The sequence below is a fragment of the Achromobacter sp. ACM01 genome (assembly GCF_014851745.1).
Taxonomy (GTDB): Bacteria; Pseudomonadota; Gammaproteobacteria; order Burkholderiales; family Burkholderiaceae_B; genus Achromobacter; species Achromobacter aegrifaciens.
Genome location: NZ_JACVAF010000004.1, coordinates 226,949 through 340,835 on the forward strand (window position 1 = coordinate 226,949; position 113,887 = coordinate 340,835).

General features: G+C 66.4%; 105 protein-coding genes and 1 riboswitch (2 of these 106 cut by a window edge). Of the genes, 61 read left to right on the top strand and 44 right to left on the bottom strand.

The genetic code is table 11. From position 1 onward, the window contains the following. The 4 genes from gatA to IB268_RS21490 form a co-directional block, all read left to right on the top strand. A protein-coding gene (gene gatA, locus IB268_RS21475; RefSeq protein WP_175162430.1) for an Asp-tRNA(Asn)/Glu-tRNA(Gln) amidotransferase subunit GatA crosses the window boundary here: on the top strand, positions 1-968 show its 3' portion. Its footprint begins 568 nt before the window's first position; only the last 968 of its 1,536 coding nucleotides appear in the window; its start codon lies beyond the left edge, outside the window; it ends in the stop codon at positions 966-968. 4 nt (positions 969-972) lie between these two features. Continuing rightward, entirely contained in the window at positions 973-2,430 is a 1,458-nt protein-coding gene (gene gatB, locus IB268_RS21480; RefSeq protein ID WP_054456895.1) for an Asp-tRNA(Asn)/Glu-tRNA(Gln) amidotransferase subunit GatB, read from the top strand. A 128-nt stretch (positions 2,431-2,558) separates the two neighbouring features. Beyond that, positions 2,559-2,804, top strand: a complete 246-nt coding sequence (locus tag IB268_RS21485) for a type II toxin-antitoxin system Phd/YefM family antitoxin (protein WP_054456897.1) — start codon at positions 2,559-2,561, stop codon at positions 2,802-2,804. Continuing rightward, a complete protein-coding gene (locus IB268_RS21490; RefSeq protein WP_054456899.1) occupies positions 2,801-3,268 on the top strand; it encodes a type II toxin-antitoxin system VapC family toxin in 468 nt (155 codons plus the stop codon). The genes IB268_RS21485 and IB268_RS21490 overlap by 4 nt, the downstream gene beginning before the upstream one ends. A 48-nt stretch (positions 3,269-3,316) precedes the next feature. Here IB268_RS21490 and pyrE read toward each other — a convergent pair whose 3' ends face one another. Next, on the bottom strand, positions 3,317-4,000 hold the full coding sequence (gene pyrE / locus IB268_RS21495) for an orotate phosphoribosyltransferase (RefSeq protein WP_054456901.1): 684 nt from the start codon (positions 3,998-4,000) through the stop codon (positions 3,317-3,319). A gap of 132 nt (positions 4,001-4,132) precedes the next feature. Here pyrE and IB268_RS21500 point away from each other — a divergent pair, with 132 nt between their 5' ends. Beyond that, positions 4,133-4,921, top strand: coding sequence for an exodeoxyribonuclease III (locus IB268_RS21500; protein ID WP_054456902.1), 789 nt, complete (start codon positions 4,133-4,135; stop codon positions 4,919-4,921). Here the strand turns inward: IB268_RS21500 and IB268_RS21505 are convergent. Beyond that, complete coding sequence (locus IB268_RS21505; protein WP_192354777.1) at positions 4,903-5,817, bottom strand: LysR substrate-binding domain-containing protein; 915 nt, start codon at positions 5,815-5,817, stop codon at positions 4,903-4,905. The genes IB268_RS21500 and IB268_RS21505 overlap by 19 nt on opposite strands. A 110-nt stretch (positions 5,818-5,927) precedes the next feature. Between IB268_RS21505 and IB268_RS21510 the strand changes: the two genes are divergently transcribed. Together IB268_RS21510 and gdhA are read left to right on the top strand one after the other, a co-directional pair. After that, entirely contained in the window at positions 5,928-6,539 is a 612-nt protein-coding gene (locus IB268_RS21510) for a LysE family translocator (RefSeq protein WP_192354778.1), read from the top strand. A gap of 429 nt (positions 6,540-6,968) precedes the next feature. Then, entirely contained in the window at positions 6,969-8,315 is a 1,347-nt protein-coding gene (gene gdhA / locus IB268_RS21515) for an NADP-specific glutamate dehydrogenase (protein ID WP_054456908.1), read from the top strand. A 191-nt stretch (positions 8,316-8,506) separates the two neighbouring features. Here the strand turns inward: gdhA and IB268_RS21520 are convergent, their stop codons facing one another. Both IB268_RS21520 and IB268_RS21525 read right to left on the bottom strand, forming a co-directional pair. Then, positions 8,507-9,007 carry a copper chaperone PCu(A)C gene (locus IB268_RS21520; protein ID WP_119450180.1) on the bottom strand — a complete coding sequence of 167 codons (501 nt, stop codon included), beginning with the start codon at positions 9,005-9,007 and terminating at the stop codon, positions 8,507-8,509. A 19-nt stretch (positions 9,008-9,026) separates the two neighbouring features. Next, positions 9,027-9,926 (bottom strand): LysR family transcriptional regulator ArgP, encoded by a 900-nt coding sequence (locus IB268_RS21525; protein WP_192354779.1) that lies wholly within the window; start codon positions 9,924-9,926, stop codon positions 9,027-9,029. Between the two features lie 145 nt (positions 9,927-10,071). On the opposite strand from IB268_RS21525, the gene IB268_RS21530 reads away from it, so the two are divergent. The 7 genes from IB268_RS21530 (at position 10,072) to IB268_RS21560 (ending at position 17,289) form a co-directional block, all read left to right on the top strand. Next, positions 10,072-10,704 carry a LysE/ArgO family amino acid transporter gene (locus IB268_RS21530; RefSeq protein WP_054457287.1) on the top strand — a complete coding sequence of 211 codons (633 nt, stop codon included), beginning with the start codon at positions 10,072-10,074 and terminating at the stop codon, positions 10,702-10,704. 102 nt (positions 10,705-10,806) lie between these two features. After that, positions 10,807-11,118: an antibiotic biosynthesis monooxygenase gene (locus IB268_RS21535; protein WP_054456914.1), complete on the top strand. Its 312-nt coding sequence runs from the start codon at positions 10,807-10,809 to the stop codon at positions 11,116-11,118. Between the two features lie 52 nt (positions 11,119-11,170). Further along, positions 11,171-12,112, top strand: a complete 942-nt coding sequence (locus IB268_RS21540; RefSeq protein ID WP_054456916.1) for a LysR substrate-binding domain-containing protein — start codon at positions 11,171-11,173, stop codon at positions 12,110-12,112. A gap of 330 nt (positions 12,113-12,442) precedes the next feature. After that, positions 12,443-13,606 carry an ABC transporter substrate-binding protein gene (locus IB268_RS21545; protein WP_054456918.1) on the top strand — a complete coding sequence of 388 codons (1,164 nt, stop codon included), beginning with the start codon at positions 12,443-12,445 and terminating at the stop codon, positions 13,604-13,606. A gap of 143 nt (positions 13,607-13,749) precedes the next feature. Further along, the gene (locus IB268_RS21550) at positions 13,750-14,622 is read left to right on the top strand and encodes a branched-chain amino acid ABC transporter permease (RefSeq protein WP_054456919.1); all 873 of its coding nucleotides are present in this window, start codon (positions 13,750-13,752) and stop codon (positions 14,620-14,622) included. A 3-nt stretch (positions 14,623-14,625) separates the two neighbouring features. Continuing rightward, on the top strand, positions 14,626-16,548 hold the full coding sequence (locus tag IB268_RS21555; protein WP_119450178.1) for an ATP-binding cassette domain-containing protein: 1,923 nt from the start codon (positions 14,626-14,628) through the stop codon (positions 16,546-16,548). Between the two features lie 18 nt (positions 16,549-16,566). Then, a complete protein-coding gene (locus tag IB268_RS21560; protein WP_013396767.1) occupies positions 16,567-17,289 on the top strand; it encodes an ABC transporter ATP-binding protein in 723 nt (240 codons plus the stop codon). A gap of 190 nt (positions 17,290-17,479) precedes the next feature. On the opposite strand, the gene IB268_RS21565 is transcribed toward IB268_RS21560, so the two are convergent. The 3 genes from IB268_RS21565 to IB268_RS21575 form a co-directional block, all read right to left on the bottom strand. Continuing rightward, positions 17,480-17,905 (bottom strand): organic hydroperoxide resistance protein, encoded by a 426-nt coding sequence (locus tag IB268_RS21565; RefSeq protein ID WP_013396768.1) that lies wholly within the window; start codon positions 17,903-17,905, stop codon positions 17,480-17,482. A gap of 143 nt (positions 17,906-18,048) precedes the next feature. Continuing rightward, a complete protein-coding gene (locus IB268_RS21570; protein ID WP_054456924.1) occupies positions 18,049-18,510 on the bottom strand; it encodes a MarR family winged helix-turn-helix transcriptional regulator in 462 nt (153 codons plus the stop codon). 64 nt (positions 18,511-18,574) lie between these two features. After that, positions 18,575-19,279, bottom strand: a complete 705-nt coding sequence (locus IB268_RS21575) for a Crp/Fnr family transcriptional regulator (protein ID WP_054456926.1) — start codon at positions 19,277-19,279, stop codon at positions 18,575-18,577. Positions 19,280-19,448: 169 nt separating this feature from the next. On the opposite strand from IB268_RS21575, the gene IB268_RS21580 reads away from it, so the two are divergent. From IB268_RS21580 to IB268_RS21610, 7 genes are all read left to right on the top strand, one after another. Then, a complete protein-coding gene (locus IB268_RS21580; protein WP_119450176.1) occupies positions 19,449-21,425 on the top strand; it encodes a long-chain fatty acid--CoA ligase in 1,977 nt (658 codons plus the stop codon). Between the two features lie 5 nt (positions 21,426-21,430). Beyond that, on the top strand, positions 21,431-22,228 hold the full coding sequence (locus IB268_RS21585; RefSeq protein WP_054456930.1) for an ABC transporter ATP-binding protein: 798 nt from the start codon (positions 21,431-21,433) through the stop codon (positions 22,226-22,228). A gap of 11 nt (positions 22,229-22,239) precedes the next feature. Continuing rightward, positions 22,240-23,169, top strand: a complete 930-nt coding sequence (locus IB268_RS21590) for a branched-chain amino acid ABC transporter permease (RefSeq protein WP_192354780.1) — start codon at positions 22,240-22,242, stop codon at positions 23,167-23,169. A 26-nt stretch (positions 23,170-23,195) separates the two neighbouring features. Further along, positions 23,196-24,260, top strand: coding sequence for a branched-chain amino acid ABC transporter permease (locus IB268_RS21595; RefSeq protein ID WP_054456932.1), 1,065 nt, complete (start codon positions 23,196-23,198; stop codon positions 24,258-24,260). Positions 24,261-24,487: 227 nt separating this feature from the next. Beyond that, the gene (locus IB268_RS21600; RefSeq protein WP_175162420.1) at positions 24,488-25,828 is read left to right on the top strand and encodes an ABC transporter substrate-binding protein; all 1,341 of its coding nucleotides are present in this window, start codon (positions 24,488-24,490) and stop codon (positions 25,826-25,828) included. Between the two features lie 60 nt (positions 25,829-25,888). Further along, positions 25,889-26,731 (top strand): ABC transporter ATP-binding protein, encoded by an 843-nt coding sequence (locus IB268_RS21605; protein WP_175162418.1) that lies wholly within the window; start codon positions 25,889-25,891, stop codon positions 26,729-26,731. A gap of 28 nt (positions 26,732-26,759) precedes the next feature. Beyond that, the gene (locus IB268_RS21610; RefSeq protein WP_175213020.1) at positions 26,760-28,028 is read left to right on the top strand and encodes a phenylacetate--CoA ligase family protein; all 1,269 of its coding nucleotides are present in this window, start codon (positions 26,760-26,762) and stop codon (positions 28,026-28,028) included. 18 nt (positions 28,029-28,046) lie between these two features. Here the strand turns inward: IB268_RS21610 and IB268_RS21615 are convergent, their stop codons facing one another. The 5 genes from IB268_RS21615 to IB268_RS21635 are packed head-to-tail and all read right to left on the bottom strand — an operon-like array spanning position 28,047 to position 31,326. Then, on the bottom strand, positions 28,047-28,871 hold the full coding sequence (locus IB268_RS21615; protein ID WP_119450175.1) for a sulfite exporter TauE/SafE family protein: 825 nt from the start codon (positions 28,869-28,871) through the stop codon (positions 28,047-28,049). Between the two features lie 7 nt (positions 28,872-28,878). After that, the gene (locus IB268_RS21620; RefSeq protein WP_192354781.1) at positions 28,879-30,114 is read right to left on the bottom strand and encodes an FAD/NAD(P)-binding oxidoreductase; all 1,236 of its coding nucleotides are present in this window, start codon (positions 30,112-30,114) and stop codon (positions 28,879-28,881) included. A gap of 18 nt (positions 30,115-30,132) precedes the next feature. Beyond that, on the bottom strand, positions 30,133-30,552 hold the full coding sequence (locus IB268_RS21625) for a DUF6691 family protein (RefSeq protein ID WP_054456941.1): 420 nt from the start codon (positions 30,550-30,552) through the stop codon (positions 30,133-30,135). Between the two features lies 1 nt (position 30,553). Beyond that, positions 30,554-30,985 carry a YeeE/YedE family protein gene (locus IB268_RS21630; RefSeq protein ID WP_054456943.1) on the bottom strand — a complete coding sequence of 144 codons (432 nt, stop codon included), beginning with the start codon at positions 30,983-30,985 and terminating at the stop codon, positions 30,554-30,556. Further along, positions 30,982-31,326: a helix-turn-helix transcriptional regulator gene (locus IB268_RS21635; protein WP_054456945.1), complete on the bottom strand. Its 345-nt coding sequence runs from the start codon at positions 31,324-31,326 to the stop codon at positions 30,982-30,984. The genes IB268_RS21630 and IB268_RS21635 overlap by 4 nt, the downstream gene beginning before the upstream one ends. Before the next feature lie 123 nt (positions 31,327-31,449). On the opposite strand from IB268_RS21635, the gene IB268_RS21640 reads away from it, so the two are divergent. The 4 genes from IB268_RS21640 (at position 31,450) to IB268_RS21655 (ending at position 34,798) form a co-directional block, all read left to right on the top strand. Continuing rightward, positions 31,450-32,313 (top strand): MBL fold metallo-hydrolase, encoded by an 864-nt coding sequence (locus tag IB268_RS21640; RefSeq protein ID WP_119450173.1) that lies wholly within the window; start codon positions 31,450-31,452, stop codon positions 32,311-32,313. A gap of 84 nt (positions 32,314-32,397) precedes the next feature. Next, entirely contained in the window at positions 32,398-33,864 is a 1,467-nt protein-coding gene (pap, locus tag IB268_RS21645) for a polyphosphate:AMP phosphotransferase (RefSeq protein ID WP_192354782.1), read from the top strand. 23 nt (positions 33,865-33,887) lie between these two features. After that, positions 33,888-34,337 carry a GNAT family N-acetyltransferase gene (locus IB268_RS21650; protein WP_059374149.1) on the top strand — a complete coding sequence of 150 codons (450 nt, stop codon included), beginning with the start codon at positions 33,888-33,890 and terminating at the stop codon, positions 34,335-34,337. Beyond that, the gene (locus IB268_RS21655) at positions 34,334-34,798 is read left to right on the top strand and encodes an HIT family protein (protein ID WP_192354783.1); all 465 of its coding nucleotides are present in this window, start codon (positions 34,334-34,336) and stop codon (positions 34,796-34,798) included. Before IB268_RS21650 ends, IB268_RS21655 begins: the two co-directional genes overlap by 4 nt. A gap of 13 nt (positions 34,799-34,811) precedes the next feature. Here the strand turns inward: IB268_RS21655 and IB268_RS21660 are convergent, their stop codons facing one another. Then, positions 34,812-35,969, bottom strand: coding sequence for a glycosyltransferase family 4 protein (locus IB268_RS21660; protein ID WP_192354784.1), 1,158 nt, complete (start codon positions 35,967-35,969; stop codon positions 34,812-34,814). A 2-nt stretch (positions 35,970-35,971) separates the two neighbouring features. Beyond that, a complete protein-coding gene (locus IB268_RS21665; RefSeq protein WP_192354785.1) occupies positions 35,972-36,349 on the bottom strand; it encodes a hydrogenase in 378 nt (125 codons plus the stop codon). A 229-nt stretch (positions 36,350-36,578) separates the two neighbouring features. Between IB268_RS21665 and nhaA the strand changes: the two genes are divergently transcribed. From nhaA to tenA, 3 genes are all read left to right on the top strand, one after another. Continuing rightward, a complete protein-coding gene (gene nhaA / locus IB268_RS21670) occupies positions 36,579-37,829 on the top strand; it encodes a Na+/H+ antiporter NhaA (protein ID WP_225591446.1) in 1,251 nt (416 codons plus the stop codon). Positions 37,830-37,863: 34 nt separating this feature from the next. Next, positions 37,864-38,253, top strand: coding sequence for a DUF488 domain-containing protein (locus tag IB268_RS21675; protein WP_125471134.1), 390 nt, complete (start codon positions 37,864-37,866; stop codon positions 38,251-38,253). Positions 38,254-38,335: 82 nt separating this feature from the next. Further along, a complete protein-coding gene (gene tenA, locus IB268_RS21680) occupies positions 38,336-38,998 on the top strand; it encodes a thiaminase II (protein ID WP_054456962.1) in 663 nt (220 codons plus the stop codon). Positions 38,999-39,274: 276 nt separating this feature from the next. Here the strand turns inward: tenA and IB268_RS21685 are convergent, their stop codons facing one another. From IB268_RS21685 to IB268_RS21700, 4 genes are all read right to left on the bottom strand, one after another. After that, the gene (locus IB268_RS21685; RefSeq protein WP_175181516.1) at positions 39,275-39,733 is read right to left on the bottom strand and encodes a hypothetical protein; all 459 of its coding nucleotides are present in this window, start codon (positions 39,731-39,733) and stop codon (positions 39,275-39,277) included. Between the two features lie 365 nt (positions 39,734-40,098). After that, positions 40,099-40,647 carry an immunity 42 family protein gene (locus tag IB268_RS21690; protein ID WP_217481766.1) on the bottom strand — a complete coding sequence of 183 codons (549 nt, stop codon included), beginning with the start codon at positions 40,645-40,647 and terminating at the stop codon, positions 40,099-40,101. Then, complete coding sequence (locus IB268_RS21695; protein WP_192354786.1) at positions 40,644-52,871, bottom strand: hemagglutinin repeat-containing protein; 12,228 nt, start codon at positions 52,869-52,871, stop codon at positions 40,644-40,646. The genes IB268_RS21690 and IB268_RS21695 overlap by 4 nt, the downstream gene beginning before the upstream one ends. Positions 52,872-52,961: 90 nt before the next feature. Continuing rightward, entirely contained in the window at positions 52,962-54,647 is a 1,686-nt protein-coding gene (locus IB268_RS21700; protein ID WP_192354787.1) for a ShlB/FhaC/HecB family hemolysin secretion/activation protein, read from the bottom strand. Positions 54,648-54,937: 290 nt separating this feature from the next. Between IB268_RS21700 and IB268_RS21705 the strand changes: the two genes are divergently transcribed. From IB268_RS21705 to IB268_RS21715, 3 genes are all read left to right on the top strand, one after another. Then, positions 54,938-55,699, top strand: coding sequence for a uracil-DNA glycosylase (locus IB268_RS21705; protein ID WP_192330309.1), 762 nt, complete (start codon positions 54,938-54,940; stop codon positions 55,697-55,699). Positions 55,700-55,976: 277 nt separating this feature from the next. Next, entirely contained in the window at positions 55,977-57,776 is a 1,800-nt protein-coding gene (locus IB268_RS21710) for a DEAD/DEAH box helicase (RefSeq protein ID WP_054456966.1), read from the top strand. Positions 57,777-57,865: 89 nt separating this feature from the next. After that, entirely contained in the window at positions 57,866-59,053 is a 1,188-nt protein-coding gene (locus IB268_RS21715) for a class I SAM-dependent methyltransferase (RefSeq protein ID WP_192354788.1), read from the top strand. Between the two features lie 55 nt (positions 59,054-59,108). Here IB268_RS21715 and IB268_RS21720 read toward each other — a convergent pair whose 3' ends face one another. Beyond that, positions 59,109-60,209 carry a CCA tRNA nucleotidyltransferase gene (locus tag IB268_RS21720; protein ID WP_119450167.1) on the bottom strand — a complete coding sequence of 367 codons (1,101 nt, stop codon included), beginning with the start codon at positions 60,207-60,209 and terminating at the stop codon, positions 59,109-59,111. Beyond that, entirely contained in the window at positions 60,206-62,356 is a 2,151-nt protein-coding gene (locus IB268_RS21725) for a lytic transglycosylase domain-containing protein (protein ID WP_119450166.1), read from the bottom strand. Before IB268_RS21725 ends, IB268_RS21720 begins: the two co-directional genes overlap by 4 nt. 115 nt (positions 62,357-62,471) lie before the next feature. On the opposite strand from IB268_RS21725, the gene IB268_RS21730 reads away from it, so the two are divergent. The 12 genes from IB268_RS21730 (at position 62,472) to IB268_RS21785 (ending at position 74,602) form a co-directional block, all read left to right on the top strand. After that, the gene (locus IB268_RS21730; RefSeq protein WP_192354789.1) at positions 62,472-63,146 is read left to right on the top strand and encodes a 5-formyltetrahydrofolate cyclo-ligase; all 675 of its coding nucleotides are present in this window, start codon (positions 62,472-62,474) and stop codon (positions 63,144-63,146) included. A gap of 420 nt (positions 63,147-63,566) precedes the next feature. Beyond that, positions 63,567-65,000, top strand: a complete 1,434-nt coding sequence (locus IB268_RS21735) for a circularly permuted type 2 ATP-grasp protein (protein WP_054456977.1) — start codon at positions 63,567-63,569, stop codon at positions 64,998-65,000. A 2-nt stretch (positions 65,001-65,002) separates the two neighbouring features. Further along, the gene (locus IB268_RS21740) at positions 65,003-65,974 is read left to right on the top strand and encodes an alpha-E domain-containing protein (protein ID WP_054456979.1); all 972 of its coding nucleotides are present in this window, start codon (positions 65,003-65,005) and stop codon (positions 65,972-65,974) included. Between the two features lie 13 nt (positions 65,975-65,987). After that, positions 65,988-66,791: a transglutaminase family protein gene (locus IB268_RS21745; RefSeq protein ID WP_054456981.1), complete on the top strand. Its 804-nt coding sequence runs from the start codon at positions 65,988-65,990 to the stop codon at positions 66,789-66,791. Between the two features lie 55 nt (positions 66,792-66,846). Further along, a complete protein-coding gene (locus tag IB268_RS21750; protein WP_175213007.1) occupies positions 66,847-67,710 on the top strand; it encodes a proteasome-type protease in 864 nt (287 codons plus the stop codon). A gap of 347 nt (positions 67,711-68,057) precedes the next feature. Continuing rightward, a complete protein-coding gene (locus IB268_RS21755) occupies positions 68,058-68,852 on the top strand; it encodes a DUF3800 domain-containing protein (protein WP_192354790.1) in 795 nt (264 codons plus the stop codon). A gap of 131 nt (positions 68,853-68,983) precedes the next feature. After that, positions 68,984-69,982, top strand: a complete 999-nt coding sequence (locus IB268_RS21760) for a tripartite tricarboxylate transporter substrate-binding protein (protein ID WP_125471146.1) — start codon at positions 68,984-68,986, stop codon at positions 69,980-69,982. Between the two features lie 57 nt (positions 69,983-70,039). Then, complete coding sequence (locus IB268_RS21765) at positions 70,040-70,807, top strand: IclR family transcriptional regulator (RefSeq protein WP_054456990.1); 768 nt, start codon at positions 70,040-70,042, stop codon at positions 70,805-70,807. A gap of 301 nt (positions 70,808-71,108) precedes the next feature. Beyond that, on the top strand, positions 71,109-71,561 hold the full coding sequence (locus tag IB268_RS21770) for a MaoC family dehydratase (RefSeq protein WP_054456992.1): 453 nt from the start codon (positions 71,109-71,111) through the stop codon (positions 71,559-71,561). A gap of 26 nt (positions 71,562-71,587) precedes the next feature. After that, on the top strand, positions 71,588-72,442 hold the full coding sequence (locus IB268_RS21775) for a CoA ester lyase (protein WP_192354791.1): 855 nt from the start codon (positions 71,588-71,590) through the stop codon (positions 72,440-72,442). A 2-nt stretch (positions 72,443-72,444) separates the two neighbouring features. Beyond that, positions 72,445-73,602, top strand: coding sequence for a CaiB/BaiF CoA-transferase family protein (locus tag IB268_RS21780; RefSeq protein WP_192354792.1), 1,158 nt, complete (start codon positions 72,445-72,447; stop codon positions 73,600-73,602). Between the two features lie 25 nt (positions 73,603-73,627). Next, positions 73,628-74,602 carry a tripartite tricarboxylate transporter substrate binding protein gene (locus tag IB268_RS21785; RefSeq protein ID WP_192354793.1) on the top strand — a complete coding sequence of 325 codons (975 nt, stop codon included), beginning with the start codon at positions 73,628-73,630 and terminating at the stop codon, positions 74,600-74,602. 69 nt (positions 74,603-74,671) lie between these two features. Here the strand turns inward: IB268_RS21785 and metF are convergent, their stop codons facing one another. From metF to IB268_RS21830, 9 genes are all read right to left on the bottom strand, one after another. Beyond that, positions 74,672-75,520 (bottom strand): methylenetetrahydrofolate reductase [NAD(P)H], encoded by an 849-nt coding sequence (gene metF, locus IB268_RS21790; protein ID WP_054456999.1) that lies wholly within the window; start codon positions 75,518-75,520, stop codon positions 74,672-74,674. Beyond that, positions 75,520-75,855: a phage holin family protein gene (locus tag IB268_RS21795; RefSeq protein ID WP_006389784.1), complete on the bottom strand. Its 336-nt coding sequence runs from the start codon at positions 75,853-75,855 to the stop codon at positions 75,520-75,522. Before IB268_RS21795 ends, metF begins: the two co-directional genes overlap by 1 nt. Positions 75,856-75,975: 120 nt before the next feature. After that, positions 75,976-77,394 (bottom strand): adenosylhomocysteinase, encoded by a 1,419-nt coding sequence (gene ahcY / locus IB268_RS21800; protein ID WP_054457001.1) that lies wholly within the window; start codon positions 77,392-77,394, stop codon positions 75,976-75,978. Between the two features lie 100 nt (positions 77,395-77,494). Next, a riboswitch (S-adenosyl-L-homocysteine riboswitch) is annotated at positions 77,495-77,630 on the bottom strand. Between the two features lie 35 nt (positions 77,631-77,665). Beyond that, positions 77,666-78,772, bottom strand: coding sequence for a glycosyltransferase family 1 protein (locus IB268_RS21805; RefSeq protein ID WP_192354794.1), 1,107 nt, complete (start codon positions 78,770-78,772; stop codon positions 77,666-77,668). Between the two features lie 78 nt (positions 78,773-78,850). Beyond that, on the bottom strand, positions 78,851-79,087 hold the full coding sequence (locus tag IB268_RS21810) for a DUF1289 domain-containing protein (RefSeq protein ID WP_054457003.1): 237 nt from the start codon (positions 79,085-79,087) through the stop codon (positions 78,851-78,853). 111 nt (positions 79,088-79,198) lie between these two features. Further along, a complete protein-coding gene (locus IB268_RS21815) occupies positions 79,199-80,086 on the bottom strand; it encodes an alpha/beta fold hydrolase (protein ID WP_175162366.1) in 888 nt (295 codons plus the stop codon). Continuing rightward, positions 80,083-80,730 (bottom strand): 3-isopropylmalate dehydratase small subunit, encoded by a 648-nt coding sequence (gene leuD, locus IB268_RS21820; protein ID WP_125471153.1) that lies wholly within the window; start codon positions 80,728-80,730, stop codon positions 80,083-80,085. The genes IB268_RS21815 and leuD overlap by 4 nt, the downstream gene beginning before the upstream one ends. Next, positions 80,727-82,148, bottom strand: coding sequence for a 3-isopropylmalate dehydratase large subunit (gene leuC / locus IB268_RS21825; protein WP_192354795.1), 1,422 nt, complete (start codon positions 82,146-82,148; stop codon positions 80,727-80,729). Before leuC ends, leuD begins: the two co-directional genes overlap by 4 nt. Positions 82,149-82,184: 36 nt before the next feature. Beyond that, positions 82,185-83,165 (bottom strand): tripartite tricarboxylate transporter substrate binding protein, encoded by a 981-nt coding sequence (locus tag IB268_RS21830; RefSeq protein WP_054457011.1) that lies wholly within the window; start codon positions 83,163-83,165, stop codon positions 82,185-82,187. Between the two features lie 125 nt (positions 83,166-83,290). Here IB268_RS21830 and IB268_RS21835 point away from each other — a divergent pair, with 125 nt between their 5' ends. Continuing rightward, the gene (locus IB268_RS21835) at positions 83,291-84,214 is read left to right on the top strand and encodes a LysR family transcriptional regulator (RefSeq protein ID WP_054457013.1); all 924 of its coding nucleotides are present in this window, start codon (positions 83,291-83,293) and stop codon (positions 84,212-84,214) included. A gap of 39 nt (positions 84,215-84,253) precedes the next feature. On the opposite strand, the gene IB268_RS21840 is transcribed toward IB268_RS21835, so the two are convergent. After that, positions 84,254-85,258, bottom strand: coding sequence for an Lrp/AsnC family transcriptional regulator (locus IB268_RS21840; RefSeq protein WP_192354796.1), 1,005 nt, complete (start codon positions 85,256-85,258; stop codon positions 84,254-84,256). 81 nt (positions 85,259-85,339) lie between these two features. On the opposite strand from IB268_RS21840, the gene IB268_RS21845 reads away from it, so the two are divergent. Next, positions 85,340-86,656 carry an MFS transporter gene (locus tag IB268_RS21845; protein ID WP_054457017.1) on the top strand — a complete coding sequence of 439 codons (1,317 nt, stop codon included), beginning with the start codon at positions 85,340-85,342 and terminating at the stop codon, positions 86,654-86,656. A gap of 79 nt (positions 86,657-86,735) precedes the next feature. Beyond that, the gene (locus tag IB268_RS21850; RefSeq protein WP_054457019.1) at positions 86,736-88,163 is read left to right on the top strand and encodes an amidase; all 1,428 of its coding nucleotides are present in this window, start codon (positions 86,736-86,738) and stop codon (positions 88,161-88,163) included. 70 nt (positions 88,164-88,233) lie between these two features. Here the strand turns inward: IB268_RS21850 and metK are convergent, their stop codons facing one another. Further along, complete coding sequence (gene metK, locus IB268_RS21855) at positions 88,234-89,397, bottom strand: methionine adenosyltransferase (RefSeq protein ID WP_059374170.1); 1,164 nt, start codon at positions 89,395-89,397, stop codon at positions 88,234-88,236. A gap of 278 nt (positions 89,398-89,675) precedes the next feature. On the opposite strand from metK, the gene IB268_RS21860 reads away from it, so the two are divergent. From IB268_RS21860 to xerC, 5 genes are read left to right on the top strand one after another with little or no spacing between them, the layout of a single operon-like run. Further along, positions 89,676-90,542: a lysophospholipid acyltransferase family protein gene (locus IB268_RS21860; RefSeq protein ID WP_054457024.1), complete on the top strand. Its 867-nt coding sequence runs from the start codon at positions 89,676-89,678 to the stop codon at positions 90,540-90,542. A gap of 34 nt (positions 90,543-90,576) precedes the next feature. Continuing rightward, the gene (locus IB268_RS21865; RefSeq protein WP_054457026.1) at positions 90,577-91,467 is read left to right on the top strand and encodes a lysophospholipid acyltransferase family protein; all 891 of its coding nucleotides are present in this window, start codon (positions 90,577-90,579) and stop codon (positions 91,465-91,467) included. 21 nt (positions 91,468-91,488) lie between these two features. Continuing rightward, entirely contained in the window at positions 91,489-92,400 is a 912-nt protein-coding gene (gene dapF, locus IB268_RS21870) for a diaminopimelate epimerase (protein WP_192354797.1), read from the top strand. 3 nt (positions 92,401-92,403) lie between these two features. Then, positions 92,404-93,081 carry a DUF484 family protein gene (locus tag IB268_RS21875; RefSeq protein WP_054457030.1) on the top strand — a complete coding sequence of 226 codons (678 nt, stop codon included), beginning with the start codon at positions 92,404-92,406 and terminating at the stop codon, positions 93,079-93,081. Between the two features lie 20 nt (positions 93,082-93,101). Then, positions 93,102-94,097, top strand: coding sequence for a tyrosine recombinase XerC (xerC, locus tag IB268_RS21880; protein ID WP_054457032.1), 996 nt, complete (start codon positions 93,102-93,104; stop codon positions 94,095-94,097). A gap of 58 nt (positions 94,098-94,155) precedes the next feature. On the opposite strand, the gene IB268_RS21885 is transcribed toward xerC, so the two are convergent. The 5 genes from IB268_RS21885 to IB268_RS21905 are packed head-to-tail and all read right to left on the bottom strand — an operon-like array spanning position 94,156 to position 98,401. Next, the gene (locus IB268_RS21885) at positions 94,156-95,163 is read right to left on the bottom strand and encodes a nickel/cobalt transporter (RefSeq protein ID WP_119450153.1); all 1,008 of its coding nucleotides are present in this window, start codon (positions 95,161-95,163) and stop codon (positions 94,156-94,158) included. Beyond that, positions 95,163-95,846 carry a DUF1007 family protein gene (locus tag IB268_RS21890; RefSeq protein ID WP_225591447.1) on the bottom strand — a complete coding sequence of 228 codons (684 nt, stop codon included), beginning with the start codon at positions 95,844-95,846 and terminating at the stop codon, positions 95,163-95,165. The genes IB268_RS21885 and IB268_RS21890 overlap by 1 nt, the downstream gene beginning before the upstream one ends. Beyond that, on the bottom strand, positions 95,807-96,796 hold the full coding sequence (locus IB268_RS21895) for a metal ABC transporter substrate-binding protein (RefSeq protein ID WP_225591448.1): 990 nt from the start codon (positions 96,794-96,796) through the stop codon (positions 95,807-95,809). Before IB268_RS21895 ends, IB268_RS21890 begins: the two co-directional genes overlap by 40 nt. Positions 96,797-96,818: 22 nt before the next feature. After that, entirely contained in the window at positions 96,819-97,685 is an 867-nt protein-coding gene (locus tag IB268_RS21900) for a metal ABC transporter permease (protein WP_192354798.1), read from the bottom strand. After that, positions 97,682-98,401, bottom strand: a complete 720-nt coding sequence (locus tag IB268_RS21905) for a metal ABC transporter ATP-binding protein (RefSeq protein WP_119450151.1) — start codon at positions 98,399-98,401, stop codon at positions 97,682-97,684. The genes IB268_RS21900 and IB268_RS21905 overlap by 4 nt, the downstream gene beginning before the upstream one ends. Positions 98,402-98,731: 330 nt before the next feature. On the opposite strand from IB268_RS21905, the gene IB268_RS21910 reads away from it, so the two are divergent. The 5 genes from IB268_RS21910 (at position 98,732) to hslU (ending at position 103,432) form a co-directional block, all read left to right on the top strand. Further along, entirely contained in the window at positions 98,732-99,238 is a 507-nt protein-coding gene (locus tag IB268_RS21910) for a Fur family transcriptional regulator (protein ID WP_013396835.1), read from the top strand. 387 nt (positions 99,239-99,625) lie between these two features. Next, positions 99,626-100,744: a GTP-binding protein gene (locus tag IB268_RS21915; RefSeq protein ID WP_054457043.1), complete on the top strand. Its 1,119-nt coding sequence runs from the start codon at positions 99,626-99,628 to the stop codon at positions 100,742-100,744. Positions 100,745-100,870: 126 nt separating this feature from the next. After that, positions 100,871-101,335 (top strand): RNA polymerase-binding protein DksA, encoded by a 465-nt coding sequence (gene dksA, locus IB268_RS21920; protein WP_006389752.1) that lies wholly within the window; start codon positions 100,871-100,873, stop codon positions 101,333-101,335. Between the two features lie 149 nt (positions 101,336-101,484). Beyond that, a complete protein-coding gene (gene hslV / locus IB268_RS21925) occupies positions 101,485-102,024 on the top strand; it encodes an ATP-dependent protease subunit HslV (protein WP_013396837.1) in 540 nt (179 codons plus the stop codon). A gap of 73 nt (positions 102,025-102,097) precedes the next feature. Then, positions 102,098-103,432 (top strand): ATP-dependent protease ATPase subunit HslU, encoded by a 1,335-nt coding sequence (hslU, locus tag IB268_RS21930; protein WP_054457045.1) that lies wholly within the window; start codon positions 102,098-102,100, stop codon positions 103,430-103,432. 127 nt (positions 103,433-103,559) lie between these two features. Here the strand turns inward: hslU and IB268_RS21935 are convergent, their stop codons facing one another. Further along, complete coding sequence (locus IB268_RS21935; RefSeq protein WP_054457046.1) at positions 103,560-103,865, bottom strand: copper-binding protein; 306 nt, start codon at positions 103,863-103,865, stop codon at positions 103,560-103,562. A gap of 201 nt (positions 103,866-104,066) precedes the next feature. Here IB268_RS21935 and IB268_RS21940 point away from each other — a divergent pair, with 201 nt between their 5' ends. The 3 genes from IB268_RS21940 (at position 104,067) to rfbC (ending at position 106,129) form a co-directional block, all read left to right on the top strand. Beyond that, a complete protein-coding gene (locus IB268_RS21940; RefSeq protein WP_054457048.1) occupies positions 104,067-104,621 on the top strand; it encodes a cob(I)yrinic acid a,c-diamide adenosyltransferase in 555 nt (184 codons plus the stop codon). Between the two features lie 66 nt (positions 104,622-104,687). Continuing rightward, positions 104,688-105,590, top strand: coding sequence for a dTDP-4-dehydrorhamnose reductase (gene rfbD / locus IB268_RS21945; RefSeq protein WP_125471166.1), 903 nt, complete (start codon positions 104,688-104,690; stop codon positions 105,588-105,590). Further along, positions 105,587-106,129: a dTDP-4-dehydrorhamnose 3,5-epimerase gene (gene rfbC, locus IB268_RS21950; RefSeq protein ID WP_125471167.1), complete on the top strand. Its 543-nt coding sequence runs from the start codon at positions 105,587-105,589 to the stop codon at positions 106,127-106,129. The genes rfbD and rfbC overlap by 4 nt, the downstream gene beginning before the upstream one ends. A 1-nt stretch (position 106,130) precedes the next feature. On the opposite strand, the gene lipA is transcribed toward rfbC, so the two are convergent. Beyond that, complete coding sequence (gene lipA / locus IB268_RS21955; RefSeq protein ID WP_054457058.1) at positions 106,131-107,135, bottom strand: lipoyl synthase; 1,005 nt, start codon at positions 107,133-107,135, stop codon at positions 106,131-106,133. A 171-nt stretch (positions 107,136-107,306) separates the two neighbouring features. Between lipA and IB268_RS21960 the strand changes: the two genes are divergently transcribed. Next, entirely contained in the window at positions 107,307-108,119 is an 813-nt protein-coding gene (locus tag IB268_RS21960; protein ID WP_192354799.1) for a substrate-binding domain-containing protein, read from the top strand. A 52-nt stretch (positions 108,120-108,171) separates the two neighbouring features. On the opposite strand, the gene IB268_RS21965 is transcribed toward IB268_RS21960, so the two are convergent. From IB268_RS21965 to IB268_RS21990, 6 genes are all read right to left on the bottom strand, one after another. Beyond that, positions 108,172-108,891 carry a tetratricopeptide repeat protein gene (locus IB268_RS21965; RefSeq protein WP_125471169.1) on the bottom strand — a complete coding sequence of 240 codons (720 nt, stop codon included), beginning with the start codon at positions 108,889-108,891 and terminating at the stop codon, positions 108,172-108,174. Then, the gene (gene lipB, locus IB268_RS21970) at positions 108,888-109,526 is read right to left on the bottom strand and encodes a lipoyl(octanoyl) transferase LipB (protein ID WP_054457064.1); all 639 of its coding nucleotides are present in this window, start codon (positions 109,524-109,526) and stop codon (positions 108,888-108,890) included. Before lipB ends, IB268_RS21965 begins: the two co-directional genes overlap by 4 nt. A gap of 18 nt (positions 109,527-109,544) precedes the next feature. Next, positions 109,545-109,820, bottom strand: a complete 276-nt coding sequence (locus IB268_RS21975; protein WP_192354800.1) for a YbeD family protein — start codon at positions 109,818-109,820, stop codon at positions 109,545-109,547. A gap of 160 nt (positions 109,821-109,980) precedes the next feature. Further along, a complete protein-coding gene (locus IB268_RS21980) occupies positions 109,981-110,847 on the bottom strand; it encodes a D-amino acid aminotransferase (RefSeq protein ID WP_054457068.1) in 867 nt (288 codons plus the stop codon). Positions 110,848-110,976: 129 nt separating this feature from the next. Next, the gene (locus tag IB268_RS21985) at positions 110,977-112,242 is read right to left on the bottom strand and encodes a D-alanyl-D-alanine carboxypeptidase family protein (RefSeq protein WP_118933510.1); all 1,266 of its coding nucleotides are present in this window, start codon (positions 112,240-112,242) and stop codon (positions 110,977-110,979) included. 155 nt (positions 112,243-112,397) lie between these two features. Continuing rightward, positions 112,398-113,363: a GlxA family transcriptional regulator gene (locus IB268_RS21990; protein WP_175159963.1), complete on the bottom strand. Its 966-nt coding sequence runs from the start codon at positions 113,361-113,363 to the stop codon at positions 112,398-112,400. A 133-nt stretch (positions 113,364-113,496) separates the two neighbouring features. Between IB268_RS21990 and IB268_RS21995 the strand changes: the two genes are divergently transcribed. Next, on the top strand, positions 113,497-113,887 hold the 5' portion of the coding sequence (locus IB268_RS21995; protein ID WP_125471172.1) for an HD domain-containing protein. It continues 251 nt past the right edge of the window; the window shows 391 of its 642 coding nt (coding positions 1-391); its start codon is at positions 113,497-113,499; the stop codon falls past the right edge of the window.

The window sequence follows — 113,887 nt, forward strand, 5'->3', positions numbered from 1 at the left end:
GCGTCAGCGGCATCAAGCCCACCTACGGCACCGTATCCCGCTTTGGCATGGTGGCCTTCGGCTCCAGCCTGGACCAGGCCGGCCCGCTGGCCGAAAGCGCCCGGGACCTGCTCGAACTGCTGGACGTCATCAGCGGCTTCGATCCGCGCGACGCCACCAGCCTGGAAAAATGCGACGCCGCCGCCAACGCGCCCGGCCGCGTCCGGCGCGACTTCGAGGCGGCCCAGGGCCGTTTCGACGCCGCCGGCAGCCAGCCGTTGAAAGGCCTGCGCATCGGCGTGCCCGCCGAGTACTTCGGCGCCGGCCTGGCGCCCGACGTGGCCGCCGCGGTCGAGGCCGCGCTGGTCCAGTTCGAAGCCCTGGGCGCCGTGCGCGTGCCGGTGTCGCTGCCGCGCACCGAACTCGCCATTCCCGCCTACTACGTCATCGCCCCCGCCGAAGCGTCCAGCAACCTCGCGCGCTACGACGGCGTGCGCTACGGCCACCGCGCCGCCCAGTACGGCGACCTGAACGAAATGATCAGCCGCTCGCGCGCCGAAGGCTTCGGCGACGAGGTCAAGCGCCGCATCCTGATCGGCACCTACGTGCTGTCCCACGGCTACTACGACGCCTACTACCTGCAGGCGCAGCGCCTGCGCCGCATGATCGCGCAAGACTTCCAGCGCGCCTACGCCGACCAGTGCGACGTGATCATGGGGCCGGTGACGCCCACGGTGGCCAAGAACATCGGCGACAACCGCGACGATCCCACCGCCGACTGGCTGGCCGACGTCTACACGCTGGGCGTGAGCCTGGCCGGCCTGCCTGCGATGTCGATCCCCTGCGGCTTCGGTGGCGCTGGCAACCAGCGCCCGGTTGGTCTCCAGATCATCGGCAACTATTTCGACGAAGGCCGCCTGCTGGCCATCGCCGACCGCTACCAACAAGTGACGGACTGGCACACGCGTGCCCCGGTCCAGCAAGGCTGAGAACATGAACTGGGAAATCGTCATCGGCCTGGAAACGCACACCCAGCTTTCCACGGACTCCAAGATTTTTTCGGGTAGCAGCACCGAATTCGGCGCCGCGCCCAATACCCACGCCAACGTGGTCGACCTGGCGCTGCCGGGCAGCCTGCCGGTCATGAACCGCGGCGCCGCCGAACGCGCCATCCGCTTCGGTCTGGCCGTGGGCGCCACCATCGCGCCGCGCTCGGTGTTCGCGCGCAAGAACTACTTCTACCCCGACCTGCCCAAGGGCTACCAGATCAGCCAATACGAGCTGCCGGTGGTGGTGGGCGGCTCGCTGTCCTTCTTCGTCGGCGAGGAAGAGAAAACCGTCAATCTGACGCGCGCCCACCTGGAAGAAGACGCGGGCAAGTCCCTGCACGACGACTTCAGCCTGGCCAACGGCGCCCCCGGCAGCGGCATCGACCTGAACCGCGCCGGCACGCCGCTCCTGGAAATCGTGACGGAACCCGAAATGCGCTCGGCCGCCGAGGCCGTGGCCTACGCCCGCGCCCTGCACAGCCTGGTCGTGTGGCTGGGCATTTGCGACGGCAACATGCAGGAAGGTTCGTTCCGCTGCGACGCCAACGTGTCCGTGCGTCCCGTGGGCCAGAAGGAATTCGGCACCCGCACCGAGATCAAGAACGTCAACTCGTTCCGCTTCCTGGAACGCGCCATCGTCTATGAAGCGCGGCGCCAGATCGAGCTGATCGAGGATGGCGGCACGGTGGTCCAGGAAACCCGCCTGTACGATGCCGACCGCGACGAAACGCGCAGCATGCGCAGCAAGGAAGACGCGCACGACTACCGCTACTTCCCCGACCCCGACCTGCCCACGCTGGTGATCTCCAGCGCCTGGGTCGACGAGGTCCGCGCCGCCATGCCCGAACTGCCGGCCGCCCAGCGCGCCCGTTTCGAATCCGAGTACGGCCTGCCCGCCTACGACGCCGCCCAGCTGACCGTCAGCCGCGACCTGGCCGCCTACTTCCAGGCGGTGGCGAACGCGCTGCCGGCCGGCCAGGCCAAGCTGGCCGCCAACTGGGTCATGGGCGAAGTCTCCGCCGCCCTGAACAAGGACGAAAAGAGCATCGCCGACTCTCCGGTCCAGGCGCCGGCGCTGGCCGCCCTGATCGGCCGCATCATCGACGGCACCATCTCCAACAAGATCGCCCGCGAAGTCTTCGGCGCCATGTGGGCCGGCGAGAACGGCGGTCAGCCTGACGCCATCATCGAGGCGCGCGGGCTCAAGCAGATCAGCGACACCGGCGCCATCGGCGCCATGATCGACGAGGTGCTGGCCGCCAACCCGGCCATCGTGGAAGAGTACCGGGCCGGCAAGCAGAAGGCGTTCAATTCGCTGGTGGGCCAGATCATGAAGGCCGCCCGCGGCAAGGCGAATCCGCAGCAGGTGAATGATCTGTTGAAGCAGAAGCTGGATAGCTGACCGCGCAGGACGCCCCGGCAACGGGCGCATTCCTGACGTATCAGACGAAACGAAGGGCCGCGGCATATTGCCGTGGCCCTTCGTTTATCCAAGAATGATCCGGTCGACTTTTGCCCGGAGGCTTGGACATGAACTACCTGGAAATCAGCACCAGCGAACTACTGCACAGCTTTTCCGACCACCTGCAGGCGGTCCGCGAAGGCCAGCATTTCATCATTTCACTGGACGGCGTGTTCTGCGCCAGGTTGACCCCGGTCCTACCCAGCACGTCGCTGGATGCCCATGATGCGCTTGAGGCAATGAAAAGCTTCAAGCCAGCACCGGCCGTCCCCCACGAAGTCATCCGTTCCTGGGTCGAAGAGGGCCGGGAATGAATCCGATCCACTTGATACCGGACGCCTCGCTTGCGCTGGCGTGGCTGGTCGACCGCGCGGACGCCCACGAAGCGCTGATGGCCCGGCATCTGCTGGAAACGGCCCACGAATCTGAAAACACGGTGCCCCTCATCTGGCACACGGAAGTCGCGAACGGCATGTTGCGCGCCGAACGTAGCCAACGGGCGTCGGCGGGTCAGCTGTTCTCGTTCAGACAGCTACTCGAACGCCTGCCCATACTTCCGGATCCGGCCGCCCCATCTTCCAGCGTGGCCCGCAGCTATCTGCTGGCTCGAACGCACGGCTTGACCGTCTACGATGCCAGCTATCTCGAACTGGCCCAAAGAACCAACGGCTATCTGGCCACCTTTGATCGCAAGCTGGCGGATGCCGCCCGGGCGAGCGGTGTTGCCGTCTTTGGCCAACCCCACGGCGTCGCCGAGCCAGCGGCAAGCTACGGTTAAAAAAAGGGCAGCACCTGGCCGCCCCTTTCTACTCGCCAAGGACGAGGTTTACTTCACCCCGTACTTCGTCCGATAAGCCAACACCGCCTCACGGTGTTCGGCGAACGACGCATCATCCTGCAGCAAGGCCAGAATGTCCGCCAGCGACGCAATCGACACCACCGGCATGCCGTAAGTCTTGGCCACGTCCTGCACGGCAGAATGCGCCGACAGCGCGTCGTCCGGACCCGCGCGTTCCATGCGGTCCATGGCGATCAGCACGGCGGCAGGCTCGGCACCGGCCGCGCGGATGATCTCGACCGATTCGCGCACCGAGGTGCCCGCGGTGATCACGTCGTCAATGATGACGACTTTGCCCTTGAGCGGCGCGCCGACCAGGGTGCCGCCCTCGCCGTGGTCCTTGGCTTCCTTGCGGTTGTACGCGAAAGGCACGTCGCCGCCCTTCATGTCCGGGTGGCCGGCCAGCGCCACGGCGGTAGCCGTGGACAGCGGGATGCCCTTGTAGGCCGGACCGAACAGCATGTCGAATTCCACGCCCGAATCCAGCAGCGCCTGGGCGTAGAACTGCGCCAGCTTGCCGACCGAGCGTCCGCTATTGAACAGGCCCGCATTGAAGAAATAGGGACTGATCCGACCCGATTTGACCTTGAAGCTGCCGAAACGCAGCACGCCCTCGTTCAGGGCGAAGCGGACGAAATCCAGGGCGGTGGCGGAAGATTGGGCGGCGGGCATGCGTAAAGGTCCGGTAGATGGCAAACGCCAGCATTTTATCCGCTGTCGGGGCTATTCCCGGGCGGCGGCGCGGAGTCGGTTAAATTGCTGCCATTGCCCCGGCCCTGGCGGCCGCTCAACAGGAGTTTCGCTTTGCTGCGCATCACGTCGATCAATCTCAACGGTATCCGGTCCGCCTTCCGCAAGGGCCTGCAACCCTGGATGGAAAAGCACGCCGCCGACGTGCTGTGCCTTCAGGAAATCAAGATATCCGACGAAGACCTGACCGACGACCTGCGCCACCCGCCCGGCTATACCGGCCACTTCCACCATGCCGTGAAGAAGGGCTATAGCGGCGTGGGCATCTATCTGCGCGACGCGGCCGAGCGGGTGAACGCCGGCCTGGAATGCGAGGAATTCGATCCCGAAGGCCGCATCATCCGCGCTGACTGGAAGAACCTGTCGGTCATCAGCGCCTACCTGCCCTCGGGCTCCAGCGGCGACGAGCGCCAGCAGGCCAAGTACCGCTTCCTGGACCGCTTCGGCCCCTGGATCGACGCCCTGATGCACGAACACAAGACCACCGGCCGCGAGTTCATCATCTGCGGCGACTGGAACATCGCGCACAAGGAAATCGACCTGAAGAACTGGAAGGGCAACATGAAGAACTCGGGCTTCCTGCCCGAAGAGCGCGCCTGGCTGACCGACGTGTTCGACAAGCGCGGCTTCGTCGACGTGTTCCGCACCATCGATGACCGCCCGGACCAATACACCTGGTGGAGCAACCGCGGTCAGGCCTGGGCCAAGAACGTGGGGTGGCGCATCGACTACCAGATCGCCACGCCGGGCATCGCCGCCCGCGCCCGCAATGTGGCCATCTACAAGGACGAGCGTTTCTCGGACCACGCTCCCCTGACGATCGACTACGACGCCACGCTCTGACCCGCCGCTTCCCCTAGCGTTGCGGCGGCTTCCCGGCGCAACCATTCCAGAAACGCTGCCGCCCGCGGATCTTCTGAACAAGACCGCGGCGACAGCAGTACATAGGCCGAACCGTCACGGGCAAAGCCGCAAGGCGCCTGCAGCCGGCGGTCGCGCAAGGCGTCGCACGCCATCAGCGCCGAACCTATCGCCACCCCCAAACCGGCGGCGGCGGCCTGCAAACTCAGATAGAAATGCTCGTAGGCCGGCCCGGTCCGGCGCGGGGGTTTCATGCCCGCTGCCCGCGACCATTGCCGCCAGGCTAGCGGACGCGTCGCGCTGCTGAGCGCTGGCGCCCCGCCCCAATCCGCTTCAGCCGGATCCGCGCCCGCGGCGCCGACCAATCCCGGCCGGCACACCGGTCCCGTCCACTCCTCGCAGACATGCTCGGCATACAGGGCCGGGTCCCAATCGAAGTCATTGCGGCGCAGGGCTACGTCCACACCCTGGGCGCCGAAATCGACCGGTCCGCCCGCAGCGTACAGATGCACCTGCACGCCGGGATGGGCGTGCTGGAAGTCCGGCAGCCGCGGGATCAACCACATCATGGCGATGGTGGGCTCGCAGGACAGCACCAGCGGCGCGTCCGCCGCCGGCTGGCGCAGCTTGGCCAGGCCAGTTGTCAGCTGCTCGAACAGCGCGCTCGTCACCTCGAACAGCTGCCTGCCGGCATCGGTCAGGAAAACAGCTCGATTGCGGCGCTCGAACAGCGCCACGCCCAGCGCATCCTCGAGCAGCCGGATCTGCCGGCTGACGGCGCCATGCGTCACGTGCAACGCTTCGGCCGCCTTGCCGAAAGCCTGATGACGGGCCGCGGCATCGAACACCCGCAACGTATTGAGCGGTGGCAGTTTCATGGCGAAAGGTGATTTTTTCTCACGGATAAGCGGCATTAGAAATCGTTTTTCCGGCGCGCGCCAGCGTCCCACAATGCCGGCTCCATTTCGCAACCTGCCGCCCTATTGCCATGACCGAACTGATCGCCGTCGCCCTCATCACCATTCTTGCCGTCATCAGCCCCGGGCCGGACTTCGCCATGGTCACGCGCAACAGTTATCTGTTCGGCCGCCGCACCGGCCTGATCTGCGCGCTGGGCATCGCGCTGGGCGTGCAGGTGCACGTGTTCTATACGATGTTCGGTGTCAGCCTGCTGGCGCATTACGCGCAGCCCGTGCTGCAGGGCATCAAACTCGCGGGCGCCTGCTACCTGGTCTACATGGGCTGGAAGACTTTCTTCAACCGCACCCAGGTCAGCCGCGACTTGTCGGCCCGCCCGCCGATCTCGGACTGGCAGGCGCTATACAGCGGCTTTCTGACCAACGCGCTCAATCCCAAGACCACGCTGTTCGTGGTCAGCACCTATACCCAGGTCGTGTCGCCCGGCACGCCGCTGTCGTGGCAGTTCGGCTATGGCCTGTTCATGTCGCTGGCGCACTGGATCTGGTTCGGCGTGGTGGCGTGGTCGGTGTCCTCGCCTTTCCTGCGGCGGATACTGCTGGATCATCAGCTTGCGGCCGATCGGGTGGTGGGAGCGGTCTTGATGGCCTTGGGCGCGGGGCTGGCTGCCGCGCAGTTGTAATCCTGCCCCCGGGGAATGATTTCGCTCAAATAAATAACGGGGACGCATTAAGCAGGCAACACCCTTCGTGCCAGCCCAAACATGCCTCAGACCAGCGTTCCTTCCCTCTGCGGAAGTCGCAAGGGCGCAATACTTCTTGGATTAAATAAACGGGGACATATTTATTTCCCTAGGGAATTCAAGCATTTCTGCCCAAATCTCCCTCATGAACACGTCATCCACCCGAATTCAGCCATCAATACGTCCCTATTAAAATAAAAGAAAAAGTGCTTTGATATCAAGGTGATGGCACTATTTTTCGGCTTTGCGCAGGGCAACATTTTGCCCCTACAATTCCCGCACCATACAGGTGCAGCCGTGCACCAAAAAGAATTTTCGCGCCCCAATCCGGCGCAGTCCGCACCTATTCGAAGCACCCCCAAGGAGATCATGTTGAAAGTGCAGAGTCTGGACGACTTCCTGCGTGGCGTCGCCGCGCGCGACCCGCAGCAGCCTGAGTTCATGCAAGCCGTCCAGGAGGTGATGCTGAGTCTCTGGCCTTTCATCGAGAAGCACCCCCACTACGCCGAGCATGCCGTACTCGAGCGTCTGGTGGAACCGGAACGCGTGATCCAGTTCCGCGTGTGCTGGACCGATGACCGCGGCCAGGCCCAGGTCAACCGCGCTTTCCGCATCCAGCACAGCTCGGCCATCGGCCCCTTCAAGGGCGGCATGCGCTTTCACCCCTCGGTGAACCTGTCCATCCTGAAGTTCCTGGCCTTCGAGCAGACCCTGAAGAACTCGCTCACCACGCTGCCCATGGGCGGCGGCAAGGGCGGCTCCGACTTCGATCCCAAGGGCAAGTCCGACGCCGAAGTCATGCGCTTCTGCCAGGCTCTGATGATCGAGCTGTACCGCCACCTGGGTCCGGACACCGACGTGCCGGCCGGCGACATCGGCGTGGGCGCGCGCGAAGTCGGCTTCATGGCCGGCATGATGAAAAAGCTGTCCAACTCGACCGCCAGCGTGTTCACCGGCAAGGGCCTGACCTTCGGCGGCAGCCTGATCCGCCCCGAAGCCACCGGCTACGGCACCGTGTACTTCGCTGAAGAAATGCTCAAGCGCGTGGGCAAGTCCTTCGACGGCCTGCGCGTGTCCGTGTCGGGCTCGGGCAACGTCGCCCAGTACGCAATCGAAAAAGCCATGGCGCTCGGCGCCAAGGTGGTGACCGTTTCCGACTCCAACGGCACCGTGGTGGACGAAGCCGGCTTCACGCACGAGAAGCTGGTGGCGCTGATGCACATCAAGAACGACTTGCGCGGCCGCCTGGACACCTATGCCCGCCAATTCGGCCTGACCTATGAGTCCGGCAAGCGTCCGTGGCACGTGCCGGTGGACGTGGCCCTGCCCTGCGCCACCCAGAACGAACTGGAATTGGCCGATGCGCAAACGCTGATCAAGAACGGCGTGCTGTGCGTCGCCGAAGGCGCCAACATGCCGGCCACGCTGGAAGCCGCCAAGGCCTTCATCGCCGCCCGCGTGCTGTACGCCCCGGGCAAGGCCAGCAACGCCGGCGGCGTGGCCGTGTCCGGCCTGGAAATGGCCCAGAATTCGGCCCGCCTGTCCTGGACGCGCGAGGAAGTCGACGCGCGCCTGCACGCCATCATGCGCGACATCCACGAGAACTGCGTGCGCCACGGCCATAGCGAGCGCGAATACGTGAACTACCTGGATGGCGCCAACATTGCCGGCTTCGTGAAGGTGGCTGACGCGATGCGTCAGCAAGGCTTGTATTAATCCCCCCCCCGAAGCGCTGCGCGCTTCCCCCCCAGGGGGGCGCCGCTGCGGACCGGCGGAGCCCGGCTCCGCGCGGCCCCCGATTGGGGGGAGACCTGTTGTGTCGGGGCGGACCTGCCTCGTTGACAGGAATCCACCTGAGCCGGCCCATGGGCCGGCTTAGTTTTTCAGGCGCGTGCAGCGCCTGGCGCTTAATGCTTCATCGTGCCGTGGTTCATGCTGCCGTGGTTCATGCCGGGGTTGTGCGAGGCCGGCTTGACCTTGAATTGCACGGCGACTTCGCCGGCTTTTTCGAACTTCAGCGTGGCCGGGACCGTGCCGCCTTCGGCGAACGGGGCCTTCAGCTTGATGAACATGACGTGGTAGCCGCCCGGGCTGAGCTTGACCTCGGTGTCCGCCGGCAACGCGATGCCGCCTTCCACCTGACGCATCTTCGAGACGCCGTTCTCGGTTTGCACCGTGTGCAGTTCGACGCGTTCCGCTGCGTCGGACGACACCGACAGCAGGCGGTCAGCAGCCTTGGCGTCGTTATCGATGTCCATATACCCCGCGCCATTGGACTGGCCAGGCGCCGACGCACGCACCCAGAGGTCGTCGACCTCGATCTGGCCAACCTTGTAGTCCTTCGCCCAGGCCGAGCCGGCCGTGCACAGGCCCAGTGCGGCAATGACAGCGAACTTACGGATGTTCATGGGTTGTTCTCCTAGTGGGTTAACGCCGCCTGACCAGGCTGCGGGCGGCTGACAGGACCGAGTCCGTCAGGGCTTCCATCGCTTCGGAGTTTACCCGCCAATGCTGCCAATACAGCGGTACATCCTCCCAGGCGCGGCCTCGAAGCAGCATCAGCTGACCTGCATCAAGGTGTTCCTGCACCAAGGGCAGCGGATTCATGGTCCAGCCCAGGCCGCCCAGCGTGGCCTGCACGAACGCGCGTGTCGACGGCACCCACCAGACCGGCGGCTGCCAGGGTGCGGGATCGGCGATCTTGTGCGCGAAGCGCGCCTGCAGCGCGTCCTTGCGGTTGAACACCAGCACCGGCGCCTGCGCCAGCGTCTGGGCGTTGACGCCCTGCGAAAAGTAGCGCTTGTGGAATTCCGGCGTGCAGGTGGCCACGTAGCGCATGCTGCCCAGCGCATGGATGCGGCAGCCCTGGACCGGCTCGGCCAGGGCGGTCACCGCGCCCAGCACCGAACCGTTGCGCAGCAGCGCCGCGGTGTGGTCCTGGTCTTCGGACTGCATGTCCAGCGTGGCGCGGGTGCGCGCGGAGAACTGCACCGCCGCATCGACGAACCAGGTCTCCAGGCTGTCATGATTGACCGCGACGGGGATGCTGGCATACGGCACATCGTCGTCCGCCACGCCCAGGCGGTCGAGCGCGTCATGCTCCAGCAACGCCGTCTGCTCGGCCAGCCGCACCAGCACCTGCCCGTCCGCCGTGGCTACCGCCGGCACGGTGCGCTGGACCAGCAGGCGGCCCATGCGGTCCTCCAGCGCCTTGATCCGCTGCGACACCGCGGATGGCGTGACGCTGAGCGACAGCGCCGCCCGCTCGAAACTGCCTTCCCGCACTACCGCGGCCAGGGCGCGCAGGTTGCCGCGATCGATTTTCATGAGATTAGTTTTACTTAAGATAGTGAAGGAAAATTAGCTTTATTTCATATTCACTGCAAGCGAAAATGCCTTATTACCGGAGCGCCATAGCGCCCCGCGTTGTCATCCAAACGCCGCCACAGGCGTAGCAGCACAGGTGCAGGTCATGTTCGCCACGTTGTCATCCCCCCTCTTCTTCACTGCCTGGGCCAGCGGTACGGCCACCGGGCTGGGCCTCTTCGCGGTCGTGGGCGCGCAAAGCGCGTTCATCCTGCGACAGGGGCTGATGCGCGCCCACCTCTTGAGCGTGGTCGCCATCTGCGCGCTGATAGACGCCGTCTTCATCTTCGCCAGCGTGTCCGGCCTGCAGGCGCTCACCGCCTGGTTCCCCTGGCTGACAACCGCCGTGCTGTGGTTCGGCGTGGCCTTCCTGTCCTGGTACGCACTGCAATCTGCGCGCCGCGCCTGGACCGCCACCGGCGGCCTGGCCGCCGCCCGCGACGTGGTGCCATCGCGCCGCGCCGCCATGCTGGGCGCGCTGGGCTTTTCGTTGCTGAATCCGCATTTCTGGCTCGACATGGTGGTGGTCGGCTCGCTGGCGCACGGCTTCGAGGAAGCGCGCATGGCATTCGCCGCCGGCGCCTTCACCGCCAGCCTGCTGTGGCTCGCCGTGCTCGGCATAGGCTCCCGCCTGTTCGCCCCGTTCTTCGCCAGCGCGTCGGCCTGGCGCGTGCTGGACGGCATCATCGCCGTGGTCATGGCCGCGCTGGCGGTCAGCCTGGCGCTGAAGGGCGTGTAGACGCGTTTAAGCTACGTTTCCAGCAGTTCCCCCGATCGGCCGCCCGGACCTCCCGGCGGCCGGCTTTCCTGCTTGCCGCACCCGCCGCGTCCGGAGTCCCACATGTACAGCTCCACCTTCATCTTCGCCACCAAGCAGTTCGACGATGATTTTCACCGCCTGGATCAAGCCATCGCCGCTGCCGCGCGCGCCATTCCGGGCTATCTGGGCGAAGAGAGCTGGGCAGACACCGCGCGCGGCCTGATCTCCAACGTCTACTACTGGGAATCGCTGGAAGCGTTGGAACAACTCATCCGCCACCCTGCGCACCAGCAGGCCAAGGCCGCACAAGCGCGCTGGCTGGACGGCTATCGCGTGGAAATCTCCCAGGTGCTCCGGCGCTACGGCGCAGGGCTGGCGCCGCCGTCCTTATAATCGCCCGGTAGCCAATCTTTCGTCGGGCGCAACACCGGCCCGCCAGACGATCATGCGCGGTCCCAGCCCTTCCAAAGATGTGCGCCTGCCCCCCCTGGCAGCCATCCAGGCCTTCGAGGCAGCCGCCCGCCTGGGCTCCTTCGAACGCGCCAGCGAGGAACTCTTCGTCACTGCCAGCGCCATCGGCAAGCGCATCGCCGCGCTCGAGGCCATGCTGGACGTCACACTCTTCATCCGCAGCAGCCGCGGCGCCACGCTGAGCTCGGCCGGACGCGAGTACCTGGACCAGGTCCGCACCGCGCTGGACCTGCTGTCCGACGCCTCCCTGCACAAGCGCGGCGAACCCAAGCTCGAACCGCTGCGCGTCGTCTCCACCCCCACGTTCGCCCGCCAGGTGCTGATCCCCGCCCTGCCCGGCTTCACCGCCGCGCATCCCGAGGTGGAGCTGGAAATCATGCTGTCCATCCCCTACCTGGACATCATGCCGCCCAATGCCGACGTCTGGGTGCGCTTCGGCAGCGGCAAATATCCCGGCCTGAACGCGCACCAGTTGACGGCGGATCCGGTGTTCGCGGTCTGCGCGCCCGAATACCGCGACCGGCACGGCCCCTTCGAGCGGCCCGCCGACCTGGCCCGGGCGCAACTGCTGCGCTGCCCGATGGAACCGTGGCGGCCCTGGCTGGCCGCCGCCGGGCTGGACTGGCCCGAGCCCGCGCGCGGCGTGTGGCTGGTGGACCTGGGCATCATGTTGGCAGCCGCGCGCGCCGGCCAGGGCCTGGCGCTCACGCGGCGCGCGCTGGCGGCCGAATGGCTGGACGAGGGCAAGCTGGTGCGCGTCCTGGACATCGAAATTCCCGGCGAATGCCAGTATTACCTGTGCACCGAAACCTCGCGCCCGCCGGGCAGAGCGGTCCAAGCGTTTTCCCTATGGCTGGATGACGTGTGCAAACAGGTTTCTCAATGGCCGCAAGGCCTGCGGGCCGGTAAGGAATAAATTTCCAGGCCGGGGCGGAATGAAATTCCGCGCAGCCCGCCGCCGCGCTGGCTAGGATGCCGCCAATGCAATGTCCCGCCCATGCCCGCCACGGCACGCCGCCTTCCATTCCCTTCCCCACAGCAGGCAGCGCCATGGCGCATGACAGGAACCCTCGTGCGTCCGTACTAGGTATTTACGCGGAAAAACCCCGCCGGGTCAGTTTCGCGTAAGTGATTAGGCAGACAGTCACGACACGCCACACAGGAGAGCGCCGCAGCAACGATTTTCGCCGTCTGGCGCCGGCACACGGTTTTCCACGCAGTTCTACCAATTACAACGGAGACATCAATGGATTTTCGTTTGAAGCTGCTAGCAGGAACCCTTGCACTTGCCGCAACGGCCGCGTCCCACGCCGCCGACCCCATCAAGATCGGCGTGGCCGGCCCCTACACCGGCGGCTCGTCCTCCATGGGCGTCAGCATGCGCGACGGCGTGCGCCTGGCCATTGAAGAAATCAACAAGAACGGCGGCGTCATGGGACGCCAGCTGGTCGCCGTCGAACGCGACGACGAAGCCAAGAACGAGCGCGGCGTACAGATCGCCCAAGAGCTGATCAACAAGGAACAGGTCGCCGCCACCGTCGGCTACATCAACACGGGCGTGGCCCTGGCCTCCCAGCGCTTCTACCAGGACGCCAAGATCCCCGTGTTCAACAACGTGGCCACGGGCAGCGTGATCACGCACCAGTTCAAGGCGCCGGAATACCCGAACAACTACGTGTTCCGCAACGCGGCGCATGACAGCATCCAGGCCCCGATGATCGTCGAAGAGGCGGTGACCCGCCGCGGCTTCAAGAAGGTCGCGATCCTGGCCGACTCCACCAACTACGGCCAGCTCGGCCGCGAGGACCTGGAAAAGGCCCTGGACGCCAAGGGCATCAAGCCCGTGGCCGTGGAGAAGTTCAACATCAAGGACGTCGACATGACGGCCCAGCTGCTGAAGGCCAAGGCCGCCGGCGCCGAAGCCGTGCTGACCTACGGCATCGGCCCCGAACTGGCCCAGGTCGCCAACGGCATGACCAAGCTGGGCTGGAAGGTGCCGATCATCGGCAGCTGGACCCTGTCCATGGCCAACTACATCGACAACTCCGGCGCCAACGGCGAAGGCGCGCGCATGCCGCAGACCTTCATCCAGGACCCGGACACGCCCAAGCGCAAGGCCTTCATCGACGCCTACCTGGCCAAGTTCAAGCCCAAGAACAACCGCATCGATTCCCCGGTGTCGGCCGCCCAGGGCTATGACTCCATCTATCTGCTGGCCGCGGCCTTCAAGCAGGCCAACTCCACCGACGGCCCGAAGGTCCGCGAGGCCCTCGAAAACCTGCAGACGCCCGTCGAGGGCGTGGTCATGACCTACAACAAGCCCTTCAGCGCAGACAACCACGACGCGATCACCGTCAAGGAAGTGGTCATCGGCGAGGTCAAGGGCGGCCGCGTCGTCAAGGCCAACTAAGGTCCCGCAGCGCATCCCGGCGGCGGCTGCCCGGCCGCCGCCAGCCGCGCCCTGTCGCCCAGGGCGCGGGCTTGCCGCCGCCTGAAAACCGCGTTCTGCCCAAGGGGGTTGGGACGGAACCACAGCGCTACACGACACACACCATGATTCTTCTACAGCTCATCTATAGCGGTATCGCGCTGGGCATGATCTATGCCGTCATCGCGTTCGGATACCAGCTCACGTTTGCCACGTCGGGCACCCTGAACTTCGGCCAGGGCGAAGCCCTGATGCTGGGCGCGCTGGTCGGCCTGACACTGGTCGGCCTGGGCGTGAACTACTGGGTGATGATACCCATCGTCTGCATCTTCGGATTCGCGCAAGGCGCGCTGGTCGAGCGCGTGGGCGTCAGGCCCGCCATCAAGACCCGCTCGGAGTTCGGCTGGATCATGGCCACCATCGCGCTGGGCATCATCTTCAAGAACGTCGCCGAGAACATCTGGGGCCGCGACGACCTGCGCTTCCCCTCGCCGCTGCCGGAAGCGCCCATCCAGGTGCTGGGCGCCAACGTGCTGCCCATGGAGCTGCTGGTGGTGTTCGGCGCCCTGGCGATGATGCTGCTGGTGGAAGTCTTCAACCGCAAATCCATCTACGGCAAGGCCTTCGTCGCCACGTCCAACGACCGCGACGCCGCTGGCCTGATGGGGATCAACACGGGCATGGTGATCACGTTTTCCTACGCGCTGTCCTCGCTGACTGCCGCGTTCGCGGGCGTGCTGGTCGCGCCCCTGACCCTGACCGGCGCCACCATGGGCGCGGTGCTGGGCCTCAAAGCCTTCGCCGTCGCCATCATCGGCGGCCTGTCCAGCGGCATGGGCGTGGTGGTGGGCGGGCTGATCCTGGGGATCGCCGAAACGACCACCGGTTTCTATCTTTCGACGGGGTACAAAGACGTGCCGGGATTGGTGTTGCTGCTGCTCGTACTGACCTTCAAGCCCGCCGGCCTGTTCGGCAAGACCGCGATCAAGAAGGTGTAAGCGATGAAACCCTTGCACCTTTTGCTATCCATCGTGGCCGTGGCCTGCCTGGCCGCCGTGCCGCTGGGCGTGACCAACACGTACTACCTGCACCTCATCGAAACCATCATGATCTATTCGATCCTGCTGTTCGGGCTCGATATCGTGGTGGGCTATACCGGCCAGGTGTCGCTGGGCCACGCCGGCCTGTTCGGCATCGGCTCGTATGTGGCGGGCGTGCTGTTCTTCCATCTGCAGATGCCCATCTGGGTGATCCTGCCCGCCGCCATCCTGATCGCGGCCGCCTTCGGCGCGGTGCTGGCGCTGCCGGCGCTGCGCGTCACGGGGCCGTACCTGGCCATGGTGACGCTGGCGTTTGGCACCATCATCCAGATCCTGATCAACGAAATGACCTTCCTCACCGAAGGCCCCCTGGGCATCAAGATCTCCAAGCCCGCCATCGCCGGACATGTGCTGACCAAGAGCGAGTACTTCTGGCTGGTCGCGGCGCTGCTGGTGCTGTCGCTGATCGTGGTGCACCGCATCCTGAAGTCTCACCTGGGCCGCTCGTTCGAGGCCCTGCGGGACAGCCCCATCGCGTCCGACTGCATGGGCGTGTCGGTCTACCGGCACAAGGTGTTCGCCTTCGTCATCAGCGCCGGCTTCGCCGGCCTGGCCGGCGCGCTGTACTCGTATTCCGAACAGTACATCTCGCCCAACACCTACAACTTCGAACTGACCATCCTGTTCCTGCTGGCCATCATCATGGGCGGGCGCAAGAGCCGCACGGGCGCGCTGCTGGGCGCGTCCATCATCGTGCTGCTGCCCAAGATGCTGGATGACATCTCGACCTTCAGGCTGATCGCGCTGGCCGTGGCCATCCTGGTCACCGTCGGCAGCGCCATCGCAATATCCAAGGGCCGCACCGAACCGCGCCGCGTCGTCGTGCCGGTCGTCGGCACCATCCTGCTGGCGGTGTTCTCGTACTGGCTGGAAGCGGTCACCGACTGGCGCCTGACGATCTTCGGCGCCATGATCCTGTTCGTCGTGTACTACCTGCCCGACGGCATCGTGGGCTTCGTGCGCAACCTGTTCTTCTCCAACCGCCGCGCCGCGCTCTCGGTCAAGTCGGATCTGGTGAAGGCCCAGGACGCCGTGCCCGATGCGGCCAAGGGCAAGGGCGACACGCTGCTGGCAGCCAAGGGCGTGCTGATGCAGTTCGGCGGCCTGAAGGCGCTGAACCAGGTCGACCTGACCGTCAAGCGCGGCACCATCCATGGCCTGATCGGTCCCAACGGCTCCGGCAAGAGCACCATGATGAACGTGCTGACGGGCATCTACGTGCCGACTTCCGGCGCCGTGGAGTTCTCGGGCAAGTCGCTGGTTGGCATGACACCGGCCGACATCGCTGAAACCGGCATCGCGCGCACCTTCCAGAACGTGCAACTCTTCGGCGAAATGACCGCGCTGGAGAACGTGCTGGTCGGCCTGCACCACACCTTCACCACTGGGCTGGCCGGCATCGCGCTGCGCACGTCCAAGTGGAAAGGCGAGGAACAGGGCGCCCGCGCCCGCGCCATGGCGCTGCTGGAATTCGTGGGCCTGGAATCCCTGGCCAGCGAGGAAGCGCGCAACCTGCCCTACGGCAAGCAACGCCTGCTGGAAATCGCCCGCGCGCTGGCCCTGGATCCGCAACTCCTGCTGCTGGACGAACCCGCGGCCGGCCTGACCGCGCCCGACATCGTCGAACTGCTGGCCATCATCCGCAAGGTGCGCGACCACGGCATCACGCTGATCCTCATCGAACACCACATGGACGTGGTGATGGGCGTGTGCGACACCGTGTCGGTGCTGGACTTCGGCCAGAAGATCGCCGAGGGCCTGCCCAACGAAGTGCAAAGCAACGCCAAGGTCATCGAGGCGTATCTGGGCGGCGCGCCCGCCTGACGCCAAGGGGACAACAAGATGCTATCGATCAAGAATCTGGAAGCGGGCTACGGCAAGGTGAAGGTGCTGCACGGCATCAGCATGGAAGTGCCTAAGGCCAAGGTGGTGACGCTGATCGGCTCCAACGGCGCCGGCAAGACCACCACGATGCGGGCGCTGTCCGGCATGATCCGCCCCACCGCGGGCGAGGTCACGCTGAGCGGCAAGCGCATCGACGGCCTGGAGTCTCACCGCATCGCGCGGCTGGGCCTGGCGCATTCGCCCGAGGGCCGGCGAGTATTTCCAACGCTGTCGGTCACCGACAACCTGCTGCTGGGCGCTTTCCCGCGCCTGACAGGCAGCCGTCCCAAGGGCGACGTGCAGTCCGACCTGGGCCGGGCCATGGATCTGTTTCCGCGCCTGAAGGAACGGCGCGATCAGCTGGCCGGCACCTTGTCGGGCGGCGAACAGCAGATGCTGGCCATGGCTAGAGCGGTGATGCTGAATCCGGAACTGGTGTTGCTGGACGAGCCTTCAATGGGGCTGGCGCCGATCCTGGTGGAAGAAGTGTTCCGGATCATTGCGCGGCTCAAGGATGAAGGGGTGACGATGCTGCTGGTGGAGCAGTTTGCTGCTGCTGCATTGAATGTGGCGGATTATGGGTATGTGTTGGAGAACGGGCGGATCTCGGTGCATGGGAGTGCGGATAAGTTGAAGCATGATCCGGCTGTTGTGGCGGCTTACTTGGGTGGGTCGCATTAGAGGGATGGCGTTGTTGGCGTTCTTTTGACGCCTGCCACGTCGGGGACTCGCGCTGCGCGGGGCAACGATTGCGGCCCGGAGCCTTCGCTCCGGACCGCAATCGTGGGCGCGAGCCGCCACGCCGCACGCGACGACGGGCGGCCTAAGAACAAGGCCGCCCGCCAACAGAACATCAACAACCCATCAACGATCAAACAATCGTCAACGTCACATCAATATTGCCACGCGTAGCATTCGAGTAAGGGCAAACGATATGCGCCGCAGCGACCAGCTTCTCCGCCTCAGCCCGCTCCATCCCCGGCAACGAAATCTTCAGTTCGACTTCGATCCCGAACCCCGTAGGAATAGGACCAATTCCAACAGCACCGTCGATCGTCGCATTCGACGGCATGGCGATCTTGTCGCGGCCGGCGACGAATTTCATGGCGCCCATGAAGCAGGCCGAGTAGCCCACGGCGAACAGTTGTTCCGGATTGGTGCCGGCCGCGCCCGCGCCGCCCAGTTCCTTCGGCGTGGTCAGCTTGACGTTCAGGTTGCCGTCGTCCGTGGCGCCCGTGCCTTCACGGCCGCCGGTGACGTGCGCATGGGCGCGGTACAGCACTTTTTCGATAGACATGATGCGTTTCCTTGTAGGGAAGTGGAGGTTGGACTGCCAGGCCTGGCGGGAACATCCCGCCGCGACCCTTACTATTTAAATAGTGCAATATTAAATAGCGCACTATTTATTTGATCTAACGATAGCGGGCCTGGCCCGCCGCTTCAAAGACTTGCGCTGAGCTTCTCCCGCAGCGCATGCAGCGTTTTCATCATACCTTGCGCCTCTTCCAGCGAACACTGCGCGGCGCCCGCGATCGAGTGCGGCACGGCCTCGGCTTGCGCGCGCAGTTCGCGGCCCTGGCGGGTCAGTCCGACGATCACCTGGCGCTCGTCTTCCACGGCGCGCTTGCGCGTTACCAGGCCTGCCGCTTCCAGGCGCTTCAGCAGCGGCGTCAGCGTGGCCGAATCCAGGAACAGGCGCTCGCCGATATCCGTCACCGTAATCTCGTCGCCTTCCCACAGCACCAGCATCACCAGGTACTGCGGATAGGTCAGGTCCAGGCCGCGCAGCAGCTTGCGGTACACCTTGTTCATCGCCAGCGAGGTCGAGTACAGGGCGAAGCACAGCTGGCTGTCCAGCAGCAGCGGGTTGAATGCGGCCTTGGCTTTGGATCTGGATTTCATTGCGCAATATTAAATAGCGCGCGATCTATCGTCAACAACTATTTTGGACAAGAGCGGCCAGCGCCTAGGCCGGCTCGCCCTCGGCCGCGGCGCGGTCCGACCCGTATTGTTTCAAGCCGTCCAGGTCCAGCACCCTGACCGCGCCGTATTCCACATTCAGCAAGCCCGCCTCTTCCAGCTTGCGCAGCGCCTGGTTGGCGCGCTGGCGCGACACCCGGGCCAGATAGCCGACTTCTTCCTGGGTAATCGCCAGGCGCATGCCCATGCCGGGATACAGCAAAGGGTTGAAGAGCTCGGCCAGGCAGCGGGCCACGCGCGCATCCGGATCCAGCAAACGGTCGTACTCCGCCTTGCCGATGAACTGCGCCACGCGCTCGTTCAATTGGTGGAGCAGATAGCGGTTGAACGGGATGCTGTTATCCAGCAACCAATCGAAGGTAGCGGCCGGCAGGCGCGCGACCACCGAATCCCGCAGAGCAACGATGTCGTACTTGCGGATCTCGCGCTTGAGCAGCGAGCCCTCGCCGATCCAGCCGCCGGCAGGCACGCCGGTCAGCGACGCCACCTTGCCTTCGGCGTTGCCCACCGAAACCTTCACCAGCCCCGCCAGCACCCCTATCCAAGCCTGGGCGAGTTCACCTTTGCGCTCTATGATCGACCCGGCAACCACCTGCTGCACGGTAAGGTCCCTCTCGACGCGCTCTTGCTGATCGCGGCTGAGCACGCGAAACCAGGCGGCGGCGAGTTGCAGGGAGTCGGATAGCTGCATCGGGAATACCCTAAAAGTTCCTTGAATGTCGCGATGGTGACAGTTGGTAGCAACCCAACCTTATACCTTAACTCCTGCCGTAAATCTAAAACCAACTGGTCAAGCGCCTCATCGCCGCCACCGCTCTCGCGGACTCCCGGCCCGATGCGCCCAAACCGGAGGAGACATCGTGGCACATACACCGCCCGCATCTGCACAGATGCCGGCGGCGCTGGATACCTTTCCGGCGCTGCTGTTCACGCATGCCAGCGTTCGCGGGTCGCGGCCCGCCATACGCGAAAAAGATCTGGGGATCTGGCAAACCCTAACGTGGTCCGACGTGGCGGAGCATGTCCGGCACGTTGCGCATGGCTTGGCTGCATTGGGCATCAAGCCCGGCATGCACGTGGCCGTGATCGGTGAAAACCGTCCGCGCCTGTACATGGCCATGATGGCTGCGCAGTCGCTGGGCGCGATACCGGTGCCGCTCTACCAGGATGCCGTGGCGCAGGAAATGGTCTACGTGCTGCAGGACGCCGAGATCAGCGTGGCCATCGTCGAAGACCAGGAACAGGTCGACAAGATGCTCGAAGTCCACGAGCAATGTCCCGCGCTCAAGCATGTGGTGTACGACGATCCGCGCGGCCTGCGGCATTACACCGACCCGATGCTGCGCTCGTATGAACAGCTGGAAGAGCTGGGCCGCGAATACGCCAAGCAGCATCCCGGCTTCTTCGAGCAGGCCGTCGCCGCCGTGCAGCCGCATGACCCGGCCGCCATGTTCTATACCTCCGGCACCACGGGCAAGCCCAAGGGCGTGGTGCTCACGCACCATGCGCTGATCGACCGTGCGCGCGCCGTGTCCGATATGGAAAAGCTGACCGACCAGGAAGACGTGCTGGCCTATCTGCCGCCCGCCTGGATCGGCCAAAACATGTTCTCGTACACGCAACTGCTGGTCACGGGCTTTACCGTAAACCATCCTGAATCGCCCGACACCGTGTCAATCGACATGCGCGACATCGGCCCCACCTATTACTTCGCGCCGCCGCGCGTGCTGGAAGGCCTGCTGACGCATGTGATGATCCGCATGGAAGACGCGGGGCTGATCAAGCGCAAGCTGTTCGCGGCCTGCATGAAGCTCGCCCGCCGCGTGGGCGCCAAGATCCTGGACGGCGAGCAGGTCGGCGCCTGGGACCGCCTGCGCTACGCGCTGGGCAACATGATGATCTACGGTCCGCTGCGCAATGCGCTGGGCATGAGCCGCGTGCGCGTGGCCTACACCGCGGGCGAGGCCATCGGCCCCGACCTGTTCGTGTTCTACCGCTCCATCGGCATCAACCTCAAGCAGCTCTACGGCTCCACCGAAACCTCGGTCTTCGTCTGCGTGCAGCCCGACGGCCAGGTGCGCGACGACACGGTAGGCCCGCCCGTCGAGGGCGTGGAGATCCGCGTGGCCGACAACGGCGAGATCCTGGTCAAGAGCCCCGGGCTCTTCAAGGAGTACTACCGCAACCCCGAAGCCACCGCCGAAGCGCGCAGCGCCGACGGCTGGTTCCATACGGGCGACGCGGGCTATCTGGACACCGACGGCCAGCTGAAGATCATCGACCGCGCCAAGGACGTGGGCAAGCTTGCCAATGGCGCCCTGTTCGCGCCCAAGTACATCGAGAACAAGCTCAAGTTCTTCCAGCACATCAAGGAAGCGGTCGCCTTCGGCGCCAACCGCGACGACGTGTGCGCCTTCATCAACATCGACCTGGAAGCCGTGGGCAACTGGGCCGAGCGCCGCGGCATGCCCTATGCCGGCTACACCGACCTGGCTTCCAAGGACGAGGTCTACCAGCTGATCGCCGAATGCGTGGAGCAGGTCAACGCCGACCTGGCCACCGATCCCAAGCTGTCGGCCTCGCAGATCAGCCGTTTCCTCATCCTGCACAAGGAACTGGATCCGGACGACGACGAACTGACCCGCACGCGCAAGGTGCGCCGCGCCTTCATCGCGCAGAAGTATGGCGTGCTGATTGACGCGCTCTTTGGCGGCAAGCAATCGCAGTTCATCGAGACCGAAGTGAAATTCGAAGACGGACGCACCGGCAAGATCTCGGCGGACCTGAAGATCCGCCCGGTCAAGACCTTCCCCGCCATCACCGCCAAGGCCGCGTAGAGATCATGAGCAACAACGACCGCGACCAGCGTATTGGCGACGTCATGCTGGACATGCAGAACATCTCGCTGTCCTTCGGCGGCGTGAAAGCGCTGACGGACATTTCGTTCAACGTGCGCGAACACGAGATCCGCGCCATCATCGGCCCCAACGGCGCCGGCAAGAGCTCGATGCTCAACGTCATCAACGGCGTCTACACACCGCAGCAAGGCGGCATCGAATTCCGCGGCGAGCGCTTCTCGCGCATGAATCCGCGCCGCGCCGCTGAAATGGGCATCGCGCGCACGTTCCAGAACCTGGCCCTGTTCAAGGGCATGAGCGTGCTGGACAACATCATGACCGGCCGCAACCTGCGCATGAAGTGCGGACTGCTGGCCCAGGCCTTCCGCCTGGGCCCGGCCGAGCGCGAAGAAATCAAGCACCGCGAGTTCGTCGAGAACATTGTCGACTTCCTGGAAATCCAGGCCTACCGCAAGACGCCCGTGGGCCGCCTGCCCTACGGCCTGCAAAAGCGCGTGGACCTGGGCCGCGCGCTGGCAATGGAGCCGCGCCTGCTGCTGTTGGACGAACCCATGGCCGGCATGAACATCGAAGAGAAGCAGGACATGAGCCGCTTCATCCTGGATGTGAACGACGAGTTCGGCACCACCATCGTGCTGATCGAGCACGACATGGGCGTGGTCATGGACATCTCGGACCGCGTCGTGGTGCTGGACTACGGCAAGAAGATCGGCGACGGCAAGCCGGACGAGGTCCGTGCCAACGAAGACGTGATCCGAGCTTACCTCGGCGTATCGCACTAAGGCGGACAGACATGGGATTTTTTCTAGAGACCTTACTCGGCGGCCTGATGAGCGGCATGCTGTACGCGCTGATCGGCCTGGGCTTCGTGCTGATCTTCAAGGCATCCGGCGTCTTCAACTTCGCGCAGGGCACAATGGTGCTGGTCGCCGCGCTGTCCATGGCCCGCTTCTCGGAGTGGCTGCCGCGCTGGTTCGGCTTTGACAACATGATCCTGGCCAATGTGCTGGCCTTCATCGTCAGCGCCATCGTGATGTTCCTGCTGGCGGTCGCCATCGAACGCTTCGTGCTGCGCCACCTGGTCAACCAGGAGGCCACCACCTTGCTGATGGCCACGCTGGGCATCAGCTACTTCCTGGACGGCCTGGGCCAGATCACCTTCGGCAGCTCGGTGTACTCCATCAACGTCGGCATGCCCAAGGATCCGCTGATGATCCTGGACTCGGTCTTCGAGGGAGGGTTGCTGATCAACCTGGAAGACCTGACGGCAGCGGTGATCGCCGCCCTGCTGGTGGCCGCGCTGGCCCTGTTCTTCCAGTACACCTCGACCGGCCGCGCCCTGCGCGCGGTGGCCGACGACCACCAGGCCGCGCAGTCCATCGGCATTCCGCTGAACCGCATCTGGGTGATCGTCTGGAGCGTGGCGGGGCTGGTGGCGCTGGTGGCCGGGATCATCTGGGGCTCGAAATTTGGCGTGCAGTTCACGCTGTCCACCGCGGCGCTGCGGGCGCTGCCGGTGGTGATCCTGGGCGGCCTGACTTCGGTGCCGGGCGCCATCCTGGGCGGCCTGATCATCGGCGTGGGGGAAAAGCTGTCCGAGGTCTATCTGGGGTCGCTGGTAGGCGGCGGTATCGAAATCTGGTTCGCCTATGTGCTGGCGCTGGTGTTCCTGCTGTTCCGTCCGCAAGGGCTGTTCGGCGAGAAGATCATCGACCGTGTCTGAGCCCACAGGCCCTCTAGGATAAAAACATGTTCTATCGCGAAAACGGCCAATTCAAGACCAGCTATCGCGCTGACCAGCAGATCTTTCCGATCCGCCAGGACCGCATCTTCATCTGGCTGCTGCTGGCGGTGGCGTTCATCGCCATCCCGGCCATGGCCAGCGACTACCTGCTGCGCGCCATCCTGATCCCGTTCCTGATCCTGGCGCTGGCCGCCGTGGGCCTGAACATCCTGGTGGGCTATTGCGGCCAGATCTCGCTGGGCACGGGCGCCTTCATGGCGGTGGGCGCCTATGCAGCCTGGAACTTCGGCGTGCGCTTTCCCGGCATGCCGCTGGTCATCCAGATCCTGCTGGGCGGCTTCTTCGCCACCATCGTGGGCGTGATCTTCGGCATACCCAGCCTGCGCATCCGCGGCCTGTACCTGGCGGTGGCGACGCTGGCCGCGCAGTTCTTCGTGGACTGGGCGTTCCTGCGCATTCCCTTCTTCACCAACTACTCGTCATCCGGCAACGTCTCGGTGCCGCCGCTGACCGCCTTCGGCCTGCCGGTGCAGAGCGCGCTGGAAAAGTACTTGTTCGTGCTGATCCTGGTCGTGATCTTCAGCCTGCTGGCCAAGAACCTGGTGCGCGGCGCCATCGGCCGCCAGTGGATGGCGATCCGCGACATGGACGTGGCTGCCTCCGTCATCGGCATCCGCCCCATGTACGCCAAGCTCACGGCCTTCGCGGTCAGCTCGTTCATCGTCGGCGTGGCCGGGGCCTTGTGGGGCTACATCCACCTGGGGTCCTGGGAACCGCTGGCGTTCGACCTGACGCGTTCGTTCCAGCTGCTGTTCATGGTCATCATCGGCGGGCTGGGTTCGATCATCGGCAGCTTCTTCGGCGCGGCCTTCATCGTGCTGGTGCCGGTGGCGCTGTCCAACATCCCGCATGCGCTGGGCATCCCGCTGTCGGTGGACACGGCCGCGCACATCGAACACATGGTGTTCGGCGCGCTGATCGTGTTCTTCCTGATCGCCGAACCGCACGGGCTGGCCAGGCTGTGGAGCATCGGCAAGGAGAAGTTGCGCATCTGGCCCTTCCCGCATTAAGGATAAGACCCACCCCCGAAGCGCCTTCGGCGCTTCCCCCTCAAGGGGGCGCCGCTGGGGACCGGCAAAGCCGGATCCGCCGCGGCCCGGATGGAGTGGCCTAAGTTTTGATCACCGTCGGCAGTAGCGGCATGAGCGCTGCAACCGGCATCCTGAATACCCGGCTCAAGACCGGGCCAATCCCGGTGTCCCAGGGTTTACTGACCCAAACACCACGCAGGAGGTAAATGGAGATGAAGCGTCTTAACCTGAAGTTGGCGGCAGCTTTGATGGCCGCAGCCGGCGCCGCAGGCGCCGTGGCCACGCCGGCAATGGCGGCGGAAGAGCAGTTCGTTCCGTTGCTGGTGTATCGCACCGGGTCCTTCGCGCCCCTGGGCATTCCCTGGGCCGACGGCAAGCTGGACTATCTGAAGCTGGTCAACGAACGCGATGGCGGCGTCAACGGCGTCAAGATCACGTACGAGGAATGCGAAACCGCCTATGCCACCGACCGCGGCGTGGAATGCTACGAGCGCCTGAAGGGCAAGGGCACCGGCGCATCGGGCTTCGACACCCAGTCCACCGGCATCACCTTCGCCGTCAGCGACAAGGCCATGGTCGACAAGGTCCCGGTCGAAACGATGGGCTACGGCCTGTCGCAGTCGGTCGATGGCAGCGTGTTCGAGTGGAACTTCCCGCTGCTGGGCACCTACTGGACCGCGGCCGACGTGATGATCCAGGACATCGCCAAGAAAGAAGGCGGCATGGACAAGCTCAAGGGCAAGAAGATCGCCCTGGTCTACCACGACTCGCCGTATGGCAAGGAGCCGATCCCCCTGCTGCAGAAGCGCGCGGCCAAGGAAGGCTTCGAGCTGGTGCTCTATCCCGTGACCGCCCCCGGCGTGGAACAGAAGTCCACCTGGCTGCAGATCCGCCAGGCGCGCCCCAACTACGTGCTGCTGTGGAGCGCCGGCATCATGACGCCGACCGCCATCCGCGAAGCCCAGGCCAGCGGCTATCCGCGCGACAAGATGTACGCCATCTGGTGGGCCGGCTCTGAAGGCGACGTGAAGGACCTGGGCGATGTCGCCAAGGGCTACAACGCCATCACCATCCACAACAGCGGCGCCGAGCACGACAAGGTCTACGACGACCTGAAGAAGTTCGTCTACGACAAGGGCCAGGGTTCGGACAAGACCGGCAAGACCACGCTGGGCACCATCGCCCACACCCGCGGCATGATGATCTCGATGCTGCAGGTGGAAGCGATCCGCACCGCGCAGGAAAAGTTCGGCAAGGGCAAGGCGCTGACGCCAGAGCAGGTCCGCTGGGGCTTCGAGAACCTGAACCTGACGCAGGAAAAGCTGGACAAGCTGGGCTTCGGCCAGATCATGCGTCCGGTCAAGACCTCGTGCAGCAACCACAAGGGCGACGACTGGGCCCGCATCGTGCAGTGGGACGGCGCGAAGTTCAAGGTGGTCTCCGACTGGTATCAGGCCGACAAGACCATCCTGGATCCGATGGTTAAGGAAAGCGCAGCGAAATACGCGAAAGAAAAGAACATCACGCCCCGCACTTGCGAGAACTGATGTGAACCGGCCGCCGGTCCCGCATAAGGGGCCGGCGGCCACCAAGCCGCAGGAACAGCCATGACCGCTGCAACGACTTCCGCAGTACCCGCAGACACCCCCAAGGTGCTGCTCGACGTGAACGGCATCGAGGTGATCTACAACCACGTGATCCTGGTGCTCAAGGGCGTTTCCCTGCAAGTGCCGGAAGGCAAGATCGTGGCCTTGCTGGGCGCTAACGGCGCGGGCAAGACCACCACCTTGCGCGCCATTTCGAACCTGCTCAAGGGCGAGCGCGGCGACGTCACCAAGGGCCATATCCAGTACCGCAACCAGCGCATCGAAAAGCTGTCGCCGGCGGAATTGGTCAAGCGCGGAGTGGTGCAGGTGATGGAAGGCCGGCATTGCTTTGCCCACCTGACCATCGAGGAAAACCTGCTGACCGGCGCCTACACGCGCAGCATGAGCCGCGCCGATACCGCGGCGGCGCTGGACCGCGTCTACCAGTATTTCCCCCGCCTGAAGCAGCGCCGCGCCAGCCAGTCCGGCTACACCTCGGGCGGCGAACAGCAGATGACTGCCATCGGCCGCGCGCTGATGGCCAACCCCAACATGATCTTGCTGGACGAGCCCTCCATGGGGCTGGCGCCGCAGATCGTCGAAGAAATTTTCGAGATCGTGCGCGACCTGAACCAGCGCGAGCGCGTCAGCTTCCTCTTGGCCGAGCAGAACACCAACATTGCGCTGCGCTACGCCGACTACGGCTACATCCTGGAAAACGGCCGCGTGATGATGGATGGCGCGGCGGCCGACCTGGCCCAGAACGAGGACGTGAAAGAGTTCTATCTGGGCATCTCCAGCGGCGAACGCAAGAGTTTCCGCGACAACAAGTTCTACCGCCGGCGCAAGCGCTGGCTGGCGTGATTCCTGGCATACGAGAGGGTGTGATCCCATGTCCCAGTTTTTCGATATTCTCGAAACCAGAGCGCCCGAGCAACGCGAGCGCGAGCTGATGGCCGCCCTGCCCGGCGCGATCGCGCGGGCCATTGCGCGTGCGCCCGCCATCGCCGAGCAGCTGCGCGGCATCGACCCCGCCACCATCACGTCGCGCGCGGCGCTGGCGACCCTGCCGGTGCTGCGCAAGCACGAACTGCTGGAACGCCAGCAGCACAGCCGCGCCGACGCGGCCGCGCCTGCCGGACCGCAGAAAGCCTTCGGCGGCTTCTCCGCCATCGGTTGGGGCGAGGCGATGCGGGTGTTCGCGTCTCCCGGCCCCATCTATGAGCCGGAGAGCGCGCGCAGCGATTATTGGCGCTTTGCCCGCGCCCTGCACGCGGCCGGGTTTCGCGCCGGCGAGCTGGCCTACAACTGCTTTTCCTATCACTTCACACCCGCGGGCTCCATGATGGAAACCGCGGCGCATGCCGTGGGCTGCACCGTGTTTCCCGGCGGCACCGGCCAGACGGAACAGCAGGTGCGCGCGATCCAGGATCTGGCGCCCACCGGCTATACCGGCACGCCCAGCTTCCTCAAGATCATCCTTGAAAAGGCCGACGAACTGGGTGTGAAGCTGGATTCGCTACGCCGCGCGCTGGTGTCCGGCGAAGCATTCCCCCCATCCCTGCGCGACTGGCTGGCCGCGCGCGGCATCGACGGCTACCAGGCCTACGGCAGCGCCGACCTGGGCATGGTCGCGTTTGAAACGCCGGCGCGTGAGGGCTTGGTGCTGGGCGAAGACATCATCGTCGAGATCGTGCGCCCCGGCACCGGCGAACCCGTGCCGGATGGCGAGGTCGGCGAGGTCGTGGTCACCACCTTGAATCCGGACTATCCGCTGGTGCGCTTCGGCACCGGCGACCTGTCCGCCGTCATGCCCGGCATCTCTCCCTGCGGGCGCACCAACACCCGCATCAAAGGCTGGATGGGCCGTGCGGACCAGACCACCAAGGTGCGCGGCATGTTCGTCCATCCGTCGCAGGTAGCCGACGTGGCGCGCCGCCATCCCGAGATCCTGCGCGCGCGGCTGGTGATCAGCGGCAGCACGGGTTCCGACCGCATGGTGCTCAAAGTGGAATCGCGGGTGCGCAGCGAAGAGCTCGGCAAGCGCATCGCCGAATCGGTGCGCGACGTGACCAAGCTGCGCAGCGACGTGGAGTGGGTGGATGCGGATGGCCTGCCCAACGATGGCAAGGTCATCGACGATATCCGCACCTACGAGTAAGCGCGACGGCTCGCGGCCTCATGCGGCCGCGAGCAGCGCCAGCACACCCTTCATCAGCATCGCCACGGCCACCAGGCCCGCGAATAGCGCGAAACTCTGCTGCAGACGGCGCGGGGGAAACCGGTCGGCCACCTTGCGCCCGCCCAGCATTCCCAACACCGCCGCCGCGGTAAAAGGCGCGGCGATGCGCCAGTCCAGATGCCCGCCCGCCGCCGCGGCCACGACGCCGCTGGCCGACACCAACGCGATCACTGCCAGCGAGGTGCCGACGATGGCCTGCATGCTGAGGTCCGTGGCGCGCCGCAGCGCGGGCACGATGACGAAGCCGCCCCCCACGCCCAAGAGGCCGGACAGGAAGCCGGCGATCAGCCCCGCCCCCGTCAAGGCGCGCGCGCAGGGCGCGGTCCAGCGCAGTCGGCCGGTGCTGGCGTTGAGCTGGCAGGGCGGCGTGCGCGGCGCGGCCTGCGCCGCCGGCTTGTTGCCTTGGTTCCACATGCGCCAGGCCACCATGCCCAGCACGCCGGCGAAGATGATGGCCAACGGCGCATTGGGCAGACGCCGCGCCGCCCACAAGCCCAGCGGCGACACCAGGATGCCGGTAACGGCCATGAAGCCCGCCGCGCGATAGCGCACCTGCCCTTTGCGCAAGCCCAGCACCGCGCCCAGCGCAGCCGACAACCCCACCGCCAACAAGGCGATGGGCGCGGCCTGCGACACCTGCAAGTGCAGGCCGAAGACCAACAGAGGCACCGCCATGATGGCGCCGCCCGCGCCGGTCAGCCCGAGTATCAGGCCGACGCACGCCCCCAGCGCCGCACTGACGGCCAATACCGTATCGATCATGAGACGCTCAGTTGCCCAACGGGCGGGCCAGCCATTCGCGGCCCTTGAGCATGCCGTTCCAGTAGATCCAGGGCAGCAGCGTCGCCTTGAGGAACCAGGCGCTCTTGCGCGGCACGGTCGGGTCCAGCGGGAACGTGGGCAGCAGCTTGCCGCCGTAACCGAACTCGGCCAGCACGATGCGTCCGCGCTCCACCGTCAGCGGGCAGGAGCCATAGCCGTCGTACTTGACGGGCATGGCATGGCCTTCGCGCAGCGCCAGCAAGTTTTCCGCCACCGTGACGATCTGCTTGCGCGCGGCCGCGGCGGTCTTGGCGTTGCTGGTGCAGATGCCGTCGCCCAGCCCGAACACGTTGCCATGGCGCACGTGCAACAGCGTGGACGGGTCCACTTCGCACCAGCCGGCGGCGTCCGCCAGCGGGCTGTTCTTCAGGAAGTCATGCGGCACCTGCGGCGGCACCGCATGCAGCATGTCGAAGGATTTTTCCAGGCGCGTCACCGCGCCGTCGGCGTTCTTGAGATCGAACCAGGCCTTGCGCGCCGCGCCGTCCACCGCCACCAGCGCAGAGTTGAAGGCCAGCGCGATGCCGTAGCTTTCGACATAGCGCATCAGCGGCGGAACGAACGTCGGCACGCCGAACAGCGCCGCGCCCGCCAGGTCGAACTCCACGTCGATGCGGTCCAGCACGCCGGTGCGCTTCCAGTGGTCGCAGGCCAGGTACATGGCCTTTTGCGGCGCGCCGGCGCATTTGATGGGCATGGCCGGCTGCGTGAACAGCGCCCGCCCGCCCTTCAACCCGCGCACCAGTTCCCAGGTATAGGGCGCCAGGTCATAGCGGTAGTTGGAGCTGACGCCGTTCTTGCCCAGCGTGTCGGCCAGGCCCTCGACCTTGTCCCACGCCAGGCGCAGGCCGGGGCAGACGATCAGTTGCTGGTAGCTCACCGCCCGGCCGTCGGACAGCAGCACGCGGTTGGCCTCGGGTTCGAAGCCCGCCGCTGCCGCCTGCAGCCAAGTGGCGCGCCTGGGCATGACGTCGCGGGTCGGGCGCACGGTCTTGGCGATGTCGAAAGCGCCGCCGCCCACCAGCGTCCAGGCCGGCTGGTAGTAGTGCTTGTCGCTGGGTTCGATGACGCCGATGCGCAGGTCCGGGCGGCGACGCAGCAGACTGGCGGTGACGCCTATGCCCGCCGATCCGCCGCCCACCACCACCACATCGAAATCGCGCTGCGCCTCTGCTGTCGGCATGCTTGTCTCCTCGCCGGTTTACCGGCTTTTGAATTTTTCCAGGACTGAAAATATCGCCATGCCGGCAACCATGGCGGCCACGAAGATCAGCGCTTCGGACACGCCGGCGGATGCGGCCACCAGCGCGGGTCCTGGGCAGAAGCCCGCCAGGCCCCAGCCCGCGCCGAACGCCAGGCTGCCCACGGCCAGTCGCACGTCCACGCGCGTAGCCGTGGGCCAGCGCAGCGGCTCGCCCGACAAGCTGGCACGACGCCGCCGCAAGAGCGCGAAGCCCGCCGCCGTGACCAGCACGGCGCCACCCATCACGAAGGCCAGTGACGGATCCCAGGCGCCGGCCAGGTCCAGAAAACCCAGCACCTTGGCCGGATTGGCCATGCCGGAAATGATGAGGCCCAGCCCGAACACCAGGCCCGACCCGAATGCGATCAATGCCACCATGTCAAAGTCCCCCCAGATGGCGGGTGACGTAGACCACGGCAAAACCCGCGGCCATGAACAAGGCGGTGGCGGTGAGCGACCGGCGCGATCCGCGCGACACGCCGCAGACGCCGTGGCCGCTGGTGCAACCCGAGGCATAGCGGGTGCCGATCCCCACCAGCAGACCCGCCACGATCAGGCGCGTCGTGCCGGCTTCGACCACGATGGGCGGCAAGGCGCTGCCCAGGCGGTACAGCCAGGGCGCAGCGAACACGCCCAACAGAAAGGCCAGCCGCCACATGCCGCCGCGCTCGGGCGGCAGCAGGCCGCCCAGGATGCCGCTGATGCCCGCGATCCGCCCCGCCCCGGCCATCAGCAGCACGGCTGCGGCGCCGATGAGCAGGCCGCCCGCGCCAGCGGACCAAGGCGTGAAGGCGGACCAGTCCATGTTCATTTGAGCGACTCCAGTGACTCCATGGTCCGGCCGCAGTACAAACTGGAAAGCGTCTTCATCACTTGGCTGACCTCGAAACTGGCCATCTGGTAGTAGACGTACTTGCCCTCGCGCCGGGTCGCGACCAGGCCTTCGTCGCGCAGCACGCCCAGTTGCTGGGACAAGGTGGGCTGGCGGATGCCGGTGAGCGATTCGAGTTCGCTCACATTGCGTTCGTTCTGGACCAGCTGGCACAGCAGCAGCAGGCGGTCTTCGTTGGCCAGCGCCTTGAGGAGCGCGCAGGCCTGGGAGGCGGATTCGCGCAAGGCGGCGACCTCGCACTCGGTCAGGGCGTCATTCATTTGATGCGTATCAATCGGCTAGATGGAGTTTGATCATTATATTGACCAATATAATATCCAACAATATTATTGAAATATATATAGTGTTTCATCGTGCAGCGACTCGCTGCGATGCGAGCGTCCATGTCTCCCCAGATCCAGGCCTTTTTCGATCCCGTCACCGCCACCGTCACCTACGTCGTGCATGAGCCCGCGCCGGGCGGCGCCTGCGCCATCATCGACTCGGTGCTGGACTACGACCCCAAGTCCGGCCGCAGCAGCACCGCCAGCGCCGACCGGGTGGCGGATTACGTACGCCAGCATGGCCTGAAGACCGAATGGCTGCTGGAAACCCATGCCCATGCCGACCATCTGTCGGCCGCGCCCTACTTGCAGCGACAGCTTGGCGGCGTCATTGCCATCGGCCAAAGCATCCAGACCGTGCAGGGCGTGTTCAAAAAGATCTTCAACCTGGAGCCGGAGTTCCAGCTGGACGGCTCGCAATTCGGCCATCTGTTCAAGGACGGCGAAACCTTCCGCATCGGCGCGCTGACGGCGCAGGCCATCCACGTGCCTGGCCATACGCCGGCTGACATGGCCTACCTGATCGGCGACGCGGCCTTCGTCGGCGACACGCTGTTCATGCCGGACGTGGGCACGGCGCGCTGTGACTTCCCCGGCGGCGACGCCCATCAGCTGTACCGTTCCATCCAGCGCCTGCTGGGCCTGCCCGCCGAGACGCGGCTGTACATGTGCCACGACTACCCGCCGGCCGGGCGCGACGCCTCCTGGCAGACCACGGTAGCCGAACAGCGCCGCGCCAACATCCACGTGCGCGACGGCGTCGCCGAAGCAGACTTCGTGGCCATGCGCACGCGGCGCGACGCTACGCTCTCCATGCCCACCCTGATCCTGCCCGCCATCCAGGTGAACATCCGCGCCGGCCATTTCCCGCCGCCCGAGGACAACGGCGTGCGCTACCTGAAGATCCCCGTCGACGCGCTCTGACCGAGCCTCGCGCCGGGCTTGCGCGCCCGGGGCTTATCCCGCAAGATCGTCCGATCGCAGAATTGCCGATCAGACGGATCCCCCATGTTTGCAGAAGCCGAAGCCGACCCCAGCCTATCCAAGGAAGAGTTCAAGCCATTGGAGGCGAAGCTGCGCGTCGCGTTGCTGAACGCGCAGTATCAGCGCCTGCAGAAAGCGGACAAGACGCTGCTGGTGGTCATCGCGGGCATAGACGGCGCCGGCAAGGGCGCCACCGTCAACCTGCTGAACGAATGGATGGATCCGCGCCACATCAAGACGCTGGCCTACGGCCCGCGCGAAGGCGCCGCGCTGGAGCGTCCGCCGTTCTGGCGCTACTGGAACGACCTGCCGCCCAAGGGCAGCACCGGCATCGTGTTCGGCTCCTGGTACGCATCGCTGCTGTATGAGGCCACGCGCAAGAAGCCCGACCAGAACAGCATCGAGGCGCAGGCCGCCGCGATCCGCCACTTCGAGGCCATGCTCGCCGCCGAGGGAGTGCAGATCGTCAAGCTCTGGTTCCATTTGTCGGCCAAGGCACAGAAAGAGCGGGCCGAGCGCCTGCTGGCCAGCCCGGAAACCTCCTGGCAGGTCAGCCCGATCGACCTGAAGGTCTACAAAAAGTACGACCGCATCCGCAACGCCGGCCAGGTGGTGCTGAACCGCACGGACTGCGGCCACGCCCCCTGGGTCGTGATCCCCAGCGCGGACGAAGACATGCGCGCCGCGCGCACCGCCGAAGCCGTGTTGGCCGCCATGCGCCAGCGCGGCGTGCCGCGCATTCCGGCCGCCTTCGTGGCGCATGCCAGGACCACGCGCGTCGTCGACCGCCTGGGCGAACTGGACTACGACGCCAAGACCGACAAGGACGACTACGAATCCGAACTGGGCCTGCTGCAAGGCCGGCTGGCGCGCGCCGCGCGTTCAAAGAAATTCCAGGAGCGTTCGCTGGTGCTGGTGTTCGAAGGCCAGGACGCGGCCGGCAAGGGCGGCGCGATCCGGCGCGTCACGCATGCGCTGGATGCGCGCCAGTTCGACATCACGCCCATATCCGCCCCCACCAGCGAAGAGCTGGCCCGGCCCTATCTGTGGCGCTTCTGGCGCCACGTGCCGCGCCATGGCCGCATCGCCATCTTCGACCGCTCCTGGTACGGCCGCGTGCTGGTCGAGCGCGTCGAAAAACTGACCGCGCCCGCCTGCTGGCGCCGCGCCTACGCCGAGATCAACGACTTCGAGGGGCAACTGGCCGCCAGCGGCGCGCTGGTGCTGAAGTTCTGGCTGGCGGTGACGCCGGACGTGCAGCTGGAGCGCTTCAAGGAGCGCGAGAACTCGCCCTTCAAGAACTTCAAGATCACACCCGACGACTGGCGCAATCGCGACAAATGGAAGGACTACGCGGATGCCGCCAACGAGATGCTGGCGCGCACCGACCTCGCGCATGCGCCGTGGCATCTGGTGTCCGCCAACGACAAGCGCTACGCTCGATTGCAAGTGCTGCGACACATCGTCGAAGCCATGGAAGACCAACTCTGAATCCCGCCTGGAGGCCGCAAGCCATGAGTACCGCAGAAATCCGTCCCATCGTCGCCGCCGACTTCGAAGCCTGGCTGCCGCTATGGAAGGGCTACCAGGAGTTCTATCGCGTCAACATCGACGACGCCGTCACGCGCAACACCTGGGCGCGCTTCCTGGACCCCGCCGAACCCATGCACGCGGCGCTGGCGTACGAAAGCGGCCGGGCCGTCGGCATGGTGCACTGGATCTTCCACCGCTCCACCTGGACCGCGGGCGACTACTGCTATCTGCAAGACCTGTACGTGGATCCGGACGTGCGCGGCACCGGCGCCGGCCGCAAGCTGATCGAACACGTGTACGCGCAAGCCGCCGCCGCCAATTGCGCGCGCGTGTACTGGCTGACGCATGAAACCAACGCCACCGCCATCCAGCTCTACGACCGCATCGCCGACCGCTCGGGCTTCATCCAGTACCGCAAGGTGATGCCGTGAGCGCACGCGACCCCAACTGTCCGCTGTGCCAGGAAGACGGCGGCACGCTGCTGTGGCGCGGCCCGCATCTGCGCATCGTCGAGGTCGAGGACGCCGACTATCCGGGCTTCACGCGGGTAATCTGGAACGGCCATCTGGCCGAGATGACCAGCCTGTCCACGCACGGCCGCGACCTGCTGATGCGCGCCGTGTACGTGGTCGAAGAAGCGCAGCAATCGGTCCTGGGACCGGACAAGATCAACCTGGCCTCGCTGGGCAACATGGTGCCGCACCTGCACTGGCACGTGATCCCGCGCTGGCGCGGCGACCGCCATTTCCCCGACCCGATCTGGGCGCCGCCGCGCATCGCCGCCGGCGCGGAATCCGCCGAATGGAAGGAACGTCAGGCGCGCGTGCAGGCGCTGCTGCCGCGTTACCGCGACCGGCTGGTCGAGGCCATGAACGCCCTGCTCTGGCACTGAGCCGCCGCCCGCCTCAGGCAGCGCGCGCAGGCCCCCGCAGTTCCGCCAGCCAGCCGGCGTAAGCCTGTTCAACCAGGCCGGCTGTGCGCTCGGCGGAAAACAGGCCTTGCCCGCGGATCAGCTCGCGGCCCGCATCGCCCATGCGGCGGCGCAGCGCCGGATCGGCCAGCAGGCTTTCCAGCGCTCCCGCCAGCGCCGCAGGATCGCCGGGCGGCACCAACAGGCCGGTCACGCCCGCCTGCATGGTTTCCGGCACGCCGCCCACGTCGGTGCCTATGACCGGCACCCCCATGGCCGCGGCCTCGATGAAGACAGTGCCCAGCGCCTCGCGCAGCGTCGGCAGCGCAAACACGTCGAAGGCTGTCAGGACATTGCCGATGTCGTCGCGCCGGCCGGTGAAATGCACGCGGTGCGCCAGGCCCAATGCCTCCACCTGCGCCTGCAACTGCCCCGCCATGGGCTGGCCCTCGCCCACCAGCACCAGATGCGCCTGCGGAAACGTGGCGGCGATACGGCGAAAAGCGTCGATCAGGTCGCAATGCCCTTTGTCCGCCCTCATCACGGCCACGCAGCCGACCACCAGCGCATCCTCCGGCAGGCCAAGCTCGCGCCTGACGCAGACGCCGCCATGCACCTGAGGCAGCACCACGGGCGAATGGATGGTGGCGATGGCCTCCGGCCGCGCGCCGCCGTCCAGCAACTGGCCACGCACGTAACGGCTGACGGCGATGACGCGATGCGCCAGCCACGTATAGGCGTAGAGGGAATTGATGGGCTTGGCCAGATGGCGCGTGCGCACGATGAGAGGCGTGCCCGCCAGGCGCGCCGCAAACGCACCCAGGACCGTATCGCGGCGGCTATGCGTATTGACCACGTCAAAGCGCCCGCGGCGCAGCAGCCGGCGCACGAACGCGACGCCGCGCACGAAGTTGAGCGGGCCATCCATGGGAATGAGGTGCACGGTGAAGCCGGCCTCGCGCAAGCGCGTGCCGAGTTCCGCCTCCGGCTGGCAGACCGCTTCCAGATGGTGGCCACGCTCGCGCATGGCTATCATTTCCTTGTAGATGCAGAACTCCTGGCCGCCGAACGAGGTGGCCGCTTCCGTGTGCAGGATGCGCAGGCGCGCTTCGGGGTCCGGCCGGCCCTGGAGGGATTCGATGGAATTCGGCATGATCAGGACTGGCCGCCCTGCGAGGCGTCCGCGTCGCTCCAGCAACGGCCCTGCGATAGCAGGTAGGCTTCCAGGTAGGCGATGTCTTCCTGCTCCAGGGCCGCCGCGCCCGCGCTGGCGCAGTCGCGCGGGCATTCGGCGGCGTGCAGCTGGCCATCGGACCAGACGCGCACGGAACCGGTGCGGGACAGATCGAAGCGCGCACCGGCCCGCGCCCAGCCCAACAGGCGTGTGCTGGGAATCAGTTGCCGGGTCTGATAGACGCCATGGGGACTCTGGGCCGCAGGCGCCGTGAGCGCTTCGCCAACATCCACCAGGCGGCTCGCGGCGCCGGGCTTGGCGGGCGTGTAGGTCAATACCGTAAGAGGGCGTAATGGCATTTGGCTAGCAAGAGTCGCCAGGCGGCGTTGCTGGCCACGGACTGGTCGGGATTCGAGGGAAAGGGTTTGGTCGCCGGACAAGCAACGCCAACAATTCGACGCTGATAAGCTGTTTTTTCGAATAATTGAAAGATGTTCGACGACGTAGAGGAATCCCGAAAGATGAATTCAGGTAAAATTCAGGAATGAAACGCGCATCTTATCAAAACGTAAGCAAGGGCGGTACTGCATGAGTTTCCAGGCCGTCCCTCCCCAAAAGCCGGTCTCGTTCCTGCAATCGTTCCTCCGTTCCGAGGCGCTGGGCGGCTATGTCCTGATGCTGGCCGCGCTGGTCGCGCTGGTGGTCGCCAACAGCCCGGCCGCACCCGTCTATTTCAGCGTGCTGGAGACCAAGCTCGGCTTCCAGGCGGGGCCTGTCGTGCTCAAGGAAACCGTACTGCACTGGATCAACGACGGCCTGATGGCGGTGTTCTTCCTGCTGGTCGGGCTTGAGATCAAGCGTGAAGTCCTGGACGGCCAACTGCGCGGCGCCGCCCGCATCGTGCTGCCAGGCATCGCCGCCCTGGGCGGCATGGCCTTGCCCGCCCTGATCTACGTGCTGATCAACTTTGGCAGCCCCGACACTCTGCGCGGGTGGGCCATTCCGGCCGCGACCGACATCGCCTTTGCGCTGGGCATCCTGGCGCTGCTGGGCAGCCGCGTGCCGACCTCGTTGAAGATCTTCCTGACGGCGCTGGCCATCCTGGACGACCTGGGCGCCATCGTCATCATCGCCTTGTTCTATACCGCCGAACTCAACGTGTTCGCGCTGAGCATGGCGGGCGCCCTGCTGGTCTGCCTGTTCTGTCTGAACCGCGCCGGCGTGCTGCGCCTGACTCCCTACCTGCTGATCGGCGCCGTGCTCTGGTACTTCGTCCTGAAGTCCGGCGTGCATGCCACGCTGGCCGGCGTGGCGCTGGCGCTGACCATTCCGCTGCGCCCGCAGAACCAGGGCCATCCCGGCGCGCACTCGCCCCTGCATGCGCTGGAACATGCGCTGCACAAACCGGTCGCCCTACTGATCGTGCCCATCTTCGGCTTCGCCAATGCCGGCGTGTCTTTCGCCGGCATGGGCCTGGGCAGCCTGGCGGCGCCCGTGCCCCTGGGCGTGGCGCTGGGCCTGTTCCTGGGCAAACAGCTGGGCGTGTTCGGCTTTGCCTGGTTGGCCATCAAGAGCGGCATTGCCACCCTGCCGCGCCACGCCAGCTACATGCAGCTGTACGGCGTGTCGCTGCTGTGCGGCATCGGCTTCACCATGAGCCTGTTCATCGGCGCCCTGGCATTCAGCGATCCGGCCGCCATCGACGCCACCAAGATCGGCGTACTGACGGGCTCGCTGGCGTCCGCCGTGGTCGGCTTCCTGGTGCTGCGCGCCTGCGGCACGCGCGCTGGCGCCGCGGAAAACCTTGATCCCGGGTTGAAAGCGGACGGCGGGCGCTAAAGTAGCGGGATCCGCCACCCGCCCTGGAGCCGCCATGAAACCGTCCGCCATCGCCGTGCAACGCGTCTATGAAGGCTTGGGTCCGGAAGGCAGCTACCGGGCGCTGGTGGACCGCATGTGGCCGCGCGGCCTGCGCAAGGCGGATCTGCACCTGGACGAATGGGCCCGCGACATCGCGCCCACCCTGGAGTTATGCAAATGGTTCAGCCACATCGAAGAACGCTGGGAAGAATTCCGCCAACGCTACCAGGCCGAACTGGCGGAACCCGAACAGCAGGCGCGCATGGCCGCCCTGCTGGACGCGGCGGGCGACCGTCCGCTGACCCTGCTCTACGGCGCCCGCAACACCGAACACAACCAGGCCATCGTGCTGCGCGAGGTCCTGCAGGACTATGTCCGGCATCACCGCAAGCGCAAGGCCTGACGCCCCGCATGCTTTGATACCCTAGCCCGCTTTTATCGACCGGCGCGCAGCCGCGCGCCGACAGTCTGTCTTGAGGAATCCCATGTCTTTCAGCTCCGACGCCTGGGCGCGCAACGCCGCACTCTATGAAACCACGCGCGACATGCCGTTCAACCGCGAACTGGCCAGCGGCCAGCTCGACGAGAACGCGTTCAAGCACTACATGATCCAGGACGCGCACTACCTGGTCGCATTCGGGCGCGCGCTGGCCATCGCTTCGGCCAAGGCCGACGACGCCGACGGCGTGGTGCAGTTCGCCGACGCCGCCAAGGGCGCGGTGGTGGCCGAACGCACCCTGCACGCGGGCTTCCTGAAGCAGTTCGGCATCGATGACGCCACCTTCGAAGCCACACCGCTCACGCCTGCCTGCCACCACTACACCAGCTACCTGATCGCCACCGCCTGGAGCGCGCCGTACCCGGTAGCGCTGGCGGCCCTGCTGCCGTGCTTCTGGATCTATGCCGAAATCGGCCGCGAAATCCATGCGCGGGCGGCGCAGCCCAATCCTTACTCCGCCTGGATCGAGGCCTATGCCTGCGAGGACTTCCACGCCCTGGTGCGCCGAGTCATCACCACGGTCGACCGCGTCGCCGAAAAGGCGTCCGCCGAAACGTTGGAGCAGATGCACGCGGCGTATACGCGTGCCGCGCAGCTGGAATGGATGTTCTGGGATTCGGCGTATCGGCAGGATGGGTGGCCGGTTTGAATCGAGGGTAGCGATTTCGGAGTCGCCGCCGCCAGGTGTTGGCGGCACACTTGAGCGCCAGGCTATTGATGCCTGGCGTTTTTGTTTCAGCGGGTTGGATGCATCCGCCATCGCCCAATTGCTGCTGGAGAGTTGGATCCGGCCGATGAAGTCTTACAGCAGTGGGTAATACGCCAGCTCTCACCGTTTAAAACACCCTCACCCTATCGTCCGGATTACGCCCAGTTTCATGACGGGTGGCGCGGCATCTTTCTTGTGTCGTTTCAGATGGACTGTTTAATTTTCTGAAATCCACTTCCCCAACATTTCAGAAAACTGCGCAACCGAGGCAGTATCAACGCTCCACTGAGAAATCTTCATCCCATCCTCACTGATTTCCTCCCTCGGATAAATATGTAGATTTATATCTTCCGGAACAAATGGAACAGACAACTCATTCAAAAATATCACATGATTTTGAATGTAGGCCTGCTCACTTTCAATATAAATTACCCAGCAAAATACGAAATTGGATGAATTCGGATCATACATAGAGGTTGCCAGAGCCGCATGCCCATGACTTTGCAACCCCTGATCCAGTGATTTCTTCCAACTCTTCAGATAATCCATGCGAGACCAGAATCTCACTGGAGAAAAGAAATTTTCCTTGTACCCATTGATTTCTATCTCTCCGAGCAACCCCTCCTCGTCAAACCTCGTCAGTACCTCATGGGACAAATCCATGCTGAAGCTCATTCTTTTATCCAACTCAGATTTCTAGATTTTTTTTTCGGTGGCATCGACGAAGGATGCCTTCATGCGATTGGCGATACTCTGACTCTTGCTCTTTCAATCGCGCTCTTTTAAGGAGCAACTTCAAACAGGGATATGTTCCAGAGAATCCCAACCTATACGAATCACCAAAACCGCTTTCATCTTCGCTTTCCAGAAAGACTAGATTTTCCCCCCCACCCTGGCCCCTGCCTCTGGCCGAAACTTGATTGAAAAATCGGACTGACACCTGGCCTCCCTCACAGATACCTTTCGCCAAAAGGCATGCCTATGCCTGGAAAAATTAACGAGGCCACCTGGGCACTAAAGAATAACGCAACACTCTATTTTCAAATTTTTTTGTAGTGATTTACGGCATCAGATATTATCTTTTCAACCTCACTCTTATTTATATACACATCCCAATATTTAATATTAGGAACTGCCGACCAGTAGCCTCTTCCTGTCGCATCTCTCAAAAATTGGCTTATTTTCGCGCCTATAATTCGCACCTCATCGCCATAAGCAACGCAAAAAACATGACATCCTGCATCGTAGATGTTTTGGGTAGCTGCTTGATATAAATAGGACGAATTAAAATCATCCGGAACATCGGCGTCCTCGTCTACTAGCTCTGGGGAAATCAATCCCAGCATATGATTGAAAGCAACCTTTGCGTCTGCCTCAAATAATTCGCGATTTTCAGGAAAAGAGACCAGTGCGTTTTTAGCGTCTAACATACACACATCCACGTCTAAAGTGGCTGTATGCATTTCTTCAGGAAACATCTCTCCGCCGATAAAAAAATAAAACAGTCCATTCCGATAGTTCGAACCCCAAACAGGTATATGCTCCATAAGGATCGCAAATTTGTATGTATCACCAAAAATCACATTCACCCCCACTTTCCGGATAAACCAAGTTTTCGTTTCACATCGATAGGAATAGCGCTCTTGTTCAACGAGTTATCTCTATCTGCGGTACTCCCCGTCCAGTGCCATTTTCCATCATTGCCGTCCGAAAACCGATGCACATTTCCGTTTTCATCCTTGGCATATCTATGCTTCCCACCCTCTTCAGGGGAAACGGAAGATTCAAACAAACCCAGCGAGTTTCTCGGCTCTAATCCGGCATTCGGCCTGTTCCCAAACACCCCACGAGTGTGCTTGTCATTCGATTTGTAAACCAACCCATTCGACGCAAGCACAGGCTCCGGCACAGGCAGCGGGCTTCCTTTACCGCCCCCCTTGCCCGACTCAGTAGTAGAACCATCCTTTCCTCCCTTCGCCGCTCTCCCGCCTATCGCTCCAGCACCGGCCGCCGCACCCTGTATCCCTTCCTCGGCCAGGCTTTCCCAAAACAGCTGCTTCGCTTCCTCACTTCCACGCTCCATGCCTCTTTTGATGGCGGTAAAGCGATCAGCCACGAGCAAGGGCATCCCGAAACGGAGGATTTCGAGCTCTTCTAATTCGGCAGTGCTTAGACCCTGAGCGCTTCTAGATTTCTCTACCAGCTCTCCTTGACGCTGGGTGGATTCGGCCAGACGTTGCGTGAGCTCATGCGCTATCTCAACGCAGTCGACCCCGCATTCCTGGAGTTCGCGACCCCGCTGCGTCGATATCTCTCTGTACTTTGCCGTTACCTCGTCCCGGCACTTCGTGGTTCCGCACGCCTCCATCTCGGCCAAGCGAGACTGATGTTCATCGACAGCAAGCCGGTTGTTCGTCGTCTCGTTGTTCGCCGCGAACACCGCTTCCGCGCCGTCGACGCCAGCCACCTTGGACATCCCTGCCACCAGCGACTGGATCAGGTTGCTACGTTGCTCCTTCTCTTCAGGGTTGAGCTTTGACGTCTCGCCCAGCAGAGCATTCAACACCGACCCGGCTCCAGCCCCCAACGCTCCCGCGCCGCAGTCGTTGCCTTTAGCCGCCGCCCCGGCGCAGCCCACGATCGCATGCAACGCGGCGCGCGCCGCTTCCGCTTGCGGTCCATCGCCCAGATTGGATATGAACTTTTTGACTTCGGTGGCCGCCAACCCTTGCAGATAGTTGACCGCTACCGCCTGCACCATTTCGGTGACAGCGCCGGTGACGTTGCCGCTCACCGCGCCGGCTATTGCAGTGAACCAACGACGACTGTCGCCACCAGCCTCCCATTTCTTGGCGTCTTCGTATTGCGCTTTCAGCTCATCCCTGCGCGGACCCTCGGGTTCATTCTTCAAGGCCTCTTCAAGCGCCTTCGCCTTTGCCGCTCGATTCTCGAAGAACTGCCCCGCCTGTTTCCCCATTTCCTCCACGATGTCGAAACCCGCCTCGATCTGATCCTTATCGAAGATCGGATTCAACGAATTCAACGTGTCGCTCGTATCGCGGTTCAACAACGCGATGGTCTCAGTTGCCCTCTTGCCCGTCAGCGCCTGCTGCCCCGCAACGTCCCGGATCTCCACCGTCCCGCCGCTGATGCCGCTGAGCGTTTTGGAGTCGTTTTCGCCGAAGGCTCCAAGCGCCACCGGCGTCCCCGCCCCGCCGCTGCCGCCGCTCAGGGAGATCCGGTCGGCCTTGTAGCGCGCCACGTTCTTCACGTCTTCGGCCACCAGCGTGCCTGTCTTCAGCAGGTTCAGACCATCCGCCACGGCCTGGTCGCTGCTGGAGATGACGCCGCCTATCAGCGTGGTGTTGCGCTTGACGTCCACCACGAAGCCGCCGTCGCCCGCCATCAGCCCGGACTGCTCCTCCACCGACTTGTAGTCGCTCTTCATCCGGGTCTGCGAGACGTTGCCCGACACCGAACTCTTGCAATAGCCGTAGCACAGGCTGCCCTGCACCCCGCCGCCCTGCTGCTTGGAGTCGTAGGTGATGACGTCCTGCAGACTCTCGATGCGCAGGTCCCGTCCGACGTCGGCGATGATCTGATCGGCGCGGCCCGTCGCGCCAATCAAGGAGATGTCGCCGCCCGATTGCAGCGCCAGCACATTGCCCGCGGTCAGCTCGGTGTTGGTCCAGGTGGTGTCCTTGCCGTCGCTGCGGCCGCGCGAGGCGTTGGCCCCGGCGGTCGCCACGAAGCCGACGCCGTTGCTGCCCGCCGTCACGCCCACGCCTACGCTGGCGCCCGAACTCTTGTTCTGGGTGTGCTGTTCGTAGGTGTCGCGCGCGGCTTGCAGCAGGATGTCGCCGTCCGCCTTGAGCAAGGCGTTGTTCCCGGCGGACAGCCGCGAACCCGTGACTGTGATGTCCGAATCGGCGCCTGCGCCCTTGGCGATGACGGTGAGGTCCTTGCCCGCCGCGATGTTGGAGCCGACCGAGGACGTCGTGTTGCGGTTGGTGATGGTCTGGGTCTTGCTGCTGCCGATGTCCAGGCTCAGCGTCACGCCGCCCGCGCTCTGCGGGTCCGCCATCACTTCATCGTAGGTGTTGACCGCCGCCACGCCCGTGGTCACCAAGGCCAGGGCCTTCATGATCTTGTTGTCGGTCTTGCCGGCGGCGTTGCCCATGCGGTTCGCGGTTTGCATGGCATCAAGCAAGGGGTTCTTGGCGTTGATGCTGAGGCCGCTTTGCTTGACCTCGTGAAACTCTCTTTCACGGGCGGAGTCCTGGGCGGCGGCGATGTTGACCTGCTGGCCGATCAGGGTCACGTCGCCCTTGGGCGCGACCACGTTGCTGCCCACGATATTCAAGGTCTTGCCGGCGTTGATGAGCACGTCGCCTTCGACGCTGCCCACGGTGCTGGCCGTGTGGAAGACTTTCTTGCCATCGAGCGAGTCTGTCTGCTGGCGTTTGCCGTAGCTCAAGCCACCGGTCGCGCCGAGACCGGACTTGGTGACTTTCTTGTAGTCATAGCTGTCCGTGGTGTTGGCGCCGGGCAGGATGTTCACGTCGCGCTCGGCGTTCATGACCAGGTTCTTCTGCGCGCCGACGTTGGAGCCGATGACGTTCAAATCCCTTCCGGCCATCAGCACGGCGGTATCGCCGGTGAAGGTCGAGCCCTGCGCCTGCGTCCAGTCGCCCGACTTGATGGTGTGGGTGGTCTTGGAAGACAGGAAGCCCTTGGTCTTGTAGTGGACCTCGTCGCGCGCAGAGCCCGTCTCCACGCCCGCGGTCAGGTTGATGTCGCGCCCCGCCGCGACCGCCAACTGCTTGCCGGCGGTGACATCGGCCGCACGAGCGTTGACATCCTGGCCTGCGATCAGGGTCAGGTTGCGGCCGGCGTCGATGACGGAGCCGATTTCCTTGCTGGTGCTCAGGTCATGACGATTGCGCCGGTTGAGCGCCATGCTTTCGCCATGGCTTTCCGTCAGCGTGGCCAGCGTGATGTCGCGACCGGCTTGCAGACGCGCGTCGTCCTTGACCATGACCTGCGCGGCGGTCAGCGTCAGGTCGCGGCCGGCCTGCATGTCGAGGGTGCCCGCCTCTACCCGCGCCACGCCGGTGAGGTGCGTGCCCCAGGTGCTGCCGTGGTTTTCGGAACCGGCGGTCGAGGTCAGCGCGATGTCGCGCCCGGCGGTCAGGGCGACCTTGTCGCCTTTGATCAGGGACGCGATGTTGGCCAGGTCTTCCCGCGCGGCGAGATTGACGCTGCCGCCCTGAATGGTGCCGCCAGCTTGGTTGACGATGTTGCCGGCGGTGACGACGGTGGCTTGCCGCGAACCGATGGTGCCGCTATTGGTGACTTTGCCTTCGGCGGCGATTTTCACATCGCGCCCGGCCATGAGCGTGCCGTCGCCCTTGAGGTCGCCTTCGCGCACCACCAGGTAGACCTGCGGCACCAGCACGGTCTCGGTGCTGCCGTCGGGCAGGGTGACGGTCTGCTCCACCAGCCAGACCAGGTCGGTGGTGAGCTGACGCTGCTGGGCCTCGGTAAGCGCGGAGCCAAGCTTGACGCCATTGTCCAGCGCGAACTTGGCGCCAGCCGCGAGCAAGGCCTTGTACTGCGCGTCGTTGTCGCTGTAGTTCTCCAGGAAGCGCTGGCCGGTGGTGGCCAGAATCTGGTCGGACACCGCCTTCTGTTCATAGAAGCCGTCGCCCAGGCGCCTGGGTTGGCCCGAGGGCGTGAGGAACTTGGCGCCCGGCGGAATCAGCGCGGCCCAACCGCCCAGCCGGGACCCGGTCAGCGCGCCGCCGGCGGCAACCCCGGTCCCCGAGGAACCGCCGGACACATGGCCATCGGCGCCTGTATTGGCGTTGACGCCGCCAGACGGGTTGTCCCCCTGCTTGCGATCTCCCGTCAGGCCAGCGCCCGCGCCTGCCGTGTTGTCGATCGAGGTTCCCGGCAACGCGCCGGGCTGGCGCAGCAGGTCGAACAGATAGTCGCTGGAGACGTAGGGGGGTTGGCCCGTGAAACGCGGATCGGTGGACACGATGTACTGCGCGTCCGGCCGGCCGTTGATGGTGAACAGTTGGCTGTCGGGAATGCTGGCCGGATTGGATACGGTGCGGACGGCCTTGCCGCCCGGGAGGTCGAGGCTGGCGACCTGAACCGCGCCCGGCTTGCCGATCGCCGTAGAACCGGGCGTCTTGCCGCTCAGGCCGACCTGCACATTGCCGCCCGCTGTGGCGATGGGCAATTCGATGGGCTGGGCGGCCAGCGTGACGGTGTAGGGAGTGGAGTATTCCTTGCGGTCCCGGCGGCGCTCCTGCGTCACGGTTGCCGTGCCGTTGCGGGTGATGGTGCGCGTGCCGCCGGCGCCGATGTTGTTGATTTCCGGTCCGGATATCGACAACGCGCCGCCCGCCGCGATCTGACTCTTGTCGTTGGTGACGGCGCCGGTCAGCGTCATATTGCCGCCCGACAGGATGCGGGCGGGATCGGTGGAGGTCGTGCGCGATTCGGTGACGGTTTCGGTCACCTGGTAGTAGGTGAAATTGCCCACCAACCGATTGGCGTGGTCGGCGTTGAACTCGTGGATGCGCGCGTCCAGTTCCAAATGCCGGGCCTTGTAGGCGGCATAGGCCTCGTCGTGAGCCTTGCGGCGTTCGCTTTCCGCCGTGCATTCGGCACTCGTCCTGCAGGGACGATCCGGTTCCCGCCAAACGGGCATATCGCCCGCGGGCGGAGTCACGCCGAAGACCGCCCATACGCGCGCATCGTTGGCATACTTGAACTTTTCGGGCACTTGCGTGCAGTCGCCGCCGTTATCGCCGCCGGAGCAGACGTCGTAGGCCTTGGCATAGGCCGGCGGAATGGGCACATCCCGGCCCGCGTTGCCTTTGGTGCGCGGCACATAATCGAACGGAGGGCCGTAGCGATCCGCCGGGTACTTGGTCGACGGCAACAACAGCTTGCGTTCGGGATCGTCATTCAGCCACGCCGGATCCTTGCTGCACATGGGCGTGACTTCGTCGCACAGCCAGTTGGTTTCGGCGTCGTACATGTCCGTCGTGCCTTCTGGCGTGAAGTACACCTTGGGCTTGGACGACACCACCACGGTTTCGTTGGCGTAGTGATCGTTCCGGTTGATCAGCGATGCGGCCGAAATGCGGGCATCGCCGGCGGCTTCGATGGTGGCCGATGCGTTGATCAACGACACGGCCTGGCCGACGGCGCGGCCAATGGCGTCCAGCGCGCCGCCGATGCGCAGGTCTTTCGCCGCGTAGATCAGCGCATGCTCGCGGTTCACGAGGTTGGTGGCGCCCAGATCCAGATCGCCGCGCGAGGCGATCACGGCCCCGCCGCCCGCCCCCACGTCGTTGACCAGCGTACCCGCGCCGATGGAAATGGCGTCGCCGAATATGCGGCCCAGGTTGTTCAGGCTGCCGGCCCTGATGTTGGTGACGCCGCCGTCTATCAAGCCCTCGTTGGTCAGACCATTGGTGACGTTGAGGTTGTTGTTGCGCCCCGCCAGCAGTTCGCCCGTGGCCTGGTTGTGCAACGAGTCGGCCTTGATGTTCAGGTCGCGGCCGGCGCTGAGCCGGGCGCTGTTGTCCATGGCGCCACCCACCGCCAGGTTCAGGTCGCGGCCCGCGATGATGTCGCCGCTCTGGTTCAGCGCGCCGGCATATTCGAAGGAAAGATCGCCGGCGGACTCCACCACCCCCAGACCTTCCAGGGTTTTGACGATGACGGCCAGGCTCTTGCCGGCCAACACCTTGCCCTGCACGTTTTTCAGCGTGTCGGTCTCGATGCGCGCGTCGCCCTGCGAGACCACTTCGCCGGCGGTGTTGTCGACCTCCCTGGTCTTGATGGCGAGGCTCTCGCCCGCGTTGACGGCGCCGCCCCGGTTGTCCACCCCGTCGGCCACGATGCTCACGATCTTGCCCAACACGCCGCGCGCGGACGTGCCGGTGCCATTCAGCGTGTCGCGGTTATCCAGGCGGGACGCCAACAGCGTCAGCGTCCGATCGGCCTGGATCAGTCCGCGCTGGTTGTTGAGCGTGTCCGCGACGGTGACGTTCAGGTCGCCGCCCGCCACCGTGCCATCGCGGTTGTCCAGCGTACCCGCATTGATGCGCGCGTTGCCCGCGGCCGCGATCAGGCCGCCGGTGTTGTCCAGCGTCCCGCCCGCACCCAGATCGATGCGGGCATCGCCGGCGGAGGTGATCTTGCCGCCTGCGTTGCGCAAGTTGGCGGCGGACAAGTCCAGGCCGCCGCCATGAAGGGTTGCGCCGGCGGTGTCGATATCGCCCTTGGCCGACAGCGTCATCAGATTGTTGGCCGACAGCGTACCGCCCGCGAGCGACATATCGCCCGCCGCCGCGCCCGAGTCCGTGGCCGTCAGCGTCATGTCCTTGCCGGCGAGACTGGCGCCGGCATGCTGAATGGAGCCTGCCGTCAAACGCAAGCTGCCTGGCTGATTGAGCACGCCATCCGCGCCCACGCCCGCAGCCAGCCTGCCGGCATTGTCCAGCAGGCCTTGGGTGCGAACGTCGAGATCGCCGCCGGCCAGCACCGCGCCGGTGTTGGCGAGCGAGAAGCCTGCGGTCAGGGTGGCATTCGTGGCCGCCACGGCCACGCCCGCATTGGCGAGCTTCCCGCCTGCGTCCAGGATCAGTGCGGCCGCGGATTGCAAGCGGCCGTCGGCGGCGATCCGCAAGTCGCCCGCCGCACTGGCGGACAGCGCGCCCGCCTGCGTGGCGATGATGCCGCCGAGCAGCGCGTCCTTGGCCGCGCGCAGCGTCAGACCGCGGCCGGCGGAAGCCGACCCCAACGTCTGCAACGTGCCGCCCGCAGCGGCAACCAGGACGCCGCCCGCCTGCACCTGCGAACCGGCGCCGAGCGTCAGATCGCCGCGCGCGGCCTGCAGCGACAGGTCGCCTTGCAGCGCCGCGACTGTGCCATCAATCTTGACGCGGTCACCTGCGGTCAGGGCCTGTTCGCGGCCGGCCAGCATGCGGCCCGCCACGTCCAGGAATTCGTCCGCCGTCGCGGCGAGCTTGTTTGCGGCCTGCACCAGACCGTTCGCGCCCACTACGATATTCCGGCCCCTCATGGTCAGATTGGCATCGCTGGCAACGGACCCTTCCACTCGCGCATCGCGTGCAGCCGCCAAGGCCAGGTCGCGCACCGACGCCAAAGCGCCAGCGACAAAGAGGTCGCGGCCCGCGAGCGCGTTCAAGGCGCCTGCTGCCTGCACCTGGGCGCCCTGTTTGACGATCAGGTCACGCCCCGCCAACACGGACATGTCGCCAGCCTTGGACGTGGCGATCTCGCCCAACGCGGCCACCACGCCACCCAACCTGGCGTCGCCCCCGGCTTGCAGCATCAGCGCGCCGCCGGCAGCCAGCGTGCCGTCGGTGCCGACATCTCCCGCTGCGAGCAGGGACAGGTCCGTGGCGGCCTGCATGCGGCCGCCGGCAGCGACTTCCAGATCGCCTCCGGCGTCGGCCGTCAATCCGCCAGACAGCGCGGTGACGGTGCCATCGATGCCGATATGCCTGCGCGCCGCGAGGCTGGCTGGTGTGCCGCCGGTCACCACGCCGGTCACAAAGAGATCCCGGCCCGCTTGTGCACGCAGCGTGCCGCCGCTGCCCGCGCCGTCTGCCGTGCCGGCGGTGCCCGCGATATGCAGATCCTGTCCCGCGTCGAGCATCAGGCTGCGGCTGCCTTGCGCCAGCCCGTCCTTGCCCACGCGCAGATCTCCGCCAGCCGTGACGTTCAACAGGCCGTTGGCGATCGTCTTGCCGTTCAACAGCGCATCCGTCGTGGCCGTCAGGCGGATATCCTTCTCGCCGGAGAGGGTCCCGTCAAGAATCAGCTTGGCGCCGGACCGCGCCTCCAGCAGCCCGCCTGCCTGCAACGCGCCCGCCGCGCCCAGCGCGAGATCGCCGCCGCTGACAGCAGAGAGCGCGCCGTCGCGCGCCAGGACGGAACCGTCGACCTTCAAGTCCCCGCGGGTGCGCAGATCTGCGCTGCGGCCGGCGATCCACTGGCCGGCAAGCGCGGCCGTGGCCGCGTCCGCGACCACCGAGCCGTCGGCCTGTATGCGCGCGTCCGAGGTCGAAGCCAGCGTCCCATCCGTACGCAATCGCAGATCGCCCACAGCCAAGGTCTGGCCCTTGAGCGTCAGGTCCGCGGCCGCGTCCAGCGCCACATCGGCCAGCGATGACACGATGCCGGCAGCTGTCAGGGAGGCGCCCGCCAGTGCGCTCAATGCGCCGCCAGCCAGCGCCTGGCTGCCGGCGCCAAAAGCCATATCCCGCCCGGCGCGCAATGCGAGTTCGCCCTGGGCCGAGGCGGCCACGCCATCCAGTTTCAGGTCGCCTGCGGCTTGCAGGCTCGCGCCTTGATTGCCGCGCAGCTCGCCCGTCATGATTACGTCGCCGCCGGCGCTCAAACGCGCGACATCAGCCGACTCGATCCGACCCGTCGCGGCGATTTGCGCCGTCCCGCCAGCGGTAAGGTCCAACCTGCCGTCTGCGCTGATCGTGCCTTGGGCCGCGACATCGCCGCCGGCCGTCAGCGCCGCATCGGCCGTGGACACCAGCGTGCCGTCGGCCCGCGCGTCGCGGGCCGCGTCCAGGCTCACGCCTTTGCCCTGCAATCTGCTGGCAGCGCCCAGCGACAAGTCCCGCCCGGCGGATGCGCGCAAGCGATCGCCGAAAGCCAACGCATCACCAGTCACGCGCAAATCGCGCACGGCTTCCAGCGTCATGCCGCCATCGGTCAACGTCGTGCCGGCCAATGTGAGGTCCTGGCCTGCGTTCAGGCGCAGCGTCCGGTCGCTCTGCACATGCCCGCCTTGGCTGAGGGCGAGATCGGCGCGCGCACGCAGATCCAGCGGACCCGCGGCATACAGCTTGCCGCTCACCGTGGCATTGCGCACCGCCTGCGCGGACAATTCATCCAGGGAACTCAAGGCGCCGGAGACCAGCAGATCGCCGCCCGCCAGGGCTTCCACACGCCCCTTGGCCGCCACGCGGCCTTGCGCGCCGATCGCCAGGTCGCTCCCTGCTGCCAAGCGCAAAGCGCCCGTGGCGGCGGTCAACGTGCCATCCACGGTTGCGTGGCGCGCGGCGATCAATTCAATGCCGCCATTGCTTTGCAATGCGCCCGCGAGCGCCAGATCCTGACCGGCTTGCGCCGCCACGCCGCCCTCGACTTCCCACTGCGCCTGCGTATTGCCTCGCAAGTCGCGCGCGGCCCGCAGATCCAGGTTCCCGGCCGTCGAACCTTTGCCGGCGAGCGATATGTCGCGGCCGGCGGTCAATGCGATGTCTGCGCGTGAACCCATGGCGCCGGCTGCGGTCAGGTCGCCGTCGGCTCGTGCTGCGATGCCTACGCCCTGGGTACGGCTGGCAGCCCCCAGCAACAGATCGCCGCCGGCGGCAAGCGACAAGGTGCCGCCATACGCCAGAGCGTTGCCGTCGATGCGCATGCCCTGACCCGCCTGAAACGCCAATCCCGCATTGGTTTCAGCAACCCCAGCGAGCGTCAGTTCGCGTCCCGCCCGCAACTGCATCGCGCCTTCGGATTGCAGGATGGAACCCGCGCCCGCGACGAGCTTGCCGATGCTATCCACCGACAGCGGACCTCCGGCAAGCAGCTTGCCATCGACGGCGGCATCGCCTGCGGCCACCACCGTCAACGCCTGCACCGATGACACCTCGCCCGCCGACCGGAACGCAGCGCCCGTGCGCAGGTCCGCCAGGCCGCCCGCCTGCGCCACGCCGCCCGCGCCGATGCTCAGGTCGCCGGCCGATGCCAGCCTCAGCGCGCCAGCCGTGGCGCCGGCCGTACCATCTAGCGACAGCTTGCCGTCCGCCCGGACGTCGAGGTCGCCATTGCTGCGCACGCTACCCGTCAGCGCCGCGTCGCCGCCTGCTTGCAGCCGTGCCTTGCCGGTGCTGGCCAATTGCCCGCTCACCTGCATGCCGCCCCGCGCTTCCAGCGTCAGGTCGCCATCGGCGCCGATGGCCGCGGAGACGGCCGTATCGCGGCCGGCTTGCAGGCGGACGTCGCCCGCCGCCGCCATGGTTCCGCCGGCCCGCAGGTCGCGCGACGCCACGGCGTCGACGACGCGTCCCTGCGTCTTGCTGGCGGCGCCCAGCTGGATATCGCCGCCACTGCGCATCTGCAGCGCGCCGCCGTAGGCCAGCGCGCTGCCGTCCACCTTCAGGCCGCGCGCGCTGTCGATGGACAATGCGCCATCCGTCAACGCCGATCCTGCCAGGCTTACGTCTTCGCCCGCGCGCAGGCTCATCGACTTGCCCGACTGCAACTTCGCGCCCGCAGTGGATGAAAGCTCGCCGCCGGCCTGGACCTGCAACTCGCGCGATGCGACGACGCGGCCCGGCAATTGGATGTCTCGTGCGGCCTGTAGCGCCACCGTCCCCTTGGCCGACACCAGGCCCGCGGAGCCATCGCCCGCTGCCGTCTCGCCAGATTTCGCGGGCGGCGGATTGCCATCCTGACCTGATCCCGAACCTGTACCTGAACCGGCGTCCGTTGCCGTGCCGCCGCCCGAATCCGAACCGCCGGTAACGGGCGGCATCGGATCCGGCACCACGGTCGTGATGCCGGCGCGCACATGACGGCCAGCCTGCGCACTCAAATCCTGATCGCCCATCAGCAGAGAGCCCGACAAGGCCAGGTCTCGCCCTGCGACCACACGCAGCGCGTCCTGGGTCTGCAGGCTGCCCTGCGCCCCCACGGTCACGTCGCCCAGGGCGTTGACCGCCAGTTCCCCGCCCGCGCTCACCGCCCCGCGAACCGCGGCTTGCCCGCCTGCGCGCAAAGCCACCGTGCCCGACGCCTGCGCCGCGCCTGCGACTTCAAGATCGCGGCCCGCCGCCATCTGCAAGTTCTTCGCGGCCTGCACCGTGCCGCTGGGAGTGATGCGCAGGTCCCCGGCGGCGCTCACCTCCAGATCACCCGTAAGCGCCACGAGATTGCCGCCCACGTTCACGCCCACGCCGGCTTCCGTGCCGATCAGCCGTATGCTGTTGGCGTACATGCCGCCCAGTGCCGCCGTGTCCAGCGCCACCGCAGGCGCGGCGCCCTCGCCTTCGCGAGCCGACACCGCGCCAGAGCCGTAATCCACCCGCGATGCACCCGCCGTTACGTTCAGGCGCTGCGCCCAGATGCCCGCGTTGATCTCCAATGTGCGCGCCATCAGGTCCACCTGGCCGACGTTCCCGCCGAGCAGGCCGTCGCCTTCGACCCGGATCTTGCCGCTCGCGACGTCCAGACCGATGCTGCCGTCCGGCCCGACAGCGGGCTTGCCGGTGGTGAGCGTGGCGCGGTCCGCGTTCAGGAAGCCGCAGCCGTTGCAGGTGATGCCGGCCGGGTTGGCGACGATGACATTGGCCCGGTTGCCCGCCACTTCAAGCGCGCCGGCGAGCTGCGACGGATTGGGGGCAGTGACCTGATTCAGGATGGTCGTCGCGCGCTGGTTGCCCAGCATGGGGTTGCCCGCGACCTGGCCCGCCAGTTGCGTCTGGCTGGCCCCGCCGCTGTTGTTCAACACCACGCCGGAGCGGCCGACGTTGAAGTCCGTGAACTTGTTGTTCGACACCCCGCCCGCGGAAGGCGGCGCGATGTTCACTACCGGCACCCCGTTGGTCACGCCCACCACTGGCCGTTGGCCCGGAGCATTCCGGTCCACTGAGATAGGTAGCGTCTGCGCCAGGACCGGCGTCCAGACCTGGGTATACAGCACGAGCCACACGATGGCGGAACGGAATTTGGACATGAGGCACACTCGGTAGTCGGTTCTTGTGGCGCGCTGCGGGACTCGCGGCGCAAGGAGCGAAGCGCGGGCGTGGCCCGGCCGCGCTTGACGCTAAAACTCGAACATCAGTGACGCAGCCAGTACGGTGCTCTGGGTCTTCAGGCTTTCTGGTTTCTTCAAGGGCCAACCCGCCGACAGGTCGTAACTCGCGCTCAGGCCGGGCAGGGCGATCCGGCCGCGCATGCCGGTCACCGCGCCGATCAGCGTGCGGCCGGACAGGTACTCCGCCGACGGGCCTCCGACCCGTCCGACGTCCAACCCGGTGTAGAACTGCTGACCCAGATCGCCGAGGTTCAGCGACAGGTCTTGGCGCAACGTCCAGCCGTCTTCGGCGGCCAGCGTCATCTCGCCATCGAAGCCGCGCACGGCGTAGCGGTTGCCGATGGTGAAGTAGTCCGCCGGCACCACCGCGGTCTTGGCGTGCTGGATCTGCCAATTGGCCTGATACGCCAATTGCTGGTCCGCCACCTTGAACGGCAGATGCAGTCCGGCGTTGGCCGTGAGCAGGGTGCTGCGCCCATTCCAGTCGGGGTCGCCGTAGATGTAGCCGGGACGGTCGGAGAACTGCGGCAGCGTTCCGCGCACGCCGCCACCCACGTCCAGCGCGGCGGGGCCGATGTACTGGCGATGCCCATAACCGAACTCATAGCCGGTGATGTCGCGTCGCTGCACGTCGATATCGACGTCGTTGATGGTGCTGTTGACGCGCTTGCGCAGGAATTTCAGCGTCACCGTGCCCTTGTAGGCGCCAGCCCGATAAGGCACCACGGACACGCCCGCCTCGATCTGCTTGGTGGTGCCGCCGTAGATGACCGGGTCGTCCAGGCCCGCCACGGTCTGGCGATAGCGCGAACGGCTGGCGCCGGCGAACAGCGTCCAGTACCCGAAGGGAATGCTGTAGTTCATGGAGGCCGCGCGCGTTCCGGCGTCATCGCGGCGCAGCGCGGCGTTGCTGTTCCATGAAACCGACAACTGGTCATACAGGAACAGCGGAGAATCCAGCGTGAGGCCGGCGTTGATCTGTTCCTTGCCGGTGGACTCCATGCCGCCGTTGTCACCGCCCAGATAGGCATGCCAGCGCTTGCCGCTGCCGGGTTTGATGAGGATGTCGGAGTCGCCGACGCTCGGACCTGGCTCCACGTCTATGGTGGCATCGGCCTGGCCGCCAAGCCGCCGGATGTTTTCCAAGGCCTGGTCCAGATCGCGCTGATTCAGTTCGCCGCCCGGGCCGGTCGGCAGCGCCGTGCGCCACCAGCCCGCGGCGCCCTCGCTCTGGACTGCCGAAATGCGGCCTGGCACGTAACGCAACTGCAACTCGCCTGCGGCCAAGGATTGCTCCGGCACCAGTACGCGCGCGGTGATCAATCCTTGAGCGATGAGCAGCGCGTGCAAATGCTCCTGCAACTTCTTCAAACCCTGTCCGCCCAGGCAGGGGCCGATGGCGGACTCGGCCGCGCGGCGCAGCGCCGACGGCGGTTCGGGGGAGTCCCATTGCACTTCGCGCAGCACGAAGCACCGGCTTTCCTCGGGAAAGACCAGCGGCCCTTCCCCCGCGGCCGGCGCCTCGGGCGCGGACAGGACGTCTGGACGCTGCGCGGCGCGCGCGCGCTGCGCCTCGAGCTCCTGTTCCTGGCGGCGCTGGATCTCGGTGGCGCGGTCAGCGGCCGCGGGCAGTATGGGTTGGGCTGCCAAGGGGGATGCGAACACCGCCAGCAAGGCCACTGCGGTCAGCTTCATATGAAAGCCATTGCTTCTGGATTTTTCTTAATGAAACCGCCCGCGGATGCAGCGATTGCGCCTACCTGCAAAGGTCTGTTCGTTTTCATTTGGGAGGGACTACGTGCAAATGCGCGGTTCTGGTTGTTTGGCGCAATGCACGAATTCTGGTCAGCAAGATTTGTCGCAAGTTAAGCGAATGGCAGGCCGTTCCGCACCAGAAAATTCTGATAGTTGACAGTAGAAGAGCGCTTTTTCGGCCCTCAATGCCCCGCCCGGCGTCCTCGGAAGGCTGTGCCACAATTGCGCCCATGCACCAGGACAACCGCCTACTCCACTCCTCCCTGGCCACTCAGGCCGCGCAGCTCTCCTCCGCCTGGAAAGTCGCTTTCGAGACGCGCGCCGTGGCCGACGCGCTGGCCGGCGTAATCGCCCATGTGGACAAGCGCCTGGAAGAAGGCGCGGTGGTCTATCCGGCCACGCCTTTCCGCGCCCTGCACGGCCTGGAGCCGTCGGACGTGCGCGTGGTGATCCTGGGGCAGGATCCCTATCACGGGCCGGGCCAGGCCCAGGGGCTGGCCTTCTCGGTGCCGGACGACTGCAAGCGGCCGCCCAGCCTGCGCAACATCTTCAACGAAATCGCCCAGGAGTTTCCGGGCACCCGCGTGCCGGCCGGCAACGACCTGAGCGTTTGGGCGGAACAGGGCGTGCTGCTGCTGAACACCGCGTTGACCGTGGAAGACGGCCAGCCGGCCTCGCATGCCAAGCGCGGTTGGGAAACGGTGACGGACGCGTTGATCGCCCTGGTCGCGCGCGACCCGTCGCCCAAGGTTTTCATGCTGTGGGGCGCGCATGCCCAGGCCAAGCGGGCGTTGCTCCCGGACAACAGCGGCCACCTGGTGCTGATGTCCAACCACCCCTCGCCCCTGTCCGCCAGAAGGCCCCCAGTACCCTTCCTGGGCTGCGGCCACTTCCTGGCCACCAATCAGTGGCTGACCAACCAAGGGAAAAACCCTATTGATTGGGAGCTGGACAAAAAAATAATTCCCATGCAGGGCGAATTCGGGTTATGATCGCCGCACTGCACAAAACGAGTTCGGCATTTACCGCCTTGATTTAGCGGAAATTTTCGCAGTCTGCCGGGTGACACAGCCCCGGCCCCATGCCGAACATCATCGATTCCTGACCTCCTTTCCTTTCGCCCTGCGTTCCACTCAGTACACGAGAACGCGCCACGCGCACGGTTGATTCGGTCGGCACGATGCTCCATCAACCGTCGCCTGGATCCGGCCGCCTAATCCCCTGGCCCGACCAAGCACTGCGTCGCATTGATTGCGGCAAGGGAAAGTAATGTCTTTCGAAAACCTGGGTCTTGCGCCCGCTCTGTTGTCGGCCATTCAAGACGCTGGCTTCACCTCCCCCACTCCCGTCCAAGCTTCGGCCATTCCGCAAGCGCTGGCTGGCCACGACCTGATGGTGTCCTCGCAGACGGGTAGCGGCAAGACCGCGGCCTTCATGCTGCCGGCCCTGCACCGCATCGCCCAGATGCCCGCCAACAAGGGCGTCGGCGTGCAAGTGCTGGTGCTGACCCCGACCCGCGAACTGGCCCTGCAAGTCACCGACGCCACCGCCACCTACGGCCGCAAACTGGCCGACCTGCGCACCGCCACCGTCGTCGGCGGCATGCCTTACGGCGCGCAGCTGAAGGCGCTGTCGCGCCGCGTGGACGTGCTGGTCGCCACCCCCGGCCGCCTCATCGACCACCTGAACTCGGGCCGCGTCAAACTGAACACCGTGCACACGCTGGTGCTGGACGAAGCCGACCGCATGCTGGACATGGGCTTCATCGAAGATATCGAGACCATCGTCAGCCGCCTGCCGGAAGGCCGCCAGACGCTGCTGTTCTCGGCCACGCTGGACGGCACCGTCGCCAAGCTGGCCTCGCGCATGATGCGCGAACCGCAGCGCATCGAGATCGCCGGCGCCAAGGAAAAGCACACCAACATCACGCAAAGCCTGCTGTACGCGGACGACGCCAGCCACAAGATGCAGCTGCTGGACCACGTGCTGCGCGACGCCTCGCTGGACCAGGCCATCGTCTTCACGTCGACCAAGCGTGGCGCCGACGATCTGGCCGACCGCCTGGCCGACCAAGGCTTTGCCGCCGCCGCCCTGCACGGCGACATGAACCAGCGCCAACGCACCCGCACGCTGTCGCAACTGCAGCGCGGCCAACTGCGCATCCTGGTCGCCACCGACGTGGCTGCCCGCGGCATCGACGTGCAAGGCATCAGCCACGCCGTCAACTTCGACCTGCCGATGCAAGCCGAAGACTACGTGCACCGTATCGGCCGTACCGGCCGCGCCGGCCGCAGCGGCCTGGCCTTCACGCTGGCAACGCATTCCGAGCGCCATAAGGTCCGCCGCATCGAGCACTACATCGGCCAATCGATCACCCCCGAAGTGATCGCCGGCCTGGAACCCAAGCGCACCCCGCGCCCCTCGGCTGGCGGCGCCGGCCCGCGTGGCGGCAAGCCGTTCGGCAAGCGTCCCGGCGGCGGCTACCAGGGCAACCGCGAAGGCCGTTCCTTCGGCGGCCCGCGTGGCGAATTCAAGCCGCGTGAAGGCGGTTATCAAGGCAACCGCGAGGGCGGCCCGCGCGAAGGCGGCTACCAAGGCAATCGCCCGTTCGGCGACCGCCCGGCCCGTTCCTTCAGCGATCGTCCGAGCTTCGGCGACCGTCCGCAGCGTGAAGGCGGCTACCAGGGCAACCGCCCCTTCGGTGACCGTCCGCAGCGCGAAGGCGGCTTCCGCGGCGGCGACCGCGATTCGCGTCCCAGCTTCGGCGACCGTCCCAGCTATGGCGACCGCCCCCAGCGCGATGCTCGCCCGTTCAGCGAGCGCGGCCCGCGTGAAGGCGGTTTCCGTGGCGGCGACCGCGATTCGCGCCCCAGCTACAACGACCGCGCCAGCTTTGGCGACCGCCCGAGCTTTGGCGACCGTCCCAGCTTCGGTGACCGTCCGCAGCGTGAAGGCGGCTTCCGCGGCGGCGACCGTCCGGAAGGCGGTTTCCGTGGCAAGCCCTCGTTCGACAAGCGCCCCGGCGGCCCCGCCAAGCGCTTCGGCAAGTCGGCTGACCGTCGCGGCTAATCCGCCCGCTTGAACCCAACACAAACCCCGCGCCTGTCGCGGGGTTTGTTTTTTGGGAAAATGTCCGCTTGTCCACGCACCGCCCGACCATGCAACGATCCGCCCCCGCCAACCTGCCCGCCCTTACTCCCGCCGCCCAGGAACACAGCGCAGCCGCTGCCGCGCATCTGCGCGCCACCATCGCCGCCCATGGCGGCTGGCTGTCGTTCGACCACTGGATGGCGCAGGCTCTATACGCGCCCGGGCTGGGCTATTACGCGGCCGGCAACGTCAAGCTGGCCGAGGCCGACGGCGACGTCCGCGCCCCTGCCGGCGACTTCGTCACCGCGCCCCAGCTGACGCCGCTGTTCGCCCGCACGCTGGCCCGCCAGGCCGCCCAGGTGCTGCGCCAGACACAGACCGACGCCGTGCTGGAATTCGGCGCCGGCACCGGCGCCCTGGCCGAAGGCGTGCTGCGCGAACTGGATGCGATGGGCCTGGATCAAACCCGCTACCTGATCCTGGAAGTGTCGGCCGACCTGCGCGCCCGCCAGGCTGAAAGGCTGGCGGCATTCGGCGAGCGTGTGCAATGGCTGGACGCGCTGCCCCAGCGCTTTGCCGGCTGCGTGCTGGCCAACGAAGTACTGGACGCGATGCCGGTGTCGATCTTCCGCTGGAGCGATACGGGCGAGGTGCTGGAGCGCGGCGTGGCGGTGGACGCCGCGCAAGGCTTCGTCTGGGAAGACCGCCCGGCGCCGCCGGCGCTAGCCGCCGCTGTCGCCGCCCGCATGCCGGCCCTGCCCGGTTACGTGTCCGAGATCAACCTGCAAGGCGAAGCCTGGATCGCCGCCATGGGCGGCTGGCTGGAACGCGGCGCGGCGCTGCTGCTGGACTACGGCTTTCCGCGCAGCGAGTACTACCATCCGCAGCGCGCCGGCGGCACGCTCATGTGCCACCTGCGCCATCACGCCCACGGCGATCCGTTCACCGCGCCGGGCCTGCAGGACATCACCGCGCACGTCGATTTCACCGCCATGGCGGATGCCGCGCTCGAGGCCGGCATGCAAGTCCTGGGCTATACCTCGCAGGCCCGCTTCCTGATGAATGCGGGGCTGATGGATCTGTTGGCGCAACTGGATCCGAGCGACGTGCAGCAATACGCGCAAGCCGTGGCGCCCGTGCAGAAGCTCTTGTCCGAATCGGAGATGGGCGAACTGTTCAAGGTGTTGGCGGTGGGACGCGGCATCACCGAACCGCTGGCAGGGTTCTCGCGCGGCGACCGGTTGGGCAAGCTGTAGGAACGCGTGGCGGCCTCATAGGCATGGCCGCCACGTTTTCAGATCCATAGCGGAATCACTGCGCCCGCAGGCGCTCCAGGCGCGCGGCGCGCACCTGCTCCTTGATGCGCGCCGGTTCTCCGGCGCAAGCTTTGGCGATAGCTCCGGCGTCCACGCCGCGCACGATTGCCACGCGCGATTGCCAGGCCGCTCGGTCCACGGAGCGCAGCACGGCCGCCGCATCCAGCAGATCCAGAAAGCGTTCCGGCTTGCGCAGCGCATCGGCGCGCTCCATCAGCGCCAGTTGCGCATCCGCGGGATCGGCGCCTTGCTCCACCGCGTCCAGCCCCGCCAACACTTCCGGCAATAGCCGCGCGTAATCGTTGCATTCCGTGGGCACGCGCAGGCGGCGGCCCATGGCGTCGCGTTCAGGCGTCAGTCGACACAGCAAGGCGTAGCGCCCCGGCAGCGACAGGCCCTGCGCGGCCGCGCGATCCACGTCGGCCGCGGTCTGTTCCACCCCTTGCAGCTCGGGCATCACGCGCGCCAGCGCGCCGCATTGCTGCAGGATGCCCAGCATGCGCGACGGCGCCGCCGCCATCAGGCCGCGCGACAATTCCTTCCAGACCCGTTCTGCCACCAGCGCGTCGGCCTCGCCGGCCTCGACCATGCGGCGGCACAGCGCCAGGGTCTCGGGCGCCACGGAAAAATCGGCAAAGCGCGCCGCGAACCGGGCCAGCCGCAGAATGCGTACCGGATCCTCTTCGAAGGCCTCGCCAACGTGGCGGAAGATGCGGTCGCGCACGTCGGCGGCCCCGCCCAGGGGATCAACCAGCTCGCCGTCCTGCTTCTGCGCGATGGCGTTGACGGTCAGGTCGCGACGGCGCAGATCCTCTTCCAGCGTGACGTCGGCGCCCGTATAGAACGTGAAGCCCTTGTAGCCCCGCCCCGACTTGCGCTCGGTGCGCGCCAGCGCGTATTCCTCTTTGCTGCGCGGATGCAGGAACACGGGGAAATCGCCGCCCACGGGCACGAAGCCGCGGCGAGCCATGTCCTCGGGTGTGGCGCCAACCACGACCCAGTCGTGGTCGCCGGGGGGGAGGCCGAGCAGCGCATCGCGCACCGCTCCGCCCACGATATAGACCTGCAGGCCGTCCGTGGCCGGATCCCGCGTCATGGGATCGAAGTGCTTTCCGCGCCCAGCGGCACGATGTTGCCCAGGCGTTCCTTCAGGGACTGGGGCTGGCCGGTGAACATGGCGGCGTAATACACCGAGTTGGACATCACGTTCTTGACGTAGGTGCGCGTCTCGTTGAACGGGATGGTCTCGGCGAAGATCGCGCCTTCCACGGGATGCGTGAAGGTCGAGCGCCAGTTGTGCGGACGGCGCGGGCCGGCGTTATAGCCTGCGCTGGCCAGCATCTGCGAACCGTTCAGGTCACGCAGCACCATGTTCAGATAGTTGGTGCCGAGTTCGGTGTTGGTGTCGAAGTCGTTGACGCTGTCGGGCGTGAAGTTGCTCATGCCGATCTTGCCCGCGACCCACTTGGCCGTGGCCGGCATCAGCTGCATCAGGCCGGACGCGCCGACGTGCGAACGCGCGTCCATGATGAAGCGCGATTCCTGGCGGATCAGGCCATAGACCCAGGCCGGATCCAGCGCGATGGCGTTGGCCTTGGCGGTGACGCGGCCTTCGAAGGGCGCGATGAAGCGCTGGCTGAAGTCGAACTCTTTTTCCGTGCGGTCGGAGGTGTTGACCACGCGGTCGTAGATGTTCTCGGCGCGCGCCAGTTCGGCGGCGGCCATCAGCTGGCGGTCGCTCATGCCGCGCAGCGTGAAGTTCCATTCCGGCACGGCTTCGGCGCGCCAGCCCAGGCGGAAGAGCTGGATCGCCCGGCGCAGGCCGGGGTTGGCGCGGGCCTCGGTGATTTCCTGGTCGCTAATGGGCGCGGGGCGCGGCGGCACGGTGATGCGGCGGCCCAGTTCCTCGGCGGCCAGCTGGCCGTAGAAGTCGAAGCGGTCGGCGATGCTGGCGTAGGCGGTGGCGGCCTGTTCCTTGTTGCCGCGCGCGGCCTGGCCGCGGGCCTTCCAGTAGATCCAGGACGAATCGGCCTGCTGCGAGGCGGGCATCTGGTCGATGGATTCCATGACCCATTTCCAGTCGATCTTGGGCTGGCGCAAGGCGGCGCGCACCTTCCAGGCGGCGTTGTATTCCGTCATACGGATGTGGCCGGCCTCGTGGTACCAGTCGTCGGCGCGGCTGTCGAGATTCAGCGCGGCGACCAGCGCGTACTGGCCGCGGACCCAGGCCAGGTTCGACTTGGCCATGGACTTGGACCAGTCCCCGGACTTGCCCCATTCGCGGCGCAGGTAGGAATCCGCCACGCTGACGTCGGAACGCGCCAGGCGCGCCAAGGCGATCGTCACCAGTTCCTTCTCGTTGCGGCCCACGGGTTGACGGCTCTGGCGCGTCAGCCACTTCATGGGGTCCTTCATGAGCTGGTCATAGGTTTTCAGGTCGCCCGGCTCGAACATGTACTGCGCGAACTTGCGCGCGTCGGCGGTCTTGTTGGCTTCGATGGCGTCGCGCAGCTGGGGTTCCAATTGCTCCCAACCCATGATGCCGTCGGCGACCAGCTGGTCGTACAGCGCCCAGCAGGCGCCGCCCGGCGCGAACACGGCCGCGGCCTGCGCCGCCGTGGCGCGCTGCCCGGTCATGTGCTTGGCATCGAGGATGGCGCACTCGATCTGCGCATTGCTGTTCTTCACGGGCGCGAGCTTGCGCACGGTTTCGAAGTCTCCGCTGCGGGCCGCGGCCAGCAACCAGTCGCCGCGCAGGCGATCGGCCAGGTAGGCGTCGGAATTGCCGCTGATGAACTTCTGCAGGTCGGCGGTGGGCCGGCCGGTGGCGGGAGGCGTCCACAACTGGTAGCGCAGCAGCCAGTATTCGGGGTACATGCCCAGCGGATCCGGCTTGGCCTGCGGCACCAGCGCGCCCAGCACGGACCACTGCTTGCGGTTCATGGCTTCGCGCGCGGCAACCACGGCGGCCAGCGCGGGGGTCTGGGAAGTCGGCGGCAGGCCGGCCAGCACCGCGGGCGGCACGGAAATGGCGGGTTGCGCAGCCTGAACGGCGGGCTGAGGCTGGGGCTGGGTATTGACCGACGCGCTGCGCTGCTGCGCGTCCACCGGCGCACAGGCCGCGGTGAACAGCGCCAGCAGCGGCAGCCAGCGGCGCAGGCCGGGAGCGGCCTCGGTGGCGGCGGCGGACCCGGATTTCCGCGCGGTTTTCTGATACCGTCCGGGTTGCAGAGTCTGTGTCATGCCCTGTCCCTCATACACTGGCCTTGCCGTACGCCAGCATGCCGGCAATCCACATGTTCGTCCGCATGCGTCCGCACATTCGCCATCATTTGTCCATCCCTCTTACAGCCACCGCATGACTACGCAAAATACTCCAGAGGATACCGCAGTACCGCTACGCGCGCGATTGCGGAAACTGCGCGCTGAACTGCCGGAAGACCAGCGTAGCCGCGGCGGCCTGCTCATGCGCGCACGCCTGTTCACCTGGCTGAATGTGGCGCGCGATGAAGCCGTGCGCGCAGGCCGTCCCGCGCCCGCCACCGTGGCCGCCTTCTGGCCCATGGCCGACGAACCGGACCTGCGCCCCCTGCTCGAACAATGGGTCGAAAACGGCGTGGCCGTGGCCCTGCCCGTGGTGCGCGAACGCAACGCCCCGCTGGCCTTCCTGCCCTGGACGCCGGACGCCGAATTGCGCGCCGGCCCCTACGGCATCCAGGAGCCCGTCGCCGGCGCCGAACTGCTGCCCGACGTGGTGCTGGTGCCCACCCTGGGCTATACCGAACAGGGCGACCGCCTGGGCTACGGCGGCGGCTATTACGACCGCACCCTGGCCGCGCTGCGCGACCGCGGCCACCCGTTCATCGCCATCGGCATCGCCTGGAGCTGCGGCGAGCTGGACGCCGGTTATGAACCCGCCGCCCACGACTTCCCGCTGGACGCGGTACTGACCCAGGACGGCTGGGTGCCCCAGGCGCCGCTGGAACAAGGCGGCACCAGCGGCACCACGCTGCACAGCTTCCGCATGAACTGACGCACCAGTTCTGCTCCACCAGTTTGCACCAATACGGTGCACGACCTATCATAGGGACTGCTGCCGGGCCTAGCCCAGACCCCGGCCGCAGCACGCAGCGCCCGCGCACTTCCGTGCGCTTTCTTCGGCAGCGCCGCCCCACCCGTTCCCCTGGCCAGGCATTTCCGCGCCAGCCCCGCTGACCCCGATCCACCCGCCAGCCCCGGCCAATCCGCGCCTGGCGCCCACGCCATCCCCTGGCCTCAGCCGCCGCGGCGATGGCGCCGCAACGCCCTTCGGAGGATATTGGTCCTCAGGGGCGCCCCCCGCGCGTGCCGGCCAGGCTGGCATGCGGGTTGCTTAATCCATTGCAACCGGCCGGACATTGGCCGGACGGCGGCCGTGCGCGAGCCGGCTGCCGGCACCTGTACCGGAGGAGCCATGAAGGACAGATCATCCCGTCCCGCCGCCTATGACGAAATGCGCGACAGCGCCGGCGGCATACGCTCCCACTACCAGGCTTTCGAGCGCTGGCATGACGAGCAGTCCGCGCAGGCCATGGCCGCGCGCCGCCTGGAAGCGGACCTGAGCTTTCGCCGGGTCGGCATCACGTTTTCGGTGGCGGGCGACGCGGCCGGCACTGAACGCCTGATCCCCTTCGACCTGATCCCGCGCGTCATCCCCGCCGCCGAATGGCGTCTGCTGGAAGCCGGCCTGAAGCAGCGGGTACGCGCGCTCAACATGTTCATCCACGACATCTATCACGGGCACGACATCGTGCGCGCGGACGTGGTGCCCGCCGAGCAGGTATTCCTGAACGCCCAGTACCGCCCCGAGATGCAGGACGTGGACGTGGCCGAGGACATCTACTGCCACATCGCCGGGGTGGACATCGTGCGCGCGGGCGCGGGCGAGTTCTATGTGCTGGAAGACAATTTGCGAGTGCCGTCCGGCGTGTCCTACATGCTGGAGAACCGCAAGATGTCGATGCGGCTGATGCCCGACGCCTTCGGCCGCATCAAGGTGGAGCCGGTGGCGCACTACCCGGACCTGCTGCTGGACAACCTGCGCGAAGTCGCGCCGCACGGCGGCGACGATCCCACCGTGGTGGTGCTGACGCCCGGCATGTACAACTCGGCCTACTTCGAACACGCCTTCCTGGCGCAGCAGATGGGCGTGGAGCTCGTCGAAGGCCAGGACCTGTTCGTCGAGCAGAACACCGTCTACATGCGCACCACGCAGGGGCCGCGCAAGGTGGACGTGATCTACCGCCGCCTGGACGACGACTTTCTAGATCCGCTGTCGTTCCGCGCCGATTCCGCGCTGGGCGTGCCCGGCCTGCTGTCGGTGTACCGCGCCGGCCGCGTGACGCTGGCCAACGCCATCGGCACCGGGATCGCCGACGACAAGTCCACCTACCTGTACGTGCCGGACATGATCCGCTTCTATCTGGGCGAGGAGCCGATACTGTCCAACGTCCCCACCTGGCGCTGCAACCGGCCCGACGAGCTGTCGCACGTGCTGGCCCACATGCACGAACTGGTGGTGAAGGAAGTCCATGGCTCGGGCGGCTACGGCATGCTGGTGGGGCCGTCTGCCTCGCGCGCCGAGGTCGAGGCCTTCAAGGACCGCGTGCGCGCCAACCCCGCCAATTACATCGCGCAGCCCACGCTGGCGCTGTCCACCGTGCCGACCTACGTGGAATCGGGCGTGGCGCCGCGCCATGTGGACCTGCGCCCCTACGTGCTGTGCGGCAAGGACATCCGCACCGTGCCGGGCGGCCTGTGCCGCGTGGCGCTGACCGAGGGCTCGCTGGTGGTCAACAGCAGCCAGGGCGGCGGCACCAAGGACACCTGGGTGCTGGAGGAGGACTGAACATGCTGAGCCGAACCGCCGACAATCTGTTCTGGATGTGCCGCTACACCGAACGCGCCGAAAACACCGCCCGCATGCTGGACGTGAACCTGCAGATGTCGCTGCTGCCGCAGGACGCGCAGCGGCGCGAAGGCTCGTGGCTGGGCGTGCTGCGCATCTCCGAGCTGCAAGGCCTGTACCAGAGCAAGTACGCCTCCATCTCGCCGCACGACGTGCTGCAGTACATGGTGCGCGATCCCGAGAACCCCTCGTCCATCTATTCCTGCATGCGCGCCGCCCGCGAGAACGCGCGCGCCGTGCGCGGCAGCCTCACCACCGAGGTCTGGGAAACCTACAACACCACCTGGCTGGAACTGCTCAAGCACCTGCACACGGGCTTGCTGGAACGCAACCCGGGCGAGTTCTTCGAATGGGTCAAGTTCCGTTCGCACCTGGCGCGCGGCGTCACCATCGGCACCATGCTGGAGGACGAGGCCCTGTACTTCCTGCGCATCGGCATGCACCTGGAACGCGCCGACAACACCGCGCGCATGCTGGACGTGAAGTTCCATGAACGCGGGTCCAACGGCCACGATGGCCGAACCGAGGGAGCCGGCGCGGCGGCGCTGCAAAGCGAGTTCTACCGCTGGTCGGCGCTGCTCAGCTCGGTGTCCGGCCTGGAGATTTACCGCAAGGTATATCGCGACGTCATCACCCCCGACCGCGTGGCCGAACTGCTGATCCTGCACGGCGACATGCCGCGCTCGCTGCTGGCCTCGATGCGCGCGGTGGCCGACGACCTGGCGCGTGTCTCCAACCAACGCTCGACCGAAACCGAGAGGCGCGCCGGCATGCTGTGCGCGGAACTGCAATACGGTCGCGTCGAGGACATCCTGGACAGCGGCCTGCATCAATACCTGGAGCACTTCCTCGACCGCATCAACGATCTGGGCAACCGGATCAGCCAGGATTTCCTGGTGCCGCTGTCGGCCTAGACCGGAGACCGGAATGAAACAGATCATCACCCACGTCACTCACTACCGCTACACCGCCCCGGTCACCTACAGCATCCAGACCTTGCGCCTGACCCCGCGCGACGACGAGCACCAGCGCGTGCTGCGCTGGCATATCGAAGCCCCCGGCGAACTGGACAAGCAGGTGGATGCCTACGGCAACATCACGCACACGCTGACGCTCAACCAGCCGCACACCGACATCGAGTTGCGCGTGGTCGGGCAGGTGCTGGTGGCGCCGCTGGAACGCGGCCTGCTGGGCAGCGAGGACAGCCGCCTGCCGGTGCACGCCTATTGCGTACAGACGCCGCTGACCCAGGCCGACGACACCGTCATGGCCTTCGTGCGCGACGCGCTGCCGGGCGGTCTGCATACGCCGGACGACGTGCTGGCCCTGGCGACCGCGGTCAGCGACCGCGTCGCCTACGAGCCCGGCACCACCGATGTCACCACCGCCGCCAACCAGGTGCTGGCCATGGGCCACGGCGTCTGCCAGGACCATGCCCACCTCTTCCTGGCCTGCGTGCGCGGCCTGGGCGTGCCCGCGCGCTACGTCAGCGGCTACCTGTACACCACCGCCGAACACGCCGCCAGCCACGCCTGGGCCGACGTCTGGCTGCCCGACGTGGGCTGGACCAGCGTGGACATCACCAACCGCCAATTCGCCTCGGACTGCCATTGCCGGCTGGCGGTGGCGCGGGACTATGACTCGGCTTCGCCGGTGCGCGGCGTGCGCAGCGGCGGCGGCCAGGAATCCATGGAGGTCAGCGTGCAGGTCCAGACCAGCGCCCAGCAGTAACATCCCGCCAGCCGCGCCGCAATACAATGCGGCGTGGTTTTCCCTAATTCTGATCATGACCTACTGCGTCGCAGCCCGCCTTGATTCCGGCCTGGTATTCCTGGCCGACTCCCGCACCAACGCCGGAGTCGACCAGATCAGCGTCTTCCGCAAAATGACCGTGTTCGAGCGCCCGGGCGACCGTGTCATGGTGCTGATGAGTTCGGGCAACCTGGCGGTCAGCCAGGCGGTGCTGAACGCGCTGGCGCGCCAGCACGACGAAGGCGGCGAAACCGTCTGGAACGCGCCCGACATGTTCGAGGCCACCCGCCGCGTCGGCGCCGCGGTGCGCTCGGTCTATCACCACGAAGCCCCGGCCCTGCGCGAGCAGGGCGTGGACTTCAACGTCAACCTGATCTTCGGCGGCCAGATCGGCGCCGAACGCTGCCGCCTGTTCCAGGTGTATTCGGCCGGCAACTTCATCGAAGCCGGCCAGGAATGCCCGTACTTCCAGATCGGCGAAGCCAAATACGGCAAGCCCATCCTGGACCGCGTGCTGCGTCCCGACACCTCGCTGGACGAAGCGGCCAAGTGCGCCCTGATCTCCATGGACTCCACGCTGCGCTCCAATATCTCGGTGGGCCTGCCGCTGGACCTGCTGGTCTACGACACGCACTCGCTGCGCGTCACGCATTTCGCCAGCATCGACGAGCACAACGAGTACTTCCGCATGATCCGCGGCACCTGGGGCGAACGCCTGCGCCAGGTCTTCGCCGAGATCCCGGACCCGCTGTGGACCAATCCCGACTCGCCCGATTCGCTGGTCCCTCCCAGCCGCGTGCACCAGCCGCTGCGCGCAGAGCCGGTGGATGCGCCCGTGTCGAACTATCCGGCGCCGCAGGTGTTGGCGGAAGATCCGGGGAAGGATCAGGCGAACTAGGGGCGGTTTCCGGCAGGAACATGCCAAGCCTCCCAGGCCAGAACCCGGGACTCCGTCTGATACCGCAGGCTTCCGCGCGCATTTATGTGTTCCGGACGCCTTGATCCCTTGCAGCACGACCGGAATCTGCTTTACAGTTTCTTCAACGTATATGCACGCCATATGCCCACCTTCCGAGGCCCGCGCAATTCATTGCTGCGGGCTTTCGTGTTTTTGTGCGGCATGAATCGTTGCCATTTTGAATTTGGGTGCGATCTTTCCATTCACTGAAGGAAAGCCAGCCGTCTCCCGCGCCCTACACTGCTTCGATTCGTATGCAAGCCACGTGTCGGACAAAGGGTTACGTCATGCATTACGTCATGTATCTGGACGAGTTCGGCCACATTGGCCCATTCGTCTCTCGTGATCACGACAAGCACCGGACAAGCCCGGTGTTCGGCTTCGGGGGGTTGGTCCTGCCTGTTGAATCCGTGCGCGAATTCGCCATCTACTTCTACAAACTGAAATGCCATCTATTGAAGTTCGAACTGGAACGGCAAGACCAACCTGCGTACCGCTGGGAAAAGAAGGGCGCGCAACTCTATACCGTCCGGAATGTTGAAAAGTACCAGCAGTTGCGGACCGCAACGGGGCGTTTGCTGAACCGGATCAGACAGATTGGCGGACACGTGATTTACAGCGGCGAGCAAAAGACAACAGACGCGGCATCGCATCAACCCGCGGAGATCTTCAAGCAGCAATTGCTACGCATAGTCCGGCGCGCGGATCGCTTTTTCTCGGCAAGGCAGGCCACCTTCATGCTTTTGATCGACGAGCAACAGGCGGGCAGCCGATGGCGCGAAATGAATGTCGAAGCCTGCACGCTGGCGATGTTCGAAGATGCCACCGACCGATGCAGAACGCTGGTCGAGCCGCTGATTCAAGGTGAGAGCCACCTGTTCCAGACCCTTCAATGTGCTGACTGGATCTGCAGCTTGGTGGGCCGGCTGTGCGCCTTCCAGGTGGCGTCCGCGCAGTACCGGGACTGGCAGATTTTTCACCGTTACTTTCATGACCGCGTGCAAGCCGCAGCCCTCCCGTGCAGCGGACTCGGTTCGCAGGAAGAGCAGGAAAATCCCCCGCTCATATCGCCTTCCGCGTAAACCCTCCTTTCCAGCAGCCGAAACCCGGCTTGCGGAACCGCGAATTCTCATCCGGGCGCTGTCGCGCCACACTGGTGTCCGGCCGTCATGCTTTGCCTTGGGGGCCCCGACAACACCACAAGGAGCGAGACATGCCCCCTATCTACGCGCGCGCCCTCAAGCGTGCAGCATGGCCCGTGCTGGCCCTGTCCTGCCTGGTTTCCGGCGCCGCCGGCGCGCAAGGCGCCTATCCCAACCATCCCATTTCGCTGGTCGTGCCGTTCGCGGCGGGCGGGCCGACCGATGTCGTGGCGCGCAGCCTGGGCGCGTCCATGTCCAAGACGCTGGGCCAAAGCATCATCATCGAGAACCGCACCGGTGCGGGCGGCACGCTGGCGTCCCAGCACGTGGCGCGCGCCGCGCCCGACGGCTATACCTTCCTGATCCACCATAACGGCATGGCCACCGCGCCAGCGCTGTACCGCAAGCTGTCGTTCAATCCGCTGACGGACTTCGCCTACGTGGGCCAGGTGGCCGACGTGCCCATGACGCTGCTGGGCCGCAAGGACCTGCCCGCGGACGGCATGAAGGACTTCATCAAGTACGCCAAGGAAAACGGCAACAAGATCAACCTGGCCAACGCCGGCCTGGGCGCGGTGTCGCAGCTCTGCGGCATGCTGCTGCAGGAATCGCTGGGCGTGCAGTTCACCACCGTGCCCTATGCCGGCACGGCGCCGGCGATGACCGCGCTGCTGGGCGGCCAGGTGGACGTGCTGTGCGATCAGACCACCCAGACCATTCCGCAGATCAAGGCCGACCGCGTGAAGCTGTACGGCGTCACCACGCTGGAGCGCATCAAGACGCTGCCTGATGCGCCGACCCTGCAGGAGAACGGCCTGAAGGGCTTCGAGGTCAAGGTGTGGCATGGCGTCTACGCGCCCAAGGGCACGCCGCCAGAAGCCGTCGCGAAGTTCAACGAGGCCCTGCGCGCCGCGCTGAAGGATCCTGCCTTCACGCAGAAGATGGCGGAACTGGGCGCCGAGATCGTGCCGGAATCCAAGCAGACGCCGCAGGGCCTGCAGACCTGGCTGCAATCCGAGGTCGACAAATGGGGCGGCATCATCCGCAAGGCGGGGGTGTACGCGGACTGATGGCGCGGCGGGCGGCGGCGGTTGCTGCTGCCCGTTCATGAATATATATTCGCGTGCATGAGTACGAACGACGTAAAAAGCGCCAGGCGCGTCCTGGACATCCTGCAATTCTTCGCCGCGACGCGGGCGCCGGCCACGCTGTCGCAGCTTTCGGCCGGACTGGGCATCCCCAAGTCCAGCTGCCTGGCCTTGCTGGACACGCTGGAAGGCGACGGCTACGCGCATCAGACTGCGGGCCGTTATTACCTCACCCGCCGCTGGCTGAACGAGGCCCGCACTGTGGCCGAGCATGACCAGCTGACCACACGCATCCGGCCCACGCTGGAGGCGCTGCGCGACGAATTGGACGAGACCCTGATCCTGGCGCAACGGTCGGGCGACCAGGTGGTCTACCTGGACGTGGCCGAGCCCGAACGCATCGTGCGCTTCACGGCCAGGGTCGGCCAGCAAAAACCGCTGCATGCATCGGCCTCCGGGCGTGCCCTGCTGGGCGCCATGCCGCCTGCCGAACGCGAGGCGCTGGTCGCGCGCCTGCCCCTGGACCGCTATACCAGCAAGACGGTCAAGACTCACAAGCAACTGCTGCAGCTGATCGATTCCGAAGCCCGGCGCGGCTGGCACGTCAATCTGGCGGAGCATCAGGCCGATACCCTGTCGGTTGCCGCGCCGCTGGTGTTGTACGGCGCCGTGCTGGCGCTGGTCGTGGGCGCTCCGCTGGACCGTTCCGCCTCCCGCGCCGACCTCATCGGCCAGACCTTGCTTGCCGCCGGCCGCGAACTCACGCAACGCCTGGACAGCCCGGCGCCCGCCGTGACTGCCTACTAAGGCCAGCCCCTAAAAGGGCTTCCGCCGCTCCGGCCGCCTGGCTGCCCCGAGAGGCGCCTGGCGGCCGCGCCTTTACCTCCCCTTCCTGCTTTCCGCCGCGTCACCCGCGCTGGCGGCGCGCGCCTGCGTCCTCTGCGGCTGCGCAGGCTCCTGCGGGTTTACGACTAGGCAAAACCATTGCCCGCCTTCGTTCATGAATATAAACTTTTGTTCAAGAGTAAGAACGCGGATCGGGATTACCGGTAGCGGCCGCTCGAATTCCGGGCCAATACCCCGGCGCTCTCTACATGAAGGAAAGAAAATGGCTGGCCTTTATTACGAACAGTTTTCGCCCGGGCAGGCGTTCGAGCATGCCTGGACCCGCACCCTGACCGAAATGGACAACGTGCTGTTCAGTTCCCTGACGATGAACGTGCAGCCGCTGCATCTGGACGCGCATTTCGCCGCGCAGACGGAGTTCGGCAAGCCTTTGGTCAACAGCCTGTTCACGCTGGGCCTGCTGATCGGCATGACGGTCAACGACACCACCCTGGGCACCACCGTGGCCAATCTGGGCATGACCGACGTGAACTTCCCCAAGCCGGTTTTCGCGGGCGACACCTTGCATGTGCACACCCGCGTGCTGTCGGTGCGTGAGAGCAAATCGCGCCCCAACGCGGGCATCGTCGAGTTCGAGCACACCGCGCTGAACCATCGCGACGAAGTCGTGGCCACGTGCAAGCGTTCGGCCTTGATGCGCAAGCGTCCGGCCTGAGCTTGCCGCCGTCCAGGAGGACCACGATGACCCGCTCCCTGCTGTTCGTGCCCGGCGATTCCGGGCGCAAGTTCGATCACGCGGCCGCCAGCGCCGCCGATGCCCTGATCCTGGACCTGGAAGACTCCGTCGCCCCGGACCAGAAGCCTGCTGCGCGCAAGGAAGTCCGCGCCATGCTGGAACGCGGCGCGGCAGGCAAACAACTATGGGTGCGCATCAACGCGCTGGAGGGCGGCGACGCCCTGGCCGATCTGGCCGCCGTGATGCCCGCCGCCCCCTATGGCATCGTGCTGCCCAAATGCGCCGGCCGCGATGGTCTCCTGCACCTGTCGCACTATCTGGACGCCTTCGAGGCCACGGCCGGCACGGCCCCTGGCGTCACACGCATCCTCGCCATCGTCACCGAGACCGCGCAGTCGCTATTCGGTCTGCACGACTACCGCGACGCCACGCCGCGGCTGTGGGGCCTGTCCTGGGGCGCGGAAGACCTGGCCGCCGACGTCGGCGCGCTGCGCAACCGCGAGGCGGGCCGCTACACGGAACCCTTCCGCCTGGCGCGCTCGCTGTGCCTGATGTCGGCCGCCGCGGCCGGCGTGCGCGCCATCGACACGGTCTGCATCGACCTGGACGCGCCGGACGTTTTGGCGGCCGAGGCCGGCGAAGCCTTCCGCGACGGGTTCGTCGGCAAGATGGCGATCCATCCGCGCCACGTAGCCGCCGTCAATGCGGCGCTGAGCCCGGACGACGGCCAATTGCAATGGGCCCGCGCGGTCATTGCCGCCTTCGCCGCCAACCCGGGCGCGGGCACCTTGCGGCTGGACGGCAAGATGATCGACCGCCCGCACTTGCGCCTGGCGCGCCGCCTGCTGGGGGAGGACTGAACATGCCCGGACCACTGCACGGCATACGCGTCGTCGACATGACCAGCGTCGGCATGGGGCCCATGGCCACCCAGATGCTGGGCGACATGGGCGCCGACGTCATCAAGGTGGAATCCGCCGAGGGCGACGTGTTCCGTCACGTCACCCCCCAGCGCCATGCCGCCATGAGCCATACCCATCTGAACCTGAACCGCAATAAGCGCAGCGCGGTGATCGATGCCAAGACCCCCGAAGGCCGTGCGCAACTGGACGCGTTGATCGGCGGCGCCGACGTCTTCATCTCCAACATGCGCGCCCCGGCGATGCGCCGCCTGGGCCTGGATTACGCGACGCTGCAGCCCCGTTTTCCCGAACTGGTCTATTGCGCCTGCTATGGCTATTCGGAGCAAGGCCCTTACGCGGGACGCGCCGCCATCGACGACACCATCCAGGCCGCGTCGGGCATGGCCTGGCTGCAGGGCGGCGCGGGCGAGCAGGCGCCGCGCTATGTCAATTCCGTGGTCGCCGACAAGGTGGTGGCGCTGTACGTGGCCAACGCCGTCACCAGCGCCCTGTTGGCGCGCGAGCGCGGCGCGGGCGGCCAGGCCGTGGAAGTGCCGATGTTCGAATGCATGGTGGCCTTCCTGGCGCCGGAACATCTGGCGGGGCTGACCTTCGTGCCGCCCGAAGGGCCGGCGGGCTATACGCGCCTGCTCAATGAGTACCGCCGCCCGTTCCGCACGCAGGACGGCTACATGAGCGTGGTGCCTTACACCACGCCGCAATGGCGGCGCTTCTTTGCGCTGGCCGGCAACCCCGAGATGGCGCAGGACCCGCGCTACCTGACGCTCAACAGCCGCAGCAAGCATTTTCCCGAGCTATACAGCTACGTCGAAGGCGTGCTGGGCAAGCGCACCACCGCGCAATGGATCGAACTGCTGGCGACCGCCGACATCCCCTATGCGCCGGTCAACGGCTTCGAGGAACTGCTGGCCGACCCGCACTTGCGGGCCACCGGCTTCTGGCATGAATCCGAGCACCCCACCGAAGGGCGCCTGATCCAGGCGGGCCTGCCCGTCCGCTTCAGCCGCACGCCGGCAGAGATCCGGCGGCATCCGCCCGGCCTGGGCGAACACACAGCCGAGATCCTGGCGGAAGCCCAGGCCGGCCGGACGTCCTAAGGTTCCAAAGCACGAGGAGACAGACATGAAAAACAACATCCGATCCGCCCTGATCGCCGCCGCGCTGTGCCTGCCGTCCCTGACAGGCGCAGCCCCCGGCTATCCGCAGGCGGACAAGCCCATCCATTTCGTGGTCGGCTTTCCCGCTGGCAGCACCATCGACAACGTCTCGCGCGTGGTGGTGGACGATATCCGCGCCCGCACCGGCGCGCAGATCATCGTCGAGAACAAGCCCGGCGCGCTGGGCGTGCTGGGCGTGGACACGGTGGCGCGGGCCGCGCCCGACGGCTACACCATGATGCCGAGTTCCAGCGCCACCAGCTCGTCCGGCCCCTACCTGTCCAAGGCCTTCCAGCGCTATGACGCCATGAAGGACTTCACCCAGGTCGGGCGTGTGGTGCGCTTCGACGTGGTCATCGTCACGCGCGCCGCCGGCCAGCATGGCGACGCGCGCCAACTGGTGGCGACAGCCAAGGAAAAGCCGAACTCGGTGACCAGCGGCTATGGCTCCGGCACGGGCCAGGTGGTGGCGGCGGCGTTCAGCCGCGCAGCCGGCGCCGAGGTGCTGGCGGTGCCCTACAAGGGCCAACCGGCCGCCATCACCGACCTGCTGGGCGGGCGCATCGATTTCGTGGCGGCCGACCTGGGGGCCGTGCTGCCGCAGATCCGCGCCAAGAACCTGAACGCCGTGGCCCTGGTTTCCAACAAGCGTTCGACCATCCTGCCGGCCGTGCCCACCGCCCAGGAACTGGGCATGGGCAGCCTGGACCTGACCGGCTGGATCGGCGTGGCCGGCCCCGGCGGCCTGGCGCCCGAGGCGGCGAAGTGGTGGTCCGAGCAACTGACGGCCACGATGCAGCAACCCGCGATCCAGGAGAAGCTGCGCGCCATGGGCATGGAGCCCGATCTGGCTACCGGCGATCCCTTGCAGCAGTTCGTGCGCAGCCAGTACGACGCCTGGGGCCAGCAGATCCGGCAAGCGGGCATCCAGCCGGAGTAAGCGGCGGGCTTGCCCAAAGAAAAGCCCACCCTCGCGGGTGGGCTTGGCCTTTCTGGCGGGTGCAGCCTGTTACGCCTGCACGGACAGTTCCTTCCACACCGCCAGCGGCGCTTCCGCGTGGTTCAAGGTGTAGAAATGCAGGCCCGGCGCGCCGTTGTCCAGCAGCGTCTGGCACAGCTCGGTCACCACGTCCACGCCGAAGGCGCGGATGGAGGCCTTGTCGTCGCCGAACTCGGCCAGGCGCAGGCGGATCCAGCGCGGCACTTCCGCACCGCACATTTCCGAGAAGCGCAGCAGTTGCGTGTGGTTCGTGATGGGCATGATGCCCGGCACGATGGGCACGTTCACGCCCTTGGCCTGGGCCCGGTCGACGAAGTCGAAGTAGGCGTCGGCGTTGAAGAAGTACTGCGTGATCGCGGCGTCGGCGCCGGCTTTCACCTTGTTCACGAAATGGTTCAAGTCGGCGGAGGGATTGGCCGCCTGGGGATGCATTTCGGGATAGGCCGCCACTTCGATGTGGAACCAGTCGCCCGTTTCCTCGCGGATGAACGACACCAGCTCGTTGGCGTAGCGCAGTTCGCCCGCATCGCCGCCCATGCCCGAGGGCAGGTCGCCGCGCAGGGCCACCACGCGCCGCACGCCCTCGTTCTTGTAGGCCTGGAGGATGTCCCGCAGATCCTGGCGCGTGGCGCCGACGCACGACAGGTGCGGCGCCGCCTCGCAGCCCAGGTTGCGCAGCGTGCGCACGGCATCCGCCGTGCCGGCGCGGGTGGAGCCGCCCGCGCCGAAGGTCACGCTGACGTACTTGGGCTGGATGGCCAGCATCTGCTTGGCCGCGCGCACCAGCCGCTCCTGGCCGGCCAGGTCGCGCGGAGGGAAGAATTCCAGACTGAAAGCGGGAGTAGTCGAGTCAGACATTAGGGGATCAGCTTCGTGAGCAGGCCAGAGATGATGCTGTACAGGATCGCACCGCCCACGGCCCACCAGAACCCGTTGACCTGGAAGCCCTTCAGCACGGAGCCGACGAACCAGAACAACAAGGCGTTGATGACGATGAGGAAGAGACCGAGAGTGACGATCGTGATGGGCAGTGTCAGCAGCACCAGCACCGGTTTGACCAGCATGTTCACCAGGCCCAGCACCAGCGCGGCGATGAGCGCCGATCCGAAGCTGGCCACGGTGATGCCGGGCAGCAGGTAGGCCACGGCCAGCAGGGCCACCGCGTTCAGGATCCAGACGAGTATCAATGCCATGTTCGATCTCCTGTTGTGAGCCCGCCGGCCCTGCCGCGGCGATACGTACGCGACAGGGGTCCTGCGGACCGGAAAGCCCGCGCCGGCATGGCGCGGCACTTTCCTATTTTGCTACAACCATCAATAGCGGTAGTGCTCGGGCTTGTAGGGGCCTTCGACCGGCACGTTGATGTAGTCGGCCTGATCCTGGCGCAGCGTCGTGAGCTTCACGCCCAGCTTCTTCAGGTGCAGGCGGGCGACCTTCTCGTCCAGGTGCTTGGGCAGCACGTAGACCTGACCCGACTGGTAGGCTTCGTTGCGCGTGAACAGCTCGATCTGGGCGATGGTCTGGTTGGCGAACGAGGACGACATCACGAACGACGGGTGGCCGGTGGCGCAACCCAGGTTCACCAGGCGGCCCTGGGCCAGCAGGATGATGCGCTTGCCGTCCGGGAAGATGACGTGGTCGACTTGCGGCTTGATCTCTTCCCACTTGCAGTCGGCCAGGCTGGCGACGTCGATTTCGTTGTCGAAGTGGCCGATGTTGCACACGATGGCCTGGTCCTTCATGGCGTTCATGTGCTCACGCGTGATGACGTGGTAGTTGCCGGTGGCGGTGACGAAGATGTCGCCGTGCGCGGCGGCTTCTTCCATGGTCACGACCTTGAAGCCTTCCATGGCAGCCTGCAGGGCGCAGATCGGATCGACTTCGGTGACCCAGACCTGGGCGCGCAGCGCGACCAGCGCCTGGGCGCAGCCCTTGCCCACGTCGCCGTAGCCGGCCACGACGGCAACCTTGCCGGCGACCATCACGTCGGTGGCGCGCTTGATGCCGTCGACCAGCGATTCACGGCAGCCGTACAGGTTGTCGAACTTGGACTTGGTGACCGAGTCGTTGACGTTGATGGCGGCAAAGGCCAGCTCGCCCTTTTGCGACATCTGGTACAGGCGATGCACGCCGGTGGTGGTTTCTTCCGTCACGCCCTTGATCAGGGCCAGGCGGGTCGAATACCACTTGGGATCGCGCTTGAGGGTTTCCTTGATGGCGGCGAACAGGATGCGCTCTTCGTCGCTGCCCGGGTTGGCCAGCACCGAGATGTCCTTCTCGGCCTTGGTGCCCAGGTGCAGCATCAAGGTGGCGTCGCCGCCGTCGTCGAGGATCATGTTGGCGTTTTCGCCATTGGGCCATTCGAAGATCTTGTGGGTGTACTGCCAGTACTCTTCCAGCGTTTCGCCCTTGACGGCGAAGACCGGGGTGCCCGACGCGGCGATGGCGGCGGCGGCGTGGTCCTGCGTGGAGAAGATGTTGCACGAGGCCCAGCGCACTTCGGCGCCCAGGGCCACCAGCGTTTCGATCAGCACGCCGGTCTGGATGGTCATGTGCAGGCTGCCGGCAATGCGCGCGCCCTTGAGCGGCTGCTTGGCGGCGAATTCCTCGCGGATGGCCATCAGGCCGGGCATTTCGGTTTCGGCGATGGCGAGTTCGCGGCGGCCCCAGCCGGCCAGCGACATGTCGGCGACGAGGTAGTCGGAGAAGGATTTATCGGTCACAGCGTTCATGGTGTGTAGGCTCCACGTGAAATACGAACGGCGCAGGATATGGCCGGACAACGCGAAGGCACCACGAAGGTCGAGTGCTCGCCTTTCCCGCCATATGCGACAAAGGTGAGCGCCGTTGCTGTAGCGCCGCGCAAGGCGCGCCGCTTGAACAAGGATTCCTGAGCCTGGCGAGCCTGGCTCCGCTTGCCGTGCCGGCTGGCGGGAACCGCAGGGTCGTCGCAACGCTCCTCAGGATTGCCGGGCATTGTACCCGGGAACCGTGCACCAGGGATCAAACCCCTGGCTCCCTGGCGGGCATTTCGCCACCCGGCCGCCGCGCAAGCATGGCCCCTTCAGGGACGCACGACGCCTCGGCATGTTCCGCGCCGCGGGCGCTCCCATCCAGCGGCACCAGTGCAGCCAGCAGGGTCGCGGCCACCGAGTCCCAGCTGCGCGTCAGGGCATGTTCGCGCACCGCATGGCGGTCCAGCGACAGGGCCGAGCGGCAGGCATGGGCCAGGTCTTCGTCCAGGAAACCGGTGACGCCCTGGGTCACCACCGCCAGCGGCGCTTCGCTGCGGAAAGCGGCCACCGGCGTGCCGCAGGCCATGGCCTCCAGCATGACCAGACCGAAGGTGTCCGTCAGGCTGGGGAAGACGAAGGCGTCGGCCGACCCGTAGAGCGCCGGCAGCGCTTCGTCTTGCCGCATGCCCAGGAAAATCGCGTCGGGAAAGCGCTTCTTCAGCCGCGCCTCATCCGGCCCCGCCCCCACCACTACCTTGCTGCCCGGCAGGTCCAGCGACAGGAAGGCGTCCAGATTCTTCTCGCGCGCCACGCGGCCCACGCTCAGGAATACGGGACGGGGCAGGTCCGGGAAGGCCTCGCCCGCCCCCGGCTGGAACTTGCGCGGGTCCACCCCGCGCGACCAGATCTGCAGGTTGGCGAGGCCGCGCCGCGCCAGCACGTCGCGCACCGTGGACGTCGGCACCAGCACCCGCTGCGAGGGCCGGTGAAACCAGCGCAGATAGCGCCAGGGCAAGGCCGCCGGGATGCCCATGCGCGCCTGCAGGTAGTCCGGGAACATGGTGTGGAACGAAGTCGTGAAGCGCCAGCCCCGCGCCAGCGCCATGCGGCGGGCGGCCAGTCCCAGCGGACCTTCGGTGGCGATATGCAGGGCGTCGGGCACGAGGTCGCCCAGGATGCGGCGCAATTGCCGGCCGGGCTGCAGACACAGCCGCAGGTCGGGCTCCGAAGGCGCCGGCACGGTGCGGCTGCCCTGCGGGTTCACCACGATCAGCTCGTGGCCCCATTCTCCGAGGATCTGCTGCATGGTCGTCCAGGTGCGGACGACGCCATTGACTTGCGGATGCCAGGCATCCGTGACCAGGACGATGCGCATGATGGAGCCGGAAGTGGGCAATAGCGCGATTTAGCCCGCGCCATGTGACATGCCCAAGACGGCCTGCGCGGCCGCCGGCTAGTTGTTGCGGCGGGGATACCCTTGCGCCGTGATGCGCACCCAGACTTCGCGCTTTTCCTCTTCCGTCATGAACACCCAGTTGGCGACTTCCATGGCGGTGCGGCCGCAGCCGCGGCAGATGTCGTCAAACAGCGTGGAGCAGACGGCCACGCAGGGCGAATCCGAAGCCTTGAAGGCGCGTTGCGCGTCTTCGGCGTCGGGGAGTTTGGAGAGGTCGACGTGGTGCTGATTCATCGGGCGTAGGTTAACACCGGCAGTGCGTCCCCTTTTAGAAGGCCCTATGCCCCGCCCGGACTTGAATGCCTGTCCGCGCGCGGGGTGCTACATGCGGGCCGAGCCCTGCCGCTAGCGCCAGCCGAAGAACTCTCCGGCCTGCGCCAGCAGCGCGTCCGGGCACTCTTCCGCAAGATAGTGCGCGCCCGGCAACGGGCCTCCGGACACCTCGTCGGCGATCGCGCGCCACAGCGCCAGCACATCGAAATTCCGGCCCACCGCGCCGCGCTCGCCCCACAGCGCACGCAGTGGCATGCGCAGGCGTTCGCCGGCCTCCCGGCCGGCGCGGTCGTGCTCCAGGTCCAGCGTGGCGGAGGCGCGGTAGTCCTCGCAGATGCCCGTGGCCCAGCCGGGCAGTTGCGCCGCGCGTTCGTACTCGGCCATGGCCTCGGCGGAAAAGTGCGCCAGCCCGCCAGGCCGTCCGCCCATCACGGAACGCAGGTAGAACACCGGGTCGCGCTGGATCATGGTTTCGGGCAGCGGCGCCGGCTGGATCAGCCAGAACCAGTGGAAATAGGCCTGGGCGAAGGCGCGCGTGGTGCCTTCGTACATGTCCAGCGTGGGCGCGATGTCCAGCAGCATCATGCGGCTGACGGCGGCGGGATGGTCCAGCGCCAGCCGGTGCGCCACGCGCGCGCCGCGGTCGTGCGCCAGCACCTCGAAGCGCTCGTGGCCCAGGGCGCGCATCAGCTCGATCATGTCGGCCGCCATCTCGCGCTTGGAATGGGCAGAATGGTCCGGCGATGCGGCAGGCTTGTCGCTATCGCCGTAGCCGCGCAGGTCCGCCGCCACGCAAGTGCGGTGGCGCGTCAGTTCCGGCCAGACGCGATGCCAGATGGCGTGGGTCTGGGGATGGCCGTGCAGCAACAGCAACGGCGGGCCAGCGCCGTCGACGCGGGCTGCGATCTCGATGCCGTTGGCCGCGATGCGGCGCACGGGCAGGTCGAAGAATGCGGTCATATGGCCTCTCGGTCCAGGCGGTCGCGCACGCGGCGCGCCAGGTCTTTCATCCAGGGGTGCCGCGCCCAATGCCCGGCCTCGAAACTTTCCACCTCGTCCAGCTGCTGCAATGAGGCGCCCACCATGTCCTGCCCCTGCACGTACATGCGGCGGTGACGTTCTGGCAGCGTGAACGCCGCTGTCCAGCCGTCCATGGCGGTGACGCTCCCTGCCGCCACATCGATGCTGACGCGGTTGGTGGCCGTATTGGACACCCTGGCGAGCAAGGCGTCGATCTCGGCCGGCGCCAGGCTGATCAGCAGCAGGCCGTTGTTTACGGCATTGAAGTAGAAGATCTCGCCGAAGCTGGGCGCGATCACCGCGCGGATGCCGAACTGCTGCAAGCCCCACACCGCATGCTCGCGACTGGAGCCGCAGCCGAAATTCGGCCCCGCGACCACGATGGACGCCCCGGCATAGGCGGGCTGGTTCAGCACGAAATCGGGCCTGGGCGCGCCGCCCGCATCAAAGCGCAGATCATGCAGCAGGCCGCGGTCCAGCCCTGCCTTGTCGATGATGCGCAGAAACTGCTTGGGCATGATCTGGTCGGTGTCCAGATTGGAAAAAGGCAGCGGCGCGGCAACGCCCTCGATGGTTGCGGTCATGCGTGTTGCTCCCAGACGCGGACGTCGACAATGCGGCCGGCCAGCGCGGCGGCGGCGGCCATCGCCGGAGACATCAGGTGCGTGCGGCCCGCGCGCCCCTGCCGGCCTTCGAAATTGCGGTTGGTGGTGGAGGCGCAGCGCTCGCCCGGGCTGAGCACGTCGTCGTTCATGGCCAGGCACATGGAACAGCCAGGCTGGCGCCATTCGAAGCCGGCCTCGATCAATTGCGCCGCAATGCCTTCGGCCTCGGCCTGCGCGCGCACCGCGCCCGATCCGGGCACCACCATGGCCCGCACGCCGGCGGCCACCTTGCGGCCGCGCACCACGGCTGCCGCCGCGCGCAGATCCTCGATGCGTCCGTTGGTGCAGGAGCCGATGAACACGCGGTCTATCGGCACGCCGGCTATCGGCGTACCCGGCGTCAGGCCGATGTAGTCCATGGCCTTCTCCAGCGCCAGGCGGGCCAGCGCGTCGGGCTCGGCCTGCGGGTCCGGCACCACGCCATCCACCGGCATGGCCTGGTCCGGGCTGGTGCCCCAGGTGACGAAGGGCGCGATCGCGGCGGCATCCAGCACGTGCTCGGCATCGAACACGGCGTCCCCGTCCGAGCGCAGCGTGGCCCAATAGGCGCGGGCCTGGGCCAGCGTCTCGCCTTGAAGTTCGGGCGCATGCGCGGCGACGTAGGCCTCGGTGGTGGCGTCCGGCGCGATCAACGCGGCGCGGGCGCCGGCTTCCACCGTCATGTTGCACAAGGTCATGCGGGCCTCGGCGGACAGCGCGGCGATGGCCTCGCCGCAGAACTCCACCGCATGGCCGCGCGCGCCTTGCGCGCCGATGCGGTGCACGATGCAGATCACCAGGTCCTTGGCGGTGACGCCGGCCGGCAGCGCGCCATCGACGCGAATGCGCATGTTGCGCGCCACGCGGTACGCCAGCGTCTGCGTGGCCAATATGTGTTCGACCTCGGACGTGCCGATGCCGAAGCCCAGCGCGCCCAGCGCGCCGTAGGTGGTGGTGTGGCTGTCACCGCACAGCACCACCATGCCCGGCAGCACCATGCCATGCTCGGGCGCGATCACGTGTTCGATGCCTTGCAGCGGATCGGTGGTGTCGAACAGCGCGATGCCCTGCTCGTCGCAATTGCGCTTGAGGTTCAGCGCCTGGCGCGACGAAGCGTCGTCGGCGATCACGCGCAGTGCCGCCGGCACCGAATGCGTGGGGATGATGTGGTCCACCACCGCCATCTGCTGCCCGGGGCGCAGCACGCCGCGCCCGCGCGCGGCCAGGCCGCTGAAGGCCTGCGGGCTGGTGTATTCGTTCATGATATGCAGGTCGACGTAGAGCAGGATGTGCTCGTCGTCGATCCGGGCCACCTCATGGCTGGCCACCAGTTTGTCGTACAGCGTCTTGCCGGGCATGTCTTGCGTCCTTCGTAGTTGGGTCTTGCGGCCCGGTCAGTTGGCCTGGATGCCGGCGTCCTTGACGATGCCAGCCCAGCGCGTCATCTCGGCGGCTACCATGGCGTCCGTCTTGGCGGGCGAGGAAATCAGCGGATCGAAGCCCTCGCGGCCCATGCGCTGCGCCAGCTCCGGCGAACGCAGGGCCTGTTCGAGCTTGGCGTTCAGCGTGTCGATCACGGCTTGCGGCGTGCCCGCGGGCGCGCTGATCACGAACCAGGTGTTGAACTCGTAGCCGGGCAGCCCGGATTCGGCGATGGTGGGCACGTCAGGCAAGAGCGGCGAACGCGTGGTGCCGGTCACGCCCAACGCCTTGAGCTTCTTGCCGTCGACCTGTGGCTTGGCTGCGGACAGCACCGGAAAGCTCATCTGCACCTGGCCGCTGATGGTGTCCACCATGGCCGGGCCGCCGCCCTTGTAGGGCACGTGCAGGATCTGGGTCTTGGACACCGACTTGAACAGTTCCGCGGCCATGTGGAAGGTGCTGCCCGTGCCTGCCGAACCGAAGCTCAGGTCGTTGGCGGGCCGCGCGCGCACATAGGCCAGCAGCTCGCTCACATTGGCCACGGGCAACTGGTTGGTCACCGTCAGCACGTGCTGCGACGTTCCTATCGTGCCGACCGAACGCAGGTCCTTGGCTGTGTCGAACGGCATGTTCTGGAACAGCGCCGGGTTGATCGCCAGCGACATGGTGTTGACGGCCAGCGTGTAGCCGTTGGGCTCGGCGCGCGCCACTGCGGCCATGCCGATGTTGCCGGAAGCGCCAGCGCGATTCTCCACCACGACACTCTGCCCCAGGGCGCGGCCCCAGGCGTCCGAAATCAGTCGCGCGGCGATATCCACGCTGCCGCCGGGCGCGAACGGCACGATGAGCGTCACGGCGCGCTGGGGAAAGGCGTCGGCGGCGGCGGCCGGTTGGGTCCAACAGGATGCGGCAATGGCCGCGCATAGAACGCCGGCCGCTTTGTTGATCTTCATTCCTGGTCTCCTCGGTTGGCCGCGCAGGCGGCTCTTTAGTGGTGAGGCCAGTGTATAAGCGGGTCTTCTTCTTATAATTGCTTATCCAGATAAAGCTTTATTAAATTCAGTTTATAAATAAGCGCATGGACGCCCTCTCCGATCTCGCCTTCTTCTCACTGGTAGTGAAGCACGGCAATCTGTCCGCCACCGCCCGCGAACTGGGCCTGACGCCGCCCGCGGTCAGCACGCGCCTGGCCAAGCTGGAGCAGCGCCTGGGCGTGCGGTTGCTGAACCGCACCACCCGCCGGGTCAGCGTCACGCAGGAAGGTGAGCTATATCTGGCCGAGGGCGCACGCATCCTGACGGACCTGGAGGCGCTGGAACGTTCCGTATCGAGCGCCCGCGCCCGTCCCCAAGGGCTGCTGCGGCTGAACGCCACGTTCGGCTTCGGCCGCGCCCACATCGTGCCCGCCGTGTCGGACTTCGCCCGCCAGTACCCGGAAGTGGAAGTGCAGATGCGGCTGACCGACAGGCCGCTGAACCTGATCGAGGAAGGCTTCGACGTGGCGGTGCGCTTTGGCGACCTGCCCGATGCGCGCCTGACCGCGCGCAAGATCGCCTCCAATCGGCGGCTGCTGTGCGCGTCGCCGCGCTACCTCGAAATCCATGGCGAGCCGCGCGCGCCGGGCGACCTGCAACGCCACCGCTGCATCGTGGTGCGCGAGAACGACGTGGCCTACGGCACCTGGCGGCTGGAATCGGGCCAGCGCGCGGAGACAGTGAAAGTGCGCGGTCCGCTCAGTTCCAACGACGGGCAAAGCGCCCTGGAATGGGCGCTGGACGGTCACGGCATCGTCATGCGTTCGGAATGGGAAACGGCCGAGCACCTGCGCGCCGGCCGCCTGCGCGCGGTGCTGGCCGACTGGCGCACGCCGCCCGCGGACATCCACGCGCTGTATCCCGAACGCCTGAACCTTCCGGCCAAGACGATCGCTTTCGTGGAGTTCCTGTCGCAGCGCTTCGCCCGGCATTTGCGTGCGCCCGGTTCGGACGACGCGGTCTGGTGAACACGCGGCGTCATATTCCGCACTGACGGGGACGCAACGCTACGCGTCCGCCCCCAGCCGCGCGCCGGCGCGCACGATGCCGCAGCGCTTGTGCGCCCGCATCACCACGCCGACTTCGCTGTTCAACACGCCATCCAGCTCGCCCAGGCGGCGCGTCACCACGTCCCACAAGTGCAGGCTGTCGCGGCACAGCACGTGCCAGAACAGCTGCGACGCGCCGCTGGTGCCGAACAGGCAGCGGGTGTTGGGATCCAGCGCCAGATGCGCGGCCAGCGCGTCCACGGCTTGAGGGCGCACTTGCACGGAGATAACCGCCTCCACAGGAAAGCCGACCAGCGCCGGCTCCACTTCCACACGGAAACTCAGCGCGCGGCGCTCCACCATGTTGTGCAAGAGACGCTGCGCGGTGGGTTCACTGACTCCAGCCTGCTCGGCCAGTTCGGCCAGGCTGGCGCGGCCATCACGCATCAGCCAGGCCACCATGCGCTGCTCGGCGTCCGTCAACGCCGCGGGCGGCTGCGCCATGGCGGACTCGGCCGCCGCCGCATCGGGCAGGGCCTGGATGCGCCACTGGCCGGCGCGCCGGAACGGCCGCAACACCAGCCGCGCCTCCACGTGCTCCACCCCGTCGATGGACGGCAGCACACGCGTGACCACGTCCGGCATGTCGGCCGCGTCCGCCAGCGTCAGCTCGGCCATCAGGTCGGCCGAACCGGCCAGCGTGACCACCAGCTGGCTCAGGTCCAGCCGCGCCAGCTGATCGGCCACCTCGGGCACGCGGCCCGACCGGCAGCGCACCCAGGCGTGCAGCACCACGCCGCGGCCGGTGGCCAGGGGATCGGGTTCCGCGATGACACGCAGGGCATCGGCATCCATCAGGCGCTTGATGCGGCGCGCGACAGTGCGCTCGGGAATGCCGGTGGCGGCTCCCAGCTCGCGCCAGGACGCACGCGGCTCCGCCTGCAGCGCGATGAGACAGGCGAGATCGGTGTCGTCCAGCCCCGGAGCTAGGGGCTTACCCTTACTTGACGTGTCCATATTCATTAAATTAACGTTCGCGCATTGATAAAAACACAAAATTAAACGGTCTTTTTGACCAAAAATAAATTCTTATTTGAGGTTTTCATGAGCAGCACTTCAGCGCCCCTGCGCAAGCCGCAGGGGGCAGCCGCCTCGGCCGGCACCGCGCCCGTTTCCCGCTCGCGCACCATTCTGGCCGGTAGTGTAGGCAATGCCGTCGAATGGTTCGACTGGACCATCTACGCGTCCTTCGCCATCTTCTTCTCCAGCCAGTTCTTCCCCGAAGGCAATGAAACCACGGCCCTGCTGGCGACCTTCGGCATTTTCGCGGTGGGCTTCTTCATGCGTCCGGTCGGCGGCTGGCTGCTGGGCATCTTCTCCGACCGCTACGGCCGCAAGGCCGCGCTGGGCCTGACCATCCTGATGATGGCCGGCGGCTCGCTGATCATCGCCGTCACCCCCACCTACGCCTCCATCGGCCTGGCCGCGCCGCTGCTGCTGACCGCTGCGCGCCTCTTGCAAGGCCTGTCGCTGGGCGGAGAGTATGCCTCGGCCACGACCTTCCTGGCGGAAATGGCGCCGCCCAACAAGCGCGGCTTCTATTCCAGCTTCGTGTTCTTCAGCGCCGCCGTGGGCATCCTGGCCGCCTCGGCCATCGGCTGGGTGCTGACCTCGACCTTGACCAAGGTCGAGATGGCCGCCTGGGGCTGGCGCATTCCGTTCTTCCTGGGCGCGCTGGGCGGCCTGGCCGGCATGTGGATCCGCCGCTCGATCCCGGAGACCGAAGCGTTCTCGCACGCCAAGAAGGCTGGCGTCGAAAAGCAGCCGCTGCGCACGCTGCTGCGCGACCATCCGCGTGAAGTGCTGCGCATCGTGGGCTTCTCCATCCTGACCACGTTCGCGTTCTACATCTTCGTGGCCTACGTGCCCACCTACGCCATCCGCCAGGTGCATGCCGACCCAAAGACCGCGTTCGCCGCCAACACCGTCGCGCTGATCGTGTTCATGCTGGTGCAGCCGCTGTTCGGCATCCTGTCCGACCGCATCGGCCGCAAGCCGCAGCTGATCTTCTTCGCCGCCGGCTACCTGGTGTTCTTCTATCCGCTGATGACCACGCTGGGCCCGTCGTTCGGTTCGATCCTGGCGGTGGAGCTGTTCGGCCTGGTGCTGTACGCCATGTACACCTCGATCGCGCCGGCCATCATGTCGGAACAGTTCCCCACCAGCGTGCGCGCCGTCGGCATCGGCACGCCGTACAACCTGGTCGTGGCCCTGCTGGGCGGCACCACGCCCTACCTGCTGACCTGGCTGCAAAGCAAGGGCATGGAGCGCTGGTTCTTCTACTACGTGCTGGCGGGCGCCGTGATCACCCTGATCACCTTCATCCGCATGCCGGAAACCAAGGGCCAGAGCCTGAAGTAAGCAGAGAGAACGAACGTCACGCAATAGCGCTTTCCGGTTCCCGCGGGACCGGAAAGCTTTTTCTTTTCCGATGAGACCCATGCCAGCACTAGACACCGCCCTGCACTTCCAAGACGCCCAGGCCCTGGCCGGCGCCATCCGCCGGCGCGAACTGAGTTCGCGCCAGGTCACCACCCACTTCCTGGACCGCATCGAGCGCGCCCCCGCGCTGGCTGCCTACAGTGAAGTCACGGCCGAGCGCGCGCTGGCCCAGGCCGACGCCGCCGACCGCCTGCTGGCCGCGGGCATTGTGCTGGGTCCCCTGCACGGCGTGCCCGTGGCGGTAAAGGACAGCGTGCAATGGGACGGCGTCAGCGCCAGCCTGGGTTCGCTTGCCTTGCAAGGCCGGATCAGCGGTGAAACGGCGGTGCCGCTGCACAAGCTGGCCGCCCAGGGCATGGTGGTGCTGGGCAAGACCCGCATGACCGAGTTCGCCTTTGGCCTGTCGGGCCAGAACCCCACCCAAGGCACGGCGCGCAACCCTTGGGACGCGCAGACGGCGCGCGCGCCGGGCGGCTCGTCCAGCGGCGCCGGCGTGGCCGTGGCCGCGGGCCTGGCGCCGCTGGCGCTGGGTGGCGACACCGGCGGCTCGGTGCGCGCGCCGGCGGCTCTGAATGGCCTGGTGGGCTACAAGCCGTCCACCGGCGTGATCAGCCGCGCCGGCTGTCTGCCCTTGTCGGACACGCTGGACGTGCTGGGTCCGATCACACGCACGGTGGCGGATGCCCGGCTGCTCACCCGACTGCTGGCCGGCCCCGACATCGGCGACGCGGCCACGCTGGAATTTCCCGCAAGCGCCATCGCCGCCTTGCGCCAGCCCGCCGCGCGCGCCCCCGGTCCGGTGGCGGTGCTGGCGCCCGACGCCTGGCCCGCTTCCTTGGCCGACGCCGGCCTGCGGGCCTGGCGCGAAGCCGAGGAAAACCTGGCGCGGGCCGGCTACACGCCCACGCCCTGGCATCCGCCCGCGGCCCTGTCCTTTGCCCGCATGGCCGACGACAACTCGCTGGTGCTGGCCTATGAGGCCTACCGCTATTACGGCGCGCTGGCCGAAGACCCGGCCACGCCGCTGTGGGAAGTGGTGCGCAAGCGCATCGCGGCCGGCGGCCGGATCGCGCAGGCCGACTACGAAGCCGCGCTGCAACGCCGCGCCGCCGACATGGCCGCGTTCGCGCAAGCGATGCAAGGCCTGGACGCCCTGCTGATGCCCGCCTGCGACCAGGCCGCGCAAGCGCTGGACGCCGACGATACGCGCCACGCCGGACTGGGCAAGCTGCTGCGTCCCGCCAACTTCCTGGGCGCGGCCGCCATCTCGCTGCCCGTGGGCTTCGATGCCGAAGGCATGCCCATGGCGGTGCAGTTGCTGGCGCCGGCAGGCGGCGACGCGGCAATGCTGGATTGCGCCGCGGCGCTGGAGCCGGTGCTGGCGCCTAAGCTGCGCCGGCCCGATCTGTCGGCCTGGGGACTGTAAGGTCCCTGCCGCAATGAAAAAGCCCCCGCGTTTTTTCGCGGGGGCTTTTCTTATTCAAGCGCCAGGAAGGTTACGCGCTCTTCTTCAGCGCCTGCACCTTGTCCGTGGCTTCCCACGAGAATTCCGGCTCGGAACGGCCGAAGTGGCCATAGGCCGCGGTCTTGGCGTAGATCGGGCGCAGCAGATCCAGCATGTTGACGATGCCCTTCGGACGCAGATCGAAGTGCTCGCGCACCAGCTTGGCGATCTGGTCGTCGGGGATGACGCCCGTGCCTTCCGTGTAGACGGTGATGTTGATGGGCTCGGCCACGCCGATGGCGTAGCTGACCTGCACCTGGCACTGGCGCGCCAGGCCGGCGGCCACGATGTTCTTGGCCACGTAGCGGGCGGCGTAGGCGGCCGAGCGGTCGACCTTGGAAGGATCCTTGCCCGAGAACGCGCCGCCGCCGTGCGGGCATGCGCCGCCGTAGGTGTCGACGATGATCTTGCGGCCGGTCAGGCCGCAATCGCCTTGCGGACCGCCGATGACGAAGCGGCCGGTCGGGTTGACCAGGAACTTCGTTTGCGGCGTGATCAGGCCTTCGGGGAAGCTGGGCTTGATGATGTCTTCGATCACCGCTTCGCGGATGGTCTCTTGCGAGACCTCGGGCGCGTGCTGGGTCGACAGCACAACGGTGTCGACTTCAGCCGGGCGGCCGTCGATGTAGCGGAACGTCACCTGCGACTTGGCGTCGGGACGCAGCCACGGCAGACGGCCGTCCTTGCGCAGTTCGCTCTGGCGCTGCACCAAGCGGTGCGCGTACCAGATCGGGGCCGGCATCAGGTCGGGGGTTTCGTCGCAGGCATAGCCGAACATCAGGCCCTGGTCGCCCGCGCCCTGGTTCAGGTAGTCCTCGGAGCTGCGGTCCACGCCCTGGGCGATATCCGGCGACTGCTTGTCGTAGGCGACCAGCACCGCGCAGCCCTTGTAGTCGATGCCGTATTCGGTGTTGTCGTAGCCGATGCGGCGGATCGTGTCGCGCGCGACCTGGATGTAGTCGACGTTGGCGGTGGTGGTGATTTCGCCAGCCAGCACTACCAGACCGGTGTTGCAGAGGGTCTCGGCTGCGACGCGCGCATTCGGGTCCTGCGTGAAGATCGCGTCCAGGATCGAGTCGGAGATCTGGTCGGCAACCTTGTCGGGGTGCCCTTCGGAGACGGATTCGGAAGTAAAGAGAAAGTCGTTGTTGGCCACAGATGCGTCCTTGGTGGCCGGCGTTGCCGGCGCATAGGTTCACGAGGCGCGTTGCACCCCTGACCGCAAGACATACGCAAATCTGGGCGCGACGCTTTAGCGGATTTGGCAAGAGGCGCGCAAAGCGCTGTACCCTTGCCGTCGCCCCGCAAGTTGTCGGTTAACTCGGCGACTGCGCTATTTTAAGCGAAAATGCGGTTCTGCCGCCAAAGCTGGGGGACGTATGCATATAGCCCCAGACCCAGGCGCACTTTCTGTCCGTCCCATTTTTCTGCCGCATGCTGCTCTTCCTGTTCAGATCATTCGCCGCCCTGCCCCTTTCCGTCGCGCACGCCGTGGGGCGGCTGGCCGGGCGTGCGATCTACGCCTGGCCGGGCAAGTACCGCCGGCGGCTGCAGGCCAACGCGGCCCAGGCCGGCTACCCCGATCCGGCCTTCGCGCGACGCGCGGCGGGCGAAATCGGCGCCATGATCCTGGAGAGCCCGCGGGTCTGGTTCCGCAATGAACAAAGCCTGGCCCAGGTGATCTCGGACGACAACGACGTGGTCAGCGCGGCCCGCGCCGAGAACCGCGGCATCCTGTTCCTGACGCCGCATCTGGGCTGCTTCGAGATCACCGCGCGCTACCTGGCCCGCCAGATGCCCATGACCGTCATGTTCCGGCCGCCGCGCAAGGACGTCCTGGCCCCGCTGCTGGAAACCGCGCGCAACACCTCGGCCGTCAACGCCGTGCCGGCCACCATGCAGGGGGTGCGCGAATTCGTGCGCGCCCTGCGCCGCGGCGAATCCGTCGGCATGCTGCCCGACCAGGCGCCCAGCGTGGGCGACGGCGTCTGGGCGCCGTTCTTCGGGCGCATGGCCTACACCATGACGCTCCCCGGCAAGCTGGCCACGCAGACGGGCGTACCCATCATCCTGACCGCAGGCGAACGACTGCCGGGAGGCCGGGGCTGGCGCATCCACTATGTGCGCGTGCCCGAGCCGCTGCCCGCCGACGCCGCCGAGCAGGCCGCGCTGCTCAACGCCGCCATGGAAACGCTGATCCGCCGCTGCCCGGAGCAATACCTCTGGAGCTACAACCGCTACAAGACGCCGCGCGGCGCGCCGCCGGCTCCCGCCGCCGACGCTGCTACTCCGGCAAGCTGAACCACCGCGCCCTGTCCGCTCCCTATTACCGACCATGACTGATTTCAAAACGCGCGCGCTGACATCCCTGTTGAAATGGTTCGGCCGCATCAAGCCGTCGACCCGGCAGCGCATCGGCGCAACCCTGGGCTGGCTGGCCCCGCGGCTGGCCAAGTCGCGCGCCCGCATCGTGCGCCGCAATCTGGAACTGTGCTTTCCCGACCAGCCGGAACACGTGCGCGAACAGTGGGTCGCGGACCATTTCCGCGCGCTGGCGCAATCCATCGTCGACCGCGGCGTGCTCTGGTACGGCACGCCCGAAGCCATCAAAGACATGGTTACGCAAACTGGCGCGGACCGCATCAACGCGCTGACCGCGCAGGGCCGCCCGGTCATCCTGCTGGCGCCCCATTTCATCGGGCTGGACGCGGCCGCGACGCGGCTCACCATGGAGGTGCCCAGCGCCGCCACCATGTACACGCCCCAAAGCGATCCCCAGGTCGACGCCATCGTGGCCGCCGGCCGCAAGCGCTTCAACGAGGTCTTTCTGGTCAGCCGCAAGGACGGCGTGCGCGACCTGATCCGCCACCTGCGTGAGCCCCGCCCCGTCTACTACCTGCCGGACATGGACTTCGGCCGCCAGGGCGCCACCTTCGCGCCGTTCTTCGGCGTGCCTGCGGCGACGTTGCTCGCCACCGCCCAGCTGGCCAAGAAATGGGATGCCGCCGTGCTGCCCATCCTGGACTTCTGGAACCCGGATACCGGCCGCTACCACGTCGAAGTGCTGCCGCCGCTGGCCGACTTCCCCGGGACCGAATCGCTGGAAGACGCCACCGCGCGCCTGAACCGCGAGCTGGAATCCTGGGTGCGCCGCTGCCCCAGCCAGTACTACTGGGTCCATCGCCGCTTCAAGACCCGTCCGCCGGGCGAACCCAAACTCTACTGAGTCCGCAGCTCGCGCCCCAATATGGGCGATAATCCAGTGATGAACTGGAACTTCACCAAAATGCATGGCGCGGGCAACGATTTCGTCGTGCTCGACGGGGTCCGCCAGACCATCGAAATGACGCCCGAGCGCGCCCGCGCCTTGGGCGACCGGCATTTCGGCATCGGCGCCGACCAGATCCTCCTGGTCGAACGCGCGACCCGGCCCGATGCCGATTTCCGTTACCGCATTTTCAATTCCGACGGCAGCGAGGTCGAGCACTGCGGCAATGGCGCGCGCTGCTTCGTGCGCTTCGTGCACGAGCAGGGCCTGTCCGACCGCAACCCGCTGCGCGCCGAAATCGCCACCGGCATCCTGGTGCTGGATCAGGGCGACGACGAGCAGGTCACCGTCGACATGGGCAGCACGCGCTTCGAGCCCGCCGCGCTGCCGTTCGACACCGCTGGCCTCGCCGCGCGGGTCGAAGGCCAGGACACGCTGTGGGAACTGGAACTGGACGCGCCCGCCGGCCTGCCGCGCACCGTCGCGCTGTCCGCCGTGGCGATTTCCAATCCGCACGCCGTGCAGGTGGTGGACGACGTCGACACCGCGCCCGTGTCCGTTCTCGGTCCCCTGATCGAAACCCATCCGCGCTTCCCGCGCCGCGTCAACGCCGGCTTCATGCAAATCGTGGATCGCAACAACATCCGCCTGCGCGTGTTCGAACGCGGCGCCGGCGAAACCCTGGCCTGCGGCACGGGCGCCTGCGCCGCCGTCGCGGCCGGCATCCGCCGCGGCCTGCTGGACTCGCCGGTGCGCGTGCAAGCGCGCGGCGGCGTGCTGACCGTCGCCTGGAACGGCGAGCAATTGCGCATGACCGGCCCTGCCGAGTCCGTCTTCACGGGGCAGGTCGATATCGACAAGCTCGTCTTCTCCATGGGGCTGAACCGATAAGCCATGACTGATACCGCTATTACCGCTCAGGACGTCGCTGATTTCCTGCAAGAGAACCCCGGCTTCTTCGACGATCACGCTGACGTCTTCGCCACGTTGCAGGTGCCGCATCCGCATGGCTCGCGCGCCATTTCGCTGGGCGAACGCCAGATCCTGACGCTGCGCGAGCGCAACCGCGAACTCGAATGGCGCCTGAACGAACTCGTGCGCAACGCCACCGCCAACGAAAGCATCGGCACCCATGTGGCCAAGTGGTGCTGCCGCCTGCTGTCCGAATGCGATCCGCAGCATGTACCAGGCGAAATCGCCCTGGGGCTGGCCGAACAGTTCGAGCTGAACCATGTGGCGCTGCGCCTGTGGGACCTGTCGGAACTGCCCGCAACCGGCTACGGCGAACCCGTCACGCAGGACGTACGCACCTTTACCGACAGCCTGAAGACGCCGTACTGCGGCACCGACACCGAATTCGAAGCGGCCGGCTGGCTGGATGCCAAGCCCAAGTCGCTGGCGCTGGTGCCGCTGCGCCTGGAAGCGGACGGCCCCGCCGTCGGCCTGCTGGTGCTGGGTTCGGACGACGCCGAGCGCTTCACGCCTGAAATGGGCACGACCTTCCTGGAATCCATCGGCCAGCTGGCTTCCGCGGCGCTGCATCGCCTGAATCCGGCCTCGCCCAAGGCCTAGCGGCGACACGGGCGGACGCCATGCCGACAGCCACGCAAGCGCAAGACGCGGCCCCGCCCGATACTCCCCTGCCGGACGCCATGAGCGCCTGGCTGCGCCATCTGGAAACCAACCGGCGCTACTCGCCCCACACACTGGACGGCTATCGCCGCGAACTGCATTTCCTGCGCGAACTTGCCGAGCAGGCCAAGCTGCCGCTGGACAAGATCGGCAACGGCCACATCCGCCAGTTCGTGGCGCGCCTGCATGCCCAGGGCCGCGGGCCCCGCAGCCTGGCGCGCACGCTGGCGGCCTGGCGTGGCTTCTATCAATGGTGGGCCCCGGCCATCGAGCTGGCCGGCAATCCGGTGGCCGGCGTGCGCGCCCCCAAGGCGCCGCGCGGCCTGCCCAAGGCCCTGTCCGTGGAGCAGACCCAGGCCTTGCTGGACCGCGCGCCCGCGCAAGTGGCGAACGAACCCGCGGCGCTGCGCGACCAGGCCATGTTCGAACTGCTCTATTCCAGCGGCCTGCGGCTGTCGGAGCTGGTCGGGCTGGACCTGCGCTATGAACGCTCCGGCAATTACGAATCGCGCGGCTGGCTGAGCCTGGAAGAGGCCGAGGTCATCGTGCTGGGCAAGGGCGGCAAGCGCCGCTCGGTGCCGGTGGGCCAGGCGGCTCTGGCCGCCCTGCGCAAATGGATCGCGGCGCGCCCGCAGCTCACGCCCTTCACGGCGCAGCCCGAGGACGCAGCCGCGTTGTTCCTGGGCGCGCGCGGTCGGCGCATCTCGCCGCGCGTGGTGCAACTGCAGCTGGCGCGCATCGCGCAGCAGGCCGGCGTGCCCACGCACGTGCACCCGCACGTGCTGCGCCACAGCTTCGCCAGCCATGTGCTGCAATCCGCGCAGGACCTGCGCGCGGTGCAGGAAATGCTGGGCCACGCCAACATCTCCACCACACAGATCTATACGCGGCTGGATTTCCAGCACCTGGCCCGCGCCTACGACCAGGCGCATCCTCGGGCCGGACGCAAATCCTGAACGCGTCGGGTCCGACGCATTCTGGTGAAACAGCTACGCAAATTCGCGCGACCGTTCCCTAGCCGCCTCCCGCGATCACGCCGCCCAGCAGCATCACCCCCAGCAACAGCACCGCCAGTGCCGCCAGCGCTTCCACGCCATAGCGCAGGCGCGCCGCGCCAACACTGGACAGCCGGCTGCCGACGCGCGTGGCCGCGCCCCCGGCCGCAACCGCCAGGCACGCCAGCGCCGCCACCGTCAGTCCGGTACCCAGGCCCATCGCCAGGGCCGAAGCCACGCCGGCCAGAAAAAAGCCCTGCGCCAGCGCGAACACCAGCACGATCAACGCGCCGCTGCACGGGCGCAAGCCCACGGCCAGGATCGCCGTTGCCGCGCGACGCCAGTTCAACGGGCCAGACACCTGCGCCGGCGCGGGCACATGTGCGTGGCCGCAGCCGCAATCGTGATCGTGATCGTGGTGATGATGGTGAGTGTGCTCATGTCCATGCCCATGGCCGTGCTCTGGCATCGACCCCGTAGACGCCCGTCCGGCACGGGTCCGCAACAGCGGACGAACCGCCTTGACCCACACCAGCCACATGCCCAACAAGGTCACCAGCGCATAGGAGCCAAGTTCCAGCCAGCGCGTCGCGTTGTTCATCGTGGCCGCGGTGGCGTTGAAGATCAGCGCCAGCACCGCCACCAGCGCAATCGCCACCAACGCCTGGATCAGCGCGGACGCCAGCGCCAGCAGCGCGCCGTTGCGCGCGGTCTGGCGGTTGGCCAGCACGTAGGAAGAGATCACGGCCTTGCCATGTCCCGGCCCCAGGGCATGGAATACGCCATAGGCAAAGGACAGGCCGATCAAGGCCCAGGCCGCGCCGCCCTCGGCCTGCCAGGCGCGCACCGCGCCCGTCAGCTGCCGGTAGAAATGGCTTTGCCAGACCGACACCTGACCAAAGAAGCCGGCCAGCCAACCCGGCCCGCCCACGCCCGCCCCGCTCTCCGGCACGCCGAAGGGATGCGCACCCTGGGCCGCGGCCGCGCCCGCGCCGCCCAGCAGCAGCACGGCCAGCAGCGCGAGCATTACCCGCAACGCACCTCGATGCGGTGCGTCAGCCCCTTGGTGATCGCAAAAAGCTCGTCCGGCAAGGCGTCCGGGTCGGCCGGGATCGCGGCCAATTGCTGCATGGTTTTCCAATCCAGTTCCTTGGGCTTGCGGTAGGCGGACGTGCAGGTCTTGGCGCCCTGTCCGCCCAGCGATACCGCGCCGCTTTCATCGAAGGCGTAGGCCACGAAATAGGTGGGATCGTAGATGTCCACCTGCGCGCCGCCTGCGTCCGGCGCCACTGGCGTGGCCAGCGGCAAAGTGAAGGACAGCGTCAGCCGCGTGGTCTTTGGGTTCCAGTCGACGCGCGCATCTTGCGGGGCCGCGAAAGCCGAGGTCTTGCCGTCCACGGTGACGCGGGTGAAGTAGTGCGAGATCGGTTCGCCCAACGCCTGCATCCAGTCCCGCGCCATGCCCTGCAGGATCTCGGGCGACAGCGAACCGTCCTTGCCCTTCTTCAATCCCTGCGTGGCGTAGGCGCCGAACATCTCGTCAAACAGCCAGACCTGCCGCACCGCCGTGATGCGCTGCTGTCCATCGATATCGATCGCCGCGCGGGCATCGATCCACATATGCGGGTGCGCGCTGGCGGCGCCTGCCGCCAGCAGCATCGCCGCCGCGGTCAGGGCTGCATGGCCGCGGCGAGCTGACGTGCGTTCCATTCAAACATTTCCAGGTAGGTGGCGCCGGGCTGTCCGGGCTTGGACAGGGCGTCGGAATAAAGCGTACCACCCACCTTGGCCCCGGTTTCGCGGGAGATCTGCTGGACCAGCTTGGGGCTGCTGATGTTCTCCACGAATACCGCAGGCACACGCTCGCGCTTGACCTGTTCGATGATGCGGGCCACCTCGCCTGCGGCGGGTTCCGCATCCGTCGACACGCCCATCACGGGAATGAACGCCACGCCGTAGGCATCGCCGAAATAACCGAAGGCGTCATGGGAAGTCACGATCTTGCGGCGCTCGGCCGGAATCGCGGCAAAGGTCTTGCGGACCTGCGCGTCCAGCGCCTGCAGGCGCGCGATATAGGCTTGCGCGCGCTGGCGATAGGCGTCGGCATGCGCGGGATCGGCGGCAGCCAACCCTTCGGCCACATTGCGGGCGTAGATGACGCCATTGGCCAGGTTCTGCCATGCGTGCGGATCGGCGCCGCCGTGATGGTGATGGCCATGATCATGGCGATGGTCGTGGTCGTGGTCGTGGTCGTGGTCGTGGTCGTGGTCGTGCCCATCATCATGCCCGCCGCTCGCGAACGTGCGCGTCTTCACGCCCTGGGACGCGACCACGGTAGCGCCGGCAAAGCCCGACGCCTTCGCCAGGCGCGGCATCCAGGTCTCGAAATCCAGGCCGTTGACGAACAGCACGCGCGCGGCAGCCAGCTTCTTCGCATCGCCCGGCGTCGGCTCATATTCGTGCGCGTCGCCATCGGGCCCCACCAGCGTGGCCACGCTGACGTCGGCGCCGCCCACTTCCCGCACGATGTCGCCCAGGATGGAAAAGCTGGCCACGGCCTTCAACGGTTCGGCGGCCTGCGCGGTTCCGAACAGCGCCGACAGGCACAGGCCGGCCGTGGCGAGCAGCGCGCGGCGGCGCGCCAGGGAATGGAAACGCATGGCGTATCTCCTATTGGATGAGTCAGGCGCGGCGCATGCGGCGTCGCGCCGGCAGCAGCCCGCCTTGCGGGCCGCCCACGATGGAAAACAGATAAAAGGCGCCGGCCGCCAGGATGATCGCGGGCGAGGCCGGCACATTGAAGTGGTACGAAATGAGCAGACCGGTCGTCGAGGCTGTCACGCCCAGTCCCGCGGCCAGCGGGATCTGGTGGGCGGCAGAGCGGACCCAGAAGCGCGCGGCGGCGGCCGGCAGCATCATGATGCCGACCACCATCAACGTGCCCAGCACCTGAAAGCCCGCCACCAGGTTCACCACCACCAGCACCAGGAAAGCCATGTGGACCCAGCCTCCGCCGCCGCCGCTGGCACGCAGGAAACCCGGGTCCAGGCATTCGGCCACCAGCAGCCGGTAGATCGCGGCCAACGCCAGGAGGGTCACGCTGGCCGTGGCCGTCACCAGCAGCAATGCCGCGTCGTCCAGCCCCAGCACCGTGCCGAACAACACGTGCAACAAATCCATATTGGAGCCGCGCAGGGACACCAGCAGCACGCCCAGCCCCAGCGATATCAAATAGAACGCGGCAAAGCTGGCGTCCTCACGCAGCGGCGTCATGCGCGCCACCAATCCCGCCAGCAACGCCACGGCCAGCCCCGTGACGATGCCGCCCAGCATCATTGCGCCCAGCGACAGTCCGGCCAACAGAAAGCCCGCCGCCACGCCTGGCAGGATGGCATGCGACATGGCATCGCCCATCAGGCTCATGCGCCGCAGCACCAGGAACACGCCCAGCGGCGCCGCGCCCAGCGACAGGGCGCAGGCGCCGGCCAGCGCGCGTCGCATGAAACCGTAATCCAGGAAGGGCGACGCCACCCATTGCGCCAGGCTCATGCGCGGACCTCCGCCAACCACTGCCGCGCCCGCTTCAGATGCGCGTCGTTCAGCGTGTGCTCGGTGTCTCCCCAGGCCACCACCGAACCGGACAGCAGCAGGCACTCGGGGAAATGGTCACGCACCAGATCCAGGTCATGCAGCACCGCAATCACGGTGCGGCCCTGGCCATGCAGGCCGCAAAGCAGGGCCATCAGGTCGTCCGCCGTGTGGCTGTCCACGGCGGCGAAGGGTTCATCCAGCAGCAGCACGGGCGCGTCCTGCACCAGCATCCTCGCGAACAGCGCACGCTGCATCTGCCCGCCCGACAGCGCGTCCACGCCGCGTCCGGCCGCGTCGGCCATGCCCACGGTCTCCAGCGCGTCCATGCAGCGCTCGAGCTCCTGGTTCGCATATCTGCGCCATCCCCCCACTCGGCGCCAGGCGCCCATTGCCACCAGGTCCAGCACCGACACCGGGAACGAACGGTCCAGCTCCGCGGCCTGGGGCAGCCAGGCCAGTTCCGAACGGCCCGCGCCGCTGATGCGCACGCTGCCGGCCATGGGACGCAGCACACCCATGATGCCCTTGATCAGCGTGGACTTTCCCGCTCCGTTGGGACCCACCACGGCGGTCATGCCGCCCGCGGCGAAACGCCCCGACACCGATTTGAGCGCGGCGTGCCCATGCCAACCGAAGGACGCGTCGTCCAGCTCGATGGTGACCGGCGCGTTCATCGCACCCACCAATCCAGCGCCCAACCGGTCAAGGCCCACAAGGCCGCCGCAGCGACCACGGCCGCGGCCATGCGGCGCCAGGCGGAGACCAGGAAGGCGGAACGCGGCGGGAGTGTTTGCCGCGGCGCGGCACCGGGCCGCCGGGGCAAAAGCGTGAAATGGGACATGGAAAGAATGCGGAGGCAAATAGCGGCTACAGCCAGTTTTATTATGTTATATCATAACTAAACGGCTTGATTCCACGGCGTTCGCCCGCATCTGGATGTTTTCTGCTACCTTCCAGGCATCTCGCGCGCATCGCGCGCGTTTTCCATAGAGATAAAGCCAGCCATGTCCGCACCGCCCCGCACCCCTCGCAGCGATACCGTCGGCGCCCAGCTCAGCGTCGCCGAAGCGCTGTGCGAGCAGCGCGGGCGCCGCCTCACCCCCATCCGCCGCAAGGTGCTGGAACTGCTGCTGCGCCATGGCCGCAGCCTGAAGGCCTATGAATTGCTGGATGCAATGCGCGCCGTGCATCCGGGCGCCGCGCCCCCGACCGTGTACCGCGCCCTGGACTTCCTGATGGACGAGGGCCTGATCCACCGCCTGGACGCCGTCAACGCCTGGAGCGCCTGCCACGACGCGGGCGGCGCGCCCCACGACCTGCTGGTCGTCTGTACGGGCTGCGGCGCAGTCGCGGAAGTGTCCGACCCCGCCATGAGCCGCCAACTGGCCGAACGCGTCGCCCAGACCGGCTATGCCCTGGCCACCCACGAAACCGAAATCCGCGCGCTGTGCCCCCAATGCCAGCAGAAGCAGCCCGCCGCGGACGCCGGCCACGGCCACCACCATCATTAAGAACTAGTGCTGGCGGGCAGCCCGCCCGCGGTTCTCCGCCATCGGCAGCAAGCCCGTACAGGCCGTTTCATCCGGATGCGCGCATCGCGCTCTTGAAATCGGGCAAACCGCCCCCAAATAGTGGTATCGCCCGATACTTGACGGCGTACGGACGCCATCTGGATGGCTACGGCCCCAGGGTTGACCCTGGGTTTGCCCCCTGCCCCCGACTGTGCTGTAATCCTGCGTCCGGCCGCTGCAGGCGGCCCACGCAGCCTGCGGCAAACACCCTCCGGCAAAGACTGGGAAACCCCGTCGAAACGTCGCAAGACGGCGTTGCAAGACAGGGTTGCGATCCCCGCCGAGAGTTCCTGTTTAACGCCTTGACTTCACGCTAGCAGCTTCGCCATGAACACCCCGCGCAGTTTGGACAAAATGGTTCCCGTCACCATCCTCACCGGCTTTCTCGGTGCGGGCAAGACCACCCTGCTCAAACGCATCCTGACCGAATACCATGGCCGCCGCGTGGCGGTCATCGAAAACGAGTTCGGGCCGGAAAGCATCGACAACGACCTGCTGGTGCAGGACCGCGACGAAGAAATCATCGAGCTGTCCAACGGTTGCGTCTGCTGCACGGTGCGCGGCGACCTGATGCGCACGCTGGGCGAACTGCGCGCCAAGCGCGAAGCCGGCGAACTGTCTTTCGAACGCGTCATCATCGAAACGACCGGCATGGCCAACCCCGGCCCCGTCTGCCAGACGTTCTTCATGGATGACGACATTGCCGAGTACTACCGCCTGGACGCGGTGGTCACGGTGGTCGACGCCAAGCACGGCATGGCCACCCTCGACGCCCAGCCCGAAGCCCAGAAGCAAGTCGGTTTCGCCGACCGCATCCTGATCTCCAAGCGCGACCTGGTCAACGAAGTCGACTACGAAGCGCTGCGCCACCGCCTGGTTCACATGAACCCGCGCGCGCCGATCACGCCGGTCAACTTCGGCGAAGTCGACCTGAAGTCCATCATCGACATCAGCGGCTTCAACCTGAATTCCATTCTGGACATCGACCCGGATTTCCTGGCCGATGAGCACCCCGACGCCGCCCATGACCACGGCCACGATCACGACCATGGGCATGACCATGGCCACGATCATGACCATGATCACGAAGGCGACTGCGGGGCGCATTGCAATCATGCCCACCATCATCACCACCACCAGCACGACGACGAAATCGGCGCGTTCGTGTTCCGTTCCAACAAGCCGTTCGATCCCGCGCGCCTTGAGGAATTCCTGGGCGGCGTGGTGCAGGTCTATGGTCCCGACCTGATGCGCTACAAGGGCATCCTGTACATGAAGGGCATCAACCGCCGCATGTTGTTCCAGGGTGTGCACATGATGATGGGCGCCGAACCCGGCAAGCCGTGGACCGCAGCCGAAAAACCGTCCACCAAGATGGTTTTCATCGGCCGTAAGCTGCCCCAGGAGATTTTCACCCGGGGCTTGGAGCAGTGCCTGGCGGGGTAATCCCCCTTCCTGACGTGACGTGATGCGACGAAGGCAGTACTGTGAGGTACGAATAGCGTAGGCAACAAGTAATACGGACCGGGAATGAACGCCCGCGCCAGGATCGATTCATAGTGGAGTGTTTTCATGGCTACCAAGGCAGCAACCAAGAAATCAAGCAAGTCGACGAGCGATACGGCGATTGATCTGCCCAGCGAGAAGGAATTGCTGGCCATGCCCGAGTCCGACTATATGAACGAACGCCAGCTGGCTTTCTTCAAGGAACGGCTCAAACAACTCGAGCAGGACATCCTGGCCAACGCCGGCGAAACCACCGAGCACCTGCGCGAAACGCAGTTCGTGCCCGATCCCGCCGACCGCGCCACGATCGAGGAAGAACACGCCCTGGAGCTGCGCACCCGCGACCGCGAGCGCAAGCTGCTGAAGAAGGTGCAACAGTCCATCGCCCGCATCGACAGCGGCGAATACGGCTGGTGTGAGGAAACCGGCGAACCCATCGGCATCCCGCGCCTCTTGGCCCGCCCCACGGCCACCCTGTCGCTCGAAGCGCAGGAACGCCGCGAGATGCGCCAGAAGCTCTACGGCGACTGATCCGTCCCGTATTCAAGCCCTACGCTGAAAGGCTATGCTGGTTTCCAGCATGGCCTTTTTTCTTGGGCCGGCACGCAAAGGGGACGCAACCGTCCCGCCTTGATTTCCCCAGAACCGCCCCCAGCTAATCCCTTCATAGGAAGGAACGCATGGAACAATTTCACGCCACCACCATCGTGTGCGTGCGCCGCGGCAACCGCGTCGCACTGGGCGGCGATGGCCAGGTCACCCTGGGCAACATCGTCATCAAGGGCACGGCCCGCAAGATCCGCCGCCTGTACCACGACAAGATTCTGGCCGGCTTTGCCGGCGCCACCGCCGACGCGTTCACCCTGCAGGAACGCTTCGAGGCCAAGCTGGAAAAACACCAGGGCAACCTGATGCGCGCCGCGGTCGAACTGACCCGCGACTGGCGCACCGACCGCGTCCTGCGCCGCCTGGAAGCCATGCTGATCGTGGCCGACGCCGAGCACACGCTGGTGTTGACTGGCAACGGCGACGTGCTCGAGCCGGAACACGGCCTGGCGGCCATCGGCTCTGGCGGCGCCTATGCGCAGTCGGCCGCGCTGGCGCTGCTGCGCAACACCGAGCTTTCGCCGGAAGCCGTCGTCAAGCAATCGCTGGAAATCGCCGGCGACCTCTGCATCTACACCAACCAGAACCACGTCATCGAAACGCTGGGCGACTGACGCCCGCCACGCGGCGCGCCTGTCGCGCCGCGGCCGCCACCCCAGCCCGCCCTAGCTTCAAGGATCCGCCCTCATGTCCGCATCCAACATGACGCCCGGAGAGATCGTCTCCGAACTCGACAAGTACATCGTCGGCCAGAACCGCGCCAAGCGCGCCGTGGCCGTGGCGCTGCGCAACCGCTGGCGCCGCCAGCAGGTCGCCGAACCCCTGCGCCACGAGATCCACCCCAAGAACATCCTCATGATCGGCCCCACCGGCGTGGGCAAGACCGAAATCGCGCGCCGCCTGGCCAAGCTGGCCAACGCGCCCTTCATCAAGATCGAAGCCACCAAGTTCACCGAAGTGGGCTATGTGGGCCGCGACGTCGACACCATCATCCGCGACCTGACCGAATACTCGATCAAGCAGACCCGCGAACTGGAAATGCGCCGCGTGCGCACCCAGGCAGAAGACGCCGCCGAAGACCGCATCCTGGACGCCCTGGTGCCGCCCCCGCGCGGCGCCTCCGGCGAGCCGGAACGCGGCGAAGACAACAGCGCCCGCCAGACCTTCCGCAAGCGCCTGCGCGAAGGCAAGATCGATGACCTGGAAATCGAAATCGAAGTCGCCCAGGCCGTGCCGCAAATGGACGTCATGACGCCCCCCGGCATGGAAGAAATGGCCGAGCAGCTGCGCGGCATGTTCGCCGGCATGGCCCGCGACAAGAAGAAGCCCAAGAAGATGAAGGTGCGCGAAGCCTTCAAGCTGATCGTCGACGAAGAAGCCGCCAAGCGCGTCAACGAAGAAGACCTGCGCACCGTGGCGATCAACAACGTCGAGCAGAACGGCATCGTCTTCCTGGACGAAATCGACAAGATCGCGGCCCGCCAGGAATCCGGTGGCGCGGACGTCTCGCGCCAGGGCGTGCAGCGCGACCTGCTGCCGCTGGTCGAAGGCACCACCGTCAACACGCGCTACGGCATGGTCCGCACCGACCACATCCTGTTCATCGCGTCCGGCGCCTTCCACCTGTCGCGCCCCTCGGACCTGATCCCTGAACTGCAGGGCCGTTTCCCGATCCGCGTCGAACTGGAATCGCTGACCGCCGAGGACTTCGTGCGCATCTTGTCCGACACGGACGCCTCGCTGACCAAGCAGTACACGGCGCTGATGGCCACCGAGGACCTGCAGCTGGAGTTCACGGAAGAAGGCGTGCGCCGCCTGGCGGAGCTCGCCTACGAGGTCAACGAAACCACCGAGAACATCGGCGCCCGCCGCCTGTATACGGTAATGGAGAAGCTGCTGGACGAACTGTCCTTCGACGCGACCTCCAGCAGCGACAAGCATGTGAAGATCGACGCCGCCTACGTCAACGCGCAGTTGGCCGAAGCCGCCAGCAGCCAGGATCTGGCGCGCTACGTGCTGTAAACCGCGGGCGCGCCTTGCGCGCCGCCAGCAAAACGCCGTCCGCAGCCTGGCGCTGCGCACGGCGTTTTCTTTTGACCAGCAGGCCCGCTGCGCCGCCCGGCGTGCGCGCGGCGCCATCCCGGCGACGCTAGTTGCTGATCGCCGTCACGATGTACTTGCCGTCCTTGCGGACCGCCGTGAAGCGCACCTTGTCGCCCGCCTTGATCTTGGCCAGCAGCGCCGGATCCGCTTCATAGACCAGCGTCATCGCGGGCAGGTCCAGCGCCTTGATGGCGTCGTGCTTGATCGTGACCTTGCCGCCCGCGGGGTCCACCCGCCGCACTTCCCCGCTGGCATCGGCCTGCTGCGCGAACGCCAGCGGCGCGGCCAGCGTGACGACGGCCACGGCTGCCGCGGCGGCCATGGGTATTGCATACTTGCGGTCAAAAATCATGCAGATATCCTCCGATTGCAGGGAAAGTACGGAACCGGCGTCCCCGCTTTCCACAGTGCTAGGATACCGCCCTTGTGCAACAGTTCCCTCGCCCGGACGCAACAATTCTGACAGTTGATTGCGGAACCCGCGACGCGCCCCCCCATGTTTCATGGCTGGACGCAAAACCCATACCTTTCGTCACTCATTTCAGGAGCTCCCATGGCCAATCGCTTATCCGTCATCGCCACCCGCACGGGAGACGACGGCACCACGGGCCTGGGGGACGGATCACGCACGCCCAAAGACGCCCCGCGCATCGCGGCCATCGGCGACGTCGACGAACTGAACAGCGTGATCGGCGTACTGCTGACCGAAGACCTGCCCGCCGAGATATCCGCGGATCTGCTGGCCATCCAGCACGACCTGTTCGACATGGGCGCGGAACTCTGCATCCCTGGCCATACCGCGCTCACGGACGACCACATCGCCCGCCTGGACGCGCGCCTGGCCCACTACAACGCGGCGCTGCCGCCTCTGCGCGAATTCATCCTGCCCGGCGGTTCGCGCGGTTCGGCGCAGGCGCACATGGCGCGCACGGTCTGCCGCCGGGCCGAGCGCGCCGTGGTGGCGCTGGCCCGGGTCGAACCGGTGAACCCGCCCGTGCGGCAGTATCTGAACCGGCTGTCGGATCTGATGTTCGTGCTGGCGCGTTGTATAAACCAGCATGCGGGACAGAAAGACACGTTCTGGGCGGGCGCCCAGGCGCGCAAGTAGTCTCGCGGCCGGGACGCGCGCTGCGCGGCCGGGCTAGAGAACGGTACGGAACTTGGCAGAGGCCGCGTGAAGATCTTATTGCTGGGCAAGGACGGCCAGGTCGGCCGGGAACTGAACCACGCCCTGCTCCCTCTCGGAGAGGTCGTGGCGCTGGGCCGCGACGGCGCGGATCTACGCGACCCGGATGCGCTGCTAGCGGTCTTGTCGTTCTGCCGGCCCGATGTGATCATCAATGCAGCCGCCTACACGGCAGTGGATGCAGCCGAAAGCGACCGGGAAACCGCCGCACAGGTCAATGCGCTGGCAGTTGCCACGCTGGCCCGCCACGCCCAGGCGGCCCGCGCCCTGCTGGTCCATTTTTCGACCGACTATGTGTTCGACGGCGCCCAACAGCGGGCCTACTCGGAAACCGATAGGCCCAATCCGCTGAACGTATACGGCAGCACCAAACTTGCGGGCGAGCAGGCCATCCAGGCCACGGGTTGCGATGCGCTGGTATTCAGGATCGGCTGGGTCCATTCGTGGCATGGCAAGAATTTCCTGAACTCCATGCTGCGCCTGGCGCTGGAACGCCAAAGCCTGAACGTGGTGTCCGACCAGCATGGCACGCCCACATCGGCCGAATTCGTCGCCGACATTACCGCCCAGGCGATTCGGCAACATTGCGCGGGGCAGTTGCCCGCCGGGACCTATCATCTGGCCGCCGCTGGTTCGACCGACTGGCATGCCTATGCAAGATACATCGTTGCCGGAGCAGCCGCACGCGGCGCCAGCCTGATGCTGGTCCCGGACCAGATCCATGCGATCGCGGCGCGGGACTATCCCGCAGCCGCGCGGCGGCCGAGCAACTCCACGCTGGATACCGCCAAACTGTCACGCGCGCTGCAATTGCCTATGCCATCATGGACCGAACAGGTAGATCGCACCCTGGACCAACTCAGCCAATCCGGCAACCCCGCATTCCGATGAAAGCCACCCCGCTCGCCATTCCCGACGTCTTGCTCCTGGAACCGAGAGTACTGGGCGACGAACGTGGCTTTTTCTTCGAAAGCTTCAACCAGGCAGTGTTCGAGGCGGCAACGGGGTTGCGGCGCAATTTCGTGCAGGACAATCATTCACGCTCAGCGCGGGGCGTCTTGCGCGGGCTGCATTATCAGATCGAACAACCCCAAGGCAAGCTCATGCGCGTGTGCGCGGGCGAGATCTTCGACGTAGCGGTGGATCTGCGGCGCGGCTCGCCGACATACGGGAAATGGGTGGGCACGCTACTCAGCGCGGAGAACAGGCGCCAGGTGTGGATACCGGAGGGCTTCGCCCACGGCTTCCTGACGCTGTCCGAGTTTGCCGAGGTGCTGTACAAGACCACGGACTATTACGCGCCGCAGCACGAACGCTGCATACGTTGGAACGATCCGCAGCTGGCAATTGCCTGGCCCTGCGTGCAACCGCCCCTGCTGTCCGAGAAGGACCGCAACGGCGCGCCGTTCGCCGACGCGCCGGCCTGCTGAATCAGTTCACGCCAGCGGCGTGGGCCTGTTCATCCGCATGGTATGAAGACCGCACCATCGCGCCCACCGCCGCATGCGAGAACCCCATCGCATAAGCCTCGCGCTCGAACATGGCGAAAGTATCCGGATGCACGTACCGCAGCACCGGCAGATGGTGTTCGGACGGCTGCAGATACTGCCCGATCGTCAGCATGTCCACGTTGTGCTCGCGCATATCCCGCATCACCTGCAGGATTTCCTCGTCGGTCTCGCCCAGGCCCAGCATCAGGCCGGACTTGGTGGGGACTTCGGGGTGCAGCTTCTTGAACTCGGCCAGCAGCTTCAGCGAGTGCATGTAGTCCGAGCCCGGGCGCGCCTGCTTGTACAGGCGCGGCACGGTTTCCAGGTTGTGGTTCATGACGTCCGGGGGACCGGCGTTCAGGATGGTCAGCGCGCGGTCCAGGCGGCCGCGGAAATCGGGCACCAGCACCTCGATGCGGGTGCTGGGCGACAGTTCGCGGATGTGCGTGATGCAATCCACGAAGTGGCCGGCGCCGCCGTCGCGCAGGTCGTCGCGGTCCACCGAGGTGATCACGACATAGGACAGCTTCATCGCGGCGATGGTGCGCGCCAGGTTCAGGGGTTCGTTGGTGTCCAGTGGATCCGGGCGGCCGTGGCCCACATCACAGAAGGGGCAGCGGCGGGTGCACTTGTCGCCCATGATCATGAACGTGGCCGTGCCCTTGCCGAAGCATTCACCGATGTTCGGGCAGGACGCTTCCTCGCATACCGTGTGCAGGTTGTGCTCGCGCAGGATGCGCTTGATGTCGTAGAAACGCGAGCCGGGCGCGGCGGCCTTCACGCGGATCCATTCAGGCTTCTTCAGGCGCTCGGCCGGAACGATCTTGATCGGGATGCGCGCGGTCTTGGCCTGCGATTTCTGCTTTTGCGTCGGATCGTAGACCGCTTCCGCGGGCGCAGCGGCGGATTCGTTCGAGGGAACAGGAGACTCGGCGAGCGTGGACATGGAGCACCTTCATGACCGGCGCGAGCGCGCGCCGGGTCTGAGACAAAAACGGCATTTTACCCTCCGCCGCCCGGATCCGCCGCGCGGGGTCCCGTCCCCCGGGCGGCAAGCCTCCTTGGCCGCAGCCGGGCTGGGTTATCGTCACGCCTGACGAATCCGCCGGTTTTGCCCATGTCTTCCCTGCCCCCGCCCCGCCCCATCGCTCTGATCGCACCCCGACTGGACTGGGCGCCCGCGGCCCGCGCCATCCAGGCCTGCGCCGGATTGCTGCTGCCTGCGGGCTACTACCTGGCCGCCGGCCCCTGGCATGAGGCCCAGTCACAGCCCCTGCTGGGTGAGCTGCGCCCCGCCGCCGTCCTGGCCATCGGCCCGCTGGACGATCCCGCCCTGCGCGCTGCCCTGGCGGCGCTGGAGCTCCCCGTCGTGGAGACCTGGAGCCTGTCCGCACAGCCGCTGGACGGCGCCGTGGTGGTCGACAACGCGGAAGCCGGCCGCATGGCGGCGCGGCACCTGGCCGCCAAGCGCCATGCGCGCGTCGCCTGCGTCAGCGCCGACAACCCGTGGGAACGCGCCCGGCGCGAAGGCTTCATCAGCAGCGCAGCCGCACTCGGATTGGAACTGGCAGCGGATATCGTGCAGCCTGAAGTGCAGCACATGAACGACGGCCGCATGGCCTTCCTGCGCTTGCTGACCACCAACACGATCTTCGATGCGGTGTTCTGCACGAGCGATCTGCTGGCCGCTGCCTCGGTCTCGGAAGCCCACAACCGCGACCTGCACGTGCCGCAGGACCTGGCGGTGCTGGGCTACTCGGACGACGGCAGCGCCGCGCAGTGGGCGCAGGGCTTGACCACCCTGGGCGCCGACGCCGCCCTCCTGGGTCGGCGCGCCGGCCAGTTGCTGCTGGACCGCCTGGATGGCGAATGCGGCACGGGCGAGCGGATTACGGTGGAAGTGGTTTTTGAGGAAAGACTGAGCACGTAGGATGCGTAAAGCGCGAGAGTGCTTACCTCTGCCCTGCCGCGCTACACCTCTCCTACTCGTACAACGCCGGAAAACCGCTGTCCTGCAGCATGGTGTTGGCTTCCTGCAGAAACGCAGGCGTGGCGGTTTCAGGCACGCGCACCAGCCATTGCACGGCGTCCTGCTTCCGTCCGCGCAGCAAGAGCAGCCGACCCAGGTGGAACATGCCGCGGAAATCGCCGCCTTCGGCGCAGCGTTGATAACAGTCGAAGGCGCGTTCCATGTCCTGCTCGACCACCTCGCCAGCCTCGTAAAAGCGGCCGACGACGCCGATGGACTTCACGTGGCCGGCGTCTGCCGCCTTTTGGTAAAGGGCCAGCGCCGCCGCGGGATCCTGCGCCACGCTGCCGCGGCCACTGCGCAGCATGTGAGCATAGTTGTACATGCCCCAGTCCAGACCCTTGTCCGCGGCCAGGCGGAACCAGTAGGCCGCGACCGTGTCGTCACGCGGCACGCCCCAGCCGTTCTCGTAGCAGCGGCCCACCATGTTGATGGCCATGGGGTGATCGGCATGGGCGGCGCGCTTGAACCACGTCAGCCCCTGTTCCGGATCGCGCTCCACGCCGGCGCCGTCCAGCAGCATCTGGCCGTAGATGGTCTGGGCTTCGATCAGCCCCAGTTCGGCCGCCGCGCGGATCCAGGCCGCATAGTCCTCGGCCGGCCCTTGTTCGCGCAGGCGGGCCAGTGCTTCTGGCGTGGTTGCGGCCACGTCGGCCGCGCTAAAGGTCTTCATGTCTTGTTCCTTGCGCGGTCCCAGGCCTGCGCCAGATTGCGCGCCAGCGCCTCGCCCGTCTCGGTGGGCTCGCGGCGCGCGCCACAGGCCGCCATGTCCACGGTGCGCAGGCCCGCATAGCCGCAGGGATTGATGCCCAGGAACGGCGTCAGGTCCATCTGCACGTTCAACGACACGCCATGGTAGGCACGGCCGTTGCGGATCTTGATGCCCAGCGCCGCGATCTTGGCCAGCTCGCCCCCGTCCGGATCGGGCACGTAGACCCCCGGCGCGCCGGGCTTGCGGCAGGCGTCGGCCACGCCCATCTGGGCCAGCGTGTCGATGACCGCGCCTTCCAGCAGATTGACGTATTCCTTGACGTAGATGTCGGCGCGGCGCAGGTCGAACAGCGCATAGGCCATGACCTGGCCAGGACCGTGGTAGGTCACCTGCCCGCCGCGGTCGCAATGGACGATGGGAATGTTGCCGGGGTTGAGCACGTGCTGGGGCAGGCCTGCCTGCCCCAGGGTGTAGACCGGCGCGTGTTCGCAGAGCCAGATCTCGTCAGGCGTATCGGCGCCGCGCAGATTGGTGTACGCCTGCATGTCGTGCCAGACCGACAGGTAGTCGGCCGGCCGCGCGAGCCACTTGATCACAGCTGTCCTGCTCTTGCGCTAGAGGACGATGGACACCATCGGATGACCGTGCAGGGCGCGGTAGAGCGCGTCCAGCTGCTCGCGCGAGGTCGCGCGCACCGTGAAGGTCAGGCCCATGTAGTTGCCGCCCTTGCTGGGCCGCATTTCCACCGTGGCGGCGTCGAACTCGGGATCGAACTGCAGCACGACTTCGGTCAGCGTCTGCGCGAATTCGGGATACTGCTTGCCCATGACCTTGATGGGAAAGTCGCTGGGATATTCGATGAGGGAGTCTTCGGGCGGGATATGTTGCATGATGTGCCTATAAGGTGTTGCCCCCAGGGCGCGGCCACGGCTCGATACTGCACCCGGGGAGCCTGCCACGGGGCGGCCAGATCCTGTCTATATGGGGGCAAACCGCCAGCCGGCAAGGCCGCCGGGGCGGCCCCGCGGGAGCCGCCCGGTATCGCCGGACTCAGAGCGCGGCGATGCGGGCATCATAACCCGCCCGCAATTGCGCAAAAACAGGGCCGGGCTTGCCCGAGCCCACCGGCTTGCCGTCCAGCGAGACGATGGCCAGCACTTCCTTGGTGGCCGAGGACAGCATCAGCTCGTCGGCCTCTTCCACCTCTTGCCGCGAGATCGGGCGCGACTCGAACGGGATGCCGGCCTCGGCGGCCAGCTCGCCCATCAGGCCATAGCGGATACCTTCCAGGATGAGGTTGTTCTTGGGCGGCGCCAGCAGCTTGCCGCCGGAGACCACCCAGATATTGGTGGACGAGCCTTCGGTCAGATAGCCGTCGCGGAACTGCACCACTTCGTCGACCTGCGCATCGACGGCCTGCTGCTTGGCCAGCACGTTGCCCAGCAACGACACCGATTTGATCTCGCAATGCAGCCAGCGCTCGTCCGGGATGCTGATGGCGCTCAAGCCGCGTTCGCGCTGCGCGGCAGGCGGCGGCGCCCACGCCGAGATCATGCCGAAAACCGTCGGAGCCACGGGCGTCGAGGGGAACTGGTGGTCGCGCTTGGCCACGCCGCGCGTCACCTGCAGGTAGACGATGCAGGTTTCAAGGTTGGTGCGCGCCAGCAATTGCTGGATCAGGTCGATCCAGCCCGCGCGGTCGAAGGGCTGCGCGATCCGCAAGGCAGCCAGGCTGCGGTCCAGGCGGTTGAGGTGTTCGGCCATGCGGAACGCATTGCCTTGGTACACGGGGACGACTTCGTAGATGCCATCGCCGAAAATGAAGCCGCGGTCCAGGACGGAGACCTTGGCCTCGTCCACGCGCAGAAACTCACCGTTGAGATACACCTGGCTTTCGCCCGGCACGCCCGGAATCATGAGGCACTCCTGAATATGAAATGGAGAGGGACGAACCGTCCGGTCCGTCCCGTGAATAGAGCACGGGCGTTTCATGCGAAACGCCCGTTGCTAGCTTACACCCGCGTTAGCGCCCGCGGCGCGGCGGAATTACTCGAACCAGCGCTTGACGGTATCGACCATGCGGCCGAAGAAGCCGGCGCGTTCGACCGCGTCCTGCACCACCAGCGGTTCGGTGCGCAGCACCTTGCCGTCCAGCGTGAACTGCAGGGTGCCGACCTGCTGGCCCTTGGCCAGCGGGGCGATCAGCGGATCCGTGCGCTGCGCCACCGGCTTCAGGTCGCCGGCCTTGCCGCGCGGCACCGCGATCGACACGGGGTTGGGCGGGCCCAGCTTGACGTTTTCAACCGTGCCTTCCCAGACGCGCGCATCGATGCCGGGCTGGCTCTTGTCGAACAGCTTCACGGTATCGAAGTTCTGGAAGCTCCAGTTCAGAAGCTTCAGGCTTTCCTCGGCGCGCGTGGCTTCGCTGTCCGTGCCCACCACGACCACCAGGATGCGGCGGTCGCCGCGTACCGCGGTCGACACCAGGCAATAGCCGGCCGAATCGGTGTGGCCGGTCTTCATGCCGTCCACCGACGGGTCGGCCCACAGCAGGCGATTGCGGTTGGGCTGGGTGATCTTGTTGTAGGTGTAGCTCTTCTGCTTGTAGTAGTGGAAGTGGTCCGGATGATCGGTGATCAGGTGCGACGACAGGATCGCCAGATCGCGCGTGGACGTCATGTGCTGGGGATCGGGCAGACCCGTGGCGTTCATGAAGTGCGTGTTGCGCATGCCCAGGCGTTCGGCTTCCTGGTTCATCAGCGAAGCGAACGAAGCCTCGCTGCCGCCCACGGCCTCGGCCAGGGCCACGGAGGCGTCGTTGCCGGACTGCACGATCATGCCCTGGTTGAGTTCGTCGACCGTGACCGGCTTGCGCGGTTCGATGAACATGCGCGAACCGCCCGTGCGCCAGGCGCGCTCGGACACCGGCACGGTCTGCTCCAGCGTCAGGCGCTTTTCGTCCAGCGCGTTGAACACGACATAGGCCGTCATGATCTTGGTGAGCGATGCCGGTTCCACCTTCATGTCCGGGTTGGAAGCGGCCAGGGTCTGGCCGCTGTTCACGTCCATCACGATCCAGGCCTTGGCCGCGATCGTGGGGGCCGGCACGGCCGAGACGTCGCCCACGGGCACCACCGCCGAAGCATTCGGCGCCGGGGCCGCGGCGCCGGCAGCTGCGGCGGGCGCCGCGGCGGGAGCCTGCTGCGCCCAGACCGGCATCGAAGCCGCCAGCATGGCTGACAGCACCGCGCCTGACAGCAGGCGACGGGTAAAGACAACGGGGGAGTGAGCGGAGTAAGGCAAATTCTTCATCGGCAACGTGGGTCCAGTAATGACGCCCGCCGGCGCGGGGCAAGTGGCTGACAATTATAGGCAGTCGATCAGACCCGTCCGGCCCGCTCGGGGTTCCCGCGCATTTAAAACATGCAACTTGATGCAACCTGCCGGCCTCGGGATGTGGCAACGGATCAATCCGTACCGCCGCCGTGATGCCGGCGGTACACGGCCGGAGAAACCCCCACGTGCTTGACGAAGGCGCGACGCAAGGTGTCGACGTTGGCAAAGCCGCATTGCGCGGCCGCCTGCTTGGGCGTGGCGGCGCCCGCCTCCAGCAGCGCGCGGGCCGCAGCGATGCGCGTCATCTCCACCCACGCGGCCGGCGTGACGCCGACCTCGGCATGGAACAGCCGCGCAAAATGCCGGGGACTCAGGCCGGCGTGCTCGGCCAGCGCGTCCACCGACAACGGCAGCCCGGGATTGCCGGCGACCCAGCGCTGGACTTCTTGCAGGGCCGAGCGCCCGACCGGACCGGCCTGCCCCTTGCGGCTGAACTGCAGTTGTCCACCGGGGCGCTTGAAGAACATCACCAACTGCGCAGCCACGTTGGCAGCCACCTCCCGGCCCAGATCCTCCTCCACCAGCGACAGCGCCAGATCCAGGCCGGCCGTGACGCCGGCGGAAGTGCGCACCTTGCCGTCGCGCACATGCAGGGCGTCTTCCTCGACGGTCACCTTGGGATAGGCCAGGCGCAATTGCGCAGCCGCGTTCCAATGGGTCGTCACGCGCCGGCCATCCAGCAGGCCGGCTGCGGCCAGCATGAACGCGCCAGTGCAGACGGAGCCATAGCGCCGGGCGCCCCGGGCCGTCACGCGCAGCCAGCGCAAGGCGGAACTGCTGAGCATTGCGCTGGCGGCCTGCGGCGTGCCGGCGACCAACAGGGTATCGAGACGCGCGATCGGATCGCCCACCGCCAGGTCGGGCAGCAGGCGCGCGCCCGACGAACAGCGGATGGGCCCGGCCTCATAGCCCACCACGCGCAGCGCATATAGCTCGCGTCCAAGTTCGGCATTGGCCTGGGCGAATACGTCCAGGGGCCCGGAGACATCCAGCATCTGGACGCCGGGCAGCGCAAGAATGGCTATCGTCTTGGTCATGGCATCGCGCCTGGCCGCCAGGCGTCGGGAAATCGCATGTTTTGGCTGGATCTGGCGTATTACGACAATTGAAGCCATTCTAGTGCGGCGGGAGAATTTATCGAACCCCCAACCCCACGCAAGGACTCCCGCCATGAACCCTGTCATCGACGGCATTCAGATCCCCGACAGCAAGCTCGCCCGCGAAATCACGGAATTGGTGCGCGACACCGCCACGCCGCTGCTGTTCCACCACTCCAGCCGTGTCTACTACTTCGGCGCGCTTGCCGGCAAGCGGCGCGGACTGAAGTTCGACCCGGAATTGCTCTATTGCGGCTGCATGTTCCACGACATGGGCCTGACGCATCAGCACAGCAGCGACTGCTGCCGCTTCGAAGTGGACGGCGCCAACGCGGCGCGCGATTTCCTTGGCAGCCGCGGCATCGCCCAACAAGACATCGATCTGGTGTGGACCGCCATTGCGCTGCACACGACGCCCGGCATTCCCGAATTCATGCATCCGGTGGTCGCGCTGGTGACGGCGG

Coding starts and splice junctions, on each gene's coding strand:
- gatB (WP_054456895.1), top strand. CDS start 973: ATGAACTGGGAAATCGTCATCGGCCTGGAAACGCACACCCAGCTTTCC.
- IB268_RS21485 (WP_054456897.1), top strand. CDS start 2,559: ATGAACTACCTGGAAATCAGCACCAGCGAACTACTGCACAGCTTTTCC.
- IB268_RS21490 (WP_054456899.1), top strand. CDS start 2,801: ATGAATCCGATCCACTTGATACCGGACGCCTCGCTTGCGCTGGCGTGG.
- pyrE (WP_054456901.1), bottom strand. CDS start 4,000: ATGCCCGCCGCCCAATCTTCCGCCACCGCCCTGGATTTCGTCCGCTTC.
- IB268_RS21505 (WP_192354777.1), bottom strand. CDS start 5,817: ATGAAACTGCCACCGCTCAATACGTTGCGGGTGTTCGATGCCGCGGCC.
- IB268_RS21510 (WP_192354778.1), top strand. CDS start 5,928: ATGACCGAACTGATCGCCGTCGCCCTCATCACCATTCTTGCCGTCATC.
- gdhA (WP_054456908.1), top strand. CDS start 6,969: ATGTTGAAAGTGCAGAGTCTGGACGACTTCCTGCGTGGCGTCGCCGCG.
- IB268_RS21520 (WP_119450180.1), bottom strand. CDS start 9,007: ATGAACATCCGTAAGTTCGCTGTCATTGCCGCACTGGGCCTGTGCACG.
- IB268_RS21525 (WP_192354779.1), bottom strand. CDS start 9,926: ATGAAAATCGATCGCGGCAACCTGCGCGCCCTGGCCGCGGTAGTGCGG.
- IB268_RS21530 (WP_054457287.1), top strand. CDS start 10,072: ATGTTCGCCACGTTGTCATCCCCCCTCTTCTTCACTGCCTGGGCCAGC.
- IB268_RS21535 (WP_054456914.1), top strand. CDS start 10,807: ATGTACAGCTCCACCTTCATCTTCGCCACCAAGCAGTTCGACGATGAT.
- IB268_RS21540 (WP_054456916.1), top strand. CDS start 11,171: ATGCGCGGTCCCAGCCCTTCCAAAGATGTGCGCCTGCCCCCCCTGGCA.
- IB268_RS21545 (WP_054456918.1), top strand. CDS start 12,443: ATGGATTTTCGTTTGAAGCTGCTAGCAGGAACCCTTGCACTTGCCGCA.
- IB268_RS21550 (WP_054456919.1), top strand. CDS start 13,750: ATGATTCTTCTACAGCTCATCTATAGCGGTATCGCGCTGGGCATGATC.
- IB268_RS21555 (WP_119450178.1), top strand. CDS start 14,626: ATGAAACCCTTGCACCTTTTGCTATCCATCGTGGCCGTGGCCTGCCTG.
- IB268_RS21560 (WP_013396767.1), top strand. CDS start 16,567: ATGCTATCGATCAAGAATCTGGAAGCGGGCTACGGCAAGGTGAAGGTG.
- IB268_RS21565 (WP_013396768.1), bottom strand. CDS start 17,905: ATGTCTATCGAAAAAGTGCTGTACCGCGCCCATGCGCACGTCACCGGC.
- IB268_RS21570 (WP_054456924.1), bottom strand. CDS start 18,510: ATGAAATCCAGATCCAAAGCCAAGGCCGCATTCAACCCGCTGCTGCTG.
- IB268_RS21575 (WP_054456926.1), bottom strand. CDS start 19,279: ATGCAGCTATCCGACTCCCTGCAACTCGCCGCCGCCTGGTTTCGCGTG.
- IB268_RS21585 (WP_054456930.1), top strand. CDS start 21,431: ATGAGCAACAACGACCGCGACCAGCGTATTGGCGACGTCATGCTGGAC.
- IB268_RS21590 (WP_192354780.1), top strand. CDS start 22,240: ATGGGATTTTTTCTAGAGACCTTACTCGGCGGCCTGATGAGCGGCATG.
- IB268_RS21595 (WP_054456932.1), top strand. CDS start 23,196: ATGTTCTATCGCGAAAACGGCCAATTCAAGACCAGCTATCGCGCTGAC.
- IB268_RS21600 (WP_175162420.1), top strand. CDS start 24,488: ATGGAGATGAAGCGTCTTAACCTGAAGTTGGCGGCAGCTTTGATGGCC.
- IB268_RS21605 (WP_175162418.1), top strand. CDS start 25,889: ATGACCGCTGCAACGACTTCCGCAGTACCCGCAGACACCCCCAAGGTG.
- IB268_RS21610 (WP_175213020.1), top strand. CDS start 26,760: ATGTCCCAGTTTTTCGATATTCTCGAAACCAGAGCGCCCGAGCAACGC.
- IB268_RS21615 (WP_119450175.1), bottom strand. CDS start 28,871: ATGATCGATACGGTATTGGCCGTCAGTGCGGCGCTGGGGGCGTGCGTC.
- IB268_RS21620 (WP_192354781.1), bottom strand. CDS start 30,114: ATGCCGACAGCAGAGGCGCAGCGCGATTTCGATGTGGTGGTGGTGGGC.
- IB268_RS21625 (WP_054456941.1), bottom strand. CDS start 30,552: ATGGTGGCATTGATCGCATTCGGGTCGGGCCTGGTGTTCGGGCTGGGC.
- IB268_RS21630 (WP_054456943.1), bottom strand. CDS start 30,985: ATGAACATGGACTGGTCCGCCTTCACGCCTTGGTCCGCTGGCGCGGGC.
- IB268_RS21635 (WP_054456945.1), bottom strand. CDS start 31,326: ATGAATGACGCCCTGACCGAGTGCGAGGTCGCCGCCTTGCGCGAATCC.
- IB268_RS21640 (WP_119450173.1), top strand. CDS start 31,450: ATGTCTCCCCAGATCCAGGCCTTTTTCGATCCCGTCACCGCCACCGTC.
- pap (WP_192354782.1), top strand. CDS start 32,398: ATGTTTGCAGAAGCCGAAGCCGACCCCAGCCTATCCAAGGAAGAGTTC.
- IB268_RS21650 (WP_059374149.1), top strand. CDS start 33,888: ATGAGTACCGCAGAAATCCGTCCCATCGTCGCCGCCGACTTCGAAGCC.
- IB268_RS21660 (WP_192354784.1), bottom strand. CDS start 35,969: ATGCCGAATTCCATCGAATCCCTCCAGGGCCGGCCGGACCCCGAAGCG.
- IB268_RS21665 (WP_192354785.1), bottom strand. CDS start 36,349: ATGCCATTACGCCCTCTTACGGTATTGACCTACACGCCCGCCAAGCCC.
- nhaA (WP_225591446.1), top strand. CDS start 36,579: ATGAGTTTCCAGGCCGTCCCTCCCCAAAAGCCGGTCTCGTTCCTGCAA.
- IB268_RS21675 (WP_125471134.1), top strand. CDS start 37,864: ATGAAACCGTCCGCCATCGCCGTGCAACGCGTCTATGAAGGCTTGGGT.
- tenA (WP_054456962.1), top strand. CDS start 38,336: ATGTCTTTCAGCTCCGACGCCTGGGCGCGCAACGCCGCACTCTATGAA.
- IB268_RS21685 (WP_175181516.1), bottom strand. CDS start 39,733: ATGAGCTTCAGCATGGATTTGTCCCATGAGGTACTGACGAGGTTTGAC.
- IB268_RS21695 (WP_192354786.1), bottom strand. CDS start 52,871: ATGTCCAAATTCCGTTCCGCCATCGTGTGGCTCGTGCTGTATACCCAG.
- IB268_RS21700 (WP_192354787.1), bottom strand. CDS start 54,647: ATGAAGCTGACCGCAGTGGCCTTGCTGGCGGTGTTCGCATCCCCCTTG.
- IB268_RS21705 (WP_192330309.1), top strand. CDS start 54,938: ATGCACCAGGACAACCGCCTACTCCACTCCTCCCTGGCCACTCAGGCC.
- IB268_RS21710 (WP_054456966.1), top strand. CDS start 55,977: ATGTCTTTCGAAAACCTGGGTCTTGCGCCCGCTCTGTTGTCGGCCATT.
- IB268_RS21715 (WP_192354788.1), top strand. CDS start 57,866: ATGCAACGATCCGCCCCCGCCAACCTGCCCGCCCTTACTCCCGCCGCC.
- IB268_RS21720 (WP_119450167.1), bottom strand. CDS start 60,209: ATGACGCGGGATCCGGCCACGGACGGCCTGCAGGTCTATATCGTGGGC.
- IB268_RS21725 (WP_119450166.1), bottom strand. CDS start 62,356: ATGACACAGACTCTGCAACCCGGACGGTATCAGAAAACCGCGCGGAAA.
- IB268_RS21730 (WP_192354789.1), top strand. CDS start 62,472: ATGACTACGCAAAATACTCCAGAGGATACCGCAGTACCGCTACGCGCG.
- IB268_RS21735 (WP_054456977.1), top strand. CDS start 63,567: ATGAAGGACAGATCATCCCGTCCCGCCGCCTATGACGAAATGCGCGAC.
- IB268_RS21740 (WP_054456979.1), top strand. CDS start 65,003: ATGCTGAGCCGAACCGCCGACAATCTGTTCTGGATGTGCCGCTACACC.
- IB268_RS21745 (WP_054456981.1), top strand. CDS start 65,988: ATGAAACAGATCATCACCCACGTCACTCACTACCGCTACACCGCCCCG.
- IB268_RS21750 (WP_175213007.1), top strand. CDS start 66,847: ATGACCTACTGCGTCGCAGCCCGCCTTGATTCCGGCCTGGTATTCCTG.
- IB268_RS21755 (WP_192354790.1), top strand. CDS start 68,058: ATGCATTACGTCATGTATCTGGACGAGTTCGGCCACATTGGCCCATTC.
- IB268_RS21760 (WP_125471146.1), top strand. CDS start 68,984: ATGCCCCCTATCTACGCGCGCGCCCTCAAGCGTGCAGCATGGCCCGTG.
- IB268_RS21765 (WP_054456990.1), top strand. CDS start 70,040: ATGAGTACGAACGACGTAAAAAGCGCCAGGCGCGTCCTGGACATCCTG.
- IB268_RS21770 (WP_054456992.1), top strand. CDS start 71,109: ATGGCTGGCCTTTATTACGAACAGTTTTCGCCCGGGCAGGCGTTCGAG.
- IB268_RS21775 (WP_192354791.1), top strand. CDS start 71,588: ATGACCCGCTCCCTGCTGTTCGTGCCCGGCGATTCCGGGCGCAAGTTC.
- IB268_RS21780 (WP_192354792.1), top strand. CDS start 72,445: ATGCCCGGACCACTGCACGGCATACGCGTCGTCGACATGACCAGCGTC.
- IB268_RS21785 (WP_192354793.1), top strand. CDS start 73,628: ATGAAAAACAACATCCGATCCGCCCTGATCGCCGCCGCGCTGTGCCTG.
- metF (WP_054456999.1), bottom strand. CDS start 75,520: ATGTCTGACTCGACTACTCCCGCTTTCAGTCTGGAATTCTTCCCTCCG.
- IB268_RS21795 (WP_006389784.1), bottom strand. CDS start 75,855: ATGGCATTGATACTCGTCTGGATCCTGAACGCGGTGGCCCTGCTGGCC.
- ahcY (WP_054457001.1), bottom strand. CDS start 77,394: ATGAACGCTGTGACCGATAAATCCTTCTCCGACTACCTCGTCGCCGAC.
- IB268_RS21805 (WP_192354794.1), bottom strand. CDS start 78,772: ATGCGCATCGTCCTGGTCACGGATGCCTGGCATCCGCAAGTCAATGGC.
- IB268_RS21810 (WP_054457003.1), bottom strand. CDS start 79,087: ATGAATCAGCACCACGTCGACCTCTCCAAACTCCCCGACGCCGAAGAC.
- IB268_RS21815 (WP_175162366.1), bottom strand. CDS start 80,086: ATGACCGCATTCTTCGACCTGCCCGTGCGCCGCATCGCGGCCAACGGC.
- leuD (WP_125471153.1), bottom strand. CDS start 80,730: ATGACCGCAACCATCGAGGGCGTTGCCGCGCCGCTGCCTTTTTCCAAT.
- leuC (WP_192354795.1), bottom strand. CDS start 82,148: ATGCCCGGCAAGACGCTGTACGACAAACTGGTGGCCAGCCATGAGGTG.
- IB268_RS21830 (WP_054457011.1), bottom strand. CDS start 83,165: ATGAAGATCAACAAAGCGGCCGGCGTTCTATGCGCGGCCATTGCCGCA.
- IB268_RS21835 (WP_054457013.1), top strand. CDS start 83,291: ATGGACGCCCTCTCCGATCTCGCCTTCTTCTCACTGGTAGTGAAGCAC.
- IB268_RS21840 (WP_192354796.1), bottom strand. CDS start 85,258: ATGAATATGGACACGTCAAGTAAGGGTAAGCCCCTAGCTCCGGGGCTG.
- IB268_RS21845 (WP_054457017.1), top strand. CDS start 85,340: ATGAGCAGCACTTCAGCGCCCCTGCGCAAGCCGCAGGGGGCAGCCGCC.
- IB268_RS21850 (WP_054457019.1), top strand. CDS start 86,736: ATGCCAGCACTAGACACCGCCCTGCACTTCCAAGACGCCCAGGCCCTG.
- IB268_RS21860 (WP_054457024.1), top strand. CDS start 89,676: ATGCTGCTCTTCCTGTTCAGATCATTCGCCGCCCTGCCCCTTTCCGTC.
- IB268_RS21865 (WP_054457026.1), top strand. CDS start 90,577: ATGACTGATTTCAAAACGCGCGCGCTGACATCCCTGTTGAAATGGTTC.
- dapF (WP_192354797.1), top strand. CDS start 91,489: ATGGGCGATAATCCAGTGATGAACTGGAACTTCACCAAAATGCATGGC.
- IB268_RS21875 (WP_054457030.1), top strand. CDS start 92,404: ATGACTGATACCGCTATTACCGCTCAGGACGTCGCTGATTTCCTGCAA.
- xerC (WP_054457032.1), top strand. CDS start 93,102: ATGCCGACAGCCACGCAAGCGCAAGACGCGGCCCCGCCCGATACTCCC.
- IB268_RS21885 (WP_119450153.1), bottom strand. CDS start 95,163: ATGCTCGCGCTGCTGGCCGTGCTGCTGCTGGGCGGCGCGGGCGCGGCC.
- IB268_RS21890 (WP_225591447.1), bottom strand. CDS start 95,846: ATGGAACGCACGTCAGCTCGCCGCGGCCATGCAGCCCTGACCGCGGCG.
- IB268_RS21895 (WP_225591448.1), bottom strand. CDS start 96,796: ATGCGTTTCCATTCCCTGGCGCGCCGCCGCGCGCTGCTCGCCACGGCC.
- IB268_RS21900 (WP_192354798.1), bottom strand. CDS start 97,685: ATGAGCCTGGCGCAATGGGTGGCGTCGCCCTTCCTGGATTACGGTTTC.
- IB268_RS21905 (WP_119450151.1), bottom strand. CDS start 98,401: ATGAACGCGCCGGTCACCATCGAGCTGGACGACGCGTCCTTCGGTTGG.
- IB268_RS21910 (WP_013396835.1), top strand. CDS start 98,732: ATGTCCGCACCGCCCCGCACCCCTCGCAGCGATACCGTCGGCGCCCAG.
- IB268_RS21915 (WP_054457043.1), top strand. CDS start 99,626: ATGAACACCCCGCGCAGTTTGGACAAAATGGTTCCCGTCACCATCCTC.
- dksA (WP_006389752.1), top strand. CDS start 100,871: ATGGCTACCAAGGCAGCAACCAAGAAATCAAGCAAGTCGACGAGCGAT.
- hslV (WP_013396837.1), top strand. CDS start 101,485: ATGGAACAATTTCACGCCACCACCATCGTGTGCGTGCGCCGCGGCAAC.
- hslU (WP_054457045.1), top strand. CDS start 102,098: ATGTCCGCATCCAACATGACGCCCGGAGAGATCGTCTCCGAACTCGAC.
- IB268_RS21935 (WP_054457046.1), bottom strand. CDS start 103,865: ATGATTTTTGACCGCAAGTATGCAATACCCATGGCCGCCGCGGCAGCC.
- IB268_RS21940 (WP_054457048.1), top strand. CDS start 104,067: ATGGCCAATCGCTTATCCGTCATCGCCACCCGCACGGGAGACGACGGC.
- rfbC (WP_125471167.1), top strand. CDS start 105,587: ATGAAAGCCACCCCGCTCGCCATTCCCGACGTCTTGCTCCTGGAACCG.
- lipA (WP_054457058.1), bottom strand. CDS start 107,135: ATGTCCACGCTCGCCGAGTCTCCTGTTCCCTCGAACGAATCCGCCGCT.
- IB268_RS21960 (WP_192354799.1), top strand. CDS start 107,307: ATGTCTTCCCTGCCCCCGCCCCGCCCCATCGCTCTGATCGCACCCCGA.
- IB268_RS21965 (WP_125471169.1), bottom strand. CDS start 108,891: ATGAAGACCTTTAGCGCGGCCGACGTGGCCGCAACCACGCCAGAAGCA.
- IB268_RS21975 (WP_192354800.1), bottom strand. CDS start 109,820: ATGCAACATATCCCGCCCGAAGACTCCCTCATCGAATATCCCAGCGAC.
- IB268_RS21980 (WP_054457068.1), bottom strand. CDS start 110,847: ATGATTCCGGGCGTGCCGGGCGAAAGCCAGGTGTATCTCAACGGTGAG.
- IB268_RS21985 (WP_118933510.1), bottom strand. CDS start 112,242: ATGAAGAATTTGCCTTACTCCGCTCACTCCCCCGTTGTCTTTACCCGT.
- IB268_RS21990 (WP_175159963.1), bottom strand. CDS start 113,363: ATGACCAAGACGATAGCCATTCTTGCGCTGCCCGGCGTCCAGATGCTG.